This window comes from Stenotrophomonas sp. 62841_Sma, assembly GCF_056482945.1.
Genome location: NZ_CM151224.1, coordinates 423,349 through 534,223, shown reverse-complemented (window position 1 = coordinate 534,223; position 110,875 = coordinate 423,349). Strand labels below are relative to the sequence as shown.

Here is a 110,875-nt window from a genome sequence, read left to right as displayed (position 1 = left end):
GCACGTGCACGCAGCTGCGCCAGTGCCTCGTCCACGCCATCGAACAGGCGCGGGCTGCGCAGCAGGCATTCACGGTAGTGCACCATGAATACCGGCATGACCTCGGCCAGGTCGACCTCACAACCCGCGGCATGCACGGCCTGTTCGACCAGGCGGCGCACGCCGTCGCCGATCCAGCCCAGCACCGTGGCTTCCGGTACGCGTGCCACGCCGATGTCCTCCAGCGTGCGGTTCAGTGCTTCGGCGATGTCAGCCGCGCTGTCGACCAGCGTGCCATCGAGGTCGAATACAACCAGCGGATACGGATACGACAAGGGACGGCACCTGCAGGACATGGGGCCGTCCATTGTACGCCGCGCTTTTTCTGCAGCTCCGCCTCAGCCGATCCTGCGTGCGCGGGTGGCCAGGAACGTGGGCAGGTAGCGGTCGATCAGGAAGCGCGGCTGCGGCTGCCAGTCTTCCATGAAGCGATCGATGACGAAGCCGGCATCCAGCTGCCCGCCGATCAGTTCGGTCAGGCTGTGGCCGAAGGTCAGCGCGTCACCACGGGCCAGTTTCGCCTCGCGTTCGGCCGGTGGCAGGTCTTCCAGATCCGAATAGGGAATGGCGTACTGCGGCCGGATCAGGCCCTGCGCATCCAGTTGCGGGTCACGCGCGCCGACGAACAGCACCGGGTTGTAGAAGCTGGCCATCAGCATGCCATCGCGTGCCAGCACGCGGCGGCATTCGGTCCACACCGGGCGCACATCAGGCACGTACAGGTTCGAGATCGGGTGGAACACCACATCGAAACTGTCGTTGGCAAACACGTGCAGATCGCGCATGTCGCCCTGCACGGTGCGCAGCTGCAAGCCATCGCGCGCGGCGACACTGCGGTCCTGTTCCAGCTGCCCGTCGGAGAGATCGAACACGGTGACGTCAGCGCCCGCAGCGGCCAGCACCGGTGCCTGCTGGCCACCGCCCGAGGCCAGGCACAGGATGCGACGGCCGCGCACATCACCCATCCAGTCCAGTGGCAACGCGCGGGGCGTCAGGTGCACCTGCCAGCGGCCTTCGCGCGCGGCGGCAATCGTTGAACTTTCCACCGGGCGCGACCATTCGCGCACTTCGCTGGCCTGGCGGTCCCAGGCAGCACGGTTGTGGTCGATCAAGGCCTGTCCATGGTTCATGAGTTCTCCTTGCCCGGTGGGCGCCAATCCAGATCCTGGAAGGCCGGGCTGGCGAAACACTCGCCCAGGAAATCCAGGAATCGCCGCATGATAGCGGGCTGCTGGCGCCGTGACGCGTACACCGCATGAATGCCCAGTTCGTCCAGGCTGAATTCGGGCAGCAGTTCGATCAGCTCACCGCTGCGCAGCAGCGGCGCCACCTGGTAGGTCGGCAGCATGGCGATGCCGGCACCGGCGCGCACCGCCTCCAGCAGCAGCGAGGCCTCGTTGGCACTGATGTTGCCACCCACCGCCACCGACAGCGAACGCCCATCGCGGTGCAGCTGCCACAGGCTCTTGCCGACGTAATGATGGGTCAGGCAGTTGTGCGCAGCCAGGTGCTCGGGTGCGGTAGGCGTACCGCGTGCCTGCAGGTAGGACGGCGTCGCGCACAACACCGAACGGCAGGTGGCCAGCCGCCGTGCGATCAGGCTGGGATCGATCTGGCGCGCAATGCGCACGGCCAGGTCCACCCGCTCCTCCACCAGGTTCACGGTGCGGTCGACCAGCAGCAGCTCGATGCGTGCCGCTGGGTGGCGCGCCACGAAGCCGGCCACCGCCCGCGCCAGGTGGCTCTGCCCGAACGAGACGCTGGCGGTCACCCGCAGCGTGCCATGCGGCTCGGGGTCATCGCTGGCCAGCTCGCCCTGCAGTTCTTCGCCGATCGCCAGCATCTGCCGGAAGCGCGCCAGCGCCGCCTCACCGGGGCCTGTCAGGCTGACCCGGCGCGTGGTCCGGTGCAGCAGGCGTGCGCCCAGCCAGCTCTCGACCTCGGCCAGGTAGCGGCTGACCATCGCCCGCGACATGTCCAGCACCTCGGCGGCGGCGGTGAGGCTGCCGCGCTCGGCCACCTCGACGAACACGGTCATGGCGGTCAATCGGTCCATATGCTCGATTCATGCAACAAACAAGCGCGTTATACGCTGTTTTTCGAGCAACTGCAGCAGCCTAGAGTGGCCCCATTCCCACCCCACACCGCCCCACGGAGTCCTGCCATGAAAATCGCCCTCGTTGGTTCCACCGGCAACATCGGCCGCCAGATCGCCCGCCACGCGCTGGCCCGCGGCCACCAACTCACTGTCATCGTGCGCAGCGCGCAGGACCTCCCGGCCGAGCTGGCCGGTGCCCATCCGGTGATCGCCTCGCTGGATGACCAGGATGCGCTGGTTGCCGCCATCACCGGCCACGACGTGCTGGCCAGTGCCTACGGCCCGCGCCCGGGCGATGACATCGGCCGCGTCGGCGAGATCGCCGCGCAGCTGGCCGCCGCCGCACGCAAGGCCGGCGTGCCCCGCCTGGTGGTGGTCGGTGGCGCCGGCAGCCTCGAAGTCGCACCCGGCGTGCAGCTGGTCGATACCCCCACCTTCCCGGAGGCCTACAAGCCGTACGCACTGGCCCACCGTGAGGCGTTCAACCGCCTGCAGGCAGTGGATGACCTGGACTGGACCTTCTTCTCGCCGGCCGCCGAAATCGGCCCGGGTGAAGAGCGCGGCCAGTACCGCGTACAGCCCAAGGCGTTCCTGGCCGACGCCAGCGGGCACAGCCGCATCAGCTACGCCGACTACGGCGCGGCGTTCGTCGCCGAGCTGGAAGCGCACCAGTACCCGAAGCAGATCATCACTGCGGCGTACTGATGCCAGGCCGCCGGGCATGGCCCGGCGCTACCCACCTGTGAGCCAGGCCCACGCCCGGCTCGCCGTCCGCCACAAGGAATGCCCCATGCGTACCGCTGCCCTGCTGCTTCCCCTCGCCCTGGCCGCCAGCTTCACCAGTGCGCCACTGCTCGCCGCGCCGGCCGCCGCAGCGCCGGCCACGGCCACGAAATCCCAGCTGCACCTGCAGACCTTCCATCCCGGCCCGCAGGCGATGTTCTCGGTGTCCTCGGTGCTGATCGAAGGCCGCCACGACGCGATCCTGGTCAATGCGCAGTTTGCTGCCAGCGACGCGCGCAAGCTGGTCGAGCTGATCCGCGCCAGCGGCAAGCAGCTGACCACGATCTACATCAGCCACGGTGATCCGGACTACTACTTCGGCCTGGCCACGCTGCAGGACGCGTTCCCGCAGGCGCGCATCGTCGCCACCGCGCAGACCGTCGCCCACATCCAGCAGACCCAGGCCGGCAAGCTGGCCTACTGGGGGCCGAAGATGGGTGCCGACGTGCCGGCGCGCATCGTGGTGCCGCAGGTGCTGGACGGCGATGCCCTGCAACTGGAAGGCCAGCGCCTGCCGCTGATCGGCCTCGATGGCCCGACCCCGGACCGCACGGTGCTATGGGTGCCGTCGCTGCGCGCGATCGTCGGTGGTATTCCGGTGGTAGCCGGTGAGCACGTGTGGATGGCCGATACGCAGACGCCGAAATCGCACACCGACTGGCTGCAGACCCTGCAGCGGCTGCAGGCACTGAAGCCGAAGGTGGTGGTGCCGGGGCATTACGCGCCGGGTGCGGCGTTGGATGCCAGTGCGCTGCGCTTCACCTCGGACTACATCCGCGCGTTCGATGTTGAGGCGGCAAAGGCGAAGGACAGTGCGGCGCTGGTGAAAGCAATGCAGGCGCGCTACCCGAAGCTGGCTGGCGTGGAGTCGCTGGAGCTGAGTGCGAAGGTGGCCAAGGGCGAGATGCAGTGGCCATGAGGTAGGGAGTTTTCTTTTGCAGGGCTGCGCCCTGCACCTGCTCAATGCAACGGCAACAGCCGAAGCAACAGCTGGCTATCCGTGGGATGGCGAGGTGGGTCCGGTTGCGGGGGACGCCGTGAATCCGTCCATGGAGGCTCGGTCGCGCCATCCATGGCGCTCACGCCCCCGCAACCGGACCCACCCCGCCTTCGACAGTTCTCTGCGATCTGCCTGGATGGCATGTCTCCGCAACCTGTCTGGATGGCATGACCTGCTCTTGGTAGGTGTCGACCTTGGTCGACACGAAGATCAGCTACGTGGGGACTCGTTCGGCCCGTGCTCGAACAGTTCCCCCTGCACCACCGGCTCCTTTTCGCGGAAGCCACCGAGTCCGACACCCACCAGCCGGTAGCGCGTCTCCGCCGGCAGGTCGACGCGGGCGCGCAGGGCCAGGGCGATGTCGCGCAGTTCTTCCATCGATTCCGGCGGGCGCTCCGGGGTGAAGCTGCGGGTGAGGATGCGGAACTGCGCGGTCTTCAGCTTCAGCACCACGGTGTGGCCGACGCGCTCGGTCTTGCGCGTGGCATTCCAGGTTTTCTCCGCCAGCTGCACGATCGCCTCGCCCAGGTCTTCCAGCGGCAGATCCTCGGCGAAGGTGTCCTCGGAGGAGATCGACTGCACCTGCTGGTCCGGCTCCACCGGGCGCTCGTCGATGCCGCGTGCGCGGTTGTACAGGCTGCGGCCGAAGCTGCCAAACGCCTCTTCCAGGTCGATCAGAGCCCACTGCCGCAGGTCGCCGCAGGTGACGATGCCGCGCGCGGCCAGCTTGCCTTCCATCACCTTGCCGACGCCGGGCACGCGGTTCACCGGCAATGGCAGCAGGAACGCGTCCACCCGCTGCGGCGGAATCACGAACTGGCCGTCGGGCTTGCGCCAGTCCGAAGCGATCTTGGCCAGGAACTTGTTCGGCGCGATCCCGGCTGAAGCGGTCAGGTTCGTCTCCTCGCGGATCTGCGCACGGATGGTGCGGGCGATGTCGGTGGCCAGTTCGATGCCACTCTTCGGCTCGGTCACGTCCAGGTAGGCCTCGTCCAGCGACAGCGGCTCGACCAGGTCGGTGTGGCGCAGGAAGATCTCGCGCACGTGACGTGACACCGCCTTGTAACGTGCAAAGTCCGGCGGCACGAAGATCGCATCCGGACACAGGCGTTCGGCACGCAGCGCCGGCATTGCCGAACGCACGCCGAACACGCGTGCCTCGTACGAGGCCGCGCACACCACCGAGCGCGCGCCGCGCCATGCCACAACCACCGGCTTGCCGCGCAGTGACGGATCGTCGCGCTGCTCCACCGACGCGTAGAACGCGTCCATGTCGACGTGGATGATCTTGCGCAGTCGGGTCATGTCAGGCGGAAAGGGCGGGGGCGTGCCGAACGGGCCACACGCCGAAGTATGGTCGTTGCACATCAACAGGATGCGCGTATTCCATTGAAAACACTACGGTTGCGTACGGTTGAAATGTTTGATCGGCGCAGTTTCCACGGGCATTCTCGGGCGCTTGTTTCCCTGTTCTTCGCTTCCAGGATTGTGCTTCATGACCCGTCTCCACGCGTTCAACCGCGAACAGCTGCTGGCCAGCGCACGCGGTGAACTGTTCGGCGCCGCTGCCGGCCGTTTGCCCAACGATCCGATGCTGATGTTCGACCGCATCACCGACATCCGCGAGGACGGCGGACCGCATGGAAAGGGCATGGTACGCGCCGAACTGGATATCCGCCCGGACCTGTGGTTCTTCGGCTGCCACTTCATCGGCGACCCGGTGATGCCCGGCTGCCTCGGCCTGGACGCCATGTGGCAGCTGACCGGCTTCTTCCTGACCTGGCTGGGCGCCCCCGGCAAGGGCCGCGCACTGGGCTGCGGCGAGGTGAAGTTCACCGGCCAGGTACTTCCGGAGGCCAAGCTGGTGCGCTACGAGATCGACATCAGCCGTGTCATCAACCGCAAGCTGGTGATGGCCCAGTCGGACGCCCGCATGTACGTGGATGACCGCGAAATCTACAGCGCGCGCGACCTGCGCGTCGGCCTGTTCACTGAAACCGGGAGCTTCTGATGCGTCGCGTCGTCATCACCGGCATGGGCATCACGTCCTGCCTCGGCAATGATCTGGATACCGTTTCGGCTGCGCTGCGCGAAGGGCGCTCGGGCATCACCGCCCTGGCCGACCACGCCGAAGCGGGCCTGCGCAGCCAGGTCGGCGGTCGCGTCGACCTCGACCTGGAGGCGCTGATCGACCGCAAGCAGAAGCGCTTCATGAGCGATGCGGCGGCCTTCGCCTACCTGTCCATGCGCGATGCGATCGCCGATGCCGGGCTCAGCCCCGAGCAGGTCAGCAACCTGCGCACCGGCCTGATCGCCGGTTCCGGCGGCGGCTCCAGCGAATGGCAGATCGGCGCGGTCGACCTGCTGCGCGAACGTGGTGTGCGCAAGGTCGGCCCGTACATGGTGCCGCGCACGATGTGCTCGACGGTCTCGGCCTGCCTGGCCACCGCCTACCAGATCAAGGGCGTCAGCTATTCGCTGTCGGCCGCCTGCGCGACCTCGGCGCACTGCATCGGCGCCGCCGCGGACATGATCCGCCATGGCGCGCAGGACATCATGTTCGCCGGTGGTGGCGAAGACCTGCACTGGTCGATGAGCGTGATGTTCGATGCGATGGGTGCACTGTCGACCAGCTTCAACGAAACCCCGGCCAGCGCCTCGCGTCCGTACGACAAGGACCGCGATGGCTTCGTCATCGCCGGTGGCGGCGGCATGCTGGTGCTGGAGGACTACGACCACGCGGTTGCGCGCGGTGCGCACATCCATGCCGAGCTGATCGGCTATGGCGTGACCTCCGACGGCGCCGACATGGTCGCGCCGTCCGGTGAAGGCGCGGTGCGCTGCATGAAGATGGCGCTGCAGGGCGTCGATCGTCCGCTGGACTACCTCAACACCCACGGCACCTCCACGCCGCTGGGCGACGTCACCGAGCTCAACGCGATCCGCGAAGTGTTCGGCGATGCGGTGCCGCCGCTGTCCTCGACCAAGGCGCTGTCCGGCCATTCGCTGGGTGCGGCCAGCGTGCACGAGGCGATCTACTGCCTGCTGATGATGCGCGATGGCTTCGTTGCCGGTTCGGCCAACATCGGCGAACTGGACCCGAAGGTGGAAAGCTTCCCGATCCTGCGCGAGAGCCGCGAGCAGAAGCTGGATACGGTGATGTCCAACAGCTTTGGCTTCGGTGGCACCAACGCTGCGCTGGTGTTCGGCCGGGTGTGATGGGGCAGGTGTGCCGACCAACGGTCGGCACCTACCGGGGCATTGGGTGTGCCGACCCACGGTCGGCGCCCACCGTTACCTCGGCAGCAGCGGCAGCAGCAGCGCGTGCGCGTCCACCAGCGAGCCGACGATGCGGTGGCCCAGTGCGCGCAGCTCTTCATCCGGATGCACCAGGTCCGGCACCTGAATCACGGTCATGCCGGCAGCCAGCGCTGCACGCGTGCCGGCCGGTGAGTCTTCCAGCGCCAGGCAGCGCTCGGGCACCTGGCCCAGCCGCTGCGCGGCCAGCAGGTAGATATCCGGCGCCGGCTTCGGCCGCGCCACATCACCACTGGTGATCACGGCATCGAAATACGGCAGCAGGCCGGCAGCGGCCAGCTTGCGGTTGGCCCGCGGCTGCCGCGTGGTGGTTGCCACCGCGCGCGGTACCGCGTGCGCTTTCAGCAGCTCCAGCAGCTCCAGAATGCCCGGACGCAGCGGCAGGCCGGTCTGTGTGCGTGCTTCGTACAGCTCATGGCAGCGTGCGGCCACCGCTTCGATCACGCTGTCCTCGATACCCTGCGCACGCAGCAGCGCGTGCGTGTCACGGTCACCGAGGCCGACCATGCGCAGGAACACGGTCTCGTCCAGGCCCAGCCCGAATTCGTCGGCCGCCTCGCTCCAGCAGGCCAGCGAGACCCGCTCGCTGTCGATCATCAGGCCGTCCATGTCAAAGATGACGGCGTCGGGCAGGAACGGCAGCGCAGCGATGGTGGTCATGGAGCGAACAGCGTATCCAGGTCGGTGGAGGTGAGCTGCCGCCATTGCCCCTCGTCCAGTCCCTGCAGGTCCAGCCCGCCGACGCGGCTGCGGTGCAGGGCCTGCACGTGGTTGCCGGTGGCGGCGAACATGCGGCGTACCTGATGGTAGCGGCCTTCATGCAGTACCAGGCGTGCGCGACGCGCATCCAGCACTTCCAGTTCAGCCGGCAGCAGGGGGGTCTTCTCGGACTCCAGCATCAGCGTACCGCTGGCGAACAACGCCACTTCGTCGCCGCGCAGGTCGTCGCTCAGTTCCACCTCGTAGACCTTGGGCAGCTTCGACTTCGGCGAGATGATCCGGTGCAGCAGGCCACCATCGTCGGTCAGCAGCAGCAGGCCGCTGGTCTCGCGGTCGAGGCGGCCCACGGTGGACAGCACCGGATCGCGGTCACGGAAGCGCGGCGGCAGCAGGTCGTAGATCAGGCGGCCGGTGTCCTTGGTCGAACAGGTGTAGCCGGCCGGCTTGTGCAGCGCGATCGACAGCCCCGCCGGCGGGTCCAGCGGCTCGCCGTCGACCCGGATCGCCTCGTGCGGCACCTGGTCGTCGGCATACAGCACCTCGCCGTCGGCGTCGGTGACGCGTCCTTCGCGGAACATCCACTGCACCTGCTTGCGGCTGCCATAGCCCAGGTTGGCGATAAGCTTGACCAGCTTCACTTGCCCTTCCCCTTCACTGCTTCAACCAGCTTGAAGCCATCACGCTCGGCGATCACGCGCACCGCGCCAAAGCTTTCGTTGAGCGTGTACTCGTACGGCAGGTGGCGGTTGGCCACCACGTACAGGCGTCCGCCCGGGCGCAGCGCCTGCGCGGCCACGGCGATGAAGCGCTGGCCGATGTCCGGGCGATCGGCGCGCGAGGGCGTGTGGAACGGCGGGTTGCTGATGATGACGTCGTAGCCCGGCTCGATGCCGGCGGTGACGTCCTGCCACAGAAAGCGCAGCGGCAGCGCGCGCGGCGGCGGCGCCAGGTTCAGTTCGGCCAGGGCCAGCGCACGCTGCTCGGCTTCGTACAGATCCAGCGCGGTGATCTTCGGGCAGCGTTCCAGCAGCTCGCGCGACAGGTAGCCATAGCCCGCGCCGAGGTCGGCGGCACGCCCGGCCAGGTCGGCCGGCAGGTGCTCGGCCAACAGCGCCGACGCCGGGTCGATGCGATCCCAGGCGAACACGCCCGGGCGGCTGAGGAAACGGCCGCCGACGATCGGCCGCACCGCATCCAGTGCCGACCAGCGCTTGGCCAGGTCGGCGTCAATCTGACCCTGCATCGGGGCGGTCCAGTACACGCGGCAGTGGTTCTTGGTCAGGCTGCCGCCGAGGCCGGTCAGTTGCTTGAGGTCGCCCTCGCCCGAACGTGCACCTTCGTTGTTGGACTGGCAGGCGACGATGCGGCCGCCGTCGGCGACCAGCGCCAGCGCGCGCGCGAACAGGGCACGGGCCTCCTCGCGCTGGCGCGGCGGCAGCACCAGCACCAGCGGGTAGCGGCCCTTGCCGGCCACATCATCCAGCTGGCCGCTGACGGTCCAGCCGGCGGCCTGCTGCAGCGGCTGCGCGAACGGGGCAAAGCTCTGCTCGCAATGCACTTCGCGGTTGCCGGCCACTTCGCGCAGCGGCCAGCCGTCGCGGGCACGCAGGAAGGCCACCGGGCCCTCCGGCCAGCGCAGGGCGCCTTGGGAGAACGGCAGGAACAGGGTCTGCAGGGGGGCGTCGTCGCTGGAGGCCATCGGCGCGGGTACTTCAAGCGTGAGGGCCGTCCATTGTACCGGCTTGGCCGGGCCGGCCCCGGCGGCCGCTTTGCGAAACCCGAACGGGGCCTTGATCTGCCAGCAACATTGAAACGTTCAGGGTAGAGGCTCCCCCGGAAACCCAGGAGAACCTGCATGCGAGCCTTGTTCGTCGGTGGCGTGGTCGACAACAGTGAAATGGACCTGGAAGGCAGCCATCCGCCCGTGCATTACCCCGAGGACACCGGCGGTGGCCACTCGCGCTACCGGCTGCACCAGGTCGGCCATGGTGCCGACGGAAGCGTGGCCTATGCGGTGTACGGCGCACCGGACCTGGCCGACGACGAGGTGGCGAGGGTGGCGGAAGAACGCGCCTATGCGCGCCGGTTCGAGGCGACGCCTACCTTGTTCGAGCACTGAGCGCAGCAGCCACGCATGGCGTGGCTCTACTGCAACCTCTGGAAAATCCACGCTGTGCGTGGACGGCATGAGGCCTGGCCGATGACGAGGTCACGCACATCCATGCGTGGCCCTTTCCAGTAGATCCACGCCATGCGTGGATGGGGTTGGCAGGTTGCCGTCAGACCCTGGGCGGCAACCTGCGGATGCTGGCGATCTCGTCCAACCACACATGGTGCTGCTGCACCGGCGTGTCGTAGTCATCCAGACGCAGCTGGCCGTTGCTGCCTTCGTCGCCGGCCTCGTTGCGGTATTGCTGCACCGTCGGTTTCACGGCGACGGTGCCGAGCAGTCGGCGACCATCCTGCAGGGTCAGTTCCACCTGCGTTTCGCCTTCCAGCTGCGGCAGCAGGGCTTCCAGGCGCGCGATCTGCGCCGGATCGGTATGGATGCGGGGAGCTGTACGGGACATCGGCGACCTCCTGCGTGCAGGGTCGCCGATCGGCCGTGAATGCTCAGTGCAGCGCGCTGTCCGCGCGTGGCACCTGCACTTTGCGTACCGCAGCCACCAGCTGTGCCACCGAGTACGGCTTGGCCACGTGTTCCTGGAAGCCCGACGCCAACGCTCGGCGCCGGTCATCGGCACGTGCCAGCGCGGTCACGGCAACCGCCGGCAGGGTCATCGCATCCACGCCCATGTCCTCGCGCAGCGTGCGCACCAGGCCATAGCCATCCATGCCCGGCATGCCGATGTCGGTCAGCATCACGTGGTACTGCAGGTGCCCGGTATCGGCCAGCAGCGCCAGCGCTTCACCGGCCGAGCTGGCTGCCGACACGCTTGCGCCCTGCTCTTCCAGCATGCGCCGCAGGTACTCCAGCACTTCCGGCTGGTCTTCCACCGCCAGCACGTGCATGCCACGCAGCGGATACGGCTCGACGATCACCGGCTCCAGGATCGGTCCGCTGATCACTTCGCGCAGCGGCCGCCGTTCGGCATCGGGAATGTGCTGCGGCAGGCGCACGGTGAAGGTGGCGCCGTGGCCATGGCCCTCGCTGGCGGCGGCGACGGTACCGCCATGCAGTTCGACCAGCTGCTGCACGATGGCCAGGCCCAGGCCGAGGCCGCCATGGCGTCGGGTGGTGGTGCCATCGGCCTGGCGGAAGCGGCTGAACAGATGATTGAGGAATTCGGGCGCGATGCCGTCGCCGGTGTCGCGCACGGTGATCACCCAGTGGTTGCCGTCGGCCTGCAGCTGCAGATCGATGCGGCCTTCGGCCGGGGTGAACTTGATCGCATTCGACAGCAGGTTCCACAACACCTGCTGCAGGCGGGTGGCATCGCCCAGCACCAGGCTGGGCTGCTCCGGCAGCTGCAGGCTCACGTCCAGCGCCTTGCCTTCGGCGACCAGCTCCTGCGCGCCGATGGCTTCGCCCAGCAGGTCGCGCAGGTCCAGTATCTCCACCTCCAGCTGCACCTTGCCCAGCAGCATGCTGCTGAGGTCGAGCATGTCCGAGATCAGCCGCTTCTGCGCACCGGCGCTGTTGGCGATCACGTTCAGGCCCTTGTACAGCGGGCTGGTGTTGTCCACGCGCTGCAGCAGCAGTTCGCTCCAACCGAGGATGGTGGTCAGTGGCGTACGCAGTTCATGCGACAGCGTGGCCAGGAACTCGTCCTTCAGCCGCGCCATGTTCTCCGCGGCGCTGCGCGCGGCACGCTCGGACTGCAGCAGCTCCTCGCGGGCCAGTTCGATCTCGCGGCGTTCGGTCACGTCCGGGCTGCTGCCGGCCAGGCCGATGAAGCGGCCCATCCGCGAGAAGCGCGGACGCGCGTTCATCTCCAACCAACGCCAGTCGCCATCGGCGCGTCGGGCCCGCACCAGCGCATGCATCGACCGCTGCGCCTTCAGCGCTTCCTGCAGTTCGTACTCGAACACCGACGCATCGTCCGGGTGCACCAGGCCACGCCAGACATCTTCCGGCACGCGCGTCTCGTCGCCGCCGAAGAACTCACTGAAAGCGCTGTTGACGAAACGGGCATGGCCGCGCTCGTCGAGCACCCACACCGGCATCGGCAGACCGTCGGCCAGCGCACTGAAGCGGGCTTCGCTTTCGCCCAGCTCCACTTCCATCTGCTTGCGCGCGGTGATGTCGAAGAACAGGATGCCGACCTTGTCCTCACCCGGGCGGCCCACGCGCACCGCATCCACCGCGAACGAGCGGCCCAGCGCACGCGCTTCCATCTCGAACTGTGCCGGCCGGCCACTGCGGGCAACTTCGCCGTAGATGCGGAACCAGTCTTCCTCGTGGCCCGGTTCCAGCGCCGTCATGCGCTGGCCACGCGCATCCTTCAGGCCGGTGTGGCGCTCGAAGGCGTCGTTGACCTCGATGAAACGATAGTCGACCGCACGATCGCCCTCGAACAGCACCTGGATCACGCAGAAACCGGCGTTGATGCGCTCAAGCACGCCATGATGCAGGTCGGGTTCGGGCGCCGGCACCATCATCGGTGGGCGCTCCACGAGGGGCGGCAGTGTGGACAAGGGCGTCAGTGCAGGCCGGGTTGGAGGCACAGCATCTTCCAAAGCGCGTATTCACAGCGTCAAGCGCCGTCAGTCATGGTTGACGACGATGAATTGGCGGCAACCACTCTTGCGCATGACGCAATCTGCCATTGCGGCGCCCCGGCCGCAGGATCACACTCGATCTGTGATCAACATCGTCCCCATCGCGGGGACGCAGGAGACCGTCATGAAACGCTCACTCGCGATTGCCCTGCTGGCAGGCGCCCTGGTGGCGGGCGGCGCCGCCGCTGCACCGCGCACCGTGACCGATGCGGACGCGCCACGTGCGTTGCAGGCCGATGGCCCGGTCAGCGTGAAATGGGAGGACCCGGCCAAATTCACCGAGATCCGCCAGAGCACCAACCGCTTCGAGGCCGAGCGTGGCGACTGGGTACAGCAGCTGGCACGCTACCTGCAGACCACCGCCGCCAAGCCGCTGCAGCCTGGGCAGACCCTCGATGTGACCCTGGTCGACATCAAGCGCGCCGGTGACTACGAGCCGTGGCATGGCCCGCGTGGCCGCGACATCCGGATCATGCGTGACATCTACCCGCCGCGGATCAGCCTGCAGTACACGTTGAAGGACGCCAGCGGCCGTATCGTCAGCGAGGGCGATGCGCGCCTCAGCGATACCGGCTACCTGCACAACCTGGGGCTGAAGAGCGACAGTGATCCGCTGCGCTACGAGAAGCGCCTGATCGATGACTGGGTGAAGCGGCAGCTGGCCAGCCAGGCCACCGCCGCACGATGATCCCGGGCGGCGCGACCCACCGGTAGGTGTCGACCTTGGTCGACACGCATTCAAAGCGCTGACCAAGGTCGGCCGCTACCAGAGCCGCGCCCGGCGGCCACTGCGCGTTAGACCCATCGGTAGGTGTCGACCTTGGTCGACACGCAATCACGGCGCCGACCAAGGTCGGCCGCTACCAGAGCCGTGCGCGCCGACCGGTCCCTACCGGTAGGTGTCGACCTTGGTCGACACGCATTCAGAGCGCCGACCAAGGTCGGCCGCTACCAGAGCCGCGCCCGGCGGCCACTGCGCGTTAGACCCATCGGTAGGTGTCGACCTTGGTCGACACGCATTCACAGCGCCGACCAAGGTCGGCCGCTACCAGAGCCGTGCCCGGCGGCCACTGCGCGTTAGACCCACCGGTAGGTGTCGACCTTGGTCGACACGCATTCACAGCGCCGACCAAGGTCGGCCGCTACCAGAGCCGTGCACGGCCAGCGTTCGGTCAATCCTGATAGACCTTCGCCACGCGCTTGACCGCGCACGGCAGCTGGTACGCGCTCACGCCGCAGCGCGGCGCCAGTTCCGAAAGCGTCGGCGCAGAACCCCACAGTTCCACCACGCTGCCGATGCCGGCCTGCGCGTGCGCGGTCAGGTCCACGGTCAGCATGTCCATCGACACGCGCCCGATCAGGGCACCGGGCTGACCATCGATCAGCACCGGGGTGCCATTCGGAGCGAACTGCGGATAACCGTCGGCATAGCCGAGCGCGACCACACCCACGCGGGTGCGCGCCTTGGCCACGAAGCGTGCGCCATAGCCCACCGGCTCACCGGCCTCGATCCAGCGTTCGGCGATCACCTTCGACTGCATCGTCATCACCGGGCGCAGGCGCTCGGTCAGCGCGGTGTTGTCCGGCAGCGGATTGGCGCCGTACAGCATCAGGCCCGGGCGCACCCAGTCGCTGCGTACATCCGGCCAGCCCAGCAGCGCCGGCGAGTTGCACACACTGGTCTCGCCTTCCAACCCGTCAGTGGCGCGGGCGAAGGTCGCGGCCTGCTCGTGGGTGCGCTCGCTGTCCAGCTCGTCGGCGCGTGCCAGGTGGGTCATCAGCACGATGCGTTCGACCTGCGGCAGCGCCGACAGGCGTGCATGCGCCGCGCGGAAGCTGTCCACGTCCAGGCCGAGGCGATGCATGCCGCTGTCCAGCTTCAGCCACACCGTCAACGGACGCGGGCTGTCGAAGGCAGCGACGGCTTCCAGTTGCCACGGCGAGCCGACGGCGAACCAGAAATCATGCTCGGCCACCAGCGCCATGTCGCTGGGCTCGAAGATGCCTTCCAGCAGCAGGATCGGCGCACGGATGCCGGCCTGGCGCAGTTCCAGCGCCTCTTCGATGGTGGCCACGCCGAAACCATCGGCCTCGCCTTCCAGTGCCTGCGCACAGCGCACTGCGCCGTGGCCATAGGCATCGGCCTTGATGATCGCCAGGGCCTTGCCACCGCCCAGTCCACGGGCGAACCGGTAGTTGCTGCGCAGGGCGCCCAGATCGATCAGCGCGCGGGCAGGACGCATGTGCGGTTCTCTTGTTGCGGCGCGTGACCGTACTGGCCGTAGCGGAAAATATCCAGGCCTTCAGTGCTGATCTGCGGCTGGCGCGCGCTCATCAGGTCGGCCAGATAGCGGCCCGAGCCGCAGGCCATGGTCCAGCCCAGCGTGCCGTGGCCGGTGTTGAGGTACAGGTTGCGGAATGGCGTGGCGCCGATCACTGGCGTACCGTCCGGCGTGGCCGGGCGCAGGCCGGTCCAGAACTGCGCGCGCGACAGGTCGCCGCCCTTCGGGTAGAGATCGCTGACCACCAGCTCCAGGGTCTCGCGACGGCGCTGCGACAGCGACAGGTCGAAGCCGGCCACTTCGGCCATGCCACCGACGCGGATGCGGTCGTCGAAGCGGGTCACCGCCACCTTGTAGCTCTCATCGAGGATGGTCGAGGTCGGCGCCATCGCCGGGTCGGTGATCGGCAAGGTCAGCGAGTAACCCTTCAGCGGATACACCGGCAGGCGCATGCCCAACGATGCGACCAGCGCCGGCGAATAGCTGCCGAGCGCGACCACGAAGCGGTCGGCGGTTTCCAGCTTGCCGTCGATGCGTACGCCGGTGATGCGGTCGCCATCGAACTCCAGGCCGGTGATGTCCTGGTCGAAGCGGAACTCGACACCGGCATCCACGCACATCTGCGCCAGGCGGCGGGTGAACAGCTGGCAGTCGCCGGTCTGGTCACGCGGCAGGCGCAGCGCGCCGACCAGGCCATCGACATGGGCCAGGGCCGGTTCGGCCTGGATGATGCCGGCGCGGTCCAGTACCTCGTACGGCACGCCGTACTGGGCCAGGATCTCGATGTCCTGCGCCGAGGCATCCAGCTGCTGCTGGGTGCGGAACAGCTGGGTGGTGCCCAGGTCGCGGCCTTCGAACTCGATGCCGATCTGCGCGCGCAGCTCGTTCAGGCAGTCGCGGCTGTACTCGGACATGCGCACCATGCGCGCCTTGTTGATCGCGTAGCGCTCGTGGGTGCAGTTGCGCAGCATCTGCCACAGCCAGCGGTACTGGGCCAGGTCCATGCCCGGCTTGATCGCCAGCGGCGCATGCTTCTCGAACAGCCAACCGATGGCCTTCTTCGGCACGCCCGGGGCGGCCCATGGCGAGGTGTAGCCGAACGACAGCTGGCCGGCATTGGCGAAGCTGGTTTCCAGCGCCGGGCCGGGTTGGCGGTCGATGACCGTGACTTCAAACCCGGCCTGTCGCAGGTACCAGGCACTGGTGGTGCCGATCACGCCGCTGCCGAGAACTAGGACTCGCATGGGACTTCTCCAACCCGATCATTCCCTGCACTGGAGCGTGCCGGGACCATAATTGGGGAAGTATAGACAGCCATTCCCAGTTGATTTGCCTGATTTGCAATCAACCGGCAGGATGTTCTCCTGCAATTCATTCCCCAAGGTTGACGGCCATGGCCACCCGTACCCGCGAACTGGACAAGATCGACCGCAAGATCCTGCGCATCCTGCAGGCCGAGGGCCGTATCTCCTTCACCGAACTGGGCGAGCGGGTCGGCCTGTCCACCACCCCATGCACCGAGCGCGTGCGCCGGCTCGAGCGCGAAGGGGTGATCACCGGCTACCACGCCCACCTCGACCCGGCGGCGGTGAAGGCCAGCCTGCTGGTGTTCGTGGAGATCAGCCTGGCTTACAAGTCCGGTGACATCTTCGAGGAGTTCCGGCGCGCGGCCCTGAAGCTGCCCAACGTGCTGGAATGCCACCTGGTATCGGGCGACTTCGATTACCTGTTGAAGGCGCGGATCAGCGAGATGGCCTCCTACCGCAAGCTGCTCGGCAGCACCTTGCTGACGCTGCCGCATGTACGTGAGTCGAAGAGCTACATCGTGATGGAAGAAGTGAAGGAAACGCTGAGCCTGCCGATTCCGGATTGAGTCCGGAACGGTAGTGGGGCCAGATCCCGTGCAGCGGGCTCTGACCCCCGGGTCCGTCAGCGCTGCTGCGGATGCTTCTGCGAGCGCTGTTCCTGCTGCTTGCCACCCTTGTGCGGCTGCTGCGGCTCCATCTGTTGCTGTTGCTGCTGTTGTTGCTGCGGGTTGCGGCCCTGCGGTTCCTTGCCGGGATGACGGTTCTGCTGGTTTTTCATGATCGCGATCCAGTGGACGAAGAACATGCGGCGGCGCAATGCCGGCGCACGGTCACGTTGGTCCCGGAAGGGTTAATCGCAGGCGAAAAAGCAGTGATCTGCAGCGGGTTGTTTTCGTGCGTTCAGGCCGGACAGCGTGCGGTAGCCGCCAACCTCGTTTGGCACCCGAGATCAGCGCTTGATCTGCTGGCCATCGCCGGCCGGCACGCTGTCGTAATAGCGGCCGGTACGCGAATCGAACACGCGGTTCGGACCGGCCGGGCGTACCCCGGGGACGATACGGCCATTGCGGTCGTACACCTTGTCGGCCGGCTTCGGCGCCGGGGTGGGCGCGATCTGGGCGGGACCGGTGGACCTGATCGGCTGCGCCGGCTGCGGCGACGGCAGGACCTGCGGCTGCGGGCGAGCGGCCTGCGGCGGCGGCATCACCGGCTGCGGTGCCACGGTGGTGGCACTGCGGGTGGCGGTCGGGCTCGACGACGTCGGTACCTGGGCCTGCGCGACCAGGGGCAACAGGGCCATCAACAGCAGGGAAAGGGTCGGTTTCATGTCACGCTCCGGCGTGGATCACATTTACCTTGCGCCTGCACCCGTGTGCCGGCCATGAACGGCCATCACACTTGCAAGCGCGCGCCGGCACCCCCACGTTTTCCGCCATCCCCAGGCCATCAACCCCACGGAGCGCCGCCATGACTGCCTTCGACCTGACGCCCCCCACCGCCACCCAGACCGAGGCGCTGATCGCCGGCCTCAGCAGTGAAGAGCGCCGCGTGCTGCTGCAGCACGGTACCGAGGCGCCGTTCTGCGGCGTGTTCCTCGACAACAAGCGCGAGGGCGTCTACTGCTGCCGGCTGTGCGCACTGCCGCTGTTCCGCTCCAGCACCAAGTTCGATTCCGGCACCGGTTGGCCGAGCTTCTTCGCCCCGTTCGACCCGGCACACGTGCGCGAAATCCGCGATACCAGCCACGGTATGGTCCGCACCGAGATCACCTGCGCGCGCTGTGGCAGCCATCTGGGCCACGTATTCCCGGACGGCCCGCCGCCCACCTACGAGCGCCACTGCCTGAACTCCGTCTCACTTTCGTTCACCGGCAATGGCGAGCCCTGGCCCGACCCGTTGCAGCGTGGCGGCGCCGAAAGCGGCGTGGCGGGCTGAAACACCCCGCTGACCGATTTCACAGAATTCCCTCTTCAGAAAACCGGGCGACGGGCCGACAAGGAGATATCCCCTCTCCTTGCGTCGCCCCATGCTCATCATCGTTGGATTCCTGGTCGTCATCGTCAGCGTGATCGGGGGCTATCTCGGTGCCCACGGCCGCCTGGGTGCCCTCTGGCAGCCCTACGAGCTGGTCATCATCGGTGGCGCCGCGCTCGGCGCCTTCCTGGTCGGCACCCCGGCCAAGACGGTCAAGCAGACCCTGCAGGCCATGGTCGGCGTGTTCAAGGGCCCGCGCTACAAGCAGCAGGACTACATCGATGTCCTCAGCCTGCTCTATGAACTGCTCAACAAGGCCCGCCGCGAAGGCTTCATGGCGCTGGAAGACCACGTCGAGCGCCCGGCCGAAAGCGCGCTGTTCGGCAACTACCCCAAGGTGCAGGCCGACCACCACCTGATCGACTTCATCACCGACTGCCTGCGCCTGATGATCGGCAGCAACATCGAGCCACACGAGCTGGAGCCGCTGCTGGAACTGGAGCTGGAAAAGCACCACGCCGAGGCCATGGCGCCGTCGCAGGTGCTGACCAAGGTCGCCGACGGACTGCCCGGTTTCGGCATCGTCGCGGCGGTGCTCGGCATCGTCATCACCATGGGTTCGATCGGCGGGGATATCGTCGAGGTCGGCGGCCATGTGGCCGGCGCGCTGGTCGGCACCTTCCTGGGCATCCTGCTGGGCTACGGTTTCGTCGGCCCGATGGCGGCCGCGATGGAAGCGCGCGCCGAGCAGGACAGCCGCATCTACGAATCGGTGAAGACCGCGCTGCTGGCCTGCCTGCGTGGCTACAACCCGAAGATCGCGCTGGAATTCGCCCGCAAGACGCTGCCGTCGAACGTGCGCCCGGCCTTCTCGGATTTCGAGCAGCACCTGAAGACGGTCAAGTAAGCCATGGCCGAGACCAAGCCCACCGTCATCGTCCGCCGGGTCAAGAAGGCCGGCCACGCCGCCCATCATGGCGGTTCGTGGAAGGTGGCCTATGCCGACTTCGTGACCGCGATGATGGCGTTCTTTCTGGTGCTGTGGCTGATGGCCACCACCAACAAGAACGACCGTGCGGCCATTTCCGAGTACTTCCGCAACCCCAGCCCGCTGAGCGGGCAGAACGCCACGCCGGCGCCCGGCATGGCCGGCCCGGGTGGCGCCAGCACCTCGATGATCAAGCTCGGTGGTGCCACCGACATCTCGCGGGGCAGCAGCAACGATCCCTTCCAGAACCAGAAGGAAGCGGTGCCGCAGCCGGTGGACCAGCAGCAGCGCGACAAGCAGCAGCTGGAAGCGCTGATGAAGGAACTGCAGGAAGCGATCAGCAAGAGCCAGGCACTGGAGCCGTTCAAGGACCAGCTGCTGCTGGATCTGACCCCGGAAGGCCTGCGCATCCAGATCGTGGACAAGCAGAACCGGCCGATGTTCGACCTCGGCAGCGCCACGCTGAAGCCGTACACGCAGCAGATCCTGCACGAGCTGGCCAATTACCTGAACCACGTGCCGAACCGGATCAGCCTGACCGGCCACACCGACATTACCGCCTATTCGGCCGCGCGCGGCTACGGCAACTGGGAACTGAGCGCCGATCGTGCCAACGCCGCACGGCGCGCACTGGTGGACGGCGGCCTGGAGGACAGCAAGATCACCCGCGTGGTCGGCCTGTCTTCGTCGGTGCTGTTCGACAAGGCCGACCCGCAGAACCCGATCAACCGACGCATCAGCATCGTGGTGATGACCCAGGCCGCCGAAGCGGCCGCCCTGGCCGGTGCCGGCCCGCAGGTGGGGCTGTCGGCCCCCGCCGCCGACCCGGACGTGCAGGCCGCGCAGGGGCCGGCAAAGTAAACGGTGGGTGCGGACCTTGGTCCGCACATCCGGGAAAAGCGTTCGGACCAAGGTCCGCACCTACCAGGGGCATGACCCGGCGCACCCGCTACAATGGCGGTCTTTCCGTTTCCAGGTGACTCCACCCCATGTCCCAGAACTCCAAGGCCAAGCGCGACAAGCGCAAGAAGCAGCAGGCCAAGCGCCCGTTCCTCCGCCTGAACGCGCAGCAGCAGGTGCAGAACCATGCCGTGCTGACCAACGAAGACGGCCAGGTGGTCGCGGCCATCGGCCTGCAGGGCCGTGAGTGGCTGCTGGCCATCGGCGGCCAGACCATGGGCAACGCCGAGAACCCGGTGCCGATGCTGGCCATGCTCAAGCACCTGGCCAACGTGCAGGAGAAGGAAGGCCGCAAGGTCAACCTGGAGTACTCCGAACTGCTGCAGAAGCTGCTGGACACCCTGGCCGCCGAATCCGAGCAGACCGCTGACGAGTACCTGGACAAGCTGGTCGCCGAGTTCGAAGGCGTCGACGCTGCTGAGGGCGAGGAAGGCGAAGCCGCCGAGGGCGACGTGGCCGAAGAAGCCGCTGCCGAGGCCGCTCCGGCCGCTGACAGCGACAGCAAGCCGCAGGCCTGAACCGGCCGCGGCGGTGACGGTCTACGTCGATGACGCGGTGCATCCCTGGCGCGGACAGCGCTGGGCGCACCTGATGGCCGACACCCTGGCCGAGCTGCACGCGATGGCGGCGCAGCTCGGCATTCCCCCGCGGGCCTTCCAGAACAAGGCCAGCGGCGCCCACTACGACGTCACCGCCGAACTGCGTACACAGGCGATCGCGCTCGGCGCGCAGGCGATCTCAAGGCACACCGACCGCGAGCTGGTCAAAGCGGTGATCGCCAACGCCAGGGCGCAGTACCGGCCGTAGGCAGGCCTTGCTGGCTACCGCTTGCTGTGGTGGGTGGGGCTACCGCTTGCTGTGGTAGGTGCGGACCTTGGTCCGCACATCAGGCATAAGGCAAGCCGACCAAGGTTGGCATCCACCCACGGGCGGGCTCCGCACCCACCTACCCGCCTCAGAACGGGTCGCTGCCCAGCCGGATTTCCACGTTCAGCAGCGAGCACAGCGCCAGCATCGCGTCGTCGTCGCGGGTCAGCGCCATCACGCCGGTGAAGCCGTCGCTACCGGCATCCACGCTCCACAGCGTGTAGTTGTGCTCGCGCAGGCGGTCGAAGGCGGTGGACATCAGCTGCACGCCGTCCAGGTCTTCGGCGAAGTCCTCGTCGTCCAGGTCGCCGCCCCAGTCCAGCTGCAGGTTGAAGCGCGCCGACAGCTCGTTCACCGCCGACTGCAGCGATTCCAGGTCATCTCGTTCCACCTCGAAACCGGACTGCCAGGCAATGGCCGTGAACAGCGCCGGCAGCCAGTCGCTGTCCGCTTCCAGCGGCTGCCCGTCCTCGGCCAGGTGCTCGCGCCAGCGGTTGAACTGCTGCAGGGCCAGTTCCTCGTCACCCGGGTTGATCAGCACCAGCAGGTTCCAGACCCGCGCCTCGAATCCGTCTTCGTCGAAGTCGTGGATGTCTTCCTCGAAGTCGAAATAGTCGCTGTTGTCGGGCATGGCGGAACTTCCTCTGGGGCAGGCCGGCATTCTACGGTTTATCCTGTGCCGCTGAAGCCGGCCTTGGTGGCCGTCACTGTGAATGAAGCGATGAGCGATACCCCTCCCGACCACCTGGCGATCAACCCGGCCAGCCCCTTCCATGATGCGCAGGCGCTGGAGCGCGGCGTTGGCGTGCGTTTCAACGACGTCGAGCGCGACAACGTTGAGGAATACTCGGTCAGCGAAGGCTGGATCCGCGTGCAGGCCGGCAAGGCCCGCGACCGCCGCGGCAACCCGATGACCATCAAGGTCAAGGGCAAGGTCGAGGCGTATTTCCTGGACCAGAAGCCGGAATAACCCGCGCCGTGGGATCGGTAGAGTCGAGCTTGCTCGACTGCTTTGCGAAAGAGCAGTCGAGCAAGCTCGACTCTACGTTTCGGGGCAGGGTCACTCGCGCTTGCGCGATTCCAGCAGGTCCAGGTTGCGGATCAGGCGCCGCGAGATCTCATCGGAGATCACCCCGCGCCGGGTCAGCCGGAACAGTTCCTCGCGCTCGGCATTCAGGCCGGCGCTGCGCAGCTGGCGGTAGCCCATTTCCATGCGCCGTACCTTCTCCGGGTCCACGTCGGGCCCATCACTGTCGCGCTCCAGGTGCCGCTGGTAGAGCAGGCTGACCCGCGAGGCGGCGTCGTTGTACAGCTGCACGTTCTCGGTGTTCTGGTTCATCACCAGCTGCTGGCGCATGCGCTCGACCCCGGCCAGCGCGGCCTTCGACGACAGCCGGCGTGCCAGGTCCTCTTCCTTGCGCTCGCCCGAGTCAGCCGGCAGCTGCAGGCCCTTCAGCAGCTGTGGCAGCGCGATGCTGGCGCCCAGCAGCGAGAACAGGATCACCGACGCGGCCAGGAAGATCACCAGGTCACGCGCCGGGAACGCACTCCCGTCGGGCAGGAACAGCGGCAGGGTCAACACACCGGCCAGGGTGATCGCACCGCGCACGCCGGCCACCGAGGTCGCCACCACGATGCGCCAGTTCGGCGCCTCGCCCCGCTCCAGGCCGCGACGGCGCGCGCGCAGCAGGTTCCAGCGCAGCGACAGCCACACCCACAGCAGGCGCAGCACGACCAGTGCCAGATTGATCACCACCACATACACCAGCAGCCACCACGCACTCTGGTGGCCGGTCTCGTTCATGGTGGTGGTGGCGCGTTCGACAATGCCCGGCAGCTGCTCGCCCAGCAGCACGAACATGATGCCGTTGAAGCTGAACTGCAGCATGTTCCAGACCCCGGCGCGCTGCACGCGCATGCTGCCGGAGACGCGGCCGGTCAGCTCGACATAGCTCATCGCGATACCGGCGGCGACCGCGGCGAGGATGCCCGAGGCATGGATCTCTTCGGCCAGCAGGTAGGCCGCGAATGGAATCAGCAGGTTGACCAGCATCGCCGCGCCCGGCTCTTCGCCGAAGCGACGCCACAGCCAGCGCTGGAAGGTGGACACACCCAGCGTCACCGCCACGCCCACGGCGAGGCCGGCCACCGCCACCCACACGAAGGTCAGCGAGGCGGTGGCCAGCGAGAAGGTGCCGGTCATCACCGCTGCCACCGCGAAGCGGAAGCAGACCAGGCCCGAGGCATCGTTCAGCAGCGACTCGCCCTCAAGGATGTGCATCAGGCGCTTGGGAATCGGCGCCTTGGAGGCGATCGCCCCGACCGCCACCGGGTCGGTCGGCGACACGATGGCCGCCAGCGCGAAGCACACCGCCAGCGGCATCACTGGAATCAGCCAGTGGATGAGGAAGCCGGCGCCGATGACGGTGAACACCACCAGGCCGAACGCCAGCTCGAGGATCGCGCCCTTGTCGCGGAACAGACCCTGCTTGGGAATGCGCCAGCCATCGAGGAACAGCAGCGGTGGCAGGAACAGCAGGAAGAACACCTCCGGCTCCAGCGCGTGGCCGCGGTTGAACACGCCGGCGATGACCGCACCCAGGCCGATCTGCACCAGCGGCAGCGGCAACGAGAACGGCAGGACACGAACCAGGTAGCCGCTGGCGACAACGGCCACCAGCATCGCCAGGACGACTTCAATGGTATGCATGCTTCTTCCAGGAAGCGGCGCGCGGGGAGGCTCGCAAGCCAGCGCCGGAAACCCGGAAAAAACTACCACATGCGGCCATGACCGCGACGGCCGGGGCCGCCGCGCGTCAGCCCCGGCTCATGCCCCGTCGAAGCGGTACAGATCCATGGCGAGGAAGCCGGCATCGATACCAGCGTCGATGCGGCGTGCACCGAAGCCGCCCTCGCCGGCCGCGCCCATCGCGAAGAACAACGGCAGCAGGTGCTCGTCGGTCGGGTGCGCACGTTCGGCGAACGGCGCCTGCCGGCGGTAATCGAGCAAGGCCTGGCGGTCGTCGGCGGCCAGGCGCTGCTCCACCCACTCGATGAAGGGCCGCACGTACGGCGCTTCCTTGCCGTCCTGGTAGTCGCCCCAGTCGTGCAGGTTGTGGGTGATGCTGCCCGAGCCGACCAGCAGCACGCCCTGCTCGCGCAGCGGCGCCAGCGCGCGGCCGAGCGCGAACTGGTGCTCGGGGCCGAGCAGCGGCTGGATCGACACCGGCACCACCGGGATGTCGGCCTGCGGGCGCAGCAGCCGCAGCGGCACCCAGGCACCGTGGTCGAGGCCACGCTGCGGGTCGAGTGCCACCGGCAGGCCGGCGGCGGCGATGCGGCCGGCCACCTCTTCGGCCAGCGCCGGATCGCCCGGCGCCGGGTACTGCAGTTCGAACAGCGCGCGCGGGAAGCCGCCGAAGTCATGGATGGTCGGCGGCTGCGGATGCGCGCCGACCAGCGGCTGCCGGCCCAGCCAGTGCGCCGAGGCCATCACGATGGCGCGCGGTGTCGGCAGGTCGCGCGCCAGCTCGGCCAGGCGCACGCCAACCTGGCCCGGATGCAGGGCGGTCATCGGCGAACCATGCGAGATGTACAGCGAAGGCAGGCGGGACATGGAATTCTCCAGTTGCAGGGTCAGGCGGCGATCAGCGCGAACGCAGGGTCCACTTGCCATCGCCGACCAGGAACAGCACTACCAGCGCCAGTGCCCAGAACGCCGGGTATTCCCAGCCGCCGCCGGCATTGGCGAAACCGAAGCCGTTGGCGCCGTGCACGGTGACGATGGTGCCCAGCAGCAGCGGCACACCAACCAGGCCCACCCAGCGTGCGTAGATGCCCAGCAGGAGCGCGACGGTGATCACCAGCTCGACGCCGATGGTGAGGTAGCCGAGCACGCCGGGCAGGCCCAGCGACTCGAAGAACGCCGCCGTGCCGGCCGGGGTGAATACCAGCAGCTTGATCAGCGCATGGACCAGGAACAGCACGCCCAGGGCCAGGCGCAGCAGGGTGGCGCCGTACGGGGCCAGCGGCGAAACAGGAGCGGTCGTGGTGTGCATGGGGAAACACCTTGAAGGGAGTGGGCACAGGTTATTGCGCCTTCGTGGACCAATAAATACGATGGATTGACCGTATTTATTTCAAAAGGCGCAACAATGGACACCCTCGAGGCGATGCGCGTGTTCGTGGCGGTGGTCGAGCGCAACGGCTTCAGTGCCGCCGCCCAGGCCCTGGATATGTCTACTGCCGGCGTCACCCGCCAGGTCGCCGCGCTGGAAAAGCGCCTGTCCACCCGCCTGCTCCACCGCACCACGCGCCGGGTCAGCCCGACCAGTGCCGGTGCCGCCTACTACGCCCAGTGCGTGCGCCTGCTGGCCGAGTTCGACGCGCTGGAGGCCAGCATCGGCGCGCAGGCGCTGGAGCCCTCCGGCACGCTGCGCATCAACGCACCGGTCAGTTGGGGCATCGCCCGCCTCGGCCCGCTGCTGGCCAGCTACCGCGAACGCTTCCCGCAGGTGGAACTGGACCTGGCCCTGTCCGACCGGCTGGTGGACATGGTCGAGGAAGGCTACGACGTCGCCATTCGCATCACCCGCGAGCCGGGGCCGACGTTGATCGCGCGACGTCTGGGCGAATCGCGGGTGAGCCTGTGCGCCGCGCCGGCCTACCTGTCCGCACGCGGTACGCCACAGACGCCGCAGGAGCTGCAGGCCCACGCCTGCCTGAGCTACAGCTACTGGGCCGCCGGCGACCATTGGCCGCTGCAGGGGCCGGGCGGCGAAGTGAAGGTGGCGGTGAGCAGCCTGCTGCACGCCAACAACGGCGACGTGCTGCGCGAAGCAGCAATCGCCGGCATGGGCGTGATCCTGCAGCCCGATTTCCTGCTGGAAGACGCGCTGGCCGATGGCCGCCTGGTGCGCATCCTGCCCGAATGGGAGGCCTCGCCGATCGGCATCTTCGCGGTCTATACCAGCCGCAGCCATCTGGCACCGAAGGTGCGCAGTTTCATCGACCATCTGGTGGAGGCCGGGGTGTAGCCGAATCTGGCGCTTGCCGGTAGTGCCGGCCGCTGGCCGGCAATCAGACACATCCCGGTCCTGGGCGAATGCCGGCCAGCGGCCGGCACTACCACTTAGGCGGCAACCTCATCCAGCGCCTCGATGATCCGTTCCAGCGGCGCCGGCCGCCCGAGCAGGTAACCCTGCACCTGGTCGCAGCCGTGCGCAGCCAGCCAGTCCAGCTGCCCCGGCGTTTCCACGCCCTCGGCGATGATGGTCAGGCCCATGCTGTGGCCCAGCGACAGCAGCGCGCGGCAGATCGAGGCATTGCGCGGATTGGTTTCCACGTCGGCGACGAAGCTGCGGTCGATCTTCAGGATGTCCAGCGGCAGGTGCTGCAGGTAGGACATGCTGGAATAACCGGTACCGAAATCATCCAGCGACACACTGATGCCCTGCTCGTGCAGGCGCTGCATGGTCTGCATCGCCTGCGCCGGCTTGCGCATCAGGCTGCTCTCGGTCAGCTCCACGTGCAGCGCGCCGCGGGCCAGGCCGAACTCCTGCTGCGCGCGGGTGAACTCGGCCACCAGATCGCTGTTGAAGAACTGCACCGCCGATACATTGACCGCGATCGGCAGCTCGCCCCAACCTGCCTCGACCAGCCGGCGCTGCGCCTTCGCCGCCGCACGGATCACCCAGCGCCCCAGTGCCAGGATCAGCCCGGTGTCCTCACACAGCTGGATGAACTCGTTGGGCGGGATGAAGCTGCCATCGGCCTGCGGCCAGCGCAGCAGGGCCTCCAGCGCGGCCGGGCTGCCATCGCTGGCGTGCCGGATCGGCTGGAAATACAGCTGGAACTCGTTGTCGATGGCGGCGTGGATGCGTCCGGCCAGGCGCAGGCGGTCGGCCAACCGCGTGGTCACCGCCGCGTCGAACCAGACCACCACATTGCCTTCGGCGCGCGCGGCATGCGCGGCCTGTGCGGCCATGCCGATCACCTGCTCGGCGCTGTGGCCGTCGCCGGCAATGTGCACGGCCACGCCGATGCGCGGCTCGAACTGGTGCAGCGAATCCTTGCCGCGCATCGGCGCCGACACGATCTGCAGCAGGTCGTCCAGCACGCGCTGGGTATCGTGCTCGGCACCGATGGCGAACACGAAGTCCTCCGCCGGCTGGAATGCCAGCGTGCCGCAGCGCGCGCCCAGGCCACCGAGCCGGGTCGCCATCGACTGCAGCACCGCATCGCCGATCTCGCGGCCCAGCGTGTCGGCCACCAGCTGCAGTCCTCGCAACTGCACGAAGGCGATGGTGTAGCCCTCCTGCTGCTCGTCCAGCTGTTCGGTCAACGCACGCACGTTGAGCAGGCCGGTGGCCGGGTTGTGCCGCGCCTGGTAGGCCAGGTCGCGCTCGTAAGCCAGCCGCTCGCTCACATCCTCGGCCAGCACCAGGCAGGCGGGCTGGCCATCGAAATCGAGCCTGGACAGGTGTGCGCGCACTTCGAACACACTGCCGTCCTTGCGCCGGTGCAGGCGCACGGTGGCATCCTGCAGCTCGCCGACACGGGCCTTGGCGATCGCACCCTTCACCTCGTCCCAGCCTTCGCGCGGGCGGATGTCGAGGATGCTCATCGCCAGGAATTCCTCGCGGCTGTAGCCGTACTGGCGCACGGCGGCATCGTTGACCTCGATGAAGCGCAGCGTATCCGGATCGAACACCCAGAACGGTGCTGGATTGCGGTCGAACAACAGGCGGAAGCGGCGTTCCACTTCGCTCATCTGCTCGCGGGCCTGGTAGCGTTCGCTCAGGTCGGTCAGCGCACCGATCATGCGGCGCTCGCTGTCGGCCACCTCCACCCGCTGCCCGCGTGCGCCCACCCAGCGCACTGCGCCTCCGGGCAGTACCAGGCGGAACACCTGGTCGAGCACCGCGCCACCGGCGAAGGCCTGGTCGAAGGCCTGCTGCAGGCGCGCTGCATCATCACGATGCACGCGCGCGAAGAAATCGGCCACCGGCAGCGCATCGGTCTGCACGCCGAAGATCTCACGCGCCAGCGGTGACCAGCGCAACAGTGCGGCATCCTCGTCCACGTACCAGGTGCAGACGCGCCCGACCTGGTGGGCCAGGCGCAGTTCGGCATGCCCTGTCTTCAGTTCCTCCGCCATCGACTGCTGGCGGCGGGTGCTGCGGCGCACCGCGTACAGCAGGACCAGCAGCACCCCGACGTAGGCCAGCACGATCGCTACTGACGCCTGCAGGTAGGGCCACCATGGCGCCAGCACGTCCTCATCGGCCAACCCGACCTGCACCGCCAGCGGGCTGCGCTCCAGCGTGCTGATGGTGATGATGCGCTGCACACCATCGACCGCGCCCGGCAGGCTGCCCAGCTCGACCACGGCCTGCTTGCCGAGCAGGTCGCGATGCGGGAGATCGTAGCGTCGGCCGACCGTACCGTGCGGGTCCGGTACGCGGGCCAGCATGTAGCCTTCCGCATCGCTGATCGAGACCAGCCCGTTCGGGCCAACATCGAGGCCGCCGATGATGCGCTGCAGTTCGCCGCAGCGCAGCCGCGCCAGCAACCAGCGGTCACCGGCCATCGGCAGCGCCAGCGGCACCACCCAGCCACCGTCGCTGGCGCGCAGCGGCGGGCCGATGTACAGCGAACTGCCCAGGCCGCGGCGCTGCGGGTCGGTCCACAGCGGCAGGTTCAGGTCACCTTTGCCGGCCGTCAGGGCGCGGCCATAGCTGTCCAGCACCACGATGCTGTGCAGCTCGGCATGCCGGCGCAGCACGCCGCCGATGGAGGCATCAAGCAGCGCCGGCGCCTGCGCGGGCACGCTGCGGAACACTTCAACGGCATCGGCGGCGATGCCGGACATCGCCCGCTCCAGGTTGCGCAGCTCCAGCGCCAGCAGGCGCTCGCTGCCCACCGCCAGGGCACGGCTCTGGCGCTGTGCGGCCTCCAGCCGGCGGTGATGGTCGTTGGCCAGCATGGTGGTCAACCCGGCCACCAGCAGAATGCCCAGCAACACCCCGCCCCAGGTAATGGCGCGCAGCGGCCGGGCCAACGCCCGTTTCAGCGCGGGCATCGGTTGGTCTTCCTTGTGCAGTCGGCTGGCTTCATGCGCGAACGAATCCTCCACATCCCCGACCTCAACGGCCGGCGGACGCCATTCTTGACGCCTGACCCGCCCCCGCATGGCCACCTCCCCGTGTCCGCGCAGGGCTCCTGAGGCCAGCATGCACCACACCGGTGACGGCGTGAAGATCGCTTCCGCGCGTTCAGCCAGATCCCGCACAGGGCGGGCGGCACTACGGGAGGGCCAGCCGGGGCGGAGCGGATTAGACTTGGGGTTTTCCGCTGCAAGAGAAGTCCATGTCCAAGCTGCGCCGTCCCACCCTGGCACTGGCCATCGTTGCCAGCCTGTCCCTGGCCGCCTGCGACCGCCCGGCCGATCCGGCTGCCGGCACCGCCGCGCCGGCCGATGCCGCACCCGCAGCCGCCAAGCCGATGCTGGGCAGCTTCGGCTTCGATGCCAGCGGCATGGACCGCAGCATCAACGCCGGCGATGATTTCTTCGGCTTCGCCAACGGCACCTGGGTGAAGAACACCGAGATCCCGGCCGACCGCTCGCGCTTCGGCAGCTTCAACGTCATCGCCGAGAAGACCCTGGCCGACACCCGCGCCATTCTCGAAGGCGCCGCCGGCAACACCCAGGCCAGCGGTGATGACAAGCTGATCGGCGACTACTACGCCGCCTACATGGACGAAGCCGGCATCGAGCAGCACGGCATCGCGCCGGTGCAGCCGCAGCTGAAGGCCATCGATGCGATCGCCGACAAGGCCGGGCTGGCCCGTGCCCTCGGCGGCGACGTGCGTGCCGATGTCGACCTGCTCAATGCGACCAACTTCTACACCGACCGCCTGTTCGGCCTGTGGGTGTCGGTGGACCTGCTGCAGCCGGACCGCAACGCACCCTACCTGGTGCAGGGCGGCCTGGGCATGCCCGACCGTGACTTCTACCTGGGCGCCGGCCGCATGGCCGAGCTGCGCAAGCAGTACCAGGCCTACATCGCACAGATGCTGCAGCTGGCCGGTGTCGCCGATCCGGCGGGCAAGGCGCAGCGCATCCTCGCGCTGGAGACGAAGATCGCGCAGGCGCACGCCACTCAGGAAGAAACCAATGATGTGACCAAGGGCGCCAATCCCTGGACCCAGGCCGACTTCAATGCCAAGGCGCCGGGCATGGATTGGAACGCCTTCCTCGACGCGGCCGCGCTGGGCAAGCAGCAGGACTTCATCGTCTGGCAGCCCAAGGCCGTGGCCGGCCTGTCCAAGCTGGTCGCCACCGAGCCGCTGGATGTCTGGAAGGATTACCTGGCCTTCCACGCGCTGGACCGCGCCGCTGCCTACCTGCCGAAGAAATTCGCCGATGCTCGCTTCGCTTTCCACGGCACCACGCTGAGCGGCACGCCGCAGCAGAGCGACCGCTGGAAGCGTGCAGTGGACGACGCCAACCATGCCATCGGCGAAGCGATCGGCAAGCGTTACGTCGAGAAGCACTTCGACGCCAAGACCAAGGAACGCGCGGACGAGATGGCGAAGAACATCATCGCCGCCTTCGCCAAGCGCATCGACGCGCTCGCGTGGATGTCGCCGCAGACCAAGGCCAGCGCCAAGGCCAAGGTGGCCGGCCTGACCGTGGGCATGGGTTACCCGGAAAAGTGGCGTGATTACACCGGCCTGGAGATCCGCCGTGATGACGCGCTGGGCAATGCGCAGCGCGCCGAACTGTTCGAGTACCAGCGCAACATCGCCAAGCTGGGCAAGGCGGTCGACCATAGCGAGTGGGCGATGCTGCCGCAGACCATCAACGCGATGAACGTGCCGCTGGAGAACCGCCTGGTGTTCCCGGCCGCGATCCTGCAGCCGCCGTTCTTCGACGGTGCTGCCGACGACGCGGTGAACTACGGCGCCATCGGCGCAGTGATCGGCCACGAGATCAGCCACGGCTTCGACAACGCCGGTGCGCTGTTCGACGAGACCGGCAAGCTGCACAACTGGTGGACCGCTGAAGACCTGAAGCAGTTCAACGCCGCTGGTGATGCGCTGGCCGCACAGTTCAGCAGCTACGAGCCGTTCCCGGGCGTGCATGTGAACGGCAAGCTGACCCTGGGCGAGAACATCGCCGACGTGGCTGGCCTGGGTACCGCCTACGATGCCTACCAGCTGTCGCTGCAGGGCAAGCCGGGCCAGACCCTGGAAGGCTTCACCCCCGACCAGCGCTTCTTCCTCGGCTTCGCCCAGGCGTGGCGCAGCAAGAGCCGCGAGCAGGCGCTGCGCAACTCGCTGCTGACCGATGTGCATGCACCGGGCCAGTTCCGCGCACTCACCGTGCGCAACATCGACGCCTGGTACCCGGCGTTCGAAGTGAAGGAAGGCCAGAAGCTGTACCTGGCCCCGGACAAGCGGGTCAAGGTGTGGTGATGTAACCGGAACGGGCGCCGCAAGGCGCCCGTTTCATTTCCCGGTAGCTGCCAACCTGGGTTGGCACATGCCCCGCTCTGGTGGGTGCCGACCTTGGTCGGCAAATGCCCCGCTCTGGTAGCTGCCAACCCTGGTCGGCACATGCCCCGCTCTGGTAGCTGCCAACCTTGGTTGGCAAATGCCCCGCTCTGGTAGCTGCCAACCCTGGTTGGCACATGCCCCGCTCTGGTGGGTGCCAACCTTGGTTGGCACATGCCCCGCTCTGGTGGGTGCCAACCTTGGTTGGCACATGCCCCGCTCTGGTGGGTGCCAACCTTGGTTGGCACGGGGCAGGAATCCACGCATGGCGTGGATCTACCTGCGGGTGGTGGCAACCATCAGCAGAGCGCTCGCAGCCAACACCGCAGCAGCCCAAAGCGTGGCGTATGACCCGACACCATCCAGCAGCCGTCCCCCGCCCCACGCCCCGAGCGCGATACCGATGTTGAACACGCCTACATACAGGGCGGTGGCGATCTCCACGGCCTGCGGCACCGCTTTCATCATCCAGCTCATCAGGCCCACCGATACGCCGCCATAGGCCAGGCCCCATAGCAGCAGCACCGCAATGCCACCGCTCGGCGTGCCACCCAGCCACAGCAACAGCAGCGGCGTCAGCAGCAGGCCCGATGCGATCGCCAGCAACGTACCGCGCGGATGGCGCGCTGCCAGCGGCCCGGCAATGAAGTTGCCGGCGATGCCGGCCAGGCCGTAGGCAAACAGCAGTGCACCGATCCACGACGCCTCCACGCCCGAGACGGACGTCAGCAGCGGCCGCACGTAGGTGAAGGCGATGAAGTGCCCGGACACCAGCAGCACGGTCAGCCACAGGCCACGCCGCAGGTCGCGCTGGCCAAGCTGCTGCACGAACTGCCGCGGCCGCACCGATGTACTTACAGGTAACGCGGGAACCACCCGCAGATGCAGCAGCATCACCGCCGCACTGAACAACGCCATCACCACAAAGGCGCTGCGCCAACCCAATGCATCCCCGATCAGCGCGCCCAACGGAACGCCCAACACCGACGCTGCGGCCACGCCGCCGAAGATGATCGAAGTAGCCAGGCCGATGCGGTCAGCCGGCACCAGGCGCGCAGCCAGACCGCCGGCGATGGCCCAGATGCCGCCCATGCAGAACCCCACCAGCACCCGTGCGGCCAACAGCCAGCCGATGCCCGGTGCCAGCGCCGACGCGAGGTTGGCGACCAGCAGGAGCGCAAGCAGCGCGCACAGGATGCGACGGCGATCAATGCCACCGGCTGCGATCACCACCAGCGGTGCGAACACTGCCGCCAGCAGGGCCGGCAGCGAGATCATCAGGCCGGCGGTGCCGGTGGACGCGCCGAGATCTTCGGCGATCGGGGTCAGCAGGCCGACCGGCAGCATTTCGGTGGTGACCACCGAGAACGTGGCGAGGCCGACGGCGGAAACCGCCCACCACGGATGACGAGGCACAGGCGCGGCGTGCGCAGGCGATGAAGCGCTCACGGGAGGATTCCTTCAGGGGATGTGGTCGAGGCAGACGGGCGCAGTGCACGTTGCGCGAGCACGGCGAACAGCAGCACGCCACCGCCTGCCACCAGCGCAACAGCAAAGCCGCTGCGCACGCCCCCCGCATCGACGCTCTGCCCGGACAGTGCTGCGCCCAGCGCCACGCCGATGTTCAATCCGGCCAGCAACCAGGTCATGCCTTCGGTCAGGCGCGATTCGGGCACGTACTGTTCGACCAGCGACATCGCAACGATCATCGTCGGCGCGAAGAACACCCCGGCCAGCAGCACGGCAACGGCCAGGGCAGGCAGGCTGCCGACCCACAGCAGCGGTAGCGTGGCCAATGCAGTGGCCGCTGCTCCGGTCAGCAACAGGCGCGGCAACGGGATCTGCAGCTTCAGCGCACCAAACAGCAGGCCCGCCGCGCAGCTGCCCAGCGCATAGGCCGACAGCACCCAACTGGCAGCCAGTGGCTGCCCGCGCTGTTCGGCGAAGGCCACGCTGGTGATGTCGACGGTACCGACAATCACACCCATCGCCAGCATCAGCAACGCCAGCAGGCGGATCTCCGCTTGCCGCAGCAGCGAGCGCGAGGGTGTTGCGCCTTCGCAGCGCTGCAGCGGTGGTTCGGTACCGCGTTGCAGAACCAGTGCGGTCACCCCGAGCACCAGCAGCAGGGCGGCGGCCAGCACGCCGGCCTGCGGCCATACCACCACCGACAACCCGACGGACAACGGTGGCCCGGCGATGAAGGTCACCTCGTCGAACACGGTCTCCAGCGAATACGCGGTCTGCAGCTGCGGGCGCCCGCGATGGATCGCGGTCCAGCGCGCGCGCACCATCGCCGACACGCTGGGCATGCAACCGGCCAGCATCGCCGCAATGAACAGCGTCCAGTCCGGCGCGGCCAGCAGCGTGCACGCAAGCAGCAACAGCAACCCGGCCGCACTGGCCGCGGTGGCCCACGGCAGCACCCTGCCCTGCCCGCGCCGGTCGACCCAGCGCGATACCTGCGGCGACAGCAACGCGTAGGTCAGCACGAAGGTGGCCGACACCGCACCGGCCAGTGCATAGCTGCCGCGCAGCTGGGACAGCAGGGTGATGATGCCGATACCGGTCATCGGTAGAGGAAGGCGTGCCAGCAGCCCGGCCAGGGCGAGGCCGGCGGTGCCGGGGGCCGCGAACAGGTCGCGATAGGGGGTGGCCATCAGGTTCTCCAGGGCAGTGACTTGCCTGGCGCACCGGGCGCCACGACAATACATACAGAGCGTATGAATAAGAGGCTACATTCATACGAACCGTATGTAAATAATCATGCACTGTGTATGTAAGGAGCTCCGGATGGTTCGTCGCACCCGCGCCGAGATGGAAGAAACCCGCGCCACCCTGCTGGCCACCGCCCGCCGGGTGTTCAGCGCGCATGGCTATGCCGCCACCTCGATGGACGACCTGACCGCCCAGGCCGGGCTGACCCGCGGCGCGCTGTACCACCACTTCGGCGACAAGAAGGGTCTGCTGGCGGCTGTCGTCGCCCAGCTCGATGCCGAGACCGACCTGCGTCTGCAGGCGATCAGCGATGGCGCGGATGATGCCTGGGACGGCTTCGTGCAGCGTTGCCGCGCCTATCTGGAGATGGCACTGGAGCCGGAGATCCAGCGCATCGTGCTGCGCGATGCGCGCGCGGTACTGGGTGGCGCCTCACCGGAATCGCAGCGCCACTGCGTGCACTCGATGCAGCACCTGATCGAACATCTGGTGGCGCAGGGCGTGGTGGCGCCGGTGGACGCGCAGGCGCTGGCGTCGCTGATCTACGGCAGCCTGGCCGAGGCCGCGTTCTGGATCGCCGAGGGCGAGGATGGCGACGCGCGCCTGCAGCAGGCGACGGCGGCGCTGGAGATGCTGTTGCGTGGGTTGAAGTCGGCCGGATGAAGCCCATCCACGCATGGCGTGGATCTACTGCGGAATCCGCTCTGGTAGAGGCCAACCTTGGTTGGCGCTTCTGCGGCACCGCGCGAAATGCGTGCCGACCAAGGTCGGCAGCTACCAGAACCATGGTGTCAGTAGATCCACTTACTGCGGAATCCGCTCTGGTAGAGGCCAACCTTGGTTGGCGCTTCTGCGGCACCGCGCGAAATGCGTGCCAACCAAGGTCGGCAGCTACCAGAACCATGGTGTCAGTAGATCCACCTACTGCGGAATCCGCTCTGGTAGAGGCCAACCTTGGTTGGCGCTTCTTCGGCACCGCGCGAAATGCGTGCCGACCAAGGTCGGCAGCTACCAGAACCATGGTGTCAGTAGATCCACTTACTGCGGAATCCGCTCTGGTAGAGGCCAACCTTGGTTGGCGCTTCTGCGGCACCGCGCGAAATGCGTGCCAACCAAGGTGGGCACCTACCGGAGCAGTTCGGGCCACTCGCGCAACACCGCCACCGGCACGCCCATGCGCGTGCAGGCGCGGCTGGCCAGGCCATCGGGCAGCGCGCGGCGGAACAGCGGCGCCATGCCCTGCATCAGCTTCGCCGACGCTGCAGCTTGTGCGCGCTGGCGCGCATTGCGTTCCAGCATGCCCTCGGCCCAGTCCGGCAGCAGCGCCGCACCGGCGCCGAGGAACACTTCGCGCGACAGGCCCGGCACCGGTACCGGCAGGCGCACGCCGGACAACACCTCCAGCACTTCGCGCGAGCGTTCGTCGACGCGCAGTTCCGGCTGCCGCGCGCAGAAGTACGCGGCCACTTCCGCTTCACTGCGCGGCACATCCACCGCACCCAGTGCCTCGGCCACGCAGCGGTACTCGTCGTAGTAGCGATCGGCGATGTGCGCCGGCACCTCGCGCCCGTAACGACGGAAGCCCTGCAGGAAACCGAAGGCTTCGGTCACATGCACCCACGTCAGCAGCTGCGGATCGTCCGCCGCATAGGGCTCCCCCTGCGCGGTCTGGCCGCGGATCTGCGCATGGATGCGGCGTACCTTGGCCACCAGCGCCTCCACCTCGCCGCTGGGCGCATAGCTGGTGCCGGCAACGAAGGCGGTGGTGCGGCGCAGGCGTCCCACCAGGTCCTGGCGGAAATTGGAGTGGTCGTAGACGCCGGCCAGCGCGCGCGGGTGCAAGGTCTGCAGCATCAGCGCACACAGGCCTCCGGCCAGCATCGAGGGGAACTCGGCGTGCAGCCGCCAGGTGACGCTGTGCGGGCCGAACCAGCCCGGGTCTCCCAGCGGGTGGTCGTAATCGATGCCGCTCTGGCCACGCGGGAAGGCCTCCAGTACCCAGCGCCGGATAGGCGCGGTGACGGGGCGGGAGAGTCGCTGCAGCAGAGCCGGCATCACAGGTCCAGGAAAGGCGGAAGAGCGGCCGCAGGTTGCGCGGTCGGCCCCGATTCTGGGCGATCACGACGCCGACGGCGAGCCTCCGCGCTCAGCCACGGTTTCATGTGCAGCCGCAGCACGTTTCACCCTGCGACATCCTGTCGCAGGCTACGACCATGATGTTGCGATGCAGCAACATTCACCCATTCAGACAAAACCCTTACGCCGCTAGGCATTGCGCCCATTGCACGGCTCGCTGGAAGTGCTAGAACTGAACCCGCCACACCGTCCAACGCTGATCGACGCACGTTCCACAAGGAGCCAGCCATGATTGCTTTGTTCAAGGGTTTGGGACTACTGCTTCGCGACAACGAGCTCTACAGCAGCCCGTTCGAAAAACAGGTCGCGCACTGGCGCAGCCTCAGCGAGCAGCAGATCCGCGATGAAGTGGCTGTGCTGGCCCAGGCCAAGTGCCAATGGCTGATCGCCTCGATCGTCGGCTGGCAGGCGGCCTCGCTGCTGATCCTCGGGCTGATCACCAACTACCTGTGGCGCGACGATTACCACATCACCTTCACCCGCGTGGTCGTGGTGTTCGGCTCATGGATCTCGATCCTGTTCGTGATCTGGTTCATGGCCAACATGTTCGACCGCACCGCCGGTTTCGAGCGTTGGATGAAGGCCTTCAACAGCCGCGCCCGCATCAGCTCCAAGGCCGACAGCGTCGAGAACGTGGCCGAGGCACTGGACCTGGCCGAGCACTACCCGGAAGTGCTGGACTACAAGCAGGCCGTCACTGCCAAGCGCGAGCTGCGCCATGAGGACATCCGCATCATGACCGAGATCGGGCGCATGAAGCAGCACTCAGAACTGGTCGGCCGCCTGAACCATGTGGGTGAGAACGAGCACCACCACGACCTGACACTGCAACCTGCCTACTGACCCTTCAGGGAAGCGGGGGGACCCACAATGCCACCGTGATCACTCACGGTGGCATTGTTCTATCGGGTCCTGGCTGACGCATTGGTGGAAGCCCCTGGGCAGGTCACGCATCGCCTCGGTCTTTCCCACCGCCACCGCGAACCGACGCAACGGCGGCGTGGCACACGCGGCCCCGCTGCTGCATGCAGGGTCCAGCACCACGTAGTGGCAGTGGCCACTGCTGCTGGCGATGCACTGGAACCGCGCCTCGCCATCGACCACGGTGCGTTTGCTGTACAGCGTGTCCACGCCGTTGGCATTGGTACGGGTGATCGAGGTTTCGCTGGACTTCTCGCAGCCGGCCAATGACAGCGCAGCAACGCAGGCAAACAGGAACAGGCGCATGGTGCCTCCAGAGTGCGGCTACATGCCGCGGAACAGGCTCATGAACGGTTGGCTGACCACCAGCGTCTCCGTACGCCCACGCAGGCGCAGCACCCCGCGCCCGGTATCGTCGCGGCTGACCGCTGCCACCGCCTTCATGTTGACGATGGTCGAGCGATGGATCTGGCGGAAGTGCTGCGGATCGAGCACTTCCAGCAGCTCGCGCAACGGTGTGCGCAGCAGGCTCTCACCGGCCGCGGTCATCACGGTGGTGTACTTGTTGTCAGCACGGAAGTAGGCCACGTCTTCCAGCATGATCAGCTGCGTCTCGCGGCCGTTGCTGGCGGTGATCCAGGCCAAGGGCGGGCGCTCTGCCGCCCTCTGCGACGGCCCCAGGCGCTGAAGCAGGCGTTCGAGTACGGCATCGTCCTGGCGCGTTGATGGCAGCCGCGACAGGATGCGTTCGCGCGTGGCCAGCAGGCGCTCATCGCTGACCGGCTTCAGCAGGTAGTCCATCGCACCCTGCTCGAACGCGTCGATGGCGTACTGGTCGTAGGCGGTAACGAACACCACCTGGGTGCGCGGGCTCAGTTCGGACAGCGAACGGGCTACTTCAATGCCACTGATGCCGGGCATGCGGATATCGAGGAAGGCGATGTCCGGCTGTTTCTCGGCCAGCTGTTCCAGCGCACTGGCGCCATCCTCGCACTCGGCCACCAGCTTCAGGTCCGGCCACAACCGGCCCAGCTGCTCGACCAGCGACTGCCGCAGCAGTTCCTCGTCTTCGGCAATGAGCGCCTCAAGCGGCATGGCTGCGCTCCTTGCTCGACTGCGGCAGGGTCATGGTCGCGGCCACGCCGCTGGGGAAGTTGGCGACGATCGCCACGCCGGCCTGTTCGCCGCAGGTCAGGCGCAGGCGCTCGCGCAGGTTCTTCAGGCCGATGCCGGTACCGCTGGTGCCCTGGCCGAAGCCGAGGCCATCGTCGGCCACCGTCACCGTTACATGGTCATCGAAGCCACGCGCCAGGATCCAGATCGTGCCACCGCCGGGCTTCGGTTCCAGGCCATGCTTGATCGCGTTCTCCACCAGCGTCTGCAGCGCCATCGCCGGCAGCTGCACGCCGTGCAGTTCGTTCGGTACCTGCACCTCCACCCCCAGCCGTGCGCCCATGCGGATACGCAGGATCTCCAGGTAGGCACGGGTGCGCTCCAGCTCCACGCCCAGCGTGGACAGCGATTCGTCCACCTGTGGCAACGAGCTGCGCAGGTACTGGATCAGGTGGCCCAGCATCTGGTCGGCACGTGCCGGGTCGGTGCGGGTCAGCACCTGCGCGTTGGCCAGCGTGTTGTAGAGGAAGTGCGGTTCCACCTGCGCATGCAGCAGGTTCAACCGGGCCACCGACAGCTCCTTTTCCACCTGGGTCTGCTCAGCCGCGGCCTGCTCGTCGCGACGCTGGTCGGCAACACGGCGGCTGATCGCGCGGGTGACCGCTTCGGCGTTCTCGAAGTTGCTGCCCTCATCCAGTGCCAGCAGGTCGGCCCACCAGCCGGCATCCGGCTCAAACAACAGGGTGACGGTACTGGTGCCCTGCCCCGGCGTGACCGTCGCCAGCACGCTGTTGCGCTTGATCGCCAGCCGTGCCGGCAGGTTCCAGCGCGATGGCTGGCGGCCGTTCCAGGCATCCACGCGGCGCACGTAGGCCCGCACCTGCAGGCTGCCGGCCGAACTTTCCACGTCTTCTACGCGCGGCAGTTCAGCGATGGCCGCTTCCACCACCGAGAATGCCTGGCCGGCATCCATCGGCAGTTCCACCTGGCGGCGCTGGCGGCCGGAGAGCGTGGTCGAATCCAGCCGGCCGGCGACCAGCCAGACGCGGCGTACATGGGTAATCGCGCTGCCCAGCGCGGAAATCATCAGGAACATCACCAGCAGTCCGAACACCCAGCCAGGGCCGTCGTTCATGCCGCTGAAAATGCCGCTCCAGACCATGCCGGCGACGAACAGCGCCGCAGCCCAGGCCAGCAGGTGACGAAGCAGGAGAGAGAGGCTGGCGAACACGGCGGCGCCTTGGAGGAAGGGGGTGAGCCGAGCATAGGGCGGCCCGCCGGGCAAACAAGCGGGTTGCGACGAAGGGCCGGAAAGCGGGGATGGAAGCCATTCTGGTAGAGCCGGCCGCTGGCCGGCTCCCCATGACCTCCACAAGCATCACAAGGTTGCCGGCCAGCGGCCGGCACTACCCGGGAGGCGCCGGGCGAACCCGGCGCATTCCCTTACTTGCGCTGGTCGGCGCTGGCGTCACGCACGGCGCGGAACGATTCGTCCTTGCTCCAGTTCGGCCAGCTGCGCGAGTTGGCCAGCTGGTTGCCCAGCGTGTACAGCACCTCCAGGTCGCGGGCGGCACCGGCGAACACCCAGTCCGGCTGCCACTCGTCGCCCTGCTGGTGGTAGCGCTTGGCGGTGTAGTCCTCGGAGGCCTTCTTGCCTGCGGCCACGCCACCGTCCACCCAGTCCTGGCCGGCCGACCAGGACAGCGCCGGCACGCCACGCTTGGCGAACGGGAAGTGATCGGAGCGGAAGAACAGGCCCGCTTCCGGCTTCGGGTCCGGCGTGTAGCGGATATCCCAGCCCTTGGCCACGTCCTTCAGCTGGTCCAGCAGCTCGAAGCGCGCGGCACCGTAGATGCCGAAATCACGCGACGGCCCGAACGGCGCCATGCCATCCATGTTGATCACCGCCACGGTCTTTTCCAGCGGATACAGCGGATGGGTGGCGTAGTACTCCGAACCCAGCAGGCCCTTTTCCTCGGCGGTGACCGCCAGGAACAGCAGCGAACGCTGCGGGCGCTTGGCCTTGGCGAAGCCACGAGCCAGTTCGATCAGCGATGCGGTGCCACTGGCGTTGTCCAGAGCGCCATTGAAGATCCGGTCGCCACGTGCGTCGGGCTCGCCCACGCCGATGTGATCCCAGTGCGCGCTGTAGACGATGGTCTCGTCCGGGTGGCTGCTGCCCTCCAGGCGTGCGGCCACGTTGTGCGAGGTGATCACTTCGGTCTTCACCGCGTACTTCGCGTCCAGGCTGGCGCCGGTCAGCGGCACCGGGGTGAAGTCGCGCTGCTGCGCCTTCTTCTTCAGCGCCTCGAAGTCCTGCCCGGCCGAGCGGAACAGCTCCACGGCCAGGTCGCGCTGGATCCAGCCTTCCAGCAGCGGGTGGCTGTCGGCCGGGTTGTCGCGCACCACGTCGAACATGGTGTTGGTGTTGGAACCGGCCACGGTGGCCCAGCCGTACGACGCCGGTGCGGTCTCGTGCACGATCAGCACGCCCAGCGCGCCCTGGCGGGCGCCTTCTTCGTACTTGTAGGTCCAACGGCCGTAGTAGGTCATGCCCTTGCCGTCGAAATCACCCTGGCCGGTCTCGAAGTCCGGGTCGTTGATCAGCACGACGGCGATCTTGCCCTTCAGGTCCACACCCTTGAAGTCATCCCAGTTGCGCTCCGGTGCCTTCACGCCGTAGCCGAGGAACACCAGCGGGGCTTTGCTGATGTCGACGTTGCTGGCGCCGTTCATGGCGGCGCGCACGGCAATCTGCTTGCCCTGCTCCAGCGCAACGGTCTTGCCGCCCTGGTGCAGCGCCAGCTGCGGTGCGCCGACGATGTCGCCCTTGCGCAGCGGCACCGCCTGGGTCCACAGGCGCTTGCCATCCTTGAGGTCACCGCCCGGCTGCAGGCCGGCGTCGGCGAACTGCTTGCTGAGGAAGGCGATGGTCTTCTCTTCGCCGGCGGTGGCCGGGGAGCGGCCTTCGTAGGCGTCGGAGGCCAGTTCCTTGACGTCGGCGGAGATCCGCGCGCCATCGAATTTCGGGGTGGCCGCCATCAGTGCGCTCGACACTGACAGGGCCAGCACGCCCAGTACTACTCGTTTCATTGCTCTCTCCAGCAGGGAAATCCTTCTGGAGTGTAAGGGGTTCGGCAGGGCTGCGCCCTGCACCCGCAGAAACAACGGCAACGGCCGAAGCAACAGCAAAAGCTGGGTTCCTGAGGGTAGGCGGGGTAGGTCCGGTTGCGGGGGACGCCGTGAATCCGTCCCTGGAGGCTTGGGCGCGCCATCCATGGCGCTTACACCCCCGCAACCGGACCCACCCCGCCTTCGACAGGTTCCCGCTGCTGTTGGTGGGTGTCGACCTTGGTCGACACGCCGCTGTTGGTAGGTGTCGACCTTGATCGACACACCGCTGTTGGTAGGTGTCGACCTTGGTCGACACACCGCTGTTGGTAGGTGTCGACCTTGGTCGGCACGCCGCTGTTGGTAGGTGTCGACCTTGGTCGACACACCGCTGTTGGTAGGTGTCGACCTTGGTCGGCACGCCGCTGTTGGTAGGTGTCGACCTTGGTCGGCACGCCGCTGTTGGTAGGTGTCGACCTTGGTCGACACGCCGCTGTTGGTAGGTGTCGACCTTGGTCGACACGCCGCTGTTGGTAGGTGTCGACCTTGGTCGACACGGACGGAAACAAGAAGGGGTCAGTTCCCTTTCCCGGTGGGAAAGGGCTCTGACCCCATCTGTGTGCTGCCTTGGCGTGTTACCAGTTCGGGTCTTCGGCCGGGGCGGCAGCGGGCTTGGGCTTCGGCTTGGCCGCCGGGCGCGCGGCGGCGGCCGGTGCAGCCGAGGCCGTTGCGCCAGCAGCGGCGGCAGCCGGCTTGCTGCCCAGCTTCTGGCGCAGTTCAATCTGGCCCGGACGGAAGCCGCCGCGCATGGCGTCAACGCCGTCTTCGATGGTGCCGTAGGAGGTCTGTGCGGCCACGCGGTCGATGCGGATGGTGCAGCACGGGTGTTCGCTGCGGCCCAGCGAGCGGCCGGTCTGCGGGTCCTTCAGTTCTTCGCCCAGGCGCACGGCCTGCCAGCGCTGGCCGGCCTGCACGGTGTCACCGCCCTGGCTCAGCACCACCTGGTCACCGTCCACCGACACCACTGACACCGGGAACAGCGTGGTGACGATGGTGGTGCCGATCTGGCCGGACAGCGATTCCATCATCGCCGCGGCCATGTTGCGGCCATTGACCACGCGCGGCAGGGTGCTCGGGCCGGTCGAGGCCAGCTGGTGGTCGAAGCTGTCGGACATCACCACCTGGCCGGTTGTGGCGTTGATCAGGCGCAGGGTAATGCGGCCGCCACCGGAGTACGAGGTCACCTGGCGGTCGGACATGCGCAGGTTGCGCACGCTGCGCGGGTACTCGAAGCGTTCGATGGTCGGGATCAGGATCAGGTCGGTCGCCAGCTGCTGGCCGACGCGTGCGGTGTCCTGCAGGCGCACGTTGCCGCTGTTGATGTGGTCGATCTCGGCCTGCAGTTCGTCGCCGAACTCGCGGTCCAGCACGATGAAGCGCTGGGTCTGGGTCAGCGTGTCGGACAGCCGTGCGCGGATCGCATCGGCCACTTCGTCCGCGTCCACGCGGCCGTCGCCCACGGCATAGCTTCCGGCCTTGGTGCGCGGCAGTGCAACCACGATCTTCGGCTTGCCCTGCTCGTCCGGCGCGCGGTACTGGGCAATCTGTGCGCGCACGCGCACCTTCCAGTAGCTGCGCATGCTGCGATGGGTCACGTCGGAATCGAACGAACTGGCGCCACGCTTGGCATCGACGCTGACCTTCTCGTCGTAGCTTTCCCTGACGCTGGCCGAGGCCGAACCGCTCTTGGCCGAGGCTTCGCCGGAGGCACTGGCCGACGCCGAGCCCTTGAAGCTCCAGCCTTCGTCGCTGGCGCGCACGCGGGCGATGGTTTCCTCGTCCAGCTGCCGCACTTCATCCTGCGACAGGATTTCATAGCCCAGCACCGCGCCCTGCGAGCCGGCGATCATCTGCTGGGTGAACGCGTCGGCGCGGATATTGCCGACGTGTTCGTCATCCACATCCACATGCAGGCCTGCACGCAGGCTCTGCATCTGACTGGCCACGCGTACGCCGTTGACCTGCGCCACCGCCGACTGCAATGCCGCCAGCACCGCCAGTTCCGGGGTGCTGCCGATGCCGTCGGCTTCGCGCGCGACCTGGGTGGTGCCGCCGAAATCCGGCGTGCCACGCAGGGGCGCTGCTTCCACTGGCGCATTGCTGGCCAGTGCACTGGTTGCCTTGTCCTTGGCGGGCGCGGCGGCCGGGGTGTCCTGCTTGCCACAGGCTGCAAGCAGCGTGGCAGCCAGGCCCAGGCCGATCAAACGGTAGGTCATACGCATGGAGATTCGCCTCGGATCAGAGCGTGTCGAGCATCGAATCGGCGTTGGACGGCACCTTCACCTTGCTCTTCTTGGCGAAGGTCACGGCCGACTTGGTCGAACCGTACAGGCCCTGGATGAAGCCCGGCGATTCCTTGGCCACCCATGCACCTGCTGCCAGCTTGCGGCCGACGGTGGCCAGCTGGGTCGCGCCCAGGTTCTTCATGCCGGCGGTGAAGTTGCTGGCTTCGCCGCCCAGCTTCTGTGCTTCGGCCGCCGAGGACAGCAGCGAGACCAGGCCTTCGGCGTAGTGCTGCTTGGATTCAGCGTTCAGTTCCGGCTGTGCGGCCTGGCGCTCGTTGATCGCCGCCTGCGCAGCTTCACTGACCGACACCGACTTCTTCATCGCATCGACGCTGACCGAACCCGACGACAGCGCCTGGCGCTCGGCTTCCAGCAGCTGCACCTGCTCGGCCAGGCCGAAGGCGCGGGCAAACGAGGTCTGGGCCTGCAGCGAGTGCGACTGCGAGCTGACGAAACGACGCACCAGCGCTTCCTGCGCGGCTTCGTCCGGAGCGGCGGCGCTGGAGGCGCTGCTGCTGGAGGTGCCGGTAGCGGCGCCAGCCAGGTCCTTCAGCTTGCCCAGGCCAGCGTGGGCCGGCATCGACAGGGTGGCGGCCGCGATGGCCACGACAAGAGCGGTATTGCGGATCATGTGAGTGTCCTTTTGGGAGAGACGGCCGCGAAGCGGCACGTGGGAAATCGGTAACCCCGGGCGATGCCGAGCGAGCTCGGCACCCACCGGGGTGGCGGATCAACGAACTGCCTTGACGTTCAGTTCGTTGATCATCTGCTGGGCAGCCTTTTCAGCCGCCAGCTGCAGCGCGTTGGTACGGGCGACGGTTTCGTTCGGGCCGGTACCGGAGAACTGCACCGGGCCCACCGACGACACGGTGCGCGGGAAGCGACCGGTCACGTCCAGCACCTTGCCGGTGACCGTGACGAACACGCGGGTGTTGCCGCTGGCCGGGTCGCGGTCGCGCATGCCGACGTCGAGGGTGCCGACGGCGATGTACGGGATGTTGGCCGCACGGATGCCGTTGGCGGTATCACGCAGAGTGGCCGGAGCCAGGTCGTTGCCGGTGCTGAAGTCCTTGCGGATACGCTCGATGCTGAGCAGGCCGCGCGATTCGCCTTCCACGTATTCGGCTTCAACCACTTCGTAGCCGGCGGCGCTGAAGGCGCCGGTCATCGCGGTGTTCACTTCGGCGGCGTTGGCCACCTTCCAGCTGATGTTGTCGCTGCGCTGGGTGGTGCTGCCACCGCTGGTGACCGACATCGAACCATTCTGGTTGATGCTGCCGTTGGTGCTGACCGAGTTGCCGCGGAAGCTGTCGCCTTCACGGGTGTTCTCGCTGTAGCTGCTGCTGGCGTCGACGCGGCGGTATTCCTTGTCCTGGAACGACTGCACGGTGTCCTGCGAGCGCGCCATGAACAGGAAGGTCAGCAGCGAGCGCTGCGCGGCGGTGGCACCGGCCACGGCCGAGCCGGCATCCAGCTTGGTCTGCAGCAGTGTGGTGTTGATCTCGGCGCGGACGGTGACGGTGTAGGTCTTGGCCTTCTTGTCTTCGGTGTCCGACAGCTGCACGGCGCTGAGCACGTAGCGGTCGATCTCGCCGATGAACTCGGAGCGACGTGCTTCGAACAGGCGCAGCTTGGCCGCACCGGTTTCGGCGATGTACGCCTCCAGTGCATTGACCTTGGCCTTGTTCAGGGCCTGGGCGCGGGTGTCGGCACTCAGGCGCAGGCCGTAGCTGGCCGAACCGGTACCGCGTGAACTGGCGGTCTGTGCAGCGACCGGGGAGGCCACCACCAGGGCGATGAGGATGAGCAGGATGGTACGCATCAACGACATGACTTGATCAACTCCTGGAGGGCTTGGGTCTGCTGCTGCAACGGGCGGCCGCCCGGCTTCTGTTCGTCCAGCCAGCCGCGCGAATCGGCGCGCTTGGCGGCGGCGCCGGCGAAGGCGTCGAAGCCGGCCAGCAGGGTTTCGTAGCTGGCCGACCACTGGTCGACCTGCCACTGCGTGATCGGCACCACCTTGGTGGCACCCTTGCGCAGCGGCTGTTCGAAATAGACCTTGCCGGAGAATGGCTCGGTCACCTTGGCGGTGAAGAACGCGCCGAACAGCATCGTCTTCATCGCCGGGGTTTCTTCGATCACGCCGTTCTTCAGCGCATCGACCTGCAGGTTGATGACGTAGTCCGGCTCGGGGATCTTCAGCTGGTAGACCTTGCCATCGGCAAAGCGGGCCGCCATCGCGCCACCGATCGCCTGGCCCGAGGCCGGCGGCAGCAGGCCGACGCCGGTATTGGACGACAGCGTCTTGGACAGCTCATGGGCCAGCGTGGCGCGCAGCGGGGCTTCCCACTTCGGGTCGGGCAGCTTGGCGCGGACCGCGTCGGACAGGGTTACGCCACCGACCTGCAGGCGACGCACGGCGGCATCGGGCAGCCTGGCCTGGGCGAGGCTGGCAGCCAGCACCTGCGACAGGCTGGTATCGGCGCTGCCATACAGGAGATCGGCGACGATCGCGTCGATATCGTCGTTGTCCGGCCGGTAATCCTGCACGTCGATGCGCTGCAGGGTAAGCGGATAGGACGCGATCACCTGGCGCTCGCGGAAATCGAAGAACAGCGCCTGCAGCGCCACTTCCACCAGCACCTTGTACTGGTCACCGATCGGCTCGACCGAGACCAGTTCGCGGTCCAGTGCCGCGGCCAGCACTGTCGCACTGGTGGTGCCGTCGAGCATCGCCACCGGCTGGTCGATCAGCTGCAGGTGGGCCGGGGCGCGGCGCTTGAGCGACTGTGCCAGGGCCTGGTTCAACGGGATCAGGCCGCGCTGTTCCAGCACCGCATGCGCATGCGGTGTGGTCGCCTGCACGGCAGCGGCATCAGCGGTATAGGCAAAACCGGCCCAATAGGCCTGCTGTGATTTGTCTGCCGCCTGTACGGCCATCGGCCATACGGCCAGGCACAGGGCACAGGCAAGCAGGCGCGCAAAAGCGCGCGATGCGCTCTTCGTCCTTGAATACATCCAACCGCTCCTCGGTCAATACGCATGGAAAGTGGACGCTGACGCGTCCGCTGGGCGCGAAACATAACGGCTCGCGGGCCCGCCGACAAGTGCTGCCTTCGTCGAGGTCACTCCGTGGGAGGCAGGCCGGCCCGTTGCCGCAGCAGGCCCCGCTCTGCCTGGTTCTGGCTGAGTCTGGCGGCTTCCGCAAAAGCGTGACGTGCGTCCAGGTCGCGCCCCAGCGCCTGTAGTAACTCCCCGCGCACCACCTGCAGCGGCGCGTACTCACGCAGTCGCGCGTCCACCAGCAACGGCTGCAGCTGCGCCCACGCCGCGAAGGCACCGTCACTGCGCAGCACCGCCACGACCCGGTTCAATGCAACAACCGGCGAGGGCTGCACCTGCAGCAGCTGCGTATAGAGCGCTGCGATGCGCGGCCAGTCGGTATCCTCGGGGCGGCGCGCCGCTGCATGGCACGCTGCGATACGCGCCTGCAGTACATAGGGATCATCAGCGCCACCGGCGGCCAGCGCGCGCGCCAGCACCTGCTGCCCGCGTTCAATCTGCAGCCAGTCCCAGCGCGCGCGGTTCTGCTGGTCCAGCAGTACCGGCACGCCCTGCGCATCGGTCCGTGCCGCGGCACGCGAGGCCTGCAGCTCCATCAGCGCCAGCAGGCCCAGCACCGGCGGCACCGGCAGCCGGTGCGCCAGGATGCGCGCGAGCCGCAGCGCCTCCTCGCACAGTGCCGGGCGCATCCAGTCGTCACCGGCACTGGCCGCATAGCCTTCGTTGAACACCAGGTAGATCGCCTCCAGCACCGAAGTCAGCCGCTCGGGCATCGCGTCAGCACGCGGGACCTCGTAGGGCACCTGCTTCTGCGCCAGCGTGCGCTTGGCACGAACGATGCGCTGCGCAATGGTCGGTTCGGGTTGCAGGAACGCGCGCGCGATCTCCACGGTGGTCAGGCCACCCAGCAGGCGCAGGGTCAGTGCCACCCGTGCGTCGGCCGGCAGCACCGGATGGCAGGCCACGAACATCAGCCGCAGCAGGTCGTCACCCAGATCATCTTCCAGCGCCTGGCTGTCGTCCGGCGCCGGCAAGGGTGCCGGATGCAGCTCCTCGCCCCACTGCGCATGCTGCTGCGCCACCCGCTGGTGCTGGCGCAGCACATCAATGGCACGGTTGCGCGCAGTGGTCATCAGCCAGGCTCCGGGGTTGTCCGGGATGCCCTGCTCCGGCCAGCGCTCCAGCGCGGCCAGCCAGGTGTCCTGGGCCAGCTCCTCGGCGCGGCCGACATCGCCCCCGAGCAGCCGCGCCAGGCGCGCGATCAACACCGGCGACTCCATCCGCCAGAGGGTTTCCAGACGCTGCATCAGTGCGGGCTCGAGCATGCGCCGATCACAGCACGCACGCCCGGCCCGCACAAGCGCCGTGGCTCATGCTTCAACAATCGGCTTGAAGCCGCCCCAGAACATGCGCTTGGTATCGAACGGCATGTCCTTCGGGCCCAGCGACGCCAGCCGTGGGTCCGCCATCACTTTCGCGTTGATACGGTCGCGCGCCGCGCGCGAACGGAACACCACGAAGGCGACGATCACCGTTTCGCCGGGCTTTGCCTTGACCGCACGCGGGAACGAGGTGTGTTTTCCCGGTTCCACATCGTCAGCCACGCATTCCATGTACTGCAGCGCGCCATGGTCCTTCCACACCGCGCCGGCCTTGCGGGCAAGGCGGCGGTAGGCCGCCACCTTGTCCTGTGGGCACAGCAGCACGTAAGCATCCACGTAAGCCATGAGGGTTCTCCCTTGCGGCGGCCGTCAGCCCGGCTCGCCGTCCATGTGTGCGATTTCCCAGAGATGGCCATCCAGATCCTGGAAGCCGCGCTGGTACATGAAGCCCAGGTCGCGCGCCGGCTGCGGTTCGCTGCCGCCGGCGGCCAGTGCCTTGTCCACCAACTCGTCAACTGCCTTGCGACTGGGTGCCGAGAGTGCGTTGATCACTTCCGTGTGGGTGTGCGCATCGGCAATCGGCTTGTTGGTGAACTGCTGGAAAAAAGGTTGGGCCAGCAGCATCACGTAGATGCTCTCGCTGATGACCATGCCTGCCGCGTCATCGTTGGTGTAAGTTGGATTGAAGCTGTAGCCCAGCGCGGTGAAGAAGGCCTTGGATTTCTCCAGGTCCTTCACCGGAAGATTGACGAAGATCATCTGCGGTTGCGGTGCATTCATCGGTGAAGCTCCTTGTGGATGAAAAGAAGAGGGATCAGGGCTGCTTCATGCAGTTGACCATCCACGGCTTGCCGTAGCGGTCGATCAACATGCCCCAGCGGTGCGCCCAGAACGTTTCGGCGATCGGCATCTGCACCTGGCCACCGTCGGCCAGCGCGGCGAACACGCGTTCGGCTTCTTCGATGCTGTCGACGTCGACATTGATGGTGGTCGAGCCACCCTCGCCACCGCCGGGACCGTCGGCCGCCATCACGATGGCGCTACCGATTTCCAGCTGGCTGTGCGCGACGTGGTCCAGGGTTTCCGGCGGCATCTCGTTGCAGCCCGGCGAGCCATCGGAGGGCGGCATGTCGCGGTATTTCATTTCCGAGGTGACCTGGCCACCGAGTGCCTTGGCGTAGAACGCCATCGCCTCATGGGCCTGGCCGCTGAAGCCGAGGAAGGGAATCAATTTCATGGCAATGCTCCGTCGTGGGTTTCAGGGGGGTGGCGCCGGGCCATGCCCGGCGGGGGAAATGAATCGGGTCAACCTTCCAGCTGTGCACGCAGACGCTGTTCCTGCTGCTGTAATTCGGGGGTGAAGGCTTCGCCGAAGTCTTCAGCGGAGATGAAGGGACGCAGTTCGAGGGTGCCGCCACTGTTGAACGGCGCGCGGCTGGCCCATTCAACGGCCTCGTCCAGCGAGCGCACGTCCCACAGCCAGAAGCCGGCGATCTGCTCGCTGGCGGGTCCAAACGGACCGGCCTCGACCTTGGGCGCGCCACTGCCGAAATGAATGCGACGTCCGCGCTGGGTGGCATGCAGGCCTTCACCTGCCAGCATGATGCCGGCGGCCACGAGTTGTTCGTTGAAGGCGCCCATTTCGGACAGTTCCTGTTCGCTGGGCATGCGGCCGGCTTCGGAGTCGGCGTTGGCCTTCACGATCACCATTACTTTCATTGCGGTCTCCCGTGGGGACGCGGGGTGCGTGCCCTTCACTGGGTACAACGAACCAGGGGGCTGGGAATCGACACGTCTTTTGAAAATTATTTCTTCCGTGGAAAGCGCGCCTTCGGCGGGAGTCGGCGAACGGCGGAGCCCCTCCGTGGTGGGTTGGGTTGGTCGCTGAAAGCTGGTTTCCTGTGGGTGGGCCGGGCGGGTGGGATTGGCGGGGACGCCGTAAACCCGTCCATGGGGGCTTAGCCGCGGCATCCATGCCGCGGATACCCCGCCAATCCCACCCGCCCGGCCCCAGACAGATTCCGGTGGCCGAACCACCACGGGAAGATCAAGAAAAAAGGCAGAAGCAACAGCAACAGCGGGTGGCTGGCGACCTCGGCTTTGCGAGCGGAGCGACCCGCTTTTGCTCTTGTTGTTGATCTCCCGTGGTGGGTCAGCCGCAGAGATCTGTCCAAGGCCGGGTGGGGAGGCAGGGCAGGGGGCGTGAGCCGCATGGGCCCGAGGCACGCCTCGGGCGGGTTGGGCAGGACGCCCAACCCCGGTCTTGCCGTGTGCGCAGGACAGCGCACACGAGCAAGCGGCGACCGAGCTTACATGGACGTACTTGCAGCGCCCCCTGCCCTGCCTCCCCACCCGGCCAAATCCAAGAACCCGAGCTTTCAGCAACCAACCCACCCCACCACGGAGGGGCTCCGCCGTTCGCCGATCGCCCGCCGCAGGCGGCTTTTCGCGCTGCAGCATGCCGGCAGGCAAACCTGCGCCATCATGGACACCCCGCCCCCGCCAGGACCGTCCCATGCAGCAGTACCTGCTTCTGATCTACATCGAGCCTGCCCTGCTGCAGGCCCTGCCCACCGAAGAATTCAACGCGCTGATGCGCGACTGCCTGGCCCACGCCGACAAACTGCAGGCGGAAGGCACGCTGCTGGCCGCGCAGAAGCTGCAGCCGGTCGACACCGCGCAGACCCTGCGCGTGCGCGATGGCCACAGCCGTGTATTGGATGGCCCGTTCGCCGAAACCCGCGAACTGCTGGCCGGCTTCAACCTGATCGTCGCCCGCGACCGCGACGAAGCCATGCGCATCGCCCGCGATTTCCCGTGGGCGCGCTTCGGCAGCATCGAGGTGCGGCCGCTGGAAGACATGGACGCCGAGCGCGAACGCTGCGGCGCCCCGGCTGCGGCTATGGCAGCAGCCGTACCCTGATCTCGCGCGGGCCCACGCCTTCGTTGCCGCTGTAGTCGCGCACGCTGGCGCGCACGGTGTACTCGCCCGGTGGCAATGCCGCCGGCTGCCAGCGCCCGGTTTCCATCAGGCCGTCACGCACGGTGTTGGTGGCCAGGTAGCGGAAACGGGTCACCGCGCTGCCATGCACGGTGATGCCGCTGTCCGGCGCGTAGGCCACGCGCACCGCTTCGTTCTGCGGCGGCATGCGGTTGAACACGATGTTCCAGCGCGGTTGCTCGTAGCCCTGCAGCGGCTGCCCGGCAGCATCAAGGATCTGGTAGCCCACCTGGTACATGCCCAGGCGGCGGCGCGGCAGGTTGTTGTCGACCTGGTCCCAGGCCTCGACCACGATCTGCACGCCGCGGCCCTGCCGCGCCAGCATCACCACGCCGTCGCTGCCGGCCGCCAGCGGTTGGTCGTTGTCGTCCAGCAGCGCCACATCGGTGATGCGCGGTGCGAAGTGGTCGGCGTAGTTGTGGAAGCCCAGCGCCACGGCGTTGGTTTCGAAGCCGCCGGTGCCCACCGCCAGGTGCACGTGCGCCTGGTTGTTGATGCTGCCCAGGCGATCGCCGACGTGGATGCGCGTGCCGCGACGCACGCGCATCCGCTCCAGCTTGCCCTGTTCGTCGTACAGCGCCTGCCAGCGCGCATCGAACGGCTGGTCGCGCGGTGTGCGGCCGACCCGCATGTGGATGTACTTGAGGCGGTCCACGGCCAGGCCCTCGGCCTGCCCACCCAGGCTCCACGCCGCTACCGGGCTGCTGATCTTGCCATCGGCGATCGCCAGCACGGTCTGGCCGACATCGCCGCGCACATCGAAACCGCCGTGCAGGTGGTGGCGGCTCTCGCCCTTGAAGTTGCCGCGCACCTCGCCCAGCGTGCCGACCACTTCATGCCAGCCGTCCTGGGGTGCCAATGGCCAGCGCCCACCGGTGTCCGGCAATGCTGCATCGGCAGCGGGCCCGACCAGCGCCGGTGCCGGCAGGTCACCCACCGGCAGCGGGCGCAGGCGGTGCAGGCGATAGCTGGCGGAATCGGCGACCAGCACGCTGCCATCGGCATCCATCGCCAACCCACTGGGGCGGGCCAGGCGTGGCAGGCGGCCGTTGCCCACCAGCGCGATCTGGTGGCCCTGCGGTGTTACCTGCACGATGCGGCCATCAAGGTCACCCACGTACAGCACGCCGTCGTGCGTGGTGGCCAGCGACAGCGGCCCATTGATCACCCCGCCATCGCCCAGCAGCGTGCTGACCATGCCGTCGGCACCGACCCGACGCACCGCGTTGTTGAACAGGTCGGCCACCAGCAGCGCGCCGTGCGCATCGAAGGCCAGTGCCACCGGTGTATCGAAGCGTGCATCGCCCGCCAGGCCATCGGCCAGCCCCGGGCGCTCGCCGCCGGCCAGGGTACGCACGTTGCCGTCGGTACCGATCACCCGGATGCGGTCGTTGAAGGTGTCGGCCACATAGACCTGACCCTGCGCGTCCACCGCGATGCCCATCGGCGCATCGAACCGCGCCTGCGCGGCAGGGCCATCGGCGTAGCCCTGTTCGCCACCGGCCAGCGTGGTCACCTGGCCATCGGTGCCGATACGGCGGATCGCGTGGTTGCCGGTGTCGGCCACATACAGGTTGCCCTGCGCGTCGGCGGCGATGCCCGAGGGCGTATTGAAACTGGCCTGCAGTGCCGGGCCATCGATACGCCCCTCGCCCTGCCCGGCCACCGTTTCAACGCGGCCATCGGGAAGTCGACGACGGATCCGGTTGTTGTCACCGGCATCGGTGAAATAGACGCTGCCATCGGCACTGCGCAGCAACGCGTACGGATCGGCGAAACGCGCCTGCGCGGACGCGCCATCGCGGTCACCCGGGTGGCCATCGCCGGCCAGCGGCTCGATCTGCGCGGTCCACGCCAGCGGCGTTGGAACAGGGCCTGCCGGTTCAGCCGGCGTATGCAGCGGCGTCTCCCACCAGGTCGCGGCCAGTGCCACTACGGTCGCCAACGCTACGCCTGCCGCCATCCATTGCCACCGTGCCATCGTGCTGCGCTGCCTGCTGTCTGAAGAGGCACCGACAATAGACGCTGAACGCAGGATCCGCCACGGCCAAACGTACTGCCGGATGCCAGAGTTCCATGCGTCGCGCTTGTTCTCCCTGGCTACAGCGGGTTCAATGCTCTTCCCACGGATGGAGATCCTCCATGCCCCGCATCTTCCCTCTCGCCGCCCTGCTGGTGGCCGCACTGGCCAGCACGCCGGCCTCCGCCTCGATCTCGGTGGCACCACAGAAGCCGTCAGTCACCGCCGATGCGATGCACCAGGCCTATGCCACGCGATGGGATGAGGCGATCCAGCAGTCACGCAGTGGCAACACGCTGGGCGCACTCATCGCGATGGAACGGCTGATGGAAGATCCGATGCTGGATGACTTCGATGCTGAACATCGCGGCCGCGCCGCGCAGGTGGCCGGCTGGACCGCGATGGTGCAGAAGAAGCCGGACCAGGCCCGCCGCTATCTGCAGCGCGCGCAGGAGGCACTGCCGGACGATGCGCAGATCCTGCTGACCCTGGTCTCGGTGGAACTGTCCGAGAACCAACCGGCGCCTGCCACCAAGCACCTGGTGCAGGCGCTGAAGCATGCCGATGCGCCGTTGCCGGTGGACCACCACGCGATCAACTACCTGCAGTTCCGCCTGCGGGACCAGCCGCAGCAGCGCATGGAACTGCTGCAGGCACTGTTCGACAACGGCTGGAAGAGCGGCGGCCTGGAACCCACCGGACTGTGGCTGGCACTGGCCACGCTGCAGGCCGACAACGGCCGTGGCGAGGCCATCCCCGCGACCCTGGCCCGCATCTCCGCGCCCACCGAAATCATCCGGCTGCGCAGTGACAAGCGCTTCGATCCCTATGTCGACCGCGCCAACCCGCGCTTTGATCCCGTGCAGGCTGCACAGAAGCACCTCGACGAACTGCGGGTTTCCGGCCTGCTCGACCGGGCGCTGGACGCGCGCATGGCCGAGTTCAGCAGCACGCTGCTGATGCTGGACCGCAACGAGGAAGTGCTGGCGCTGACCGATGGCATGGCCGCTGCGGCCGCCGAAGGCGAGGCGCCTTCGGCGGCAGAAGCCGAATGGGTGGCATGGCTGCTCAACAGCCGGCTCACCGCGCTGCGCCGGCTGGGCCGCAACGAGGATGCGCTGGCGGCAGCCAAGCTGGCCGCACGCATCGGTGCACTGGGCCCCGATGGTGCCGAGCACCAGTTCAACGTCGGCTTCGTGTTCAGTTCGCTGGGCCGCATGCAGGATGCCGCCACGGCAGTGAATGACATGCCGGGCCTGGCCGGTTACGGCAAGGCGGCCCAGGCACTGCTGCAGTTCGTTGCCGCCCGTGAACGTGGCGATGCCAAGGCCGAACAGGCCGCGCGTGCAGCGATCCTGGCCCAGGGCGATGACGCGCGCCTGTTCCAGCGCGAGATGCTGCTGGACGAGGGCAATCTCGACGGCGCAGCGGCCGTGCTGATCGAACAGTTGCGCTCACCCGTTGAACGCGGTGAAACGCTGGCCAGCCTGCAGGACATGCGCACCTATCCGTCGCTGCCCGGCGACGTGAAGATCGATGCGGCCTGGCGTGCGCTGAAGCAGCGCGCCGACGTGCAGGCCGAGGTTGCCCGCCTGGGCCGCATCGAACGCTACGAACTGGTCAGCACCTCCACCTCGCGCTGAGCAAGCTCCCATGTAGAACCACGTGCGTGCAGCACCACCCGCCTAGCGCGCCGGCACCTCGGTACGGATGCCCATCGCTTCGCGGTAGCGCGCATACAGGGCCATCACCTTGTCGACGTAGGCCAGGGTCTCGGCATAGGGCGGCACGCCCTTGTAGCGGGTGACCGCGCCGATGCCGGCGTTGTAGGCGGCGGCGGCCAATGGCCGATCACCGTTGTAGCGGCGCAGCAGCGCGCGCATGTAGCGGGCGCCGCCATCGATGGACTGCTGCGGCGAGAACGGATCGCTCACCCCGTACTCCTGCGCGGTATCCGGCATCAGCTGCATCACGCCCTGTGCGCCCTTGGTCGAGACCGCCAGCGCATCGAAATTGCTTTCGGCGTGGGCGATCGCGCGCAGCCATGCGTCATCCACGCCGGTGGCCTTGGCGGCGGCCTTGAACTGTTTGGCATGCTGCGCCAGCTGCGGCTTGCCCACCTTGCCCAGGCCTTCGTGGGCAGGTTCACCCGGCGGCGTGGCCATGGTGAACTTCAGGAACACCCGCGAGCCGGGCAGGTTGCGGGTGGAGTAGACCAGCGCGCCATCCTGCTCGCGCTCGTACAGCACGCCGCTGAACACGCCCATGTTGCCCCACAGATTCGGGGTCTGGATGGCGTTGTCGTCGATTTCCTTCGGGGTGCAGCGTGAACCGGGTTCCGGCGCGGTGGCCAGGCTGACGGTGTTGCCCTGCACGCAGCGGTAGACGATGCGCGCGGCGGCCAGCCCGGGCCACAGGCTGGGCAGCAGCAACAGCGCAAGCAGGAGAGGGCGACGGGACATGGCGGCCGGATCATCCGGCCGCGCCCGCTAATGTTGGGTGAATGGGGGTCGGCAGGGCTGCGCCCTGCACCCGTGGTAGTGCCGGCCGCTGGCCGGCAACCTCAACAGCAACGGCAACGGCCGATTTCCTGCGGGGGTCGGATCCCGTTGCTGCGCAACGGTCTCTGACCCCACGCCAGAGAGATCTCTGGATCAATCGATGGAACGCAAATGCTGGACTACTTCGCGGTCCTCCGACGCACCCAATACCCCACGCCCAACAGCACGAACCACACCGGGCTGGCGACCAGCGCCTGGCGGGTGTCGGCCTGCAGGCTCAGCAGCACCAGCACGGCGGCGAAGAACACCAGGCAGGCCCAGCACATGGTGACGCCGCCGGGCATCTTGAAGATCGAGGCGGCGTGGCGTTCCGGGTAGCGGCGGCGGTAGGCCATGTAGGCCACCAGGATCAGCGACCAGACGAAGATGAAGAGCACGGTGGCCAGCGTCGTCACCAGGGTGAAGGCGGTCACCAGGTTCGGGATCAGGTAGATCAGCAACGTGCCGCCCAGCAGGCACAGGCACGAGAACAGCAGGCCACGGGCGGGCACTGCGGCGCGTGACAACTTCGACAACCCGCGCGGTGCGTGGCCCTCTTCGGCCAGACCGTACAGCATGCGGCTGGTGGAGAAGATGCCGCTGTTGGCCGAGGACGTGGCCGAGGTCAGCACCACGAAGTTGATCAGGCTTGCCGCGGCGGGAATGCCGGCCAGCACGAACAGCTGCACGAACGGGCTCTTGTCCGGCACCACCTGGCGCCACGGGGTGACGGCCATGATCGCGATCAGCGCCAGCACGTAGAAGATGATGATGCGCACCGGGATCGAGTTGATCGCCTTGGGCAGGTTGCGCTCGGGGTCTGCGGTTTCAGCGGCGGTGGTCCCCACCAGCTCGATGCCGACGAAAGCGAACACCGCGATCTGGAAACCGGCGAAGAAGCCGACCAGGCCCATCGGGAACATGCCGCCGTCATTCCACAGGTTCGACAACGACGCGGTGTGGCCACTGGGCGAGGTGAAGCCCCACGCCACCAGCCCGGCGCCGGTGATGATCAGTGCACAGATCGCCACGATCTTGATCAGCGCGAACCAGAATTCCATCTCGCCGAACAGCTTCACCGTCACCAGGTTCAGTGCCAGCAACAGCAGCACGCAGGCCAGTGCCGGTATCCAGGCATCCAGCCCAGGGAACCAGAACTGCGCGTAGGCGGCAATCGCGATCACGTCGGCGATGGCGGTGACGATCCAGCAGAACCAGTACGTCCATCCACAGAAGAAGCCGGCCCAGGGACCGAGCAGATCGGTGGAGAAATCGATGAAGGATTTGTACTGCAGGTTGGACAGCAGCAGCTCGCCCATCGCGCGCATCACGAAGAACAGCATCGCGCCGATGATCAGGTAGACGAAGACGATGGACGGACCGGCCAGGCTGATGGTCTTGCCCGAGCCCATGAACAGGCCGGTGCCGATGGCACCGCCGATGGCGATCAGCTGCAGGTGGCGGTTGGACAGGCTGCGGCGCAGGTGCTCGGGGGGCGTTGCGGGCTCGGTCATGGGCGTGCACTGGGGCGGGCGAAGCGTTCGACGTTAGTCCTCCCCGGCCCGGAGCGCCAGCGCTGGACGGCCCGATTACGTCAATGATGGTCGCTTTCATCACATTGTGACCGAATACCGGATTCGTCCCATTCCGCCCGGCCCGGCGTCATGCTCAGATAGCCGCACCTGCCCAAGGATCGGCCTGACCATGTGCCCTGCCCTGCCCGCCCCGCTGGAGCTCCGGCCTTGAGTCGGCTGCGCGTGATCATTGGTGGCACCGCGCTGGCGCTGCTGGCCGCGGCCGTGCCGATCGCGGTGATGGCCTATGCCACCTGGGACCGTGCAGTCAGCGTCGAGCAGCAGCGGCTGCGCGACATCGCCGGTCGCGCCCTGCGCCGCGCCGACCAGTCCTACCAGGAAGCGCTGGCGGCACTGCAGTCGGCCGAGGTCGGCGCCCACGACGCCTGCGGGCCCGACCATATCCGGCGCATGCAGACGCTGGTGATGACCTCGCCGTCGGTCGACCAGATGGGCTACTTCGAGGGTGGCAAGCTGCGCTGTACGTCGTGGGGGCCGTTCCTGTCCGACGTCAACCAGCCCAAGGCCGACCACGTCACCAGTGATGGCGCCGGCATCGCCGTGGATGTGCGCCCCGAGGCCAGCGGACGGCGCCAGGTCCTGTCGTTCCTGTACGGCAACTACGACGTGCTGGTCGATCCGCGCCGCTTCGTCGATGTCATCGCCGACCCGAACGTGCGCCTTGCCCTGGCCAGCCCCGATGGGCGTCTCCTGGCCAGGCAGGACGGCATGGATCCGGCATTGCTGGAGACCCTGCTGCGCGCCCCCGATGAAGGCCTGGACCACCACACCCTGTATGCCACCGCCCGCAACGAAGAGTGGTTGGCGATCGCGACCATGCCGCGTACCGCGCTTGCCGCGACCTTCCGCCAGCAGGCGTGGCTGTTCGTGCCGATCGGCGTTCTGCTGGCCGCTGCCGGTGCCGGCCTGGTGATCTGGCTGTCGCGTCGCCGCCTGTCCCTGCGCGGCGAGCTGGCCACAGCGATCCGCCGCCGCGAGCTGTACCTGCACTACCAGCCGATCATCGAGCTGGATACCGGCATCTGTGTCGGCGCCGAAGCGCTGGTGCGCTGGCAGCGCCCGGATGGCACCCAGGTGCGGCCGGACCTGTTCATTCCGCTGGCCGAAGAGGCCGGCATGATCGGCGCGGTCACCGATCTGGTGATCGAGAACGTGGTGCGCGACATGCGTGAACTGCTGGTGGCCGACCGCAGCGCGCACATCGCGATCAACCTGGCCGCCGAAGATATCAGCAGCGGCCGTGCGTTGAAGATGATCTCCAAGCACATGGCTGGCAGCGGCATCCTGCCGCAGCAGATCTGGATGGAGGCCACCGAGCGCGGCTTCCTGGATCTGGACCGCGCCCGCACGATGCTGGCGCAGGCGCGTCGGGCCGGGCACAGCGTGGCCATTGACGATTTCGGCGTCGGCTTCTCCAGCCTGCAGTACCTGGAACAGCTGCCGCTGGACGCGTTGAAGATCGACAAATCATTCATCGATGCGATCGACACCGAGAGCGCCACCAGCCCGGTAACCCCGCACATCATCGACATGGCCAAGGAGCTGGGCCTGTGGGTGGTGGCCGAGGGCGTGGAGACCGAGGCACAGCTGGCGTATCTGCATACCCGGAAGGTCGAGTTCGCGCAGGGTTGGCTGTTCTCGCGGCCGCTGCCGCGGGATGAGTTCGTGGTGTTCCATCACAAGCGGCAGCAGCGCTATGGCGCGGCGCGGGAGCACATGCAGAATCCGCGCAGCGTGCCGATCGAGCGTGAGGGGATCGAGTAGGACGGCCAACGGCAGAGCCCCTCGTGGTGGGTCGCGCCCAGTGGATCCATCAGTTGGGGCCGGGTGGATGGGTCGCGCAGGGGGCGCTGCAAGTACGTCCATGTAAGCTCGGTCGCCGCATCCATGCGGCTCACGCCCCTGCGCAACCCACCCACCCGGCCACGGACACATTGCGGCGGCGTCCCACCACGGAATCAACAGAAGAAAGCAAAAGCAAACGCGGGTCGCTGCGCTCGGTAGATCCACGCCATGCGTGGATGGCGTGGACCACGGTAGTGCCGGCCGCTGGCCGGCACCTCGGTAACGTCTGGTCTGCGCCTACGCCCAGGCCTTCGGCCGTGCCAGCAGCCACGCCACGCTCACCGCCAGCAACAACAACGGCAGCCAGCCCAGCTGGCTCGGGCCACTGGCCTGCAGCAGCACACCGCCTGCTACGCCACCGGCGGCAATCGCCAGGTTCCAGCCGGTCACCAGCATCGACTGCGCCAGGTCGGCGGCAGCACCGGCACGGCGTGCGAGCGCGGTCTGGAACAGGGTCGCAACCGACCCGAACGCCACACCCCACAGGATCGTTGCCAGCAGCAGCGGTGTGGCCTGTCCTGGCCACAACAGCAGGGCCAACACCGGAAGAATGAAACCGATCACGGCCGCCCACACCAGCGTGCGCAGATGACGGTCCACGCCCCAACCGGCAATGCCGATACCAACGATGGCAGCCACGCCGAAGGCCAGCAGCAGGCGGTCCAGCCACCGGCCGGCGCCTGCCTCCACCGCCAGCGGTTCGATGTAGGTGTACAGCACGTTGTGCGCCAGCACGTACAGCACCATCACCGCCAGCGCGCTGCGCACGCCGGGCATGCGCCACACCGTACCCAACGACATGCGCTGACCGGCCGCGGCCGCCGGTAACGCCGGCAATGCCCAGCGCGCGTACGCCAGCAGGCCGACACCCAGCACGCTCATCAACGCGAACGCCCAGCGCCAGCCGATCTGCTGGCCCAGCAACGTGCCCGCCGGTACACCCAGCGACAGCGCCAACGGCGATCCAACCATCGCCACCGCGATTGCCCGGCCCTGCAGCGACGGCACCACCATGCGCGCCGCATAGCCGGCCACCAGCGACCACAGCAGGCCACCACTCACACCGGCCAGGAAACGCGCGGCAAGGATCAGCGGATAGCTGCTGCTCACGGCGGTCAGCGTGTTGACCACCACGAAGCCGGCAATGGCGGCCAGCAACAAGGGGCGTCGCGGCAGGCGCTGGGTCAACGCGGTCATCGGCAGTGCGGCCATCACCGATCCCAGCGCGTACACGCTGACCAGCTGGCCCACCGCCGCATCACTCACGCCCAGGCTCTCGCCCATCGGCCGCAGTACACCGGCCGGCAGGGTTTCGGTCAGCAGGGTGATGAAGCCGCCGCCGGCCAGCGCCAGCAGCCCCGCCCACGGCAGGCGCGTGGCTTCACCGGCCGGGCTGGCCGCATCAATGGCATGGCCGCTCATCGTGCAGCCTCCAGATCGGCGTAGACCGCGTCACGCAGTTCATCGACGAAGGCGCCATCCATGCCTTCGTACAGGGTGTTGGTCAGCGCCACCACGCTCAGCCCACGCGCAGGATCGACAAACCAGCTATGGCCGTAGGCACCGCCCCAGCGCCAGGTGCCTTCGCTCTGTGGCGTGCCACTGGCGGCGGCATCGCGCAGCACCGCAAAGCCCAGCCCGAAGCCCCAGCCGGCCGGTTCCGGCGGCCCCTGCTCGCCCACCTGCGGGGTGGCCATCGCCGCCACCAGCGCGGACGGCAACAGATTCGAAGCTTGCACATCGCGCAAGGCCTCCAACACCGCCATCACCTCGTCGGCGCTGCCAATCAGTCCAGCACCGGCCGAAGGGAAACGGCTGGCATCGGTGGCGCGCGCGAGGCTGTACTCGATGCCGACGGTGCCCTCGAATGGAGCGACCACCTCGCCTTCCTGCAGGCGATGCGGCTGCGGCGCGTCGGTGACATAGGGCGTGGCCAGCCGTGCGGCATCGGTGGTCGCGAATGCGGTGTCGGCCAGCCCCAGTGGCGCGGCCAACAAGCGCTCGAACAGTGCCTGCAGCGTTTCACCGGTCGCGGCTTCAGCCACGGCGCCCGCGACGTCCACGCCCAACGAGTACAACCATTGGCTGCCCGGCGCGAACAACAGCGGCGCCTGCGCGATGCGATGCACGTTGTCGGTCAGCGTCAGCGGATTCGCATCCATGCCATCGCTGACGCCGGCCTGTGCGTACGGGCCATCCGCATCGGCTTCGAGGAAGCGGTAACCCAGCCCGCTGCTATGGCTGAGCAGTTGGCGCAGGCTGATCGGCGGCGTGCTGCCATCGGCCAGCGCCGGGCGGAAGTCCGGCAGCCAGCGCTGTACCGGCGCATCCAGGTCCAGCACGCCTTCGGCTACCAGGCGCAGGATCACCGTGGTCAACAGCGGCTTGCTGACCGATGCCAGCCGGAACAACTGGTCGCGCTGCATCGGCGTGGCCGACTCGCGATCGGCCAGCCCGGTCGCGCTGGCGTGGCGCAGCACACCGTGCTCGCGCACCAGCACCACCGTACCGACCAGGCGCTGTGGGTGGACCTGCTGCAGCAGCCGCTGCACCGACGGCAGCGTCGGCGCAGGTGCAAGGGAAGGAACAGCGTTCATCGCGGTGATCCGTGGGGAGAGGCCCGCCACGTTAGGCACCACGCCCTCGTGCAAAAAGCCGGTTGCCGCTCCGGGCATCATGGACCGTGCAGTCCGCAATCGGCATGATGGCCGGAACTGCAAGGCCGCAACGGGCTCCACACCACTTCGCACCACAGTGTTGCGATGGCGGAGCCGTCCGCTACAGCCGCGCCGACCTACCCTGCCGCTTTCATTGCCCGCACGCCCATGTCAGTCCTGGACAACCTCGCCAATCTGCAGACCTTCGTGCACGCGGCCGACACCCGCAGCTTCGTCGAGACCGGGCGCCTGCAGGGCATCTCGGCCTCGGCCGCCGGCAAATGCGTTGCCCGGCTGGAACAGGCACTGGGCGTGCGCCTGTTCCACCGCAGCACGCGCAGCATCACCCTCACCGCCGAGGGCCAGCTGTTCCTGGCACGCTGCCGGCGCATCCTCGACGAACGCGATGCCGCACGCACCGAGCTGGCGCAACCGCATGCCGCACCGAGTGGCACGCTGCGCATCAGCCTGCCGCTGGTGGGCGATCTCACCCTGCCGCTGATGGCCGAGTTCATGACCGCGTATCCGGACATCCGCCTCGACCTCGATTTCTGCGACCGCCTGGTCGATGTCATCGAGGAGGGTTTCGATGCCGTGCTGCGCGTCGGCGAGCCCAGCGACTCACGCATGAACGCACGACGCCTGGGCGTGTTCCCACGCCGCATCGTCGCCTCGCCGGCGTACCTGCAGCGGCGCGGCACGCCGCGCACGCCGGCCGATCTGATGCAGCACACGCTGCTGCACTATCGCTTCCCCAGCACCGGCAAGCTGGAACTGTGGCCGATCCACTGGCCCGACCATGAAACACCGCAGGAACTGCCGGTACACATGGTGGCCAATACCATCGAAGCGCGGGTGGCGCTTGCATTGCGCGATATCGGCCTGGCCTTCGTGCCGGTGCACTCGGTGCGCGATGCACTGGCCGATGGCCGGCTGCTGACCGTGCTCGACGAGCATGTGCACTCCTGCGGCATCTTCCACCTGCTGTGGCCGTCGGGCCGCCACGTACTCCCGAAGCTGCGGGTATTCATCGACTTCGTCAGCGCGCGCCTGGAAACCGTGCCGTAGGCCGGTAGATCCGCGCTCGATGGCCGTGCCACGTAGAGTCGAGCTTGCTCGACTGCTCCTCAAAAGCAGTCGAGCAAGCTCGACTCTGCAATTCGCATGCCCTGCGGGCGGTATAATCTCCCCTCATTCCTCCCAGAGGCTCGCGACCAATGCGCCATTGATGCCGCCGTCTTCACAACAGACGGCCTGACTCTTCCCGCCCCTGCGCGCAGGGGAGAACCCGGCATCCATGGAGGTCGCATGACCCCGCATTCCCTCACGCTCGATCGCGTGTCGTATCGATTGGCCGACGGCCGTGTGCTGTTTTCCGATCTGACGTTTTCCTTCGAACCGGTTGCTACCGGCCTGGTCGGTGCCAATGGCGCTGGCAAAAGCGTACTCGCACGCCTGCTGGCCGGGCGGCTGTCGCCCGACAACGGCCAGGTACGTGGCAGCGGCCGCGTGTTCCTGTTGCCGACACCCGGTTATCCACCCGCCGGCACGGTCGGTGAACTGGCCGGCGTCGGCGCGGAACTGGCCGCACTGCAACGCATCGAAGCCGGCAGCGTCGATGAGGCCGACTTCACCTGCTTAGGCGACCGCTGGGATCTGCGTGAACTCCTGCAGCAGCAATGGCGTGCGCTGCAGCTTCCCGACGACCTCGATCCCGCCCAGCCGGCCGCGCGCCTCAGTGGCGGCCAGGCGATGCAGGTGGCACTGTCCGGCGCCTGGGCCAGCGGTGCCGACTGGCTGATCCTGGACGAACCCAGCAACCACCTTGATGCGCGTCATCGCCAGCAACTGTACGAGCAGTTGCAGCAATGGCGCGGCGGCCTGCTGGCGATCAGCCATGATCGCGAACTGCTGGCGCACATGCAGCAGATCGTCGAGCTCGATGGGCGCGGGCTGCATCGCTATGGTGGGCCGTGGCAGCACTATGCCGAAGTGCGCATCGCCGAACGTGAAGCCGCCGCCGCCCAGCTTGACCATGCACGTGCGCAGCATCGGCAGCAGCAACGCAGTGCGCGCGAACAGCACGAACGCCAGCAGCAACGCCAGGCACGTGGCAACCGCGATGCGAAGCAGGCCAACCAGGCACCGATCCTGCTTGGCCGGCAGAAGCAGCGCGCCGAAGCCAGTCATGGGCGCGCGCAACAGGTGCAGTCCGAACGCCTGCAGGCCAGCGCAGAGCAACTGCGCGCAGCGGCCTCGGCGGTTCACACCGCGCCGGAACTGGCGCTGTTTGCCGGTGCGGGGGAACGTGGCAGCACGCGCCTGCTGCAGGCGCAGGATCTGGTCCTCCCACATGGCTGCAGCGCCCCGTTGCAGCTGGAGATCCGCCGCGGCCAGCGCATTGCCGTGGTCGGTGACAACGGCAGCGGCAAGTCGACATTGCTGCGGGTGCTGGCGGGTCAGCTGCCCGCGCGCGATGGGACCGTGCAACGTCACACACCGCTGGCGCTGCTCGATCAGCAGCTGCTGGGGCTGTCCGGCGAATGCAGCATCCTCGACAGCGTGCAGGCCGCCAACCCGAGTGCCGACCCCGGGGAGCTGCGCACGCGCCTGGCCCTGTTGGGTCTGGACGCACAGCGCATCCAGCGCGCCGCCAGCAGCCTCAGCGATGGCGAGCGGGTGAAGGGTGCGCTGGCCAGCGTGCTGTATGCCGATCCCGCGCCCCAACTGTTGCTGCTGGACGAGCCCGGCAATGCACTGGACCTCAGTGCATTACAGGCGCTGGAAGAACTGCTTGCGGCGTGGCCGGGCGCACTGGTGATGGTCAGTCACGACCGGCACCTGCTGCAGGCGTTGCGGCCGACCCAGGTGCTGCAGGTGAGCACCGAGAGCTGGCAGTGGCGTGACGCCTTGTAGATCCACGCACGGCGTATCGACCCGGGGTAGTGCCGGCCGCTGGCCGGCAACCCATGGAGCCTCAATGCACCGTCAGCGCTTCCACACCGGGAACGCCTGTGGCATCTGCTGCCACAGCAGCGGCCCCGCCCGCAGCTCCTGGTCATTGAGCAGGCACGCATCCAGCTCCGCGCGCACCGCACGCTCATCCATGTGCACACCAATCACCACCAACTCCTGGCGGCGATCACCCCACAACGGGTGCCACAGCCGCTGCATCGCCGTGTGCGCGGCTGCATCCGGAAACTCTTCCAGCCCCGGCAACGGTGCGCTCCAGCAATCGGCCTGCTGCCGCGCCCAGCCGAGGTCGCTGTAGGGCAGCGGTGTCGGCGGCAACAACGGCGCAGTGTCTTCCAGGCCGGCACGCACGCGGTCGCGCGCGGCATACCAGAAGCCCGCCGCCTGCGTCCGCGTCGCCGCGCCCACGGTGTTCAACTCGCCTACCCAATCCATGCGGTTGGCCAGCCAGAACCAGCCCTTGCTGCGGATCACGCCGGGCATGCCGGACTGCAGCGCGCGGGCGAATCGCGCGGGGTGGAACGGACGCCGCGAACGGTAGACGAAGCTGCCGATGCCGTACTCTTCGGTTTCCGGTGTGTGCTCGCCACGCAGCTCCTTCACCCAACCCGGCGCGCGTTGCGCACGCTCCATGTCGAAGCGGCCGGTATCCAGCAGCTCGGCCAACGGCACATCACCGAAGCTGGACAGCAGCAGCTTCGCATCCCGGTTCAAGCCACGCAGTACCGCCAGCGTGTCCTGCAGCACCTCGTCATCCACCTGGTCGACCTTGCTGACCACGATCACGTCGGCGAACTCCACCTGCTCGCACAGCAGGTCGACCACACCGCGATCATCGTCCGGCCCGGCCTGCTGGCCGCGCTCGGCCAGGCGCAGGGTCGAACCGAAGTCGGCAAGGAACGCGCTGCCGTCGACCACCGTCACCATCGTGTCCAGCCGCGCGATGTCACTCAGGCTGAAACCGTGCTCGTCGCGCACCGCGAACGTGGCCGCCACCGGCATCGGTTCACCGATGCCCGTCGATTCGATCAACAGATAGTCATAGCGGCCGGCCTCGGCCAGGCGCTGCACTTCCTGCAGCAGGTCGTCGCGCAGGGTGCAGCAGATGCAGCCGTTGCTGAACTCCACCAGCGTCTCTTCAGTGCGGCGCAGCTCGGCGCCACCTTCGCGCACCAGCTGCGCATCGATGTTGACCTCACTCATGTCGTTGACGATGACCGCCACGCGCAGGCCCTCGCGGTTGCGCAGGATCTGGTTGAGCAGGGTGGTCTTGCCGGCCCCAAGGAAGCCGGACAGCACGGTGACCGGAAGGCGACGGTCGGCGCGGGAAACAGTGTTCATGTCGGAGCGGGTTGGCTGCGGAACGGAAATGTTACTGTATAACAATTGCCGTGCAAGGAACCTCCCCCGATGAAGTCGCCTTCTGCCGCCCTGCTCGATGCCGGCGCGGTCGCCCTGTCCAGCCTGTGCCTGCTGCACTGCCTGGCGCTGCCTCTGCTGGCCGCCGCACTGCCCCTGTTCGGCGCGTGGGCCGAAGCGGAATGGGTGCATCTGCTGTTCGTGGCCATTGCCCTGCCACTGACCGGCTACGCGCTGTGGCGGGCCGAGCGCCGTCACCCACTGCCCGTGCTGGCCTGGGCCACCGCCGGCGCCGGGCTCGGCCTGCTGCTGGCCGGAGCGCTGGCCTTGCCCTCACATGACTGGGAAACGCCGATGACGGTCACCGGCAGCCTGCTGCTGGCCGCCACGCATATCTGGAACGCGCGGCACCGCCACGGGTAGTGCCGGCCGCTGGCCGGCAACCGCATGAGCTTCGGACGCCGCGGGTAGTGCCGGCCGCTGGCCGGCAACCGCATGAGCTTCGGACGCCACGGGTAGTGCCGGCCGCTGGCCGGCAACCTCATGAGCTTCGGACGCTGCAGGTAGTGCCGGCCGCTGGCCGGCAACCGCATGAGCTCCGGATGCCGCGGGTAGTGCCGGCCGCTGGCCGGCAACCGCATGAACTTCGGACGCCGCGGGTAGTGCCGGCCGCTGGCCGGCAACCGCATGAGCTTCGGACGCTGCAGGTAGTGCCGGCCGCTGGCCGGCAACCGCATGAGCTCCGGATGCCGCGGGTAGTGCCGGCCGCTGGCCGGCAACCGCATGAACTTCGGACGCCACGGGTAGTGCCGGCCGCTGGCCGGCAACCGCATGAGCTTCGGACGCCACGGGTAGTGCCGGCCGCCGGCCGGAAACCGCATGAGCTTCGGACGCCACGGGTAGTGCCGGCCGCTGGCCGGCAACCACATGAGCTTCGGACGCAACCTGCAGTTGCCGGCCAACGGCCGGCACTACCCCTGCTATTTGCCGTAGCGGCGAAGAAGCTCCACCAGCACCGCAGCCTCGTCCGCCCGCTGCTGCGGGTCATCGGCACCCACTACGTGTTCCTGCAGATGCTCGTGCAGCAACTCCATCAGCAGGCTGTGGGCGGCACCGCGCACCGCGGCGACCTGCACCAGCACGCCCGCGCAGTCCCCCGCTTCCCCCTCGGGCTTGTCCAGCGCCTGCTCCAACGCCGCCACCTGACCCGCGATACGGCGTACCCGGGTCAGCAGCTGCTTTCGATTCTTGTGTACATGGGCCATGGCGGGATCATATACCCTATGGGGGTATCCACTCCAGCTCCCGCCGCCATGCACTTGGACGCCCTCGCCGCCGCCCGTCGCCACGAACACCGCTTCGACGACGGCAATCCGCTGGCCGAACGCAATACCCGCCGCGCCCTGTGGCTCACCGTGGGCATGATGCTGGTGGAGATCATCGGCGGCTGGTGGTTCAACTCCATGGCCGTGCTCGCCGACGGCTGGCACATGAGTTCGCACGCGCTGGCGCTGGGCCTCTCGGTGTTCGCCTACCGCTGCGCGCGCCGCTACGCGCACGATCCGCGCTTTGCCTTCGGTACGTGGAAGATCGAGATCCTGGCCGGCTACACCAGCGCCATCGCACTGCTTGGCGTCGCCGCGCTGATGGCCGTGCAATCGCTGGAACGGCTGTGGGTGCCGGCACCGATCCATTACGACGAAGCCATCGCCATTGCAGCGGTGGGCCTGGGCGTGAATCTGCTCTGCGCCTGGTGGCTGCACGACAGCCCGGGCCACGCGCACCACCACCACGGGCATGACCATGACCATCATCACGGGCACGATCACGGCCATGCGCACGGTCACGACCTCAACCTGCGCTCGGCCTACGTGCACGTGCTGGCCGACGCCGCCACCTCGGTGCTGGCCATCGTCGCCCTGCTTGGCGGCAAGCTGCTGGGCCTGACCTGGCTGGACCCGGTGATGGGCCTGGTCGGCGCCGTGCTGGTGACGGTCTGGGCGATCGGCCTGCTGCGCGACAGCGGCCGCATCCTGCTCGACGCGCAGATGGATGCGCCGGTGGTGGCCGAAGTACGCGAAGTGATCGAACAGGGCCCGTGGCCGGCACGCCTGGCCGACCTGCACGTCTGGCAGGTGGGTCGCGGCAAGTACGCGGTCAGCGCCAGCGTGGTCACCAGCGACGTCAGTCTGGATGCCGATACCGTGCGCAACGCGCTGGCGATTCATGAGGAGCTGGTGCACGTGACGGTAGAGATTCACCGCAGCGCATGATCCACGCCGGGTAGTGCCGGCCGCTGGCCGGCATGGCATGCTCCGGCCGCCGCTGACCAGTAGAGCCAGGCCATGCCTGGCTGCGTTGCCCACAAGTCGAGCATGGCTCGACTCTACAACTACAGCTTCAACATCATCCGCAGCAGGTACATCAGCAGCGGCAGCGCGCTCAGCACTGCACCACCGATGCCGATCCACGGCCAGCGCTCGCCGCGCACGCGCGAAGCCACCGCCAGACCGCAGCCCACCAGCGCCGCGCCCAGCACGCCCACGCCCAATCCCGCAGCCATGCCATTGCCGCCTGCGGCCACCGCCGCCTGCGCAGCGAGGCTGCCCGCGCCCCAGCCCACCACGATCCCCAGCCAACTGGCCACGCCGCACCACGGTGCCTTGCCCTTCGCCATCCGAAAACCCCTGTGTCCTTGCCGAATTTCTGTACGGACCACGCCCGTGCACTGCCTACACTAGCCGCACCTGCCCCGTCGGGACATCCCATGCGCACGCTCCGCCTGCTGCTGCCCGGTGCACTCCTGCTGCTCACCGCCTGTAGCGGTGACGCCGGGCTTCCCTTCTCCGCCGACCCGTTGCAGGGCTGCTTTGCCACCAGCGCGCGCAAGCCGGCCGACTTCCGCATCGAGAAGGAAGGCGGCCAGTACTTCGTCTCCTTCAGCCGCGGCGAGCAGTGGCAGCGCGAACCCAATGCCCTGCACAAGGCCAACCGCAGCGAGATCAGTCGCTACTTCCGCGATGACGCCGAGCAGATCGACGAGGCGCTGATCCGCATGGCCGGCGGCTTCGGCATCTTCCACTTCAACAAGGGCGCGACGCTGAAGGGCAAGGCCAGCGACAGTGACTACATGGCGTTGATGCTGATCGGGGCTGGGCCGGTGTATGCGGTGAAGTGCCCGTAAGACGCAATGATTCTGATGGCGGCTCAGGGCAATATGGGCACATCCTGTCTTCTTTGAGGAGCGATGCCAATGCTGCTGTTTCTGCTGCTTGCGTTAAGCGCGCCGAAGACCCAGGGTGCCTATGACGAAGTCCGGGAACTGCCCGACGGCCAGACACTGATATTGCGCACCCTGGACTGGGATCTCGGCGATGGTCGCCACGAGCGCGTTACCGTGCATTGGCTGCTGCAGGAAGACGGCAGCCTGCGCTACGACTTTGATCGGCAGCCACCGGAAACCCAGGAGGTCCATCGTCGGTCGTGCGCGCTGCAGGGCATGCGGCCTTCGCGTGGCGTCAACATGATCTCAGGAGAAGGAGCCACGCACGGCTTCAGCTGCACCAGCCAGCGGTAGCGCCGAGCCCACGCTCGGCTCCTCCCGTCTACATCCACGCATGGCGTGGATCTACTGCAGCAGCCACGCGTGGCCCCGGCAACAGCTGCGGTACCATGCCCTCCCCCGAACCGCCCCGGTACCCGCCGTGCCCCATTACACCGGCCCTCTGCTGACCCGCGACAGCGCTGACACCCTGCACCGTGCCCATGACAAGGGCGCTGCTGAATGGCAGGGCTCGCTCGACCTGGGCCGGAGCCAGGACAGCGTGGCCCTGAACGCCGACGGCTTCCACTTCCGTGGCCAGGCCTACCCGTGGCCGGGCAAGTTGAAGGACCGCACGCTGTACTACTGGGACGGCGAGGACTTCGCGCCGATCTCGCGCTACAGCGGTTCGCTGATCAAACTGGTGCCGACCGGATGGGGCGCACCGACCTTCGAGATCGACGGCATCAAGATGCTGCCGACCTCCAAGCTGTCACCGTTCGAGGATGCGCGCCGCAAGGTCGAGCTGGTCGCCCCGGCCGGCAAGGTCATCCTCGATACCTGCGGCGGCCTGGGCTACTTCGCCGCCTGCGCGCTGGAGGCCGGTGTCGGCCAGATCCGCTCGTTCGAAAAGAACGCCGATGTGATGTGGCTGCGCACGCTCAACCCGTGGTCGCCGGATCCGGACTCGGCCGCCGCCGGTGGCCGCCTGCAGTTCAGCCACGGTGACGTCTCACAGCAGATCGAACAGGTGGCCAGCAACAGTGTCGACGCGATCCTGCACGACCCGCCGCGCTTCGGCATCGCCGGCGAACTGTACTCGCAGGTGTTCTACGACCACCTCGCCCGCGTCATCCGCAAGGGAGGGCGCCTGTTCCACTACACCGGCGCGCCGAACAAGCTGACCAGCGGCCGCGACGTGCCACGTGAAGTGGCCAAGCGCCTGGAAAAGGCCGGTTTCAAGGCCGAGCTGGCGCTTGACGGCGTGCTGGCCGTCAAGCGCTGAGCTTCATTCCGAGTCAACCTTGGCCAGCTTCATCACCCACTTCGGTACTTCCGGTTCACCGGCGTAGAAGTCTTTCGGCTTCTTCTCGGCCATCGCCCAGCGGTGCAGCCAGCTCGGGCCATAGCGACCGCTGTAGCCCTCGGCACCGCGCGCGTAAGCAGGATCGCGCATCGCCTCATCCAGTGAAATGAAGCGATAGCCGCGCCGCTTCGTCGCCGCCACCAGTTCGGCGAAGGTGGCTGCATTGAGTTCGTTGGCATGCATCAGCCAGACCTGCGGCAGCGCGTAGCCCAGCAGCGCCTGCGACTGCTTCTCGTAGTAGTCCAGCTTGTTCAGCATGTACGGCACATAGCCCTTGCGCAGCTGCGCCAGCGTCGCCTCGCGCGCCGGGGAATCGGGCTGCTCGTTCATCACGTTGGCATAGGCAAACGCCCATACCCACTCCCCGTTGTCGACCGTCACCGGTGCCACGCGGTAGCCGTGCTGCTTGAAGAACACGTCCATCTCCGCGCGTTCTTCCGGTGTGCGTCCGGCACGCAGATAGGGATGGCGCATCCACTGCGGTTTCAGTCCGCGCTCGGCCAGCAACGGCCGCAGCACCGTTTCACCACGCAGAAAATCCTGCTGGAACGCAGGCACCCCCCTGGCGTTCAGATCCATGTGCGAATACGTGTGGTTGCCCAGCACATACCCGGCGTCCAGCCAGTCGCGCAGCATCTGCACCCGCGCGGGCTGCACGTGTCCGTTGATCTCAAGCTTGTTCTCGTTGACGAAGCCGACCACCGGCACACCCGCCTGGCGAAGCTGGGCCATCAGTGCTTCGTGCCGCGACTGCAGGTCCGGCGGAACGATCTCGTCCACCCGCGCCCACGGCAGGTCGTCGATGGTCATCGCGATCCGGCGATCCACCTCGGCGGCGTGTACCGCCAACGAACACAGCAGCAATGGCACAGCACGCAGCAACCAACGCATCAGCACATCCTTGCAGGGGCGAAGTGCTGACTCTAGCGCGATTGCGGGCGCGCGGCCGGTCCCACACCCGCTATGGGCCGGGCGACTGCACCTGACGTTCGCGCACGATCGCCCGCCACAACATGAATCCTGCAGCCATCGCCATCAGCATCAACGCGACCAGCACCAGGGCAAGATCATCGGGATTGCGCAGCAGCGGTGCATGCTCATGGGTGAGAATCTCGAACACCACCTGCTGTGCCTGTGCCAGCGGCAACCGGCCCTGCTCGCCCAGCTCCACCAGGCACGCCGCTGGGGACAACTTGGCCACGCCAGTCCATGCCAGGTCGTACAGGTGCAATGCCCTGAGGGCCAGCGTCAGGATCGCGGCGTGCAGCGCCATCAGCCCCCAGTTGGCACGTCGCAGGCGTTCCGACAGGCGGCCCAGCCGGTAGACGCTGATCGACATCGCGCCCAGCAGCGCCAGTACCACGCCCGCCATCGGAATCCACTGCAAGGGTTGCCACGGTGCAAGCGCAGTGGACCGCGCCAGCAGTTGTTCGGCCACCTGCATGCGCGCGACAGGGTCGGGCCCACCGCATGCGTCATCCACCGGCTCCAGCAGCAGTCCCACACGGTAGTGGAAGAAGCCGACTGCAAGGGCTACCGCCAGCAGCGCCACCACCTGCAGTGCCAGCAGGATCGGGCCAGGACCACAGATACGACAGAAGCGGGTAGCAGCAGAGACCATCGGTTCATCCATGACAACAAAGGACCATCCTAACCAAGCGCCCTGTGCTTGTCGGCTGGCGGATACGACAACCGGCGCGCGGTCCCGGTAGGATGTGGATGAGCATGGATGGTCGTATGTAGAGGTATTGTGGATGGTCACGCTGTATCTGTGGGTGCGAACGTTGCTTCCGCTGTTGGCGTTCGTGATCGCGTGGATGCTGCTGTCGCGCCTGATCAAGGCCCGCGTGGCGCGCCTTCCACGGGTTCCCTTGAACCTGCCCGAGCACAGCAGCAGCCCGCGCAGGAAGGACCGGCGCATCTACGCGCGCAAGCTGCGGCGCAAGCCAGGTCTGCGTACCGCAACGCGCCCGGCCTCCGCGCCGCGCAGCTGGAACCTCGCAGCGGTGTTCGTTTCGCTCTTCACGTTGATCGCCACCGTGCTGGTCGTGCCGGATGGCGCGCGCTTCCAGGTCATGGTCGAGAGCATCACCGGCTACCCGGCTACGATTGCGGAAGTACATGTTCCCGCTGCCGGGCAACCCCTTGTGCTGCAGGCCTGGCAGCCAGCACTGGCGCAACTGTCGCGGCCGGTAACGATGCGCTACCCGATCGGACGCACCGGCGGCGAGCATGATGCGCACGCCACGCTACCGGTACAGGTGAGGCATCAGGGGGATCGGCTTCAGGTGGCTGTGGCCATGCCGGTGGACTCCGAACGGTTGCGTGCAGAGCTTGCGCGCCTGGCGGGGCTGCCGGTTGAGGCTATCACCGTCCGCCAGAACAGGATCTCACCCTGGCTGGAACCCGGCTGGAAGCCGCTGGCCGACCTGTAGAGCCGAGCCCACGCTCGTCTGCTGCAGTAGCTCCACGCCATGCGTGGATGGATGCAGAGCGGAGCCGAGCATGGCTCGGCACTACAGATCACGATCCGCGCGGCAGCTTCGCGGCCCACATGTTGTCCACCAGATTGGGATAACGCCGCCCGTTCTCTTCCGCCCGCTGCCGCGCTGCCGCCTTCTGCGCAGGCGACAACGGCTGCGAGGTCTGGCCCTTGGGATTGGGCTTCTTCCACGGGGGCATCTTCGGTTCACGCATGGCCGCAGCTTACCGCTTCAGGAAGTTCAGCAGCGCCAGATTGAAGTGGTCGGCATGGCTCGTGTTGCAGCCATGCGGTGCGCCTTCAAGGATCACCACCTCGCTGCCCGCAATCGCCTGATGCGTTCGCTGCCCGGAACCTTCAAACGGCACGATCGCGTCGCTGTCACCGTGCAGGATCAAAGTTGGCACCGTGATCTTCTTCAGGTCATCGCGGAAATCGGTGGTGGCAAACGCCTTCATGCAGCCCAGCGCCGCCACCTGGTCGGATTGATGGCACAGCGCGATCGCCGCCTGACGCGTCTCTTCGGTCACCATCAACTGGCCGTTGGCGCTGAAGAAATCACGGGTGAACCCATCGAAGAACGCCTCGCGGTCCTTCTCCAGCCCACTGCGCATGTCATCGGCCTTGGCCTGCGTCAGCGGTCCCTCGGGGTTATCGTCACTACGCAGCAGGAACGGCGGTACCGCCGCGGCGAACACCACACTGTGCAGGCGATCCTGGCCATGGTTGGCCACGTAACGCGCCACCTCGCCACCGCCCATCGAGAAGCCGACCAGGGTGACGTCGCGAAGGTCACGTTCCTCGATCAACCCCGCCAGGTCCGCCGCCAGCGTGTCGTAGTCATAGCATTCGGCGGGCTTCTCGGAACGCCCGAAACCACGCCGGTCGTAGCTGATCACCCGGTGCTGGGCATCGCGCAGGATCGACACCTGCGGTTTCCAGGCATCGGCGGACAACGGCCAGCCATGGATCAGGATCACCGGGCGGCCGTCGCCACCACTGTCTTCAACATGCAGGCGGATGCGGGAAGCAGGCATGGGAGCTCCTGTGGAAGGGGAGGCTTTCAGGCTATTGACCGCCGCCTATCGCGACCGTGATGGAATCACCGGTCGCCATGACATCGCCTGCACAGACGACGACGCCTCGGCCGGGCCGCCAATGCGGGCATTCGCTCCGTGGAAAACCCGTTTCATCGGAAGCCGGCTGCAACGGCCCAAACGCCATGCGAGCCTGCGTGAACCACCTTTGGAGCCTCGCCATGTTGCTGCCTACCTTGCCCCTGCTGGCTGCCGGCCTCGTCGCCACAGCGCCGTCCACCGATGACCTGCGCCAACAGATCCGCCAGGCCGACACCCAGCTGTTCGCCGTCGCCTTCGAGGCCTGCGATGCTGACAAGGCCGCCGCGATGACCACCGAAGACATGGAGTTCTTCCATGACAAGGACGGCAAGTCAGCCAGCAACCGCGAGGACTTCCGCCGCAGCGTGGCCAACATGTGCAGCAATGCGCGCAAGGGCGGCTGGAGCCTGCGCCGTGAGCTGGTGGAACCTTCGCTGCAGGTGTTCCCCTTGCGCGACGAGCGGGCGCTGGAAATCGGCGACCACCGCTTCCATGAACGCGGCAAGGACGGTGTGGATCGCTGGGTGGGCCAGGCCCGCTTCATCCAGGTCTGGCGCCGCGTGGACGGGCGCTGGTTGGCCGAGCGGGTGATCAGCTACGACCATCGACCGGCGGACTGACCCCTCGGGGCGCGCTTCACGGGCCGGATCTATACTGACCGGGCCCACCACGACCCACCGCTACCGTTCGATCGCCATGGCAGAGATCACCCCCAACCACCCCGACTACGGCCTCAACCAGCAGATCCGTCAGGGCGTGGCCGCGCTGGACGCGCAGCATGGCCGTCCGTTCGACCAGACCAGCGAGCGACTGACTGCCAGCCTGACCGTGCTCGCCCGCGAGCAGGGCCTGCAGCAGGTCGACCATGTGCTGGTCAGCAACGCCACGGCCAACCAGCCGGCCGGGCACAACATCTTTGTGGTGCAGGGCGACCCGGCCAATCCGGCGCACCTGCGCGCGATGATGCCGACCGCTGTGGCGGCGCAGACGCCGGTGGAGCAGTCGATGCAGAAGCTGGGCATTGCCCCGCAGCAGCCCGCCATGGGGCAGCTGCCCGAACAGCAGGCCCGAGAGCAGGAACAGCAGCAGAACCCGGCACACCGCCTGGGCTGAACCGCCTCCAGCGTTGCTGGCGGCCCAGCGCGAGAATGCCGGCTCGCCGTGGCGCTTGCCGCCCTAGGCCATGCGCGGCCCGGAGTGCTCCTGCACTTGGCTCTGCTGCAGCTCATCCTGCGTGCGCGACTGCGCAGACTGCGACAGCTGCTCGGCACGCTCGAACGAGGTTTCCGCCGGTGTCTGCGCGGCCAACGCCGTTGCCATGCTGGCGCGCAGCTGTGCCGGGTCGTTGCGCTCGCCCTGCACGATGAAGATGTTCTGCGCCACATCGGCCTGCGCCGTGCGATCGCTCAACAGCACGTGGTCGACATGGGTCAGGCCGTTCGCCTTGGCCAGGGCGTACAGGCTGGCGCTGATGTTCTTGCTGGTGGCATCGAAGGTGCGGCCCCGCTCTGCATCAAGCAGGGCCACACCCTGGTGAATCTGCGATAGGAGCGGATCATTGCTGTGGCGGGCCAGATGATCACCGCTTCGTTCGCCCATGCCCTCAGCGTCGCTCAGGATGCGTTGCTGGAAGCTGCGCGCGGGCAAGGGATTGGTTTTCTTCTGATTGAGCTCGCTGTCCGGAAACGGCGGATCAATGCTGTCCACACCATGGATGTTGCGCAGCGGTCGGAATCCATCCTTGCCTGCGCCCTTGCTCTCCAAGGGAATGCGGACATCGGGAAGCAATTGGCCAATGCCACCTCCCAGCGCGTTCACATCGATGCTCTTTTTCCGCTCGATGCCCGCGTGGTTCAAGGCTTCCCAGGTGAAGTCAACGCAGTTGTGGCGCACGTCCTTGTATTGCAGATCGAAGCCGTACTTACTTGGGTACGTGCCGAACGCTTCAAGCTTCTTGTACTGCTCCTCGCTGATTTCGAGAGTGCGGCTGTAATGGGGGTCCTTGTAGATCGTCGCATCATCATTCATGACCTTGCCTTGGCCGTTCACGCTTCCGTGTTCTATGGGTGCAAACCCATAGCTCTGAGGCTGCTGACCGGGCGCACGAAGCACGTAGAACATGTGGCCTGGCCCGGAAGTCTGCGGCACCCCATCAATAACTTCCTGGCTACCGGTTTTCTTGTCTATCAGCGGCGTGCCGGGGGCGGCGATGATGATCTCGACGACGTAACGTGGCTTGTCCATAGGAAGAATCCTTCAGTTCCCTTCAGCAGTAGGTCGGTAACTATTTTCCAGAGAGAGGGTCAGCATGAACCCGCAGCTGTGCCGGGTAATGCTGGAGCACGGCGGTGGGCTGCACCGTGCGTACATCCAGGCGGTAGCGGGCACCCGTTTCCATCGGCAGAGTGACGATGCTCAACCTGTACCGGCTGGCGTCCATCGATACCTGCTGCGCGTAGCGCCAGTCTGCCGATGCATGCCATTCGGGGAGCGGCTCACCCAGATTGCGCGCCCTTACCTGATAGACATCAGAGGTAGCAACGTCCTGCCAGGCACCTGCGACCCAGCGCTGCAGGGACAACTGGAAGGGAACATGAACACTGTCCATGTCAGGCTCACTGTCAGGCGCGGGTCCGTGTCGCTGCACCTCAAGATCCAGCACATAGGGTCGACCCGGATAGAAGTTGCGGGCATTCGTTTCGAACTCGAAGCGCACCGCCTTGCCGGACTCGGCAACGTCGATCGGCTTGACCAGATCCAGCGGCTCCGGCGCATCCGGTATGCGGCTGCTGCAGGCGCCGAGTGCGCCCGCCAGCGTGAAGATCAGGCCGGCAAGCAACCAGCGATGGATACCCAGCATGATTCAGACCCTTTGGCTCCCTGCCATGAAGTTTCTACCCTGGCGAGCGAACAAAGGCGCCACAACCAAGCGATTGATTACTTTCCAGCGGGACGGGCGGCATGGACCCGCAAACGGGCCGAGTAATCCTGCAGTGCCGCGGTCCTCCGCACCGTACGCACGTCCACGCGGTAGCGGGAGTTAATTTCCATTGGCAGAGCAACCAAGCTCAGCGTGTACTGGCCGTCACTCCCCATGTGCGGCGACGTATACCGCCATTCGCTGGATGCATGCCATTCTGGAAGCGCTTCCCCCCCGTTGCGAGCCATTGCCTGGTAGCTGTCGTAGGTCGCAACGTCCTGCCAAGTACCTGCGGTCAACCGCTGCAGGGACACCTCAAAGGGGATCTGCATTGTGGCGATGCTCGGCTCGCGGGTGTCCTCCGGCCCCTGATGCTCAACTTCCAACTCGAGCGCATAGGTGCGACCCGGGTGGAAGTTGCGGGCATTCGTCTCGAACTCGAACCGTACCGCTTGGCCGGACTCAGCCACCTTGATCGGCTTGACCAGGTCCAGCGGCTCCGGCGCGTCCGGTACGCGACTGCTGCAGGCACCAAGTGCGCCCGCCAGCGTGAAGATCAGGCCGGCACGCAGCCAGCGATGGATACCCAGCATGATTCAGACCCTTTGGCTCCCTGCCATGGGCTTCAACCCTAGCGGGCAGCCTCTGGCACTGCAACCAGGCAAAGAAAAAGGCAGGGTCTGCACCCTGCCTTCTTCACGCGGCACGTCAGCAGGCGGGGCCCGGCGTCAGCGCCTTACAGCTGAATCCGCGCCACGCTCTCGTCAGCGCCCTTGTCATCCTTCTCGCCATTCTTGATGCTCACGAACAACACGTTGTTCTTCGCATCCAGCGCCAGGCTGTTCGGGTGGGTCGGCACCGTGTAGGTGGCCATCTTCTGGTAGCTGTCACTGTTGTAGGCGGTCACCGTGCCGGCTTCGCGGTTGGTCACGTACAGGCGCTTGCGCGGTGCATCCAGCAGGATGCCCAGCGGGCCGGCGTCGGTCGGGATGCTGGCCAGTTCCTTGCCGGTGCTGCGGTCCAGCACCAGCACGCGCTGGCCCGGGTGCTTGCTGACCAAGCCGCTGCTCTTGGCCTGGTAGCCACGCAGGAATTCCGAGCCCTGGTCGGTCACGAACAGGCGCTTGCCGGCCGGGTCCAGCGCAATGTTCATCGGCTGCTCGGCGGCGATCTTGTGCTGCGCCACCACCTTGTTCGAATCGGTGCCCACCACCACCAGATCGGCCAGCAGGTTGCTGGTGTAGACGCGCTTGTTGGCCGCATCCAGCGCCAGGCCCGGTGCCTTGGCATTGCCCAGGCCGTCGATGGTGTTGATCACCTTCAGCGTGGTGGTATCGATCACGAACAGCACGCTGCTCACGTCCGGCTGGCTGCTGTGGCCGGTCACGTACAGGCGGTTGGCCGCGCTGTCGACCACCAGTTCGCGCAGGTCGTGGGTGTAAGCAGCCTTGCCGTCCTTGCCGGTCTTCTTCTCCATCAACTGGATGGTGCCGACAGCCTTGTTCTGCGCGGTGTCGACCACGGTCACCGACAGGTCCACGGTGTTGCCCACGTACAGGCGGTTGTGGGCGTCATCCAGCACCACGCCGAACGCTTTGCGCTCCAGCGGGATGCGGGTTTCCACGGCCAGCGTGGTCGGGTTCAGGCGCAGCACCTGCGCCGGGCCGGCGTCATCGCCGAAGCCGCCGGACGAGGCCACGAACACGGCATTCTGCTTCGGGCTGTAGGCCAGCTCGTACAGGCCCTTTGCCACAGCCTGGCGCTGCACGGCGGCGGTGGCACTGGCGGCGGGTGCGTTGTCGGCGAACGCGGAGGGCACGCCGAGGCTGAGCGAAACGGCAACGGCCAGAGCGGCCGAGCGGAAGAGAGGATTACGGAACATGCGAGCGTCCTTGAATGGGCACGGGAGGGTGTCCTGGCTCGCTGGGCCGTTCTACGACGGCCCGACCTGCATCTGTCTGCGCGGGGTGGGCTGGCTGGGTAGCGGGGGAATGGTAGCAGGTGGGGGGCGTGGCGTGCGCCGGCGCGCGTATGGCAGGCGCGCGGATTACTGTTCCTTCAGGCGCAGCGAATCGGCCACATCGGTCTTGGCCGCCACCTCAGTGGCGATGCTGGCGCGGCGGTGCCCCGGGTCGTTGCGATCGCCCTGCACGATGAAGATGCTTTCGGCGGCATGGCTGCTCTTGGTTGGCTGGCTGAGCAGCACGTGGTCCACGCGTGAGAGATTGTTCTGCTTGGCCAGCACCAGCAGGCTGGCACTGATGCGCTGGCTGGCCGCATCGAACGGGCGGCCATGCGCGGCGTCCAGCTCGGCCACTTTCTGGATCAGCTGCGCGAACAGGCGATGGTCCGGATGCGAGGGGTCCAGCAGCGTGCCGGCCACTTCAATCGGCGTCGGCGGCGGCTCATCGCTGCCACGGTCGCCTTGGCGATGGTGTTCGGCCTCGCGCTCGGGCATCGCATGATGGGTTTCGGCATTCAGATCGCTGCCCGGGAACGGCGCGGCAATGCACTGGATTTCCGGCAGGTTGAAGAGCACCGCGAACTCGCCCAGGTTGCTGCCGCCGTCCAGCGGCGCCGGCAGCGGATGCAGCCCGGCGTAGTGCAGCGCCGCCCAGACGAAATCGCTGCAACGGTTGATGCTGGCCGGGCGATCAACATCGAATTCGAACTCGGCCGGTTCCTCGGCGAAGTCACGCAGGCAACCGTAATGCTCATCGGTGATTTCCAGGGTGCGGCTGTAGTACGGATCCAGATGCTCGTCGGCATCGTCGTAGCGCACCTGCGCGTACTGCACGCCGGTGTGGGTATCGCCCGGCGCTAGGCGCGGCGGTGCGAAGCCGTAGCTGTGGGCCTCGTCGCCTGCCGCCACCTGCAGGTACATGTGGCCGCGCGGCGAGATTCCCCCACTTTTCAATGGGGTGCCGGGCGCGGCCAGATAAAGAGTTGCCGTGTAGCGTGTTGCCTGCTCCATGCCTGTTCAGCCTTGATGGGTGCTGCGGTCCTGGCTGGATGATGGCATAGGTGGGATGGGGGGCAGGTGGAGGACAAAGCTAAGGCCACGGCTGGCTTGCTGAATATGTGAACCAGCCAGCAATCCCAACGGGAAGAAGCTGACTCCTTCGCTACTTGGGCCTGCGCAGGTAGGCAATCAGCAGTTCGGGGTTGACCTGCCCGGTTTCTCCGAGACATTGATATCTAGGAAGATGGCTCCAATCGGAAGATGAGCCCATGAAGAAGAGTCGATTCTCAGAAGAGCAAATGGTGACGATCCTGCGCGAGGCAGATCGCACGACGGTGGCGGAGGCCGCCAAGAAACACAAGGTCAGCGACGCCACGATCTACGCTTGGCGCAAGCACTTCGGGCAGATGCAAGCAGCCGATGTCAAACGCCTCAAGGCCTTGGAGCTTGAGAACAGCCGTTTGAAGAAGCTGCTGGCCGAGCGCGATCTTGACATTGAGATCCTCAAGGAGATCAACGCAAAAAAATGGTGAGCCCGCTGGCGCGGCGCGAGCAACTGGACTTCGTGCGTGCACGGGGCCTGAGTCTGCGCCGCGCCTGCGGGCTGATCGGAATGTCCCGGGCCACGCCGAGCTATCAGTTGCGCCTGCCGGCCAGGGATGCGCCGGTGCTCGCTGCGATGCGGGAGCTCTCGGCGCAGTACCCAAGATACGGCTACCGCCGCATCCGCATCTTCTTGCGCCGCAAGGGCTTCGAGCTGAGTTGGTCGCGTACGCATCGCTTGTGGCGCCGGGCGGGACTGCTGGTGCCCCGAAAGCGTCCACGCAAGCGCATCGCCTCGGTACGCCCGCGCATTCATACGCCCTTCAAGGCCAACATGGTCTGGGCCTATGACTTCGTCTTCGACACCACGGCCAGTGGTCAACAGATCAAGTGCCTGACCGTCGTGGACGAATACACCCGAGAGTGCCTTGCCATCGACGTGGCCGGGGCCATTCGCTCCAGGCGCGTGATCGAAGTGCTGTCGCGGCTGGTGAGCCTGCACGGCGCGCCGCTGTTCATGCGTTCGGACAACGGGCCGGAGTTCGTCAGCCACGCCATTCTGGAGTGGATCGCCCACTCGGGCATCGCCACCGTGCTCAACGACCCCGGCAAGCCGTGGCAGAACGGCACAGACGAAAGCTTCAACGGCAAGTTGCGCGACGAATGCCTGTCCATCGAGTGGTTCCGCTCGCGCCGCGAGGCCGCCGTGCTGATCGAAGCCTGGCGCGTTCACTACAACGAGGTGCGACCCCATAGCAGCCTGCAATACTTGACTCCGACGGAGTTCAAGCAGCAACCCCGTCACAACCTGCAACCCGCTGTCTTCTAGTTAAAACTGTCTCGATTAAACCGAGCAGGTCACAGTGGAGCTACAGCGTTGGAAAGATGGATGGGGCTCATCAGAGAGACGCAGGAGGAACTTGAGCGCACCTGAGAACAGCTGCCCTAGATCTGCGTCCCAATAGCCCCCATCTGCACTCTGCCCCGGCAGCCAAACGCGTCAATCAATGGCGCAAGGAACCTGGTTCTGGCTAGAATCCTGGGCACTTAGCTTCTGGGACAGGGATCTAGGATGGAACTCCCATTCGAGGTGGGCGCGCTCTACAACCGTCAAAAGCAGATCCACGGTGTATTTGGCGGGCAACAGCAAGGCGGCATTTCGACACCCAAGGAGCATCCGCTAGTCATCGCGTTCACTGGCGAGGCCGGCGTGTCTCACGGATACCATGACTTTTGGGACGACGACGAGGTCTTTCATTACTTCGGCGAGGGTCAAGTCGGAGACATGAAGTACGTGGCGGGCAACCGAGCGATCGGCGAGCACGTCAAAGATGGCAAGACGCTAGTAGTGTTTCAGATGATGGGCAAGGGGCGGCCCTATCGGTACCTTGGTAGGTTCATGTGCCAGTCCTCCTACGTTCGACCTGACACGCCAGATGGAAAAGGGCAGCCTAGAGCTGCGATCGTTTTCCGCTTGAGATCATTGGAAGCCTCGCTGGGCCTTGCGGCGAGCGAGACGGACCAAGCAGAGATCGATGCCGCTATCGATGACGTCGGCGCGACCACTACAAGACGCGAAACCGAAGTGCGGACGAAGCAACGTCTCTTCCGCGAGCGCCTGATCGGCGTTGAGAAGGGTTGCCGGTTGACCGGCATTGAGGACCTCAGATTCCTCCGCGCGAGCCACATCAAGCCATGGGCTGATAGCACTCATAGCGAGCGTGTTGATGGGGAGAACGGCCTTCTGCTGGCCCCCCATGCGGACCTGCTGTTTGATCGGGGGTGGATTAGTTTCTCGTCGATCGGTCGCCTGCTAGTCTCGAGCGGCCTACCGCCTGATGTGCAAGTTCGTCTTGGTCTGAAACTGGATGCTTCGCATCGTTGTGGAGTCTTCTCCGCAAAGCAACTTAGCTTCTTGGAATTTCACCGAGACGTTGTTTTTGATAGCTGCCGTCTCCCATCAGGTTGCCCAGAACACTAACTCGAAAATTTTCTGTAATGATCCACCGATTTTTGCTCTCGGAAGGTCGCCGATGCGGTGCTCGCCATACCGATTTGCGACAAGTGCCATCCCAGCAAATGTCGCGTGCCGCAGTCGATCACTAACACCCTGCTGAGCCGGTCGTCCTTGCCACCCCAGAGCCGGCACAGATCCGTAGCCCATCACTGATCCTGCCCCTGGTCGCGAGAAGTCTTCGCTTCGATTCGCGGACGCTGACCAAGCGGGTGCTTCTTGCACCAACCCTTGAGCTGGAAGATCCGCTGCACGATTCACGCCCAGCAATGCAACCACAGTGCGGTAGCCGAACGATGGCTCCGCCTCGATCATATCTATGATTGGCTCGGCCAGCTTGGAATTGGCCTTGGCCGAACCCTTAGTCGGCTTGGAGGGGTTCTACCCCGTTTTCACGGACACTTACAAGAAGGCCGATTCAGGCCATGAGGAGTGTTCATGTCAAAGCGTAGGAAGTTCAGTGCCGAGTTCAAGCGCGGTGCGGTTGAGCAGGCGAGCCAGCCCGGCATCAGCTGCGCCCAGGTGGCCCGGGAGCTGGGAATTCGCGACAGCCTGCTAACCCGCTGGAAGCGCGAGGCGCAGAATCCAGAAGCGGCCGCTTTCGGCGGCGCCGGAACGCCACGGGACGAAGAGTTGGCTCGACTCAAGCGTGAATTGGCGCGGGTGAAGAAGGAACGGGATTTTTTGCGAGAAGCGGCGACGTTCTTTGCAAAGGGATCATCCTGAGGTATCAGGTGATCGAACGTTGCCGCGATGAGTTTCCGATCCGGCTGATGTGCCGGTGCCTGAAGGTATCGGCCAGCGGCTACTACGAGTGGAGTAAGCGCCCTGCGAGCGCCCGGCAGGTCGACAATGAGCGCCTGGTGGTAAGGATGCGCGAACTGCATGAAGACAGCCGGGGTACTCTGGGAGCTGGCCGCATGCGCGAAGACTTGGCTGAGGAAGGCGAGATCGCCAGCCTGAACCGGGTCGCGCGCCTGATGGCGGCCGACGGCCTGCAGGGCTGGCCCCGGCGGAAGCGTCGCGGGAAGCGTGGCAGCCCGTCCGTAACGCCGCCGGGCGTGGTCAACCTGCTTGAACGCGATTTTCTCGCGCTGGAGCCGGAAACCAAGTGGGTCACGGACATCACCGAGATCAAGACCCAGCAGGGCAAGCTGTATCTGTGCATCGTGCTGGATCTTTACGACCAGCGCATTGTGGGCTGGTCAATGCACGATCGACAGGATCGCCAGATGGTGATCCGGGCGGTGCAGATGGCGGTCTGGCAGCGTCAAGGCAGCGATGAGGTGATCCTGCATTCGGATCGTGGCAGTCAGTTCCGCAGCGGTGACTACCAAGGATATCTCGCGGCTAACGGGCTGATCTGCTCAATGAGCGCCGTTGGACATTGCGGCGACAACGCCGCCTGCGAAGGCTTTTTTGGGCTGCTCAAGCGTGAGCGAGTCTATCGAACGAGCTACCCGACACTGGATGCAGCAAGAGCGGATGTGTTTGACTACATCGAGCGACGCCACAACCCAAGGATGCGGCGAAGGGTCGCCAGGCAGGATCAGAAGGTTGCAGCTCTTTTAGAACCGTCCGTGATATCGGGGTAGAACCCGAGTATGTCGACCGACGCGCGGCACCCGTGTCTTTCAGCCCCTGCTGGACCGATAACATCAGCTCACGTCCTTTCCCCTCAGGACGGCCCGCTTCTTTCGGGCGCTGATCACCAGCATTGCCTCGCCGGAGGCCTCCTGAAGACCCTTGAGCCGCCGCTCGTACTACCTACGCACATCCTCAGGCTTGGCACGCCGGGCATTCTCTACGCCGCGCTTGCCGTCCTCGACCCAAATTTCGATCTCAGCGGGGGTCAGATCGAACCGCCGGCTGGCTGCGGCCGCAGCCGTCTCGCTCTGGGTGAACTCAAGGACCAGCGCCGACTGATGCCGGGCCTGCCATCGCCTAATTGTTTTCTACCAGCATTTCTCTCATCGACGTCTCCTTCGGGGAAAGTAACACCTGAGCAGAAAATCCGTGGTTCATTACAGTACGTCGCCAAAGTACGGCGAGTGAAGCATAGGTACAGTGCAATGCGCGAACTAGAAGATAAGCGTCCCCTGCCTATCCAGACGGGTCAAACCATGGATTCGAGACATGCCCTCGCGGAAGTCGGAGGTTCCCCCGTAGCTTGGGTGTCGCACCTGGTCAACCTCAACGCCCAGCTTGGATGCATAGAGAGCCGCGTCCTGCCCAATGGCGACAATTCGCTCAATCCTCAAAATCCTAATCAATTGAGTATTGAGCTCGCTGGCAACCGCAAACTCATGAGCGGTGAATTTTCTGTTTGTAAGCTCATCCCCATCCACATACGGATGAAATGGGAATACATTCCAAAGCATGGGCGGAGCGCTTATTTGACGCAAAACTGACCAGATCTCTGTAGCAGTCCGCTCCGCCACAACTGGCCCCACCGTTGATCGCTGCGGCTGTGCAAATCCATAAAGCGTACCCAGTTCGGACAAGTGCGCTTCATCAGTCAGGGCGACGCCGGTCCGTCGCCCTCCACGGTAGCCGAGGTCCCGCCCCATCCACATGACCCTAGAATCAATTTCCCTGACCGCATTTAGATAGTTGAGGAGGAGTGCCCTTCGAATCAGCGGACTCTCAACAGACTTATCATGTGTTACGCACACGTCTGCGTATGGGTTGAACACCCTTGGCAGGCTTACGCCTGCCAGTCGCTCTACGAACTTCTTTGTGCTCAGTAAGCTCATCTACTTCTTGAAGCCCTTTGTACGTGATTCTGCGCGCGTTGAGATCGGCGACGACATAACCGCCTCTCTTTTCCTTCAGAGTTCTGAAGACCTCGAACCCCATAAGGATAGCATTTGCCCACTCCCAGGGCTGGCACGCCTCGACCTCATACCCCTTAACAAGCGACTGAACCTGCTTCAGAACCGGGTAAGGAAATTTCTCTAAGCGCACCCCTGCAAAAAGATGCTCGCGCCCGATGTTAAACATCCATGTGGAAATAGCCTCCTCGATTATTATCGCTCGCGCGCCGTCCTCATTCTCATCAAGTGCTGGCGATGACTTTCTTTTTCGCTTAAGTAGGGCGCGAAGAACTGGCGACCAACCCAAGCAGGCAGCGTATGCCAGGTGAAACACATCATGAAACCGGTAGTCGTCTGCTTCGTGGCTATTGTCGGTCAATCGATCTCCAACGTTAATGCCATTGACCGAGATGAACGCGTACGGAACTGTGCGGACCTTTCGCTCTTCAAACCGTACCCAAAGTGTACGCGGGAGCTGCTCGTTCTGATCTGAAGCTGAGTCGAAGAGCTCCGATGGCGAAGGACTTGCACCCGGCCACCGCGCACGAACCTTATCAACATTATCTCTGGCGACCTGCTCCAGGTCGAGGTTCAAGGAGTGCGTCAGGAGCGCAAGATCCGCTAGCATTCCAGCCAGCGCAGGAAGTGCTGCACCGGGTGACGAGACCAGAGCACCGGCTCGCCCAACAGCACGCTGAAGGGCTTCGTTCTCTCCCATCTGAACCGAGCTCTTGCTAGCGTTAACAAAGCCCGTCAGACGCCGAAAACTTACATCGGCGTCCCTCCCCCCGAGCGGCTGCACGCGAAGAATGGCCGCAACTTCATTAATGGCCGATTTTAGCAAAGCCGACATCCTAAATTTCTGATGCTTAGCTATTGCAAACAGATACCAGAGAATGTCACCAATTTCCTCAGACGCGACACTTGCCTCTGCGTCCGTCAGCGCATCCCTCTTTGCTTTTTTGATCCCCGAGCAAAGCTCACCAACCTCACCTATTAGGCCGAGCTTATGCTTGAAAAGCTCATCACCTGTCCCCTGAAATTGATTTGAGCTCATGGCAGAGCTCAGATATTGGTCAAAACCGAAGACGCTCTTAAGGCGAGTCATGTTCAGAAGGCTCCCTTCCATTGCGCCGGCTGACCGTGGACTCCGGCAGCATGGCTAGACGTTAGCCAGGCAAGGAAGGAATCTTTGAGTGATTCCGGAATATTAACGATGTGGCCCCGGCCTGGGCGACATAAGTCATGCCTCCCCTGCTTCCTCGCAGACATCGGAACAGCCACTCTACGATCGCCGAAATAATAGAAATCATCCGCAACTAAAACCCTATCTGCGCTAACGTCACGCTTCATGTTTTCGAGATTGGCTCTACCGCCCGGGAAACTATGGTGGGAGTCCGACTGAATCCAAGCGCCCGCTTCCTTATGGTAGATATTGTCGCCATAGGCGCGCTTTAAACTTCCATTGAGCACCGGCCGCTTTACTTCAAAACGTGGATCATTCCAATACTCATCGAAACTCAGCGCCTCGCCAACCTTCATAGCATAGATCAGGTCGCCTTGCCTTCCTGTTGAAACGGCACCAACTCCAATTATCCAGTCCCCTAGCGACGCATTCCCGCGTATCTTCGGCTTACAGGTAGCCAGAGTACATGATCCAGAGAATGGATTTGGCGCAAAACCGAAGTCCCTAACCACCACATAGCTATACAAGCGACTCATTGGCATTTGATCCTCTTGATCTCCCTATCCCCCATCTCAGATCCATCTGAGCACTCCCAACTATCTTTCCCCTCGATGGCTGAAATGATCCGCTCCGAATTCCACCCAACAACTGAATCGGCATACTTCACGAGGGATTCCGGGAGATCGCAACCGCCCTCCCCATGGACCCATATCCCTACAATCCGCTTCCCCAACGCGCTTGCACGCTCCACCTCCCAGTTCACCCAATCGCTGGTCCGGGTATCAGGAGTAATAAGCACGACAACCACCCCAGCCCACTCAATTTGAGGCGATATCACCTGGTACTTTATGTAATCCTCGCTCTGGGCATTATTTGGAGTCTGCGAGGTAATTGACGAGTCTTTGCACTGAAACCCCGATCGACTAAGCAGATCATAGAGCTTCTGAATGTGTGCCTCGTCCTCTTGTATATGGCTAACGAAAACATTCCTTGATTTCATACCCACCCCTGCTTGGTTAGATATCCTTTCTTGCCTCCCACTGAGTATGCTCCCTAGAGAAAGCATTCTCAGCGTCTCCGACGAAGAGGGAGAATTCCCGCTCACCCTTCACCTGCGCCAGCTGCTCCTCCACGACTCCAATCTCATGAGCGGTTAACGCATAGGAGGCGGCTAGTTCAGAGTATCGCTTTGACTGCAGGTAGGCCAGTGCCCCGGACGCGATTGCGACCAGGACCTCTGTCGGCCAGTACTGAAAATCTGAAAACTTTATCTTCAGGAGCGCAGAAGCGACGGCGGCGGTATTCGCGGCCACAACTACAGCGAAACATGCCCTACTGCGCGAAGAACTCTCCTTCGCCTTCGACGCGTACCATGCCCTTTGATTCGAGATTCGGTGGAGCCGATAAGTCGCAACGCGCATAGCTAGGTCATTGCTCCTGAGAAAGCGCATCTGCTCAGTGATCTGACGCGCCTCCAAGTCACTCTGGAAACGACCTGCTAGCTCTCTGTTCTGATGAAGCGTCGCTGCTAGGCGAGATTGAAGTAACTTTTCCGCGTCCTCGTCAGCTTCGTCAAATGGCTCGGCGCGCGAAAGGAATCGCCATGTGAGCGTTTTCGTTGATTCTGCCAATGCGCGGGCGGCGTACCAAATACGCTCAGCTCTAATGGTATATAGCGCCACTGAGAACGCCAACGCAGCGAGAAGCGCCAATGCCTGTAGGAGCGCGATCAGCCAATGATCGACTGAGCCGAAAGAGAGTGCCGCTCCGAGAATCAAGAAGACCAGGTTGCATCGAAGCAATAGAAAGAACCGACGCTGCTCACGTGCTGCGAGATCGTCTGCAGATCGGTACAAAGCCGGGAAGTCTTCTATACGCATCCGTGCTCCCTCACCCCAAAAAAAAGGGACGGCGATTGCCGTCCCTTTATTCAATCAAACCCCAACAGGGTTAGCCTTCTCCGGATCAATCTTGTACTGCTTGATCGCCCGGGCCACATCCTTCGCGGTCATCTTCCCTTCCTTCGCCAGCGCCGCAATCGCGGCATGCGCGATGTAGTAGCGGTCAACCTCGAAGAACCGGCGCAGGTTCGCACGCGTATCCGAGCGACCAAACCCATCGGTACCCAGCACCGTATAAGACATCGGCACGAACGCACGGATCTGGTCCGCATACGCACGCACGTAGTCGGTGGCGGCAATCGCCGGGCCCTGGCGGCCTTCCAGCAGTTCGGTCACGTAGGCCTTGCGCTGCTCACCTTCCGGATGCAGGCGGTTGGCACGTTCCACGTCGAAACCATCGCGACGCAGTTCGTTGAAGCTCGGGCAGCTCCAGATATCGGCGGTCACGCCGAAGTCCTTGTCCAGCAGCTCGGCAGCAGCAATGGCTTCGCGCAGGATGGTGCCCGAACCCAGCAGCTGCACGCGCAGCTCGCCCTTCTTCGGCTTGCCGGCGTCGGTCAGCAGGTACATGCCCTTGACGATGCCTTCGGCCGCGCCTTCCGGCATTTCCGGGTGGGTGTAGTTCTCGTTCATCAGGGTGACGTAGTAATACTCGTCCACCTGGTCTTCCATCATGCGCTTGGTGCCGTGCTGCAGCACCACGGTCACTTCGAAGCCGAAGGTCGGGTCGTAGCTGCGCACGTTCGGGATGCCACCGGCCACCAGATGGCTGAAGCCATCTTCGTGCTGCAGGCCTTCACCATTCAGCGTGGTGCGGCCAGCGGTGCCACCCAGCAGGAAGCCGCGGGTACGCATGTCGGCTGCCTGCCAGGCGATGTCGCCCACGCGCTGGAAGCCGAACATCGAGTAGTAGATGTAGAACGGCAGCATCGGCACGTTGCTGACCGAGTAGCTGGTACCGGCGGCCATCCACGAGCTGATCGCACCCGGCTCGCTGATGCCCTGCTGCAGCACCTGGCCGCTCTGGTCTTCGCGGTAGAACATCAGCTGGTCGGCGTCGACCGGCTTGTACTTCTGGCCGAACGGCGCGTAGATGCCGATCTGACGGAACAGGCCTTCCATGCCGAAGGTACGGGCTTCGTCGGCCACGATCGGCACGATGTGCGGGCCCAGTTCCTTGTCGCGCAGGGTGATGTTCAGGCTCTGCACGAAGGCCATGGTGGTGGAGTAGCTGCGCTCGCCGCTGCTCTTCAGCAGGCGGTCGTAGGCTTCCAGCTTCGGCGCCACGAAGGTCTTGTCGGCCTTGCGGCGACGCTGCGGCAGGTAACCGCCCAGCGAAGCACGGCGTTCCTGCAGGTACTGCACTTCCGGCGAATCCGGGCCCGGGTGGTAGAACGGCACCTGGCCGTCGGCCAGCTGCGCGTCGGTCACCGGAATGTTGAAGCGGTCGCGGAAGTGGCGCACCGCTTCGTCGTCCAGCTTCTTGGTCTGGTGGGTCGGGTTCAGTGCTTCACCGGCGCTGCCCATGCCGTAACCCTTCACGGTCTTGGCCAGGATGACGGTCGGCATGCCCTTGGTGTTCACGGCCTGGTGGTAGGCGGCGTACACCTTGTGCGGGTCGTGGCCACCACGGTTCAGGCGCCAGATGTCGTCGTCGCTCAGGCCGGCCACCATCGCAGCGGTTTCCGGGTACTTGCCGAAGAAATGCTCGCGGGTATACGCGCCGCCGAAGGCCTTGCAGTTCTGGTATTCGCCGTCGACGGTTTCCATCATCAGCTTCTTCAGGACGCCGTCGCTGTCCTTGGCCAGCAGGGCATCCCAGTAACCGCCCCACAGCAGCTTGATCACGTTCCAGCCGCCGCCACGGAACACGCCTTCCAGTTCCTGGATGATCTTGCCGTTGCCACGCACCGGGCCGTCCAGGCGCTGCAGGTTGCAGTTCACCACGAAGATCAGGTTGTCCAGGCCTTCACGGCCGGCCAGGGCGATGGCACCCAGGGTTTCCGGCTCGTCGCTCTCGCCGTCGCCGATGAAGCACCACACCTTGCGGTCGGACTTCTCGATCAGGCCACGGTTTTCCAGGTAGCGCATGAACTGCGCCTGGTAGATGGCGGCCAGCGGGCCCAGGCCCATCGACACGGTCGGGGTCTGCCAGTACTCCGGCATCAGCCACGGGTGCGGGTAGGAGGACAGGCCACCGCCGTCCACTTCCATGCGGAACTTGTCCAGCTGCTCTTCACTGATGCGGCCTTCCAGGAAGGAACGCGCGTAGATGCCCGGGGCGCTGTGGCCCTGGATGAACAGCAGGTCGCCCGGGTGGTTTTCGCTCGGGGCGCGCCAGAAGTGGTTGAAGCCCACGTCGTACAGGGTGGCGCCGGAGGCGAACGAGGCGATGTGGCCGCCCAGGTCACCCGGCTTGCGGTTGGCGCGGACCACGGTGGCCATCGCGTTCCAGCGGATGATCGAACGGATGCGCCATTCCAGCTCGGCATTGCCCGGGCTCTTGGCCTCGAGCTGCGGCTCGATGGTATTGACGTACTCGGTGGTGGGAGAGAACGGCAGGTAGGCGCCCGAACGACGGGTCAGTTCCACCATGCCTTCCAGCAGCTGATGCGCGCGCTCGGAGCCCTCGACATCAATAACGGCCTTCAACGACTCGATCCACTCCTGGGTTTCCACAGGATTCGGGTCGTTGTTCAGCACCTCGTTCAACCAGTTCATTAGCGCTCCCATAACCGCACGCACGCGCGCGACTGTTGTATAGATTTCTAGACCGCAAAGTGTAGCGCACCAAGGGCTTTCGTCACTTGGCTACGCAGGCGTATGGATGCAACCGGCCAGTGTCCGCAAGGGGCTTGCCGGGCCCGCTGAAGGCCCTGCGGCGGGCCTTGTTGGCTGCGCGGGCTGTCGCTTGCGGGCCGCTGCGCCCATGTGCAGGACGCAGTGTTACCGCTGCCGATGACGGTTGTAGGGCAGCGCCATGCCCACCTGTATCGGCTCCGCGTGCTGGCGCTGAACGGGCGACAACGTGTCGCACCTGCCTCTGGATCGCCCCCCGCCCTGCCCTCAGGGTAGGCCTCGAGTGTTGGCCTCGCCCGCTTCGGTCCGCCGTCTGGCCCTGCCTCACTCCCTTCCACAGTGTTGCCCGGGGCGCCTCGCAAGGGGCGCCCCTTTTGCTGTGCGCGGGGCCGGCCGTGGCCCAAAACTGACCTGCTTGTGGCCGGATCGATGATTGTCGGCTTCGATATATCGATATATCGTTTGCACACTCGTTTACCGATATATCGAAATGAGCCGTACCGCTTCTCCCAGAGCCCGTTCCACCAATCCGGAAGTGCCACGCCGCAACGGCCAGCCGCGGGTGCTCAGCCGCGGCGACCTGCGCCTGCTGGTGCTGGCCCTGATCGGCGAGCAGCCGCGCCACGGCTACGAGCTGATGCAGCTGATCAGCAACCAGTTCATGCAGGCCTACACGCCCAGCGCCGGCACCATGTACCCGTTGCTGGCCAGCTTCGAGCAGGCCGGCTGGATCGAGGCCGAGGAAGTGGACGGCAAGCGGATCTTCCGCATCACCACCGCCGGCGAGTTCGAGCTGAAGGTGCAACGCACCCAGGTGCGCTTGGCGCAGCGGCGTGCCTTCGACCGTGCCCGCGAGATCACCAAGGCCTCGCTGCCGCCGCCGCTGGCCGGCGCACTGCGCGAGTTCAAGCGGGCGCTGGTGCATCACCACGGCCGCTGGGCCGAGGGCGAGGCGGAAGAAGTAGCGGCGCTGCTGACGCGGGCATCCGCGCTGCTCAACGGTACGGCCGGTAGCGAGAGCCCACCCTTTTCTACGACCCAGCCAGACTGACTCCAGCCAGGTCGCCCCTACGCCGCGCGCCCCCGCGCGACACCTTTACAGGTAACCCCATGACCGAACACAACAACACGCGCCTGCGCCTGGATGTGCGCTTCCGTGAACTGACCGTGCTGCGCACCGAAGAGGTCACCCCGCACATGCGCCGCATCGTGCTGGGCGGCGCCGAGCTGGCCGGTTTCGATTCGCCCGGCGCTGACGACCACATCAAGCTGTTCTTCCCCAATGCCAGCGGCGAGATGGTGCTGCCGGTGGTCACTGCCGAAGGCCGCAGCTATCCGGCCGGCAAGGAGCCCTCACCGGCCCGCGACTACACCCCGCGCTGGTGGGACCACGAAACCGGCGAGCTGGCCATCGACTTCGTGCTGCACGACCAGGGCATTGCCGGGCCATGGGCCGAGCAGGCCAAGGCTGGCGACACGCTGGTGATCGGCGGCCCGCGCGGCTCGTTCGTGGTGGCCGACAGCTACGACGCCTATGTGCTGATCGGCGATGAAACCGCGCTGCCGGCCATCGCCCGCTGGCTGGACGTGCTGCCGGAGGATGCCGAGGTGCAGGCCTTCATCGAAGTGAGCGATGAAGCCGAACGCCAGGACCTGCCGCAGTACGAGAACGTGCGTATCCACTGGCTGGAGCGCAATGGCTTCCCCGCGGCCAGCAGCACGCTGCTGGAAGACATGCTGACCGACTTCGAAGCACCGGACGGCGATGTCTTCTACTGGATCGCCACCGAATCGCGCCGCGCCCGGATGATGCGCAAGTTCATCGAAGGCCACCTGGGCGTGCCGCGCGACTGGATCCGCTCGACCGGCTACTGGAAGGCCCACCCGGACGAAACCGACGGCGATTGACCGGGCAGCCGGTGGGTGCGGACCCTGCTTGGTGGGTGCGGACCGTTGGTCCGCACGCCCTCCGATGGGTAGTGCCGGCCGCTGGCCGGCAACCTCATGAACCCTCGGCAGGAACCTGCAATTGCCGGCCAGCGGCCGGCACTACCGCGTTGGATGCCACCTGCCGCTTCCACCCGAACAGCTGCGCGGCCCAGATCTCCAGCGCCACCAGCAGCGCGATGATCAGCAACGGCAACAGCAGCCCGAAGTACACGCCGGGCATCATGCCGTTGATCTGCGCCTTCACCAGCCGCAGCACGCCACGGGTGTGCAGCAGCTCATCGACGTGCATGGTCAGCGCCTCGCGCACCACCTTGGGCTCCAGGCCGAGCGTGCCGGCCTTGTCCACCAGCGTGTCTTCCACCATGCCGCGCAGCAGGCCTTCGCGCACTTTGCCGATCACCCAACCGGTGCCGCGCGCCAACGGGCCGTTGCCAAGACGATCAAGACCGGGCAACGGATGTTCGCTGAGGTAGGCCGAAGCGATGGTATCGGCCACATCCCCCACCGTGCCCTGGCTGCGCAATGCCTCGCGCATGCGCGGGTCGTCCAGCGAATCGGTGAAGCCTTCGCTCCAGCCTTCCACCAGGGTCTGCAGGTGCGGCTGGAAATGATCGAGCTGCTTGAACAGCGCGCGGTGCGCGCCAGCAGTAAAGCCCAGCTGCAGGCCGAAGAAGGCGGTGGCCAGCGGCAGCAGCACCACGTAGCTGGCCAGCAGCCAGTGATGCCAGCGCTTGCGCCGCTGCAACCAACCCTGGCGGTGCAGCCAGCGCCAGGCAAAGATGCCCAGCACCAGGCCAAGCAGCGTACCGAGCACGCTGCCGCCCAGCAGATCGAGCACGCTCAGGCCCGTCCAGAATTCGTTCAACCAGTACTGCGTGTCCTGCATGGGTCTTCCTTCCGTGGATGCGGCTGCGCCTGAAATGCCAGCCAGGTAGAGTCGACTGTTAGTTGTGATCTCTCTGTAGGTTGTTCATCCGGGACATCTTTGGAAAATGGCGGTTACCACACCTTTCCAGACCCCAAAGAGCCCGGATGAACCACCATAAAAATGCCCGTTTGACCGTCCATAGTCGAGCACTTCTTGTTCACCGCATTCTTCACGAGGGCCTGCGCCCGGAAGAAGCAGCTCAGGCGTGTGGCGTCAGCGTGCGTACGGCTTACAAATGGCTGGGCCGATTCCGGGAGTTGGGGCCATCGGGCTTGGAGAACCGCAGCTCAAAGCCTCACCAGACGCCGCACGCCACACCGGAGCTGGTGGTCGAGCAGATCAAGGAACGCCGCCGTAAGCGGCAGACCTACCTGACCATCTCCAAGGCACTGGGGGTCGGCCACAGTACGATTTCAAGGCTGATGCGCGCCCACGGCCTCAATCGGCTGTGTCAGCTTGATCCGCCCAAGGAGGTCATCCGATACGAATATGATCAGCCAGGAGGGCTGCTGCACCTGGACATCAAGAAGCTGGGCAACTTCCAGCGGCCAGGGCACAGAACCGATGCCAAACGCCGGGGAAACGCCGCGGGCGGTGGCTGGGGCTACGTCCACGTGGCCATCGACGATCACTCCCGAGTGGCCTTCAGCAGCGTCCACCCCAACGAACAGGGCGAAACCGCCTGCCAGGCGTTGCTGGGCGCTCTGGAGTACTACGCCAGCCTGGGAATCACCTTCAAGCGGATCCTGACCGACAACGGTGCCTGCTATCGCTCCACCGCCTTTGCCAAGCTGCTCAAATCCCTTGGAATCAAGCACATCAGAACCAAGCCCTACACGCCGCGGACCAATGGCAAAGCCGAGCGCTTCATCCAGACCAGCCTGCGCGAGTGGGCCTACGCCTGCGAGTACGCATCCTCGGACCAGCGCAATTCCGTTCTGAACCAATGGCTGCACCACTACAACTGGCACCGTCCCCATATGGCGATCGGCGGCCAGCCACCTATCTCCAGAGTGCCGCTGAACAACGTAGTGGGTTTACACAGTTAGTCGACTATCGCGCGCAGCGCGGGGGTTTCCGGCATTGCGCCAAGAGCAGTCGACTAACAGTCGACTCTACCAAAGCGAAAGCCTCCCGGCCCGGAGCACGCCAAGCAATGCGACAATCGCGCCCCTTTCCTGCAGCAACGAGGGCCACATGGCCAAACTGACCCTGGCCAGCGTGGATGCGCTGCGTACCCGCTTTGCCGATGAAGCCGCCTGCGATGCGGCCCTGGCCGCCTTCGCCGACACCGCTGCCCTGCGCGCACCGCTGCGTGAGCTGGTGGAAGCACAACACCGCTACCTGCAGGCCGAATTCGAAGTGGCGCAGGTGGCCGATGTGCTGCGCCGCGACCAGAAGTACGCGCCGGTGGGCCGGCCTTCGATCAACATCGTGCAGCTGCGCAAGCAGCAGGCCGCGACCAAGCAGGCCGCGCTGATCGCACGCCAGGTCGTGGCGCAGGCGGCGCAGACCTTCGTGCGCGTGAGCGGGATGACGGTGAAGGCCAAGCAGAGCCCGAGCGAAGCGTGCGTGGCATGGTTGGGCGCGCTGCGCTGAACCCGCGTACCCGGTAGTGGCCAACCTTGGTTGGCCCGCGAAATGCTCGTGTGCCAACCAAGGTTGGCACCTACCAAAGCACTCTCCGGCCCTGCATGAACCGGTAGTGGCCAACCTTGGTTGGCCCGCGGAGTGCTCGTGTGCCAACCAAGGTTGGCACCTACCAAAGCACTCTCCCGCCCTGCATGAACCGGTAGTGGCCAACCTCGGTTGGCCTGCGGAGTGCTCGTGTGCCAACCAAGGTTGGCACCTACCAAAGCACTCTCCGGCCCTGCATGAACCGGTAGTGGCCAACCTTGGTTGGCCCGCGGAGTGCTCGTGTGCCAACCAAGGTTGGCACCTACCAAAGCACTCTCCGGCCCTGCATGAACCGGTAGTGGCCAACCTTGGTTGGCCTGCGGAGTGCTCGTGTGCCAACCAAGGTTGGCATCTACCAAGGCGTCCCCCACGCCCCAAAAAGAAGGGTTCTTCTCCCATGTGAGGGGAGAGGCTCACGGCCGACCCGCTAGATTGTGGTTGTCGAGACTACAAACTGGGGCCGGCCGTGGCCAAGCTGGATTGTATGCCGTTGTTGGGGGACTGGGCGGGGTATCGCCTGGATGGTTGGAGACGCGAGGTTCGTCATGGGGTCTCGTGGCTGGTACTTTCGCTGCTTCCCGATGGACGCCGCAGGCACCGCTGCAGCGGCTGTTCCAAGTGGGTTACCTCCATCCACGACCATGTGATCCGGCGTATCCGTGATCTGCCTGTTTTCGATGAGCCGGTCGAGCTGGAGGTGCAGCGGCAGCGCGTGGCCTGCCCTCGTTGCGGGCCGAAGCTGGAGCATCTGGACTGGCTGGATCGGCACTGCCGGGTCACGCAACGACTCGCAAAGAGCGTTGCACAGATGTGTGCTACCACGTCGATCCATGCCACAGCCAGATGGCACGGACTGGACTGGAAAACCGTCAAGGCGCTTGATTTCAGGCACTTGCAGCAGACGTTGGGACCGGTGGACCTCTCCGGAATCCGTATTCTTGCAATGGACGAATTCGCGATCCAGAAGGGCCATCGCTACGCCACGGTGATAGTAGAGCCGTCCCGCAAACGAGTGCTATGGGTTGGGCGTGGTCGTAGCCGAGCGGATGTTCGCCCCTTTTTCGAGCTGTTGGGCCGGGAGGGCTGCGAACGTATCCAAGCGGTCGCCATGGACATGAATTCGGCATTCGACCTAGAAGTGAAAGCCCAATGCCCAAATGCCGAAGTGGTCTACGACCTGTTCCATGTGGTGGCCAAATACGGCCGGGAGGTCATCGACAGGGTCCGCGTGGATGAAGCCAACAGGCTGCGCCAGGACAAACCTGCTCGGCGTGTGGTGAAGACCTCTCGCTGGCTCTTGCTGCGCAACCGGCAGAATGTCCCGGCAGATCAACGAGTGAAGCTCAAGGAGCTGCTGGCTGCCAACAAGGCACTACTGACGGCCTATGTGCTGAAAGACGACTTGAAGCAGCTCTGGCGCTACCGTAGCCAGGCTTGGGCAGCAAAAGCGTGGAAGAGCTGGCGACAGCGCGCATTGCGTAGCCGCCTGGAGCCCCTGCGAACGTTTGTCCGTCGCCTACAGCCCTATCTGGCAGGCATTCTGGCTCATTGCCGGTGGCCCCTCGGAACGAATCTGGTCGAGGGGATCAACAACAAGATAAAGGTCATAAAGCGCGTCGCCTACGGATACCGGGACGACGCCTATTTCTTCCTCAAAATCCGAGCCGCCTTCCCCGGAGTTGGGTGAAGAACCAAAAGAAGGCCCGCTTTTCAGCGGGCCTTCTGCCTTCTCACGACGAGTGAGTGGGGTGCATCAAGCAGCCGGCTTTTCGCCGGTGGCTTCGGTGGTGATGCGGATCTTCACTTCATCGCTGACGTTCGGGGCATACGCGCCGACGCCGAAATCGCTGCGCTTCAGGGTGGTGGTGGCATCGAAGCCGGCGGCCGGAACCTTGGCCATCGGGTGCTCGCCGCCGCCGTTGACGGTGACGTCCAGGGTGACCGGCTTGGTGATGCCCTTGATGGTCAGGTCGCCGGTGACGGTCAGCTTGTTGGTGCCAGCGGCTTCCACCTTGGTGCTCTTGAAGGTGGCATCGGCGAACTTGGAGGCGTCGAAGAAGTCGGCGCTCTTCAGGTGTTCGTCGAACTTGGCGGTGAAGCTGTTCAGGCCGCTCAGCGGCAGCTTCACTTCCACGGTGGACTTGGTCACGTCTTCGGCGTTGTACACCAGGGTGCCTTCGACGTTGCCGAAGTGCGCGCTGGGGTTGGAGAAGCCGAAGTGGCTCCACTGGGCCAGCACGTCGGTGTGGGTCGGGTCCAGCTTGTAGGTGCCCGAGGCGATCTTGATCGCTTCGGCGGCCGGCGCGGCGGCAGCGACATCGGCAGCCGGGGTGGCAGCCTGTTCGGTGGTGGCCGGGGCGGCAGCGTCAGCAGCCGGGGCAGCGGTGTCGGCCGGCTTGGAGCAGGCGGCGATGGCCAGGGTCAGGGCCAGCGGCAGCAGCAGTTTACGGGTGGCGCTCATCTGAGGAACTCTCCGGATCGTAGGGTGGGTACACGGTGCAGCAAGAGCCTGCCACGGGACGGCAGGCCCGAAACCGATACAGCGACTTACGCGATGCGCGCCGCTTCGTCGAACGACAGGCGCGGCAGACGCGGGAACAGGCCCGCCGAGTCACCGTAACCCAGGTTGACCAGGAAATTCGACTTGATGGAAGTGCCGGCGAAGAAGGCTTCATCCACCTTGGCCGCATCGAAGCCCGACATCGGGCCGGCATCCAGGCCCAGCGCGCGTGCGGCCAGGATCAGGTAGGCGCCCTGCAGGCTGCCGTTGCGGATGGCGGCTTCGTGGCGGCCTTCCTGCGGGCCGTCGAACCAGGCCTTGGCATCGGTGTGCGGGAACAGGTACGGCAGCTTCTCGTGGAAGTCCAGGTCGAAGCCGATGATGACGGTGACCGGGGCGGCCATGGTCTTGTCGTGGTTGCCTTCGGACAGGGCCGGGGCCAGCTTGGCCTTGGCTTCCTTCGAGGTGACGAAGACGAAGCGGGCCGGCGTGGTGTTGGCGGCGGTCGGGCCCCACTTCACCAGGTCGTACAGTTCCTGCAGCAGGCTGGCCGGGACCGGCTTGTCGAGGAAAGCGTTCTGGGTGCGGGCAGTACGGAACAGCTGGTCGAGGGCAGCAGCGTCGAGCGCGTGGGACATCGGTGGATCTCCAGGGCGGCTAAGGGAAGTCAGTGCCCGCGGGCGGCGCGGGGCGAAACGACGAGCCGCAGTGTAGAGTGTCGCGACTGTTGCAACACCCAGCAGGGCTGAAACGAATTAATGCCACAGGTGAAACGATCGAGTGCGCCCTGGACGGTCACGGACGGCCGTGCGGGCAATGTCCGCCAGGCGGTCGCGCTGGCCTCTGCGCTGCGCCAGGGCACCCATCGCCCGCTGGTCCTGCAGCCCCGCGCACCCTGGCGCTGGCTGTCGCCGCGGCGGCTGCCCGGTGATGTGAACGGCTATGGCGAGGCTTTCGCGTCACTGGCCGCCGAGGCCCCGGCGCTGGCGATCGGCTGTGGCCGCCAGGCCGCCGGCGCCCTGCGCGTGCTGCGCGCACGTGGCAGCCAGGTGGTGCAGATCCTCGACCCGCGCATCAATGCCCGCCACTGGGACATGGTGGTGGTGCCCGAACACGATGCCCTGCGTGGCAGCAACGTGCTGACCCTGCTCGGCAGCCTCAACCCGGTGGACGATGACTGGCTGGCCTGGGGCCGCGCCGCGTTCGCTGGCTTCAGTACCCTGCCCGGCCCGCGCACCGCGCTGCTGGTGGGCGGGCCGACGCCACTGGCGCCCTGGGACGAGACCGCGATGGTGGGCGTGTTCCAGGCGTTGGCCGATCAGATCCACGCTGAGGGCGGCAGCCTGCTGGCCACGACTTCGCGGCGCACGCCACCGGCATTGGCCGAGATCCTGCGCGCAACGTTCGCCGACCTGCCGCACGTGATCTGGGGCGACGGCGGCGACGGTACGAATCCTTATGGCGGCCTGCTCGGCTGGGCCAACCGCGTGGTGGTCTCGCCCGATTCGGTGAACCTGCTGTCTGAAGCCTGCGCCACGCGCATGCCGGTGATGGTGGCGCTGGCCGATACCGTGCAGGGGCGGCTGGCGCGTTTCCAGCAGCAGCTGCGCGAGCGCGGCCGGCTGCAGGCGCACTGGCTGGACTGGCAGTACAACCGCATCGAGCCACTGCGCGAAACCGCACGGATCGCGGCAGAAGTGAAACAGCGCCTGGCAGCGGGGTAGTGCCGGCCGCTGGCCGGCAATCCTCGGCACCTAGCATCACGGTAATGCCGGCCGCTGGCCGGCAACGCGGTACCTGGCATCACGGTAGTGCCGGCCGCTGGCCGGCAATGCTCTACGCGCTACCGAAGATCCTGACATTGCCGGCCAGCGGCCGGCACTACCGGGGTATCCAGCGTTTTCTGAACATTTCGATCCGGTACCGCGGTTAGAGTCCAGCGTCCCCCATCACTCTGAACGTCTTCATGCGTACCTTGCTCCTGCTGCCCCTGGCCCTGCTCGCGGCCTGCTCCACCACGCCCACCGAGCTGGATCCGATTTCGTATCAATGCCAGCAGCAGTTGGACGCGTACCGCGAACAACCGGCGCTGCGCGATCCGAAGGGCCAGCGCCCACCGCTGCCGGTGGCCCCGATCAGCGATGCCTGCGACAAGGAGCTCCAGCGCAAGGGCGTGGATCGTCCCCTGCGCTGAGCAGCGTATGATCGGCGCGCGGGCCTGCCCGCCGTTGAAGGTATCGACATGGATCGTTTCTCCCGCCTGCCGCGCGCCGCGCTGCTGATCGCCAGCCTGCTGGCGACCGCACCGGCCTGGGCCAACAGCACCGAATGCCGCGAGCGCTACCCGAGCGTGGCCGCGCAGGCGGCGATGCTGGACGTGGCCTGGACCACCGCTGAGCGCCTGGACGCGCTGCCCGATGTGGACGTGGTGGTGGCCGCGCGCGGTGGCCAGGACCTGAGCCGCTACGGCCTGCGCCACAGCCACCTGGCCTTCCTGGTGCGTGAGGACAATGGCCGCTGGCGCGCGATGCACCTGCTCAACCGCTGCAAGACCGACAGCTCGCAGCTGTACCACGAAGGGCTGGGCAACTTCGTCGGCGAGAGCGGCGGCCATACCGACCTGCGCATCGGCGTGCCCTCGGCGCCGCTGCGTGCCGCGTTGAAAGCGATGCTGGTGTCACCCTCGATCCAGCCGAAGGCGCTGCACGAAACGAAGTACAACGTGGTTGCCTACCCGTTTGCCACCGACTACCAGAACTCCAACCAGTGGGTGCTGGAAGTGCTGGCCGCGGCGATGGCGCAGACCGAAGGCGCGCCGGCCATCGTCAAGCGCGAACAGGCGCAGCAGTGGCTGCGCCAGCAGAAGTACCAGCCCAGCGTGCTGCATATCGGCCTCGGCAAGCGCGTGGGTGCGCGCCTGTTCGTGGCCAACGCCACCACCACTGACCATCCGGCCGGCGAACGCATCTCCGGCAACTATTCGGTGGTGACGGTGGAATCGGTGTTCGATTTCCTGCACCAGCGCAGCCAGCTGCAGCAGGAACTGGTGATCCCTCACGTGCCGGTAGCTGGTGCTGCCGCCGCCACGCCCTGAATCCAGCAAGGAGAACGACATGCGTACCCTGCCCGCCGTCCTGATGCCGATGCTGATCGTCGCAAGCCTGGCCTGGTCCACGGCCGCTCATGCAGAGCGCCGCATCGTGATCATCCACGACCCGGGCCCGCAGGGACCGAGCCTGGAGATGTCCACGCAGATGGTGACGTCGGCCCGCGCGGCGGCGGCGAAGGAAGCCCAGGATGCCGCCGACGCTGGCCAGCCGCTGGCCCGCCCGCAGCAGATCAAGCTGCCGCAGATGCAGGTGAGCGCGATCGCCACCACCGTGGATGGCCGCCGCGAAGTGCTGCTGCGCGATGCCAACGATCCGCAGAACACCGCATCGATGCAGTACCCGCGCGGCATCGGCGATCCCGCCGTGCAGTTCACCGTGGGCCAGACCGTGAACTTCGAACCGACCGGCGCCGACCAGGGCTGGCAGTTGAAGGACAACCAGGGCCGTCCACTGGAATACCTGCCCGAGGCCACCGGCCCGCGCGACATCTTCGATACCCGGCGCTGAGCCGCCGTCCCCACCCTGACCAGGAGGTCTCCATGTTCCGTTGCCTGCGCGTTCCCGCCACTGCCCTGCTGCTTTCGGCGCTGGTGGTGCCCACCGTCCATGCCGGCGCCGCGCCGCAGTTGAACAGCGGCCAGACCAGCGTGCTGGTCACGTCGCTGATCGTGCTGTCGATTCCGTTGGCCACGTCGATGGGACTGGCCGAACTGTCCAAGGCCCCGTTCAAGGCCAGCGAGCGCAACGGCAAGGTCGCCGCACGCACGCCGGCGGTGCCGCTGCCACCGATGGAAGTGAAGCAGGTCGCCACCACGCCAGCCGGTGATCGCCAGGTACACCTGCAGGTGCCCGGCAAGGCCGACCAGACCGCAACGCTGCAATGGCCGGCGGCTGCAGGCGATGACCCGATTGCCGGTTTCGTCGTCGGCCAGCAGGTGCGCTTCGACCCGACCGACGCGGGTGCCGGCTGGACCGTGAAGAGCGCGCAGGGCCAGGCGCTGGCCTATGTGCCGACCGCCTATGCCGCCGGCGATGTGATGAGCGAAACGCTGTAAAGCTGAACGGCCGGTTTTGGCATTGCCGCGGGCCGGGCGGATAATGGGCTGTTCCCTTTGTCCCCCTGGCTCGCCATGTCCGTGCGTCCTGCCCCTGTGTTTGCCCCGCTGACCCCGCGCGCCCTGGTGCTGGCGGTGCTGGCCATGGGCGCGGTGGTGCTGCTGTCCAACGTACTGGTGCAGTACCCGATCAACGATTGGCTGACCTGGGGTGCTTTCAGTTACCCGGTCGCGTTCCTGGTCAGCAACCTGATCAACCGTCGCTTCGGCCCGGGCCCTGCCCGCCGCGTGGCGTGGATCGGTTTCGCGGTGGCGGTGCTGCTGTCGATCTGGGTGGCCACCCCGCGCATCGCCATTGCCTCGTGCTCGGCCTTCATCGTGGCGCAGCTGCTGGACATCACCGTGTTCGACCGCCTGCGCCGTGGCAGCTGGTGGCGCGCACCGATGGTGGCCACCACCTGCAGCGCGACGGTGGATACCACCATTTTCTGGTCGATCGCGTTTGCCGGTTCGACCCTGCCGTGGGTGAGCTGGGCTGCCGGCGACCTGGCGGTGAAGCTGGCGATCGGCGTCTGCCTGCTGGCCCCGTTCCGCGCGCTGTTGTGGAAGATGGCGCCGCTGCGCACCACCAGCTGACCGCCGTTGCTCTGGTAGGTGCCAACCTTGGTTGGCACGCTGTTGCCGGGGTCATGAACGCGGATGGGTTGTGCCAACCAAGGTTGGCACCTACCAACGGCGACCATCGCCGAGCCATTGATCTGGTAGCTGCCAACCTTGGTTGGCGCTTTGCATTCATGCCAACCAAGGTTGGCATCTACCAACAGCGGGTCATCGCCGGCCAATGATCCGGTGGGTGCCGACCGTTGGTCGGCACGCCCTGCAGAACCCATCGCTGCCGACAGATGGTGCCGACCAACGGTCGGTACTCACCCAAAGTTGTTGCAGCATTTGCACCCACTCAGGCGAACGGCAGCTCCGCGGCGATGCACGCGGCGGTAATCGCGGCACATGCCTCCTCAATCGCGGGCGTGGTCGGTGCCAGTCGCGGACGTCGATCCAGCGTGCAGGCCAGGCCCACGTCCAGCAGCGTGGCATGTGCTCCATGCAATGCCTGCGCCGTGTCTTCCGGCAGGAAACCAGCAACGGCCAACGCATCGATCAACGATGGCGTATCGCGCGGCTGCAGCAACGCCACGTGCTGCGCACTGCGCGCCAGCACGCCGGTCTGCAGCAGGAACTCCAGGTCCACCACGCCACCGGCACCCTGCTTCAGGTCCAGCCGCGCGGCATCGCTGCGGTCCAGTTCGGTGCGCATGCGGCCACGCATCTTCAGCACGTCCGCGTACAGCACACCCGTGTCGCGCTCACGCCCAAGCGTCTGCGCACGCACCTGCTCGAAGTCGGCCAGCAGGCTGGCATCGCCGGCCACGCCACGCGCGCGCACCAGTGCCTGGTGTTCCCAGGTCCACGCGCGTTCGCGCTGGTATTCGGTGTAGCTGGCCAGCGAAGACACCAGTGAACCCTTGCCGCCATCCGGGCGCAGGCGCACGTCGATGTCGTACAGGCGCCCGGCGGCGGTCACCGCACCGAGCAGCGCCATCACCTTCTGCGCGAGGCGCGCATACCAGCGTCCCGGCTCCAGCGGACGCGCGCCATTGCTGGCATCCACGCCGGCCGGGTTGTCGTGCAGGAACACCAGGTCCAGATCGGAACCGAAGCCCAGCTCAAGCCCACCAAGGCTGCCGTAGCCGATGATCGCGAAACGCCCGCCGGGAATCTCGCCGTGTGCGGCATGCATGTCCGCTTCGGCCATCGCCAACACGGTGACCACCACGGCCTGCGCCAGCTCGGCCAGTTGCCGCGTGCTGTCCACCGCACCCTGGCGGCCATCCAGCGTGGCCATCGCCATGCGGAAACTGAGTGCCAGCCGCGTTTCATTGAGCCAGCGCAGTGCGGATTCGGGATCCTCCACTGCCAGTACCTGTTGGCACTCCGCCAGCATGCCGGCGGCATCGGGCATCGGCCCGGACACGCGCACGTCCAGCAGTTCGTCCAGCAGCAGCGGATACGCCGCCAACCGTTCGGCCAGCAGCGCGCTGCGCGCCAGCACGTCCACCAACCGCGCCAGTGCGCTGGGCTGTTCGTCCAGCAAGGCGAGATAGCTCGTCCGGCGCAGCACCGCCTGCAGCAGGCCGAGCACGCGCTTGAGCGCGGCATCCGGCTGCGGCGAACGCGTGGCCGCATGCAGCAGCGCGGGCAGCACGCGATCCAGCCGCGCACGCGCGGCATCGGACAACGACTTCACGCCGGTGCCCTGGGCGAAGTCGCGCAGCGACTGGTCAGCGCCGTTGGCATCGAGGAAACCGGCTTCGGCCAGCAGCGGTGCGTTGCTGCCTTCGGGCAGGCTGCGCCAGTAGTTGGCCAGCGCGTCGGGCGCGGCCTGGCCCTTGCGCGGTGCCAGCAACGCGGCGAATTCGGTACTGACGCGCTGCTGCTGTTCGGCCAGCGCCGCGCGCAGCACCTCCCAGTCCGGGTAGCCGAGCCCGACGGCGATGCGTTCGCGGTCAAGTGCGTCGCTGGGCAGCACGTGAGTCTGCGCGTCACGCAGCATCTGCAGGCGGTTTTCCAGGCGCCGCAGGAACAGGTACGCCTCGCGCAGCGCGCTGCCATCCTCGGGCGCGATCTGCCCGGCGGCCACCAGTGCGTCCAGCGCCACCAGCAGCCGACGCTCGCGCAATGCCGGTTCACGACCACCGCGGATCAGCTGCAGCGCCTGGCACAGGAATTCGATTTCGCGGATGCCACCGGCGCCACGCTTGATGTCGTCGTGCAGTTCGCGGCGTGCGACTTCGGCGGTGATGGCCGCCTTCATTTCGCGCAGGCCATCGAGCGCGGTGAAATCCAGGTACCGGCGGTATACGAACGGGCGCAGGGTCTGCAGCCACGCCTCACCGGCCTCGATATCGCCGGCCACCGCGCGCGCCTTCAGCCACGCATAGCGTTCCCAATCACGGCCCTCGCGCTGGAAATACTGGTCCATCGCCGCGAACGAGAGTGCAACGCGGCCGGCGCTGCCGAACGGGCGCAGGCGCAGGTCGACGCGGTGGCTGAAGCCATCGACGGTGGTTTCATCCAGCAGCTTGGCCAGGCGCTGGCCGAGGCGCGCGAAATACTCCTCGGCAGCCAACGCGCGCGGGCCGTCGGATTCACCGCCGTGCGGATAGGCGTAGACCAGGTCCACATCGGAACTGAAGTTGAGCTCGCCACCGCCCAGCTTGCCAAGGCCGAACACCACCAGCTGCTGCGGCGCACCCTGTTCATCGGCGATGACGCCATGGCGCTGGGCGAATTCCTGCTGCAGGGCATCCAGTGCCAGCCGCAGGCAGTCCTCGGCCAGGGCGGTGGCGCCGACCAGGGTCTGCGCCACGTCGTCCAGACCGGTCAGGTCGCGCCAGATCAGCCGCGTGGACATCGCCGTGCGCCAGCGCCGCAGCTGCGCCGGCCAGTCGCTGGGCTGCAGCGGATCGAGCACCGGTGCCGGGATCGGCGGGCAGCCGGGCGAGGCCAGCTGTGCCAGCAGGCCCGGCTGGCGCACCAGGGTTTCCAGCGCGAAGTCACTGGTCACCGCCAGCCGGGTCAGCAACGGCAGCAGGTCGGCCGGGATGGGCTCGGGCAGGACCTGGGCCAGACGCGCCAGGGCGCGGTCGACAAGAGGCTGCAGGGAGGCGGGCAGGTCAGCGGGGGCGAGGGTCATGGGCTGATTGTATCGACCCGGCCGGGACGCAACGGACCCGGTAGTGCCGGCCGCTGGCCGGCAGATCCGATGATCCTGCCGAAGGTTACTGGGGTTGCCGGCCAGCGGCCGGCACTACCGATAATGGAGACCGCGTATTCATACTGGACGACAGGCAATAAAAAAGCCCGCTTGCAGCGAACTGCCAGCGGGCTCTGCTCCCTCCCCCACGTCGGGATGCAGGTCCATCGTGCGGGCTGCGAAAGCACTTTGCACGCTGCACTGCAAAACAAAACCGGCGGGTTTGGGTGACCCCTGCGGGAAAAGCCATTCCACGAAGGTAGAACCCCCCGTACGGATGAGGATGGCCGATAATCGGAATTCCCCCCAGCAACACGTGTCGTCATGTCTGTTGATCGCATCGCCAACGCGCGTCTTCGTGACCGCGTGGTCTCCGCAGAGGCCGCAGCCGCGCTGATCCAGCCCGGTGAAACCGTGGCCATGAGCGGCTTTACCGGCTCCGGGTATCCCAAGGCCGTTCCCGTCGAACTGGCCCGCCGCATCGAGGCGGTGCATGCCCAGGGCCAGCCCTTCCAGATCAGCCTGATGACTGGCGCCTCCACCGCGCCGGAACTCGATGGCGCGCTGGCCAAGGCCGATGGCATCGCCATGCGCATGCCGTTCCAGAGCGACCCGGATGCGCGCAACCGCATCAACGAGGGCAAGCTGGATTACATCGACATCCACCTCAGCCACGTGGCCCAGCACGTGTGGTTCGGCTTCTATGGCGAAATCGATACCGCCGTGATCGAAGTCTCGGCCATCCGCGAAGACGGTTCGCTGGTGCCCTCCACCTCGGTCGGCAACAACAAGACCTGGCTGGACCTGGCCAAGAAGGTGATCGTCGAGGTCAACGAATGGCAGCCGGCCGGCGTCGACGGCATGCATGACATCTACTACGGCACCGCGCTGCCGCCGCACCGCAAGCCGATTCCGCTGGTGAACGCCAACGACCGCATCGGCGACACCGCGCTGCGCTGCGACCCGGACAAGATCGTGGCCGTGGTGCGCACCAACGGCCCGGACCGCAACAGCCCGTTCAGCCCGATCGATGCGACCAGCGAGCAGATCGCTTCGCACCTGATCGAGTTCCTCAAGCATGAAGTGAAGAAGGGCCGTCTGCCGCCGAACCTGCTGCCGCTGCAGTCGGGCGTGGGCAATATTCCGAACGCGGTGCTGGCCGGCCTGGCCAAGAGCGGCTTCCGCGACCTGGCCGCGTTCACCGAAGTGATCCAGGACGGCATGCTCGACCTGCTGCGCGACGGCGTGCTGAGCTATGCCTCGTGCACCGGCTTCGCGCTGAGCCCGCAGGCCAACGAGACGTTCAAGGAGAACATCGATTTCTACCGCGAGCGCATCATCATGCGCACGCAGGAGATCTCCAACCATCCGGAACTGGTGCGCCGCCTCGGCTGCATCGGCATGAACGGCATGATCGAGGTGGACATCTACGGCAACGTCAATTCGACGCACGTGATGGGCACGCGGATCATGAACGGCATCGGCGGTTCCGGCGACTTTGCCCGCAATGGTTTCCTGTCGGCGTTCCTGAGCCCGTCCACCGCGAAGAACGGCACCATCTCGGCGATCGTGCCGATGGCCAGCCATGTCGACCACACCGAACACGACGTGTCGGTGATCGTCACCGAACAGGGCCTGGCCGACCTGCGTGGCCTGACTCCGCGCAAGCGCGCGCAGGTGCTGATCGACAACTGCGCGCATCCGGATTTCCGCCCGCAGCTGCAGGACTACTTCGACCGCGCCAGCCGCGAGAGCTACGGCAAGCACACCCCGCACCTGCTGCCGGAAGCGTTGTCGTGGCACCAGCGTTGGCTGGATACCGGCACGATGAAGGGCTGAGACCCGCTTTTGTAGAGTCGAGCCATGCTCGACTGCTTTTCTCGGCAGCCGAGCATGGCTCAGCTCTACAGAGGGCAGCGCCATGATCCCAGGCACGGACATCGGGTAGAGCCGGCCGCTGGCCGGCTCCCCAGAACAGCCGGCCAGCGGCCGGCTCTACCTTCACGCGGTGCGCAGGCTCGCCAACGATTCGGCCTGCAGCCGCTCGTAGATCTCGAACTCGTCATTCACCGCCACGCCCAGCGCCTGCTCGAAGGCTTCGCGGTTGGCGTGTGCGGCATACGCACGCTGTTCTTCGCCGCCCAGGTTCGACTGGAAGATACCCGCCGCACTGACCGGCAGGAAATCCTCGTAGACGATCGGGTCGGCGGTGGCCAGGCCCGCGGCCACCAGCACTTCAGCCGGCAGATCAGCCACGCGCTCCGGCGCGGCGCGGCCGGCATCGGTCAGCTGGTAGCGGTAATAGCCCAGCCCTTCCTGGCGCAGCGTGTCATGGTCATCCGGGAAGCTGGCGAACACCGCCTGCAGGCGCTGGCCGTAGTCGCCGCCGGTGCTGCCTTCGCCACCGGCATCGCGTGCCTGCGACAGCAGCTGGTCGTAGAGCGCGCGGCCCTTCGGGGTCAGCGCAAGGCCACGCTGTTCGATCTCGCCGAAGCGCGCGGTATGCGTACCGGCATCACCACCCTCACTGTCCGGGAACTGCACGGCTTCTTCCAGTGCCTTGAAGCTGGTCTGCCGCAGCAGGATCGGGCAGGCACGGCGCGGCGGGCCTTCGATCACCGCCTTGGCCGCCATGCCATGCTCGATCATCGCCGCCTGCGCCGCGTCGATATCCAGCGTACGCGGGGTCAGGTGGTTGATGTGCGGGCCACGGAAGCTGACCACGTCGGCCACCAGCCGATGCGCGTTGTGCAGCGCGTGGTAGGTCGGCAGATCGACGGTGGCATCGCCGTGCCAGCGGAAGGTTTCCAGTGCTTCATCGACGAAGCGCTCGGCATCGGCCTGCGACAGCCCGCCGTCACGCTCGGCCTGCTCGATCAGCGCCAGCGCGCCCTCGGTGAAGATGCGGCGACGTGCAAGGATCTTTGCCGATTCGGCACGCAGCGCTTCGTCTTCGATCAGCTCCAGGCGCAGCAGCGAGGTGAACACGCGGAACGGGTTCTGCGCCAGCGCTGCGCCGGTGAGCGGGCGGAACGCGGTTGAGTGCACCGGGACGCCGGCCACGGACAGATCGTAGTAGCCGACCGGGTACATGCCCATCACCGCGAACAGGCGGCGCAGCGTGGCCAGTTCCTGCACGGTACCAACGCGGATCGCGCCGTGGCGCTCTTCATCCAGGCGCGCACGCTCGTCGTTGCGCTGCAGCTGTGCGGCCAGCGCAGGGTCCTGGTCAAGCACCTGCGCGTTGATCCGCTCCACCAGTTCCACCAGCGTGCCGTACAGCGGCACTTCGGTGCGGTACATGCGGGACATGGCCTGCGCGAACAGGCGGCGGATCACATCAGGCGAAACGAAAGAGGCGCTCATCAGTCACTCGATTACGGGAACGGGGAACAGCTCGAACCCGTATTGTCGCCGGAGCGCGGGGCCGCGGCGATATGCAGAGCAACATGAAGGAAATCGGTAGTGCCGGCCGCTGGCCGGCAACCTCGGGATGCCTGGAAGGGTGCAGTTGCCGGCCAGCGGCCGGCACTACCGCTTGAGCTGGCGCCTCAGGGTGGCATCCAGGGTGATCGGCCGGTCCCAGTGCTGGTAGCTGGCCACGATGGCATGGCGCACGGCGCGGTAATGCAGGTTGTCCGGCTTGGCCGGCATGCGCTTCACCACCGCCTCCCAGCCGCCCTCCGGGTCCTGGCTGAAGGCGCGCACGCTGTCGCGGCAGGTCTGGCCGCTGGCCTTGGCCCAGAAGCAGGCGAAGTAGATGTCCCCGGCCTGCCAGCCATGGGTGGTGAACAGCGCGCTGATGTAGCCGCGCGGTACGCCGGCATAGCGCGACACCTCGTCGAGGAAGGCGTCGGGGTAGCGTTCGGCGTAGTGGTTGATGTCCTGCAGCTGGGCATCGACCCAACGGTCACCGGTTTCCACCGTGTAGGCCGCCGAACGCTCGGCGGTCTGCTGGGCCAGCACGGTGGCCGGCACCAGCAGCAAGGACAACAACAGTGCGCGCAGTCGGACGTTCATGCCCCGATTCTGCCGCAGCCGCCGGGTCCTGTCAGGCCGCCGCCGAGGCCTTGGC

The 110,875-nt window shown here is 66.3% G+C and carries 109 protein-coding genes (2 of these 109 running past the window's edge); 46 read left to right on the top strand and 63 right to left on the bottom strand.

From position 1 onward, the window contains the following. From gph to ACZK5G_RS02450, 3 genes are all read right to left on the bottom strand, one after another. A protein-coding gene (gph, locus tag ACZK5G_RS02460) for a phosphoglycolate phosphatase (RefSeq protein WP_478465218.1) crosses the window boundary here: on the bottom strand, positions 1 to 314 show its 5' end (the start). It extends 343 nt beyond the left edge of the window; 314 of the gene's 657 nt are visible here — the first part of the coding sequence; it begins with the start codon at positions 312 to 314; its stop codon lies off the left edge, out of view. Positions 315 to 377: 63 nt separating this feature from the next. Next, positions 378 to 1,169, bottom strand: a complete 792-nt coding sequence (locus ACZK5G_RS02455; RefSeq protein ID WP_478465216.1) for a class I SAM-dependent methyltransferase — start codon at positions 1,167 to 1,169, stop codon at positions 378 to 380. Beyond that, positions 1,166 to 2,095 (bottom strand): LysR family transcriptional regulator, encoded by a 930-nt coding sequence (locus tag ACZK5G_RS02450; RefSeq protein ID WP_197616132.1) that lies wholly within the window; start codon positions 2,093 to 2,095, stop codon positions 1,166 to 1,168. Before ACZK5G_RS02450 ends, ACZK5G_RS02455 begins: the two co-directional genes overlap by 4 nt. A 108-nt stretch (positions 2,096 to 2,203) precedes the next feature. On the opposite strand from ACZK5G_RS02450, the gene ACZK5G_RS02445 reads away from it, so the two are divergent. Next, the gene (locus ACZK5G_RS02445) at positions 2,204 to 2,842 is read left to right on the top strand and encodes an NAD(P)-dependent oxidoreductase (protein ID WP_478465214.1); all 639 of its coding nucleotides are present in this window, start codon (positions 2,204 to 2,206) and stop codon (positions 2,840 to 2,842) included. 85 nt (positions 2,843 to 2,927) lie between these two features. Then, complete coding sequence (locus ACZK5G_RS02440) at positions 2,928 to 3,839, top strand: MBL fold metallo-hydrolase (RefSeq protein ID WP_478465212.1); 912 nt, start codon at positions 2,928 to 2,930, stop codon at positions 3,837 to 3,839. 291 nt (positions 3,840 to 4,130) lie between these two features. Here the strand turns inward: ACZK5G_RS02440 and dinB are convergent, their stop codons facing one another. Beyond that, positions 4,131 to 5,225, bottom strand: coding sequence for a DNA polymerase IV (gene dinB / locus ACZK5G_RS02435; protein ID WP_154351974.1), 1,095 nt, complete (start codon positions 5,223 to 5,225; stop codon positions 4,131 to 4,133). Between the two features lie 190 nt (positions 5,226 to 5,415). Between dinB and fabA the strand changes: the two genes are divergently transcribed. Beyond that, positions 5,416 to 5,931: a 3-hydroxyacyl-[acyl-carrier-protein] dehydratase FabA gene (fabA, locus tag ACZK5G_RS02430; protein WP_049480813.1), complete on the top strand. Its 516-nt coding sequence runs from the start codon at positions 5,416 to 5,418 to the stop codon at positions 5,929 to 5,931. After that, positions 5,931 to 7,139 (top strand): beta-ketoacyl-ACP synthase I, encoded by a 1,209-nt coding sequence (gene fabB, locus ACZK5G_RS02425; RefSeq protein ID WP_014645811.1) that lies wholly within the window; start codon positions 5,931 to 5,933, stop codon positions 7,137 to 7,139. Before fabA ends, fabB begins: the two co-directional genes overlap by 1 nt. A gap of 75 nt (positions 7,140 to 7,214) precedes the next feature. On the opposite strand, the gene ACZK5G_RS02420 is transcribed toward fabB, so the two are convergent. From ACZK5G_RS02420 to ACZK5G_RS02410, 3 genes are read right to left on the bottom strand one after another with little or no spacing between them, the layout of a single operon-like run. After that, positions 7,215 to 7,898 carry an HAD family hydrolase gene (locus ACZK5G_RS02420; RefSeq protein ID WP_049398344.1) on the bottom strand — a complete coding sequence of 228 codons (684 nt, stop codon included), beginning with the start codon at positions 7,896 to 7,898 and terminating at the stop codon, positions 7,215 to 7,217. After that, complete coding sequence (locus ACZK5G_RS02415) at positions 7,895 to 8,596, bottom strand: pseudouridine synthase (RefSeq protein WP_478465209.1); 702 nt, start codon at positions 8,594 to 8,596, stop codon at positions 7,895 to 7,897. The genes ACZK5G_RS02420 and ACZK5G_RS02415 overlap by 4 nt, the downstream gene beginning before the upstream one ends. Continuing rightward, positions 8,593 to 9,657 (bottom strand): class I SAM-dependent methyltransferase, encoded by a 1,065-nt coding sequence (locus ACZK5G_RS02410; protein ID WP_478465207.1) that lies wholly within the window; start codon positions 9,655 to 9,657, stop codon positions 8,593 to 8,595. The genes ACZK5G_RS02415 and ACZK5G_RS02410 overlap by 4 nt, the downstream gene beginning before the upstream one ends. 156 nt (positions 9,658 to 9,813) lie before the next feature. Here ACZK5G_RS02410 and ACZK5G_RS02405 point away from each other — a divergent pair, with 156 nt between their 5' ends. Continuing rightward, entirely contained in the window at positions 9,814 to 10,077 is a 264-nt protein-coding gene (locus tag ACZK5G_RS02405; protein ID WP_005407925.1) for a hypothetical protein, read from the top strand. A 160-nt stretch (positions 10,078 to 10,237) separates the two neighbouring features. Here ACZK5G_RS02405 and ACZK5G_RS02400 read toward each other — a convergent pair whose 3' ends face one another. Beyond that, complete coding sequence (locus ACZK5G_RS02400) at positions 10,238 to 10,528, bottom strand: DUF3247 family protein (protein ID WP_032128738.1); 291 nt, start codon at positions 10,526 to 10,528, stop codon at positions 10,238 to 10,240. Between the two features lie 43 nt (positions 10,529 to 10,571). Beyond that, positions 10,572 to 12,560, bottom strand: a complete 1,989-nt coding sequence (locus tag ACZK5G_RS02395) for a hybrid sensor histidine kinase/response regulator (protein ID WP_032128739.1) — start codon at positions 12,558 to 12,560, stop codon at positions 10,572 to 10,574. A gap of 244 nt (positions 12,561 to 12,804) precedes the next feature. Between ACZK5G_RS02395 and ACZK5G_RS02390 the strand changes: the two genes are divergently transcribed. Further along, positions 12,805 to 13,368, top strand: a complete 564-nt coding sequence (locus tag ACZK5G_RS02390; RefSeq protein WP_032128740.1) for a DUF3016 domain-containing protein — start codon at positions 12,805 to 12,807, stop codon at positions 13,366 to 13,368. 484 nt (positions 13,369 to 13,852) lie between these two features. Here the strand turns inward: ACZK5G_RS02390 and alr are convergent, their stop codons facing one another. Then, positions 13,853 to 14,923, bottom strand: coding sequence for an alanine racemase (alr, locus tag ACZK5G_RS02385; RefSeq protein ID WP_478465205.1), 1,071 nt, complete (start codon positions 14,921 to 14,923; stop codon positions 13,853 to 13,855). Then, the gene (locus ACZK5G_RS02380; protein ID WP_032128742.1) at positions 14,902 to 16,206 is read right to left on the bottom strand and encodes a D-amino acid dehydrogenase; all 1,305 of its coding nucleotides are present in this window, start codon (positions 16,204 to 16,206) and stop codon (positions 14,902 to 14,904) included. Before ACZK5G_RS02380 ends, alr begins: the two co-directional genes overlap by 22 nt. 149 nt (positions 16,207 to 16,355) lie before the next feature. Between ACZK5G_RS02380 and ACZK5G_RS02375 the strand changes: the two genes are divergently transcribed. Continuing rightward, the gene (locus ACZK5G_RS02375) at positions 16,356 to 16,835 is read left to right on the top strand and encodes a winged helix-turn-helix transcriptional regulator (RefSeq protein WP_005407919.1); all 480 of its coding nucleotides are present in this window, start codon (positions 16,356 to 16,358) and stop codon (positions 16,833 to 16,835) included. Positions 16,836 to 16,891: 56 nt separating this feature from the next. On the opposite strand, the gene ACZK5G_RS02370 is transcribed toward ACZK5G_RS02375, so the two are convergent. Both ACZK5G_RS02370 and ACZK5G_RS02365 read right to left on the bottom strand, forming a co-directional pair. Next, on the bottom strand, positions 16,892 to 17,074 hold the full coding sequence (locus ACZK5G_RS02370; protein WP_478465203.1) for a lana protein: 183 nt from the start codon (positions 17,072 to 17,074) through the stop codon (positions 16,892 to 16,894). A gap of 144 nt (positions 17,075 to 17,218) precedes the next feature. After that, positions 17,219 to 17,596 carry a hypothetical protein gene (locus ACZK5G_RS02365; protein WP_049398340.1) on the bottom strand — a complete coding sequence of 126 codons (378 nt, stop codon included), beginning with the start codon at positions 17,594 to 17,596 and terminating at the stop codon, positions 17,219 to 17,221. Positions 17,597 to 17,736: 140 nt separating this feature from the next. On the opposite strand from ACZK5G_RS02365, the gene msrB reads away from it, so the two are divergent. The 5 genes from msrB to ACZK5G_RS02340 all read left to right on the top strand — a co-directional run bounded on the left by msrB (position 17,737) and on the right by ACZK5G_RS02340 (position 20,998). After that, complete coding sequence (msrB, locus tag ACZK5G_RS02360; RefSeq protein ID WP_005415117.1) at positions 17,737 to 18,204, top strand: peptide-methionine (R)-S-oxide reductase MsrB; 468 nt, start codon at positions 17,737 to 17,739, stop codon at positions 18,202 to 18,204. A gap of 91 nt (positions 18,205 to 18,295) precedes the next feature. Beyond that, positions 18,296 to 19,150 carry a flagellar motor stator protein MotA gene (motA, locus tag ACZK5G_RS02355; protein WP_032128746.1) on the top strand — a complete coding sequence of 285 codons (855 nt, stop codon included), beginning with the start codon at positions 18,296 to 18,298 and terminating at the stop codon, positions 19,148 to 19,150. A gap of 3 nt (positions 19,151 to 19,153) precedes the next feature. Further along, a complete protein-coding gene (gene motB / locus ACZK5G_RS02350) occupies positions 19,154 to 20,092 on the top strand; it encodes a flagellar motor protein MotB (RefSeq protein WP_049398339.1) in 939 nt (312 codons plus the stop codon). Between the two features lie 128 nt (positions 20,093 to 20,220). Further along, the gene (locus ACZK5G_RS02345; protein WP_005407913.1) at positions 20,221 to 20,709 is read left to right on the top strand and encodes a hypothetical protein; all 489 of its coding nucleotides are present in this window, start codon (positions 20,221 to 20,223) and stop codon (positions 20,707 to 20,709) included. A 13-nt stretch (positions 20,710 to 20,722) separates the two neighbouring features. Beyond that, positions 20,723 to 20,998: a DUF4031 domain-containing protein gene (locus ACZK5G_RS02340; RefSeq protein ID WP_478465202.1), complete on the top strand. Its 276-nt coding sequence runs from the start codon at positions 20,723 to 20,725 to the stop codon at positions 20,996 to 20,998. 148 nt (positions 20,999 to 21,146) lie between these two features. On the opposite strand, the gene ACZK5G_RS02335 is transcribed toward ACZK5G_RS02340, so the two are convergent. Further along, positions 21,147 to 21,689 (bottom strand): DUF6630 family protein, encoded by a 543-nt coding sequence (locus tag ACZK5G_RS02335; RefSeq protein WP_005407911.1) that lies wholly within the window; start codon positions 21,687 to 21,689, stop codon positions 21,147 to 21,149. Between the two features lie 90 nt (positions 21,690 to 21,779). Between ACZK5G_RS02335 and ACZK5G_RS02330 the strand changes: the two genes are divergently transcribed. Then, on the top strand, positions 21,780 to 22,028 hold the full coding sequence (locus ACZK5G_RS02330) for a DUF3297 family protein (protein WP_032128750.1): 249 nt from the start codon (positions 21,780 to 21,782) through the stop codon (positions 22,026 to 22,028). Positions 22,029 to 22,118: 90 nt separating this feature from the next. Here ACZK5G_RS02330 and ACZK5G_RS02325 read toward each other — a convergent pair whose 3' ends face one another. The 3 genes from ACZK5G_RS02325 to ACZK5G_RS02315 form a co-directional block, all read right to left on the bottom strand. Then, entirely contained in the window at positions 22,119 to 23,768 is a 1,650-nt protein-coding gene (locus ACZK5G_RS02325; protein WP_005407909.1) for a Na+/H+ antiporter, read from the bottom strand. A gap of 117 nt (positions 23,769 to 23,885) precedes the next feature. Further along, positions 23,886 to 24,674, bottom strand: coding sequence for a dioxygenase family protein (locus ACZK5G_RS02320; RefSeq protein WP_049443501.1), 789 nt, complete (start codon positions 24,672 to 24,674; stop codon positions 23,886 to 23,888). Positions 24,675 to 24,705: 31 nt separating this feature from the next. Continuing rightward, entirely contained in the window at positions 24,706 to 25,116 is a 411-nt protein-coding gene (locus ACZK5G_RS02315) for a DoxX family protein (protein ID WP_049424804.1), read from the bottom strand. Positions 25,117 to 25,212: 96 nt separating this feature from the next. On the opposite strand from ACZK5G_RS02315, the gene ACZK5G_RS02310 reads away from it, so the two are divergent. Beyond that, positions 25,213 to 26,094, top strand: coding sequence for a LysR family transcriptional regulator (locus ACZK5G_RS02310; protein ID WP_121504790.1), 882 nt, complete (start codon positions 25,213 to 25,215; stop codon positions 26,092 to 26,094). A 95-nt stretch (positions 26,095 to 26,189) separates the two neighbouring features. Here ACZK5G_RS02310 and ACZK5G_RS02305 read toward each other — a convergent pair whose 3' ends face one another. Beyond that, positions 26,190 to 29,252: a bifunctional diguanylate cyclase/phosphodiesterase gene (locus ACZK5G_RS02305; protein WP_049398333.1), complete on the bottom strand. Its 3,063-nt coding sequence runs from the start codon at positions 29,250 to 29,252 to the stop codon at positions 26,190 to 26,192. A gap of 176 nt (positions 29,253 to 29,428) precedes the next feature. On the opposite strand from ACZK5G_RS02305, the gene ACZK5G_RS02300 reads away from it, so the two are divergent. Then, positions 29,429 to 31,540, top strand: coding sequence for a M13-type metalloendopeptidase (locus ACZK5G_RS02300; protein WP_197616121.1), 2,112 nt, complete (start codon positions 29,429 to 29,431; stop codon positions 31,538 to 31,540). Between the two features lie 354 nt (positions 31,541 to 31,894). Here the strand turns inward: ACZK5G_RS02300 and ACZK5G_RS02295 are convergent, their stop codons facing one another. Continuing rightward, positions 31,895 to 33,067, bottom strand: coding sequence for an MFS transporter (locus ACZK5G_RS02295; RefSeq protein WP_478465199.1), 1,173 nt, complete (start codon positions 33,065 to 33,067; stop codon positions 31,895 to 31,897). Next, positions 33,064 to 34,278 carry an MFS transporter gene (locus tag ACZK5G_RS02290; protein WP_478465197.1) on the bottom strand — a complete coding sequence of 405 codons (1,215 nt, stop codon included), beginning with the start codon at positions 34,276 to 34,278 and terminating at the stop codon, positions 33,064 to 33,066. The genes ACZK5G_RS02295 and ACZK5G_RS02290 overlap by 4 nt, the downstream gene beginning before the upstream one ends. A 133-nt stretch (positions 34,279 to 34,411) precedes the next feature. On the opposite strand from ACZK5G_RS02290, the gene ACZK5G_RS02285 reads away from it, so the two are divergent. Next, entirely contained in the window at positions 34,412 to 34,999 is a 588-nt protein-coding gene (locus ACZK5G_RS02285; protein WP_032128759.1) for a TetR/AcrR family transcriptional regulator, read from the top strand. Between the two features lie 462 nt (positions 35,000 to 35,461). Here the strand turns inward: ACZK5G_RS02285 and ACZK5G_RS02280 are convergent, their stop codons facing one another. After that, entirely contained in the window at positions 35,462 to 36,391 is a 930-nt protein-coding gene (locus ACZK5G_RS02280; RefSeq protein ID WP_478465196.1) for an oxygenase MpaB family protein, read from the bottom strand. A gap of 309 nt (positions 36,392 to 36,700) precedes the next feature. On the opposite strand from ACZK5G_RS02280, the gene ACZK5G_RS02275 reads away from it, so the two are divergent. Beyond that, a complete protein-coding gene (locus ACZK5G_RS02275) occupies positions 36,701 to 37,315 on the top strand; it encodes a hypothetical protein (RefSeq protein ID WP_032128761.1) in 615 nt (204 codons plus the stop codon). A gap of 39 nt (positions 37,316 to 37,354) precedes the next feature. Here the strand turns inward: ACZK5G_RS02275 and ACZK5G_RS02270 are convergent, their stop codons facing one another. The 13 genes from ACZK5G_RS02270 to ACZK5G_RS02210 all read right to left on the bottom strand — a co-directional run bounded on the left by ACZK5G_RS02270 (position 37,355) and on the right by ACZK5G_RS02210 (position 50,126). Then, positions 37,355 to 37,699 carry a hypothetical protein gene (locus tag ACZK5G_RS02270; protein ID WP_032128762.1) on the bottom strand — a complete coding sequence of 115 codons (345 nt, stop codon included), beginning with the start codon at positions 37,697 to 37,699 and terminating at the stop codon, positions 37,355 to 37,357. Positions 37,700 to 37,717: 18 nt separating this feature from the next. After that, positions 37,718 to 38,488: a LytR/AlgR family response regulator transcription factor gene (locus ACZK5G_RS02265; protein WP_032128763.1), complete on the bottom strand. Its 771-nt coding sequence runs from the start codon at positions 38,486 to 38,488 to the stop codon at positions 37,718 to 37,720. Next, positions 38,478 to 39,737: a sensor histidine kinase gene (locus tag ACZK5G_RS02260; protein WP_049398329.1), complete on the bottom strand. Its 1,260-nt coding sequence runs from the start codon at positions 39,735 to 39,737 to the stop codon at positions 38,478 to 38,480. The genes ACZK5G_RS02265 and ACZK5G_RS02260 overlap by 11 nt, the downstream gene beginning before the upstream one ends. Positions 39,738 to 39,949: 212 nt before the next feature. Continuing rightward, positions 39,950 to 41,599: a M28 family metallopeptidase gene (locus ACZK5G_RS02255; protein ID WP_125892416.1), complete on the bottom strand. Its 1,650-nt coding sequence runs from the start codon at positions 41,597 to 41,599 to the stop codon at positions 39,950 to 39,952. A gap of 653 nt (positions 41,600 to 42,252) precedes the next feature. Then, positions 42,253 to 43,899: a CsgG/HfaB family protein gene (locus tag ACZK5G_RS02250; RefSeq protein ID WP_478465194.1), complete on the bottom strand. Its 1,647-nt coding sequence runs from the start codon at positions 43,897 to 43,899 to the stop codon at positions 42,253 to 42,255. Positions 43,900 to 43,915: 16 nt separating this feature from the next. Continuing rightward, positions 43,916 to 44,593 (bottom strand): hypothetical protein, encoded by a 678-nt coding sequence (locus ACZK5G_RS02245; RefSeq protein WP_049398327.1) that lies wholly within the window; start codon positions 44,591 to 44,593, stop codon positions 43,916 to 43,918. A 99-nt stretch (positions 44,594 to 44,692) separates the two neighbouring features. Then, entirely contained in the window at positions 44,693 to 45,793 is a 1,101-nt protein-coding gene (locus ACZK5G_RS02240) for a hypothetical protein (protein ID WP_049398326.1), read from the bottom strand. Next, positions 45,784 to 46,980 (bottom strand): hypothetical protein, encoded by a 1,197-nt coding sequence (locus ACZK5G_RS02235; RefSeq protein ID WP_478465192.1) that lies wholly within the window; start codon positions 46,978 to 46,980, stop codon positions 45,784 to 45,786. The genes ACZK5G_RS02240 and ACZK5G_RS02235 overlap by 10 nt, the downstream gene beginning before the upstream one ends. Positions 46,981 to 47,087: 107 nt before the next feature. Then, the gene (locus ACZK5G_RS02230) at positions 47,088 to 48,350 is read right to left on the bottom strand and encodes an RNA polymerase sigma factor (protein ID WP_478465190.1); all 1,263 of its coding nucleotides are present in this window, start codon (positions 48,348 to 48,350) and stop codon (positions 47,088 to 47,090) included. Between the two features lie 45 nt (positions 48,351 to 48,395). Next, positions 48,396 to 48,752, bottom strand: a complete 357-nt coding sequence (locus ACZK5G_RS02225) for a DUF1428 domain-containing protein (RefSeq protein ID WP_478465188.1) — start codon at positions 48,750 to 48,752, stop codon at positions 48,396 to 48,398. 24 nt (positions 48,753 to 48,776) lie between these two features. Then, positions 48,777 to 49,187 carry a VOC family protein gene (locus ACZK5G_RS02220; RefSeq protein WP_478465187.1) on the bottom strand — a complete coding sequence of 137 codons (411 nt, stop codon included), beginning with the start codon at positions 49,185 to 49,187 and terminating at the stop codon, positions 48,777 to 48,779. Positions 49,188 to 49,221: 34 nt separating this feature from the next. Beyond that, entirely contained in the window at positions 49,222 to 49,644 is a 423-nt protein-coding gene (locus ACZK5G_RS02215) for a VOC family protein (protein WP_012509913.1), read from the bottom strand. A gap of 68 nt (positions 49,645 to 49,712) precedes the next feature. Beyond that, positions 49,713 to 50,126, bottom strand: a complete 414-nt coding sequence (locus ACZK5G_RS02210; RefSeq protein WP_478465186.1) for a YciI family protein — start codon at positions 50,124 to 50,126, stop codon at positions 49,713 to 49,715. A gap of 796 nt (positions 50,127 to 50,922) precedes the next feature. Between ACZK5G_RS02210 and ACZK5G_RS02205 the strand changes: the two genes are divergently transcribed. Further along, positions 50,923 to 51,330: a YciI family protein gene (locus ACZK5G_RS02205; protein WP_004153945.1), complete on the top strand. Its 408-nt coding sequence runs from the start codon at positions 50,923 to 50,925 to the stop codon at positions 51,328 to 51,330. Here the strand turns inward: ACZK5G_RS02205 and ACZK5G_RS02200 are convergent. Continuing rightward, on the bottom strand, positions 51,308 to 53,389 hold the full coding sequence (locus ACZK5G_RS02200) for a gluconolaconase (protein ID WP_180837544.1): 2,082 nt from the start codon (positions 53,387 to 53,389) through the stop codon (positions 51,308 to 51,310). The two genes, ACZK5G_RS02205 and ACZK5G_RS02200, sit on opposite strands and share 23 nt — an antisense overlap. Before the next feature lie 161 nt (positions 53,390 to 53,550). Between ACZK5G_RS02200 and ACZK5G_RS02195 the strand changes: the two genes are divergently transcribed. Further along, entirely contained in the window at positions 53,551 to 55,071 is a 1,521-nt protein-coding gene (locus ACZK5G_RS02195) for a tetratricopeptide repeat protein (RefSeq protein ID WP_478465184.1), read from the top strand. A 42-nt stretch (positions 55,072 to 55,113) separates the two neighbouring features. Here ACZK5G_RS02195 and ACZK5G_RS02190 read toward each other — a convergent pair whose 3' ends face one another. Next, positions 55,114 to 55,890, bottom strand: a complete 777-nt coding sequence (locus ACZK5G_RS02190; protein ID WP_478465182.1) for a lytic transglycosylase domain-containing protein — start codon at positions 55,888 to 55,890, stop codon at positions 55,114 to 55,116. Positions 55,891 to 56,108: 218 nt separating this feature from the next. After that, on the bottom strand, positions 56,109 to 57,482 hold the full coding sequence (gene cycA / locus ACZK5G_RS02185; protein ID WP_478465180.1) for a D-serine/D-alanine/glycine transporter: 1,374 nt from the start codon (positions 57,480 to 57,482) through the stop codon (positions 56,109 to 56,111). 228 nt (positions 57,483 to 57,710) lie between these two features. Here cycA and ACZK5G_RS02180 point away from each other — a divergent pair, with 228 nt between their 5' ends. After that, entirely contained in the window at positions 57,711 to 59,327 is a 1,617-nt protein-coding gene (locus ACZK5G_RS02180; protein ID WP_049399139.1) for an EAL domain-containing protein, read from the top strand. Positions 59,328 to 59,645: 318 nt separating this feature from the next. On the opposite strand, the gene ACZK5G_RS02175 is transcribed toward ACZK5G_RS02180, so the two are convergent. Continuing rightward, on the bottom strand, positions 59,646 to 60,830 hold the full coding sequence (locus ACZK5G_RS02175) for an MFS transporter (protein ID WP_478465178.1): 1,185 nt from the start codon (positions 60,828 to 60,830) through the stop codon (positions 59,646 to 59,648). Then, entirely contained in the window at positions 60,827 to 62,005 is a 1,179-nt protein-coding gene (locus ACZK5G_RS02170; protein WP_478465176.1) for a serine hydrolase domain-containing protein, read from the bottom strand. The genes ACZK5G_RS02175 and ACZK5G_RS02170 overlap by 4 nt, the downstream gene beginning before the upstream one ends. A 228-nt stretch (positions 62,006 to 62,233) precedes the next feature. On the opposite strand from ACZK5G_RS02170, the gene ACZK5G_RS02165 reads away from it, so the two are divergent. Both ACZK5G_RS02165 and ACZK5G_RS02160 read left to right on the top strand, forming a co-directional pair. Then, positions 62,234 to 63,133, top strand: a complete 900-nt coding sequence (locus tag ACZK5G_RS02165) for a LysR family transcriptional regulator (protein ID WP_049461440.1) — start codon at positions 62,234 to 62,236, stop codon at positions 63,131 to 63,133. Positions 63,134 to 63,373: 240 nt separating this feature from the next. After that, positions 63,374 to 64,981: an ATP-binding cassette domain-containing protein gene (locus tag ACZK5G_RS02160; protein ID WP_478465175.1), complete on the top strand. Its 1,608-nt coding sequence runs from the start codon at positions 63,374 to 63,376 to the stop codon at positions 64,979 to 64,981. Positions 64,982 to 65,053: 72 nt separating this feature from the next. Here the strand turns inward: ACZK5G_RS02160 and ACZK5G_RS02155 are convergent, their stop codons facing one another. Beyond that, positions 65,054 to 66,379 (bottom strand): GTP-binding protein, encoded by a 1,326-nt coding sequence (locus ACZK5G_RS02155; protein ID WP_197585363.1) that lies wholly within the window; start codon positions 66,377 to 66,379, stop codon positions 65,054 to 65,056. A gap of 69 nt (positions 66,380 to 66,448) precedes the next feature. On the opposite strand from ACZK5G_RS02155, the gene ACZK5G_RS02150 reads away from it, so the two are divergent. Further along, entirely contained in the window at positions 66,449 to 66,820 is a 372-nt protein-coding gene (locus tag ACZK5G_RS02150) for a MerC domain-containing protein (protein ID WP_032130409.1), read from the top strand. A gap of 557 nt (positions 66,821 to 67,377) precedes the next feature. On the opposite strand, the gene ACZK5G_RS02145 is transcribed toward ACZK5G_RS02150, so the two are convergent. Further along, a complete protein-coding gene (locus tag ACZK5G_RS02145; protein WP_032130410.1) occupies positions 67,378 to 67,662 on the bottom strand; it encodes a metal-sensing transcriptional repressor in 285 nt (94 codons plus the stop codon). Positions 67,663 to 67,710: 48 nt separating this feature from the next. On the opposite strand from ACZK5G_RS02145, the gene dmeF reads away from it, so the two are divergent. Further along, entirely contained in the window at positions 67,711 to 68,670 is a 960-nt protein-coding gene (dmeF, locus tag ACZK5G_RS02140; RefSeq protein WP_478465174.1) for a CDF family Co(II)/Ni(II) efflux transporter DmeF, read from the top strand. A 119-nt stretch (positions 68,671 to 68,789) separates the two neighbouring features. Here dmeF and ACZK5G_RS02135 read toward each other — a convergent pair whose 3' ends face one another. Continuing rightward, positions 68,790 to 69,074 (bottom strand): hypothetical protein, encoded by a 285-nt coding sequence (locus ACZK5G_RS02135; RefSeq protein ID WP_004139696.1) that lies wholly within the window; start codon positions 69,072 to 69,074, stop codon positions 68,790 to 68,792. Between the two features lie 90 nt (positions 69,075 to 69,164). On the opposite strand from ACZK5G_RS02135, the gene ACZK5G_RS02130 reads away from it, so the two are divergent. The 3 genes from ACZK5G_RS02130 (at position 69,165) to ACZK5G_RS02120 (ending at position 70,944) form a co-directional block, all read left to right on the top strand. Further along, the gene (locus tag ACZK5G_RS02130) at positions 69,165 to 69,581 is read left to right on the top strand and encodes a hypothetical protein (RefSeq protein ID WP_478465172.1); all 417 of its coding nucleotides are present in this window, start codon (positions 69,165 to 69,167) and stop codon (positions 69,579 to 69,581) included. A 63-nt stretch (positions 69,582 to 69,644) separates the two neighbouring features. After that, the gene (locus ACZK5G_RS02125; protein WP_478465171.1) at positions 69,645 to 69,974 is read left to right on the top strand and encodes a hypothetical protein; all 330 of its coding nucleotides are present in this window, start codon (positions 69,645 to 69,647) and stop codon (positions 69,972 to 69,974) included. Between the two features lie 127 nt (positions 69,975 to 70,101). Continuing rightward, entirely contained in the window at positions 70,102 to 70,944 is an 843-nt protein-coding gene (locus ACZK5G_RS02120) for a class I SAM-dependent methyltransferase (protein ID WP_478465169.1), read from the top strand. Between the two features lie 3 nt (positions 70,945 to 70,947). Here ACZK5G_RS02120 and ACZK5G_RS02115 read toward each other — a convergent pair whose 3' ends face one another. Beyond that, a complete protein-coding gene (locus ACZK5G_RS02115) occupies positions 70,948 to 71,916 on the bottom strand; it encodes a polysaccharide deacetylase family protein (RefSeq protein WP_132809012.1) in 969 nt (322 codons plus the stop codon). Between the two features lie 70 nt (positions 71,917 to 71,986). Then, on the bottom strand, positions 71,987 to 72,646 hold the full coding sequence (locus tag ACZK5G_RS02110; protein ID WP_279912357.1) for a hypothetical protein: 660 nt from the start codon (positions 72,644 to 72,646) through the stop codon (positions 71,987 to 71,989). A 133-nt stretch (positions 72,647 to 72,779) separates the two neighbouring features. Between ACZK5G_RS02110 and ACZK5G_RS02105 the strand changes: the two genes are divergently transcribed. Then, complete coding sequence (locus tag ACZK5G_RS02105) at positions 72,780 to 73,460, top strand: hypothetical protein (protein WP_478465168.1); 681 nt, start codon at positions 72,780 to 72,782, stop codon at positions 73,458 to 73,460. Positions 73,461 to 73,548: 88 nt separating this feature from the next. Here ACZK5G_RS02105 and ACZK5G_RS02100 read toward each other — a convergent pair whose 3' ends face one another. Together ACZK5G_RS02100 and ACZK5G_RS02095 are read right to left on the bottom strand one after the other, a co-directional pair. Beyond that, complete coding sequence (locus tag ACZK5G_RS02100) at positions 73,549 to 73,722, bottom strand: hypothetical protein (protein ID WP_180853052.1); 174 nt, start codon at positions 73,720 to 73,722, stop codon at positions 73,549 to 73,551. 9 nt (positions 73,723 to 73,731) lie between these two features. After that, a complete protein-coding gene (locus ACZK5G_RS02095; RefSeq protein WP_478465166.1) occupies positions 73,732 to 74,544 on the bottom strand; it encodes an alpha/beta fold hydrolase in 813 nt (270 codons plus the stop codon). 221 nt (positions 74,545 to 74,765) lie between these two features. On the opposite strand from ACZK5G_RS02095, the gene ACZK5G_RS02090 reads away from it, so the two are divergent. Both ACZK5G_RS02090 and ACZK5G_RS02085 read left to right on the top strand, forming a co-directional pair. After that, a complete protein-coding gene (locus ACZK5G_RS02090) occupies positions 74,766 to 75,245 on the top strand; it encodes a nuclear transport factor 2 family protein (RefSeq protein WP_317216831.1) in 480 nt (159 codons plus the stop codon). 76 nt (positions 75,246 to 75,321) lie between these two features. Continuing rightward, entirely contained in the window at positions 75,322 to 75,738 is a 417-nt protein-coding gene (locus ACZK5G_RS02085) for an XVIPCD domain-containing protein (RefSeq protein ID WP_478465165.1), read from the top strand. A gap of 63 nt (positions 75,739 to 75,801) precedes the next feature. On the opposite strand, the gene ACZK5G_RS02080 is transcribed toward ACZK5G_RS02085, so the two are convergent. From ACZK5G_RS02080 to ACZK5G_RS02060, 5 genes are all read right to left on the bottom strand, one after another. Next, entirely contained in the window at positions 75,802 to 76,869 is a 1,068-nt protein-coding gene (locus tag ACZK5G_RS02080; protein ID WP_478465163.1) for an XVIPCD domain-containing protein, read from the bottom strand. Positions 76,870 to 76,909: 40 nt separating this feature from the next. Continuing rightward, complete coding sequence (locus ACZK5G_RS02075) at positions 76,910 to 77,485, bottom strand: hypothetical protein (protein ID WP_478465162.1); 576 nt, start codon at positions 77,483 to 77,485, stop codon at positions 76,910 to 76,912. A gap of 77 nt (positions 77,486 to 77,562) precedes the next feature. Next, positions 77,563 to 78,138, bottom strand: coding sequence for a hypothetical protein (locus ACZK5G_RS02070; protein WP_478465161.1), 576 nt, complete (start codon positions 78,136 to 78,138; stop codon positions 77,563 to 77,565). A gap of 143 nt (positions 78,139 to 78,281) precedes the next feature. After that, a complete protein-coding gene (locus ACZK5G_RS02065) occupies positions 78,282 to 79,427 on the bottom strand; it encodes a YncE family protein (protein WP_478465160.1) in 1,146 nt (381 codons plus the stop codon). A 165-nt stretch (positions 79,428 to 79,592) separates the two neighbouring features. Continuing rightward, positions 79,593 to 80,519: an XVIPCD domain-containing protein gene (locus ACZK5G_RS02060; protein WP_478465158.1), complete on the bottom strand. Its 927-nt coding sequence runs from the start codon at positions 80,517 to 80,519 to the stop codon at positions 79,593 to 79,595. A 257-nt stretch (positions 80,520 to 80,776) separates the two neighbouring features. Here ACZK5G_RS02060 and ACZK5G_RS02055 point away from each other — a divergent pair. The 4 genes from ACZK5G_RS02055 to ACZK5G_RS02040 all read left to right on the top strand — a co-directional run bounded on the left by ACZK5G_RS02055 (position 80,777) and on the right by ACZK5G_RS02040 (position 85,475). Further along, positions 80,777 to 81,879, top strand: a protein-coding gene (locus tag ACZK5G_RS02055) for an IS3 family transposase (RefSeq protein ID WP_181859227.1) whose coding sequence is annotated in 2 segments (ribosomal slippage) — positions 80,777 to 81,035 and positions 81,035 to 81,879 — 1,104 coding nt in all. Because the reading frame shifts where the segments join, the coding sequence is not laid out codon by codon here. A 243-nt stretch (positions 81,880 to 82,122) separates the two neighbouring features. Next, positions 82,123 to 83,031, top strand: coding sequence for an HNH endonuclease (locus tag ACZK5G_RS02050; RefSeq protein ID WP_053091917.1), 909 nt, complete (start codon positions 82,123 to 82,125; stop codon positions 83,029 to 83,031). A 471-nt stretch (positions 83,032 to 83,502) separates the two neighbouring features. Then, positions 83,503 to 84,659 (top strand): IS3 family transposase gene (locus ACZK5G_RS02045; protein WP_430369994.1). Its coding sequence is split into 2 segments (ribosomal slippage): positions 83,503 to 83,743 and positions 83,743 to 84,659, totalling 1,158 coding nucleotides; the frame shifts between segments, so codons are not numbered across the junction. 9 nt (positions 84,660 to 84,668) lie between these two features. Next, complete coding sequence (locus ACZK5G_RS02040; protein ID WP_478465156.1) at positions 84,669 to 85,475, top strand: hypothetical protein; 807 nt, start codon at positions 84,669 to 84,671, stop codon at positions 85,473 to 85,475. A gap of 247 nt (positions 85,476 to 85,722) precedes the next feature. On the opposite strand, the gene ACZK5G_RS02035 is transcribed toward ACZK5G_RS02040, so the two are convergent. The 5 genes from ACZK5G_RS02035 to aceE are packed head-to-tail and all read right to left on the bottom strand — an operon-like array spanning position 85,723 to position 91,688. Beyond that, entirely contained in the window at positions 85,723 to 86,988 is a 1,266-nt protein-coding gene (locus tag ACZK5G_RS02035) for a MazG nucleotide pyrophosphohydrolase domain-containing protein (protein WP_478465155.1), read from the bottom strand. A gap of 2 nt (positions 86,989 to 86,990) precedes the next feature. Then, positions 86,991 to 87,602, bottom strand: coding sequence for an Nmad2 family putative nucleotide modification protein (locus ACZK5G_RS02030; protein ID WP_080354129.1), 612 nt, complete (start codon positions 87,600 to 87,602; stop codon positions 86,991 to 86,993). Next, complete coding sequence (locus tag ACZK5G_RS02025) at positions 87,599 to 88,066, bottom strand: TIR domain-containing protein (RefSeq protein ID WP_478465153.1); 468 nt, start codon at positions 88,064 to 88,066, stop codon at positions 87,599 to 87,601. Before ACZK5G_RS02025 ends, ACZK5G_RS02030 begins: the two co-directional genes overlap by 4 nt. Positions 88,067 to 88,082: 16 nt before the next feature. Beyond that, on the bottom strand, positions 88,083 to 88,946 hold the full coding sequence (locus ACZK5G_RS02020; RefSeq protein ID WP_478465151.1) for a DUF4231 domain-containing protein: 864 nt from the start codon (positions 88,944 to 88,946) through the stop codon (positions 88,083 to 88,085). Between the two features lie 54 nt (positions 88,947 to 89,000). Further along, positions 89,001 to 91,688, bottom strand: a complete 2,688-nt coding sequence (gene aceE, locus ACZK5G_RS02015) for a pyruvate dehydrogenase (acetyl-transferring), homodimeric type (RefSeq protein WP_197582269.1) — start codon at positions 91,686 to 91,688, stop codon at positions 89,001 to 89,003. 568 nt (positions 91,689 to 92,256) lie between these two features. On the opposite strand from aceE, the gene ACZK5G_RS02010 reads away from it, so the two are divergent. Further along, positions 92,257 to 92,817 carry a PadR family transcriptional regulator gene (locus ACZK5G_RS02010; RefSeq protein WP_049421165.1) on the top strand — a complete coding sequence of 187 codons (561 nt, stop codon included), beginning with the start codon at positions 92,257 to 92,259 and terminating at the stop codon, positions 92,815 to 92,817. Positions 92,818 to 92,876: 59 nt separating this feature from the next. Beyond that, positions 92,877 to 93,674: a siderophore-interacting protein gene (locus ACZK5G_RS02005; RefSeq protein WP_004139602.1), complete on the top strand. Its 798-nt coding sequence runs from the start codon at positions 92,877 to 92,879 to the stop codon at positions 93,672 to 93,674. Between the two features lie 94 nt (positions 93,675 to 93,768). Here ACZK5G_RS02005 and ACZK5G_RS02000 read toward each other — a convergent pair whose 3' ends face one another. Continuing rightward, entirely contained in the window at positions 93,769 to 94,602 is an 834-nt protein-coding gene (locus ACZK5G_RS02000) for a hypothetical protein (RefSeq protein WP_478465148.1), read from the bottom strand. A gap of 146 nt (positions 94,603 to 94,748) precedes the next feature. On the opposite strand from ACZK5G_RS02000, the gene ACZK5G_RS01995 reads away from it, so the two are divergent. From ACZK5G_RS01995 to ACZK5G_RS01985, 3 genes are all read left to right on the top strand, one after another. Then, the gene (locus tag ACZK5G_RS01995) at positions 94,749 to 95,693 is read left to right on the top strand and encodes an IS481 family transposase (RefSeq protein ID WP_478466477.1); all 945 of its coding nucleotides are present in this window, start codon (positions 94,749 to 94,751) and stop codon (positions 95,691 to 95,693) included. Positions 95,694 to 95,841: 148 nt separating this feature from the next. Further along, a complete protein-coding gene (locus ACZK5G_RS01990; RefSeq protein ID WP_478465147.1) occupies positions 95,842 to 96,243 on the top strand; it encodes a hypothetical protein in 402 nt (133 codons plus the stop codon). Positions 96,244 to 96,805: 562 nt separating this feature from the next. Beyond that, entirely contained in the window at positions 96,806 to 98,008 is a 1,203-nt protein-coding gene (locus ACZK5G_RS01985; RefSeq protein WP_049422456.1) for an ISL3 family transposase, read from the top strand. 66 nt (positions 98,009 to 98,074) lie between these two features. Here ACZK5G_RS01985 and ACZK5G_RS01980 read toward each other — a convergent pair whose 3' ends face one another. Further along, positions 98,075 to 98,782 (bottom strand): YceI family protein, encoded by a 708-nt coding sequence (locus tag ACZK5G_RS01980; protein ID WP_478465146.1) that lies wholly within the window; start codon positions 98,780 to 98,782, stop codon positions 98,075 to 98,077. An 86-nt stretch (positions 98,783 to 98,868) separates the two neighbouring features. Further along, positions 98,869 to 99,459 carry a malonic semialdehyde reductase gene (locus tag ACZK5G_RS01975; protein WP_004139510.1) on the bottom strand — a complete coding sequence of 197 codons (591 nt, stop codon included), beginning with the start codon at positions 99,457 to 99,459 and terminating at the stop codon, positions 98,869 to 98,871. Between the two features lie 120 nt (positions 99,460 to 99,579). Between ACZK5G_RS01975 and ACZK5G_RS01970 the strand changes: the two genes are divergently transcribed. From ACZK5G_RS01970 to ACZK5G_RS01945, 6 genes are all read left to right on the top strand, one after another. After that, on the top strand, positions 99,580 to 100,545 hold the full coding sequence (locus tag ACZK5G_RS01970; protein ID WP_478465145.1) for a mitochondrial fission ELM1 family protein: 966 nt from the start codon (positions 99,580 to 99,582) through the stop codon (positions 100,543 to 100,545). Between the two features lie 242 nt (positions 100,546 to 100,787). Then, positions 100,788 to 101,015, top strand: a complete 228-nt coding sequence (locus tag ACZK5G_RS01965) for a hypothetical protein (RefSeq protein WP_004139505.1) — start codon at positions 100,788 to 100,790, stop codon at positions 101,013 to 101,015. Positions 101,016 to 101,063: 48 nt separating this feature from the next. Then, positions 101,064 to 101,915: a DUF2145 domain-containing protein gene (locus ACZK5G_RS01960; protein ID WP_049400079.1), complete on the top strand. Its 852-nt coding sequence runs from the start codon at positions 101,064 to 101,066 to the stop codon at positions 101,913 to 101,915. A gap of 19 nt (positions 101,916 to 101,934) precedes the next feature. After that, positions 101,935 to 102,438, top strand: a complete 504-nt coding sequence (locus tag ACZK5G_RS01955) for a hypothetical protein (protein WP_004139502.1) — start codon at positions 101,935 to 101,937, stop codon at positions 102,436 to 102,438. Between the two features lie 32 nt (positions 102,439 to 102,470). Continuing rightward, positions 102,471 to 102,986, top strand: coding sequence for a hypothetical protein (locus tag ACZK5G_RS01950; protein ID WP_004139500.1), 516 nt, complete (start codon positions 102,471 to 102,473; stop codon positions 102,984 to 102,986). A 75-nt stretch (positions 102,987 to 103,061) separates the two neighbouring features. Then, positions 103,062 to 103,622 carry a queuosine precursor transporter gene (locus tag ACZK5G_RS01945; RefSeq protein ID WP_107432970.1) on the top strand — a complete coding sequence of 187 codons (561 nt, stop codon included), beginning with the start codon at positions 103,062 to 103,064 and terminating at the stop codon, positions 103,620 to 103,622. Between the two features lie 322 nt (positions 103,623 to 103,944). Here the strand turns inward: ACZK5G_RS01945 and glnE are convergent, their stop codons facing one another. Further along, a complete protein-coding gene (gene glnE / locus ACZK5G_RS01940; RefSeq protein WP_478465143.1) occupies positions 103,945 to 106,740 on the bottom strand; it encodes a bifunctional [glutamate--ammonia ligase]-adenylyl-L-tyrosine phosphorylase/[glutamate--ammonia-ligase] adenylyltransferase in 2,796 nt (931 codons plus the stop codon). 384 nt (positions 106,741 to 107,124) lie between these two features. Here glnE and ACZK5G_RS01935 point away from each other — a divergent pair, with 384 nt between their 5' ends. Next, on the top strand, positions 107,125 to 108,639 hold the full coding sequence (locus ACZK5G_RS01935; protein ID WP_012509864.1) for an acetyl-CoA hydrolase/transferase family protein: 1,515 nt from the start codon (positions 107,125 to 107,127) through the stop codon (positions 108,637 to 108,639). A 162-nt stretch (positions 108,640 to 108,801) separates the two neighbouring features. On the opposite strand, the gene hglS is transcribed toward ACZK5G_RS01935, so the two are convergent. The 3 genes from hglS to ACZK5G_RS01920 form a co-directional block, all read right to left on the bottom strand. Next, the gene (gene hglS, locus ACZK5G_RS01930) at positions 108,802 to 110,166 is read right to left on the bottom strand and encodes a 2-oxoadipate dioxygenase/decarboxylase HglS (RefSeq protein WP_478450346.1); all 1,365 of its coding nucleotides are present in this window, start codon (positions 110,164 to 110,166) and stop codon (positions 108,802 to 108,804) included. A gap of 165 nt (positions 110,167 to 110,331) precedes the next feature. Further along, on the bottom strand, positions 110,332 to 110,820 hold the full coding sequence (locus tag ACZK5G_RS01925) for a hypothetical protein (RefSeq protein WP_478465141.1): 489 nt from the start codon (positions 110,818 to 110,820) through the stop codon (positions 110,332 to 110,334). Between the two features lie 31 nt (positions 110,821 to 110,851). Next, positions 110,852 to 110,875, bottom strand: partial view of an HAD family hydrolase gene (locus ACZK5G_RS01920; protein WP_125895882.1) — the end only. 729 nt of this gene lie beyond the right edge of the window; only the last 24 of its 753 coding nucleotides appear in the window; its start codon lies off the right edge, out of view; its stop codon occupies positions 110,852 to 110,854.

Coding starts and splice junctions, on each gene's coding strand:
- ACZK5G_RS02455 (WP_478465216.1), bottom strand. CDS start 1,169: ATGAACCATGGACAGGCCTTGATCGACCACAACCGTGCTGCCTGGGAC.
- ACZK5G_RS02450 (WP_197616132.1), bottom strand. CDS start 2,095: ATGGACCGATTGACCGCCATGACCGTGTTCGTCGAGGTGGCCGAGCGC.
- ACZK5G_RS02445 (WP_478465214.1), top strand. CDS start 2,204: ATGAAAATCGCCCTCGTTGGTTCCACCGGCAACATCGGCCGCCAGATC.
- ACZK5G_RS02440 (WP_478465212.1), top strand. CDS start 2,928: ATGCGTACCGCTGCCCTGCTGCTTCCCCTCGCCCTGGCCGCCAGCTTC.
- dinB (WP_154351974.1), bottom strand. CDS start 5,225: ATGACCCGACTGCGCAAGATCATCCACGTCGACATGGACGCGTTCTAC.
- fabA (WP_049480813.1), top strand. CDS start 5,416: ATGACCCGTCTCCACGCGTTCAACCGCGAACAGCTGCTGGCCAGCGCA.
- fabB (WP_014645811.1), top strand. CDS start 5,931: ATGCGTCGCGTCGTCATCACCGGCATGGGCATCACGTCCTGCCTCGGC.
- ACZK5G_RS02420 (WP_049398344.1), bottom strand. CDS start 7,898: ATGACCACCATCGCTGCGCTGCCGTTCCTGCCCGACGCCGTCATCTTT.
- ACZK5G_RS02410 (WP_478465207.1), bottom strand. CDS start 9,657: ATGGCCTCCAGCGACGACGCCCCCCTGCAGACCCTGTTCCTGCCGTTC.
- ACZK5G_RS02405 (WP_005407925.1), top strand. CDS start 9,814: ATGCGAGCCTTGTTCGTCGGTGGCGTGGTCGACAACAGTGAAATGGAC.
- ACZK5G_RS02400 (WP_032128738.1), bottom strand. CDS start 10,528: ATGTCCCGTACAGCTCCCCGCATCCATACCGATCCGGCGCAGATCGCG.
- ACZK5G_RS02395 (WP_032128739.1), bottom strand. CDS start 12,560: ATGATGGTGCCGGCGCCCGAACCCGACCTGCATCATGGCGTGCTTGAG.
- ACZK5G_RS02390 (WP_032128740.1), top strand. CDS start 12,805: ATGAAACGCTCACTCGCGATTGCCCTGCTGGCAGGCGCCCTGGTGGCG.
- alr (WP_478465205.1), bottom strand. CDS start 14,923: ATGCGTCCTGCCCGCGCGCTGATCGATCTGGGCGCCCTGCGCAGCAAC.
- ACZK5G_RS02380 (WP_032128742.1), bottom strand. CDS start 16,206: ATGCGAGTCCTAGTTCTCGGCAGCGGCGTGATCGGCACCACCAGTGCC.
- ACZK5G_RS02375 (WP_005407919.1), top strand. CDS start 16,356: ATGGCCACCCGTACCCGCGAACTGGACAAGATCGACCGCAAGATCCTG.
- ACZK5G_RS02370 (WP_478465203.1), bottom strand. CDS start 17,074: ATGTTCTTCGTCCACTGGATCGCGATCATGAAAAACCAGCAGAACCGT.
- ACZK5G_RS02365 (WP_049398340.1), bottom strand. CDS start 17,596: ATGAAACCGACCCTTTCCCTGCTGTTGATGGCCCTGTTGCCCCTGGTC.
- msrB (WP_005415117.1), top strand. CDS start 17,737: ATGACTGCCTTCGACCTGACGCCCCCCACCGCCACCCAGACCGAGGCG.
- motA (WP_032128746.1), top strand. CDS start 18,296: ATGCTCATCATCGTTGGATTCCTGGTCGTCATCGTCAGCGTGATCGGG.
- motB (WP_049398339.1), top strand. CDS start 19,154: ATGGCCGAGACCAAGCCCACCGTCATCGTCCGCCGGGTCAAGAAGGCC.
- ACZK5G_RS02345 (WP_005407913.1), top strand. CDS start 20,221: ATGTCCCAGAACTCCAAGGCCAAGCGCGACAAGCGCAAGAAGCAGCAG.
- ACZK5G_RS02335 (WP_005407911.1), bottom strand. CDS start 21,689: ATGCCCGACAACAGCGACTATTTCGACTTCGAGGAAGACATCCACGAC.
- ACZK5G_RS02330 (WP_032128750.1), top strand. CDS start 21,780: ATGAGCGATACCCCTCCCGACCACCTGGCGATCAACCCGGCCAGCCCC.
- ACZK5G_RS02325 (WP_005407909.1), bottom strand. CDS start 23,768: ATGCATACCATTGAAGTCGTCCTGGCGATGCTGGTGGCCGTTGTCGCC.
- ACZK5G_RS02320 (WP_049443501.1), bottom strand. CDS start 24,674: ATGTCCCGCCTGCCTTCGCTGTACATCTCGCATGGTTCGCCGATGACC.
- ACZK5G_RS02315 (WP_049424804.1), bottom strand. CDS start 25,116: ATGCACACCACGACCGCTCCTGTTTCGCCGCTGGCCCCGTACGGCGCC.
- ACZK5G_RS02310 (WP_121504790.1), top strand. CDS start 25,213: ATGGACACCCTCGAGGCGATGCGCGTGTTCGTGGCGGTGGTCGAGCGC.
- ACZK5G_RS02305 (WP_049398333.1), bottom strand. CDS start 29,252: ATGCGGGGGCGGGTCAGGCGTCAAGAATGGCGTCCGCCGGCCGTTGAG.
- ACZK5G_RS02300 (WP_197616121.1), top strand. CDS start 29,429: ATGTCCAAGCTGCGCCGTCCCACCCTGGCACTGGCCATCGTTGCCAGC.
- ACZK5G_RS02290 (WP_478465197.1), bottom strand. CDS start 34,278: ATGGCCACCCCCTATCGCGACCTGTTCGCGGCCCCCGGCACCGCCGGC.
- ACZK5G_RS02285 (WP_032128759.1), top strand. CDS start 34,412: ATGGTTCGTCGCACCCGCGCCGAGATGGAAGAAACCCGCGCCACCCTG.
- ACZK5G_RS02280 (WP_478465196.1), bottom strand. CDS start 36,391: ATGCCGGCTCTGCTGCAGCGACTCTCCCGCCCCGTCACCGCGCCTATC.
- ACZK5G_RS02275 (WP_032128761.1), top strand. CDS start 36,701: ATGATTGCTTTGTTCAAGGGTTTGGGACTACTGCTTCGCGACAACGAG.
- ACZK5G_RS02270 (WP_032128762.1), bottom strand. CDS start 37,699: ATGCGCCTGTTCCTGTTTGCCTGCGTTGCTGCGCTGTCATTGGCCGGC.
- ACZK5G_RS02265 (WP_032128763.1), bottom strand. CDS start 38,488: ATGCCGCTTGAGGCGCTCATTGCCGAAGACGAGGAACTGCTGCGGCAG.
- ACZK5G_RS02255 (WP_125892416.1), bottom strand. CDS start 41,599: ATGAAACGAGTAGTACTGGGCGTGCTGGCCCTGTCAGTGTCGAGCGCA.
- ACZK5G_RS02250 (WP_478465194.1), bottom strand. CDS start 43,899: ATGCGTATGACCTACCGTTTGATCGGCCTGGGCCTGGCTGCCACGCTG.
- ACZK5G_RS02245 (WP_049398327.1), bottom strand. CDS start 44,593: ATGATCCGCAATACCGCTCTTGTCGTGGCCATCGCGGCCGCCACCCTG.
- ACZK5G_RS02240 (WP_049398326.1), bottom strand. CDS start 45,793: ATGTCGTTGATGCGTACCATCCTGCTCATCCTCATCGCCCTGGTGGTG.
- ACZK5G_RS02235 (WP_478465192.1), bottom strand. CDS start 46,980: ATGTATTCAAGGACGAAGAGCGCATCGCGCGCTTTTGCGCGCCTGCTT.
- ACZK5G_RS02230 (WP_478465190.1), bottom strand. CDS start 48,350: ATGCTCGAGCCCGCACTGATGCAGCGTCTGGAAACCCTCTGGCGGATG.
- ACZK5G_RS02225 (WP_478465188.1), bottom strand. CDS start 48,752: ATGGCTTACGTGGATGCTTACGTGCTGCTGTGCCCACAGGACAAGGTG.
- ACZK5G_RS02220 (WP_478465187.1), bottom strand. CDS start 49,187: ATGAATGCACCGCAACCGCAGATGATCTTCGTCAATCTTCCGGTGAAG.
- ACZK5G_RS02215 (WP_012509913.1), bottom strand. CDS start 49,644: ATGAAATTGATTCCCTTCCTCGGCTTCAGCGGCCAGGCCCATGAGGCG.
- ACZK5G_RS02210 (WP_478465186.1), bottom strand. CDS start 50,126: ATGAAAGTAATGGTGATCGTGAAGGCCAACGCCGACTCCGAAGCCGGC.
- ACZK5G_RS02205 (WP_004153945.1), top strand. CDS start 50,923: ATGCAGCAGTACCTGCTTCTGATCTACATCGAGCCTGCCCTGCTGCAG.
- ACZK5G_RS02200 (WP_180837544.1), bottom strand. CDS start 53,389: ATGGCACGGTGGCAATGGATGGCGGCAGGCGTAGCGTTGGCGACCGTA.
- ACZK5G_RS02195 (WP_478465184.1), top strand. CDS start 53,551: ATGCCCCGCATCTTCCCTCTCGCCGCCCTGCTGGTGGCCGCACTGGCC.
- ACZK5G_RS02190 (WP_478465182.1), bottom strand. CDS start 55,890: ATGTCCCGTCGCCCTCTCCTGCTTGCGCTGTTGCTGCTGCCCAGCCTG.
- cycA (WP_478465180.1), bottom strand. CDS start 57,482: ATGACCGAGCCCGCAACGCCCCCCGAGCACCTGCGCCGCAGCCTGTCC.
- ACZK5G_RS02175 (WP_478465178.1), bottom strand. CDS start 60,830: ATGAGCGGCCATGCCATTGATGCGGCCAGCCCGGCCGGTGAAGCCACG.
- ACZK5G_RS02170 (WP_478465176.1), bottom strand. CDS start 62,005: ATGAACGCTGTTCCTTCCCTTGCACCTGCGCCGACGCTGCCGTCGGTG.
- ACZK5G_RS02165 (WP_049461440.1), top strand. CDS start 62,234: ATGTCAGTCCTGGACAACCTCGCCAATCTGCAGACCTTCGTGCACGCG.
- ACZK5G_RS02160 (WP_478465175.1), top strand. CDS start 63,374: ATGACCCCGCATTCCCTCACGCTCGATCGCGTGTCGTATCGATTGGCC.
- ACZK5G_RS02155 (WP_197585363.1), bottom strand. CDS start 66,379: ATGAACACTGTTTCCCGCGCCGACCGTCGCCTTCCGGTCACCGTGCTG.
- ACZK5G_RS02150 (WP_032130409.1), top strand. CDS start 66,449: ATGAAGTCGCCTTCTGCCGCCCTGCTCGATGCCGGCGCGGTCGCCCTG.
- ACZK5G_RS02145 (WP_032130410.1), bottom strand. CDS start 67,662: ATGGCCCATGTACACAAGAATCGAAAGCAGCTGCTGACCCGGGTACGC.
- dmeF (WP_478465174.1), top strand. CDS start 67,711: ATGCACTTGGACGCCCTCGCCGCCGCCCGTCGCCACGAACACCGCTTC.
- ACZK5G_RS02135 (WP_004139696.1), bottom strand. CDS start 69,074: ATGGCGAAGGGCAAGGCACCGTGGTGCGGCGTGGCCAGTTGGCTGGGG.
- ACZK5G_RS02130 (WP_478465172.1), top strand. CDS start 69,165: ATGCGCACGCTCCGCCTGCTGCTGCCCGGTGCACTCCTGCTGCTCACC.
- ACZK5G_RS02125 (WP_478465171.1), top strand. CDS start 69,645: ATGCCAATGCTGCTGTTTCTGCTGCTTGCGTTAAGCGCGCCGAAGACC.
- ACZK5G_RS02115 (WP_132809012.1), bottom strand. CDS start 71,916: ATGCGTTGGTTGCTGCGTGCTGTGCCATTGCTGCTGTGTTCGTTGGCG.
- ACZK5G_RS02110 (WP_279912357.1), bottom strand. CDS start 72,646: ATGGTCTCTGCTGCTACCCGCTTCTGTCGTATCTGTGGTCCTGGCCCG.
- ACZK5G_RS02105 (WP_478465168.1), top strand. CDS start 72,780: ATGGTCACGCTGTATCTGTGGGTGCGAACGTTGCTTCCGCTGTTGGCG.
- ACZK5G_RS02100 (WP_180853052.1), bottom strand. CDS start 73,722: ATGCGTGAACCGAAGATGCCCCCGTGGAAGAAGCCCAATCCCAAGGGC.
- ACZK5G_RS02095 (WP_478465166.1), bottom strand. CDS start 74,544: ATGCCTGCTTCCCGCATCCGCCTGCATGTTGAAGACAGTGGTGGCGAC.
- ACZK5G_RS02090 (WP_317216831.1), top strand. CDS start 74,766: ATGTTGCTGCCTACCTTGCCCCTGCTGGCTGCCGGCCTCGTCGCCACA.
- ACZK5G_RS02085 (WP_478465165.1), top strand. CDS start 75,322: ATGGCAGAGATCACCCCCAACCACCCCGACTACGGCCTCAACCAGCAG.
- ACZK5G_RS02080 (WP_478465163.1), bottom strand. CDS start 76,869: ATGGACAAGCCACGTTACGTCGTCGAGATCATCATCGCCGCCCCCGGC.
- ACZK5G_RS02075 (WP_478465162.1), bottom strand. CDS start 77,485: ATGCTGGGTATCCATCGCTGGTTGCTTGCCGGCCTGATCTTCACGCTG.
- ACZK5G_RS02070 (WP_478465161.1), bottom strand. CDS start 78,138: ATGCTGGGTATCCATCGCTGGCTGCGTGCCGGCCTGATCTTCACGCTG.
- ACZK5G_RS02065 (WP_478465160.1), bottom strand. CDS start 79,427: ATGTTCCGTAATCCTCTCTTCCGCTCGGCCGCTCTGGCCGTTGCCGTT.
- ACZK5G_RS02060 (WP_478465158.1), bottom strand. CDS start 80,519: ATGGAGCAGGCAACACGCTACACGGCAACTCTTTATCTGGCCGCGCCC.
- ACZK5G_RS02050 (WP_053091917.1), top strand. CDS start 82,123: ATGGAACTCCCATTCGAGGTGGGCGCGCTCTACAACCGTCAAAAGCAG.
- ACZK5G_RS02040 (WP_478465156.1), top strand. CDS start 84,669: ATGTCGACCGACGCGCGGCACCCGTGTCTTTCAGCCCCTGCTGGACCG.
- ACZK5G_RS02035 (WP_478465155.1), bottom strand. CDS start 86,988: ATGACTCGCCTTAAGAGCGTCTTCGGTTTTGACCAATATCTGAGCTCT.
- ACZK5G_RS02030 (WP_080354129.1), bottom strand. CDS start 87,602: ATGAGTCGCTTGTATAGCTATGTGGTGGTTAGGGACTTCGGTTTTGCG.
- ACZK5G_RS02025 (WP_478465153.1), bottom strand. CDS start 88,066: ATGAAATCAAGGAATGTTTTCGTTAGCCATATACAAGAGGACGAGGCA.
- ACZK5G_RS02020 (WP_478465151.1), bottom strand. CDS start 88,946: ATGCGTATAGAAGACTTCCCGGCTTTGTACCGATCTGCAGACGATCTC.
- aceE (WP_197582269.1), bottom strand. CDS start 91,688: ATGAACTGGTTGAACGAGGTGCTGAACAACGACCCGAATCCTGTGGAA.
- ACZK5G_RS02010 (WP_049421165.1), top strand. CDS start 92,257: ATGAGCCGTACCGCTTCTCCCAGAGCCCGTTCCACCAATCCGGAAGTG.
- ACZK5G_RS02005 (WP_004139602.1), top strand. CDS start 92,877: ATGACCGAACACAACAACACGCGCCTGCGCCTGGATGTGCGCTTCCGT.
- ACZK5G_RS02000 (WP_478465148.1), bottom strand. CDS start 94,602: ATGCAGGACACGCAGTACTGGTTGAACGAATTCTGGACGGGCCTGAGC.
- ACZK5G_RS01995 (WP_478466477.1), top strand. CDS start 94,749: ATGAACCACCATAAAAATGCCCGTTTGACCGTCCATAGTCGAGCACTT.
- ACZK5G_RS01990 (WP_478465147.1), top strand. CDS start 95,842: ATGGCCAAACTGACCCTGGCCAGCGTGGATGCGCTGCGTACCCGCTTT.
- ACZK5G_RS01985 (WP_049422456.1), top strand. CDS start 96,806: ATGCCGTTGTTGGGGGACTGGGCGGGGTATCGCCTGGATGGTTGGAGA.
- ACZK5G_RS01980 (WP_478465146.1), bottom strand. CDS start 98,782: ATGAGCGCCACCCGTAAACTGCTGCTGCCGCTGGCCCTGACCCTGGCC.
- ACZK5G_RS01975 (WP_004139510.1), bottom strand. CDS start 99,459: ATGTCCCACGCGCTCGACGCTGCTGCCCTCGACCAGCTGTTCCGTACT.
- ACZK5G_RS01970 (WP_478465145.1), top strand. CDS start 99,580: ATGCCACAGGTGAAACGATCGAGTGCGCCCTGGACGGTCACGGACGGC.
- ACZK5G_RS01965 (WP_004139505.1), top strand. CDS start 100,788: ATGCGTACCTTGCTCCTGCTGCCCCTGGCCCTGCTCGCGGCCTGCTCC.
- ACZK5G_RS01960 (WP_049400079.1), top strand. CDS start 101,064: ATGGATCGTTTCTCCCGCCTGCCGCGCGCCGCGCTGCTGATCGCCAGC.
- ACZK5G_RS01955 (WP_004139502.1), top strand. CDS start 101,935: ATGCGTACCCTGCCCGCCGTCCTGATGCCGATGCTGATCGTCGCAAGC.
- ACZK5G_RS01950 (WP_004139500.1), top strand. CDS start 102,471: ATGTTCCGTTGCCTGCGCGTTCCCGCCACTGCCCTGCTGCTTTCGGCG.
- ACZK5G_RS01945 (WP_107432970.1), top strand. CDS start 103,062: ATGTCCGTGCGTCCTGCCCCTGTGTTTGCCCCGCTGACCCCGCGCGCC.
- glnE (WP_478465143.1), bottom strand. CDS start 106,740: ATGACCCTCGCCCCCGCTGACCTGCCCGCCTCCCTGCAGCCTCTTGTC.
- ACZK5G_RS01935 (WP_012509864.1), top strand. CDS start 107,125: ATGTCTGTTGATCGCATCGCCAACGCGCGTCTTCGTGACCGCGTGGTC.
- hglS (WP_478450346.1), bottom strand. CDS start 110,166: ATGAGCGCCTCTTTCGTTTCGCCTGATGTGATCCGCCGCCTGTTCGCG.
- ACZK5G_RS01925 (WP_478465141.1), bottom strand. CDS start 110,820: ATGAACGTCCGACTGCGCGCACTGTTGTTGTCCTTGCTGCTGGTGCCG.